A 109,563-nucleotide genomic window follows, 5' to 3' on the forward strand; every position below is an offset into this window, starting at 1 on the left:
GAACCTCAGGATGAGGGCATCTGGCGTCGCGAGGGGCTGAAGGTCCCGCAGAAGCATCGGCCGCGCGGCCGGCTTTGGCTGAACGACGGCTCGGGCAAACGGCTGCGCCCGCTCCGCCGCAACCACGTCTGGAGCTTCGACTTCGTGCAGGCCCAGACGCACGACGGCCGGACCTTGCCCATCCTGACGCTGATCGACGAGCACAGCCGGGCGTGCCTCGCGCTGAAGGTGGCGCGGCGGATCAACAGCCTCGGTGTGATCGAGGCACTGGCCGACGCCATGTGCCTGCACGGCATCCCGGAGCACATCCGCTGCGATAGCGGCCCCGAGATGATCTCGAAGGCGCTGCGCCAGTGGGTCGCCAAAGCTGGCTCGCAGATCCAGTACATCGCACCGGGATCGCCGTGGGAGAACGTCTACTGTGAGAGCTTCAACGGTAGGCTGCGCGACGAGTGCCTACGCCAAGAGATCTTCGACTCGCTGAAGGAGGCGCAGGTCGTGATTGGTCTGTGGCAATCCACCTACAACCGCGTCCGACCGCGCTCGTCGCTTGGCTATCGGCCACCTGCGCCTGTCAGCTTCCCAGATCTGGCCTTCCGGCTACCCATGGCCGCTACCATGCAGTAGCCTCCCACTCGGCCCGGGCCAAAATACCGGCCAAGTCAGGTGAGGGTCGTCGTCCCGGCAGCGTGGCAGTTCGCGTGCGCTCGGACAACGCGGAAGCGAGCGTTGATTCGGCTGACGGTGGTACGCTGGTGGTACGCTCGCCTGTCAGCGTACCACGGTCCCCTACGAAGTGCTTATGAGGATTGGAGCGGGCGATCGGGATCGAACCGACGACATTCAGCTTGGGAAGCTGACGTTCTACCACTGAACTACGCCCGCCGACATGGTCGGCACGGATAAGGTCTGTCGCGGAGCGCGAACTCCGAACGGCGCCGTGCGCTCATGTACGGCCATGGTCTAGCAGTTCCACGGCGATGGCGTCAAACGGGTCCGGCATCTCATGGTCGTGATCCCTGGGCGGCCCCGCGTGAGCCCGGCGCGGCGTCCCGGCCGGGTCGGCGGAACGCCGCGGCGCGCGAGCCGTTTCGCTCCAAGAAGCGCGCGTGGCGCCGGACCGAGACCCTGCTGACACCATGTGCGGAATCTGCGGCGAGATCTGCTTCGACCGGCCGGCGGACCCCGCCGCCGTCGACGCGATGATGGGATCTCTGCGGCCGCGCGGGCCCGACGCAGCGGGGCTCTTCGGTTCCGGCCGGGTCGTTTTCGGCCATCGCAGGCTCAAGATCATCGACCTGTCCGAGGCCGGGCAGCAGCCCATGATCGATCCTGCCCTCGGGCTCGCGATCGTGTTCAACGGCTGCATCTACAATTTCAGCGCGCTGCGCGCCGAACTCGAGGCGAAGGGCTACGCGTTCTTCTCGACGAGCGACACCGAAGTGGTGCTCAAGGCCTTCCACGCCTGGGGACCTGCCTGCGTCGAGCGCTTCGCCGGCATGTTCGCCTTCGCGATCCTGGAGCGGGATTCCGGGCGAGTCGTGCTGGCGCGCGACCGGCTCGGCGTGAAGCCGCTCTATTACAGCGAGTCGAAGGGCCGCTTCCGCTTCGCCTCGTCGCTCCCGGCCCTGCTCGCCGCCGGAGACGTCGATACCGCGGTCGATCCGGTCGCGCTCCACCACTACATGAGCTGGCACGCGGGCGTCCCGGCCCCGCTCACCATCCTCAAGGGCGTGCGCAAGCTGCCACCGGCGACGATCCTGACGATCGAGCGGGACGGGACGCGGCACGCGTCGACCTACTGGACCCTGGCGATCGGCCCCCGCGCGGCCGACCGTGGCCGGACCGAGGCGGACTGGCGCGAGGCCGTCCTCGAGGCCCTCGGCACCGCCGTCGAGCGCCGTCAGGTCGCCGACGTCCCGACGGGTGTCCTTCTCTCGGGCGGCCTGGACAGCTCGCTGCTCGTTGCCCTGCTGGCGCGCGGCGGGCAGCGCGGACTGAAGACCTTCTCGGTGGGCTTCGACGCGGTGAACGGCGTGGAGGGCGACGAGTTCAGGTACTCCGACATCATCGCCGAGACCTTCGCCACCGACCACACGAAGCTCGCGGTCGACGGCACCCGGACGCTGGAGGCACTGCCCGCGGCCATCGCGGCGATGTCGGAGCCGCAGATGAGCCACGACGCGGTGGCCTTCCTCCTGCTCTCGCAGGAGGTCGCCAAGCACGTGACGGTGATCCAGAGCGGGCAGGGCGCCGACGAAGTGTTCGGCGGCTATCACTGGTATCCGAAGCTGATGGGCTCGACGGACCCGGTCGCCGACTACGCGAAAGCGTATTTCGACCGCGACCATGCCGAGATGCGGGAGGCCCTGACGCCCGACATGGTCGGCGGCGACCACAGCACCGACTACATCGCGACCTTCTTCGCGAACTCGCGGAGCGACAGCGCCATCGACAAGACTCTGCAACTCGACCAAGAGGTCATGATGGTCGACGATCCGGTCAAGCGGGTCGACAACATGACGATGGCCTGCGGCCTCGAGGCGCGGGTGCCGTTCCTCGACCATGACCTCGTCGAGCTGGCGGCCCGCATCCCGGCGGAGCTCAAGGTCCGGGACGGCGGCAAGTACATCCTCAAGGAGGCCGCGCGGACGATCGTCCCGGCCGAGGTGATCGACCGCGAGAAGGGGTATTTCCCCGTTCCGGCGCTGAAGCACATCCGCGGCACGTTCCTCGACTACGTCCGCGACGTGCTGGACCGGCCCGAGGCGCGCGCGCGTGGCATCTTCAACCGCGCCTACGTCGATCATCTGCTCGCCGATCCCGACGGCACGCTGACGCCCAAGGGCAACTCGAAGCTCTGGCAGGTGGCCCTCCTGGAGAGCTGGCTCCAGACGCACGGCGTCTGAGACGGGCCGCGGCACGCCTTTCGCGACGGATCGTGATCGACCGCGCGCTCAAGGTGCCGCGCTTTGTCCACGATCGTCCCGGATCAGCCGGTCGACAGACACCCGGAGAAGCCCGTCGATGTGCCGCTGGATCGCCTATGCGGGACGCACCATCCCGCTGGAGCACTACGTCACCGAGCCGTCCCACAGCCTCGTCTCGCAGAGCATCGCGGCGCTCGAATCGACCGCGGCGACCAACGGCGACGGGTTCGGGCTCGGCTGGTACGGCGATCACCCGGAGCCCGGCCGGTACCGCGAGGTCCAGCCCGCCTGGTCGGACGACAACCTGCGCTACCTGTGCCGGCACTTGCACTCGCACCTGTTCTTCGCGCACGTGCGCGCCGCGACCGGCACGCCGATCACCCGGCCGAACTGCCATCCCTTCGCCTGCGGCCCGTGGCTGTTCATGCACAACGGCTATATCGGCGACTGGAGCCGCCTGCGGCGCCCGGTCGAGGCGCTGATCCCGGACGAGCTGTACCCGTCGCGCGCGGGGACCACCGATTCCGAAGCGATCTTCCTCGGGCTTCTGGGCTGCGGCCTGATGGGACCGGGGCCGCGCCGCGATCCTGTCGAGGCGACGGCGCGCGCGCTCGCGCGCCTCACGGATCTCGCCGGGCCGCATCCGTTCCGGTTCACCGCGGCGCTGGCCGACGGGCGCGATCTCTACGCGTTCCGCTACGCCGCGAACGACAAGGCGAACTCGCTCTACTACCGCGCTTCGGAGGGCGGCGTGGTCGTCGCCTCGGAGCCGCTCGACCGGGATCACGGCACTTGGACGACGGTCGCCGAGAACAGCGTGCTCGTCGCGCGGCGGGACGCGCCGGTGGAGATCCTGCCGCTGGCGCAGTTCGGCCTGGCCGCGCCGCCGGTCGATGACTCGGTCCGCCGGCTGCGCGCCTGAGCGACTCCGCTCAGGCGACGCGGGAGAGGCTGCCGCTCTGCGAACCCTGCGTGCTGCGGGCGGAATCGTAGGCGCGATTGCGCAGGGCGGTCTCGCTCGGGAGCTGGTCGATCACGTTGCCGGACGACGGATCGACCACCTGGAACACGATCGAGCTGGTGTCCGGATCCTGGATGTACCGCGCCTTGCCGCCGTTCGTGCCGATGTCGAGCTTCACCGCGGGCTCGAGCGGCTTGGCGGACGTCTCGGGCTCGGGCGCCTGCTGGGTCACGGCGGCGGCGGCCGTCGCTCCGAGCGCGTCGAGGCCCTGCGGCCCCGGCGTCGTGGATGTCAGCGTTCGGATCTCCATCGCCGGTCTCCTGCGATCCTGTGATCGAAGGATTGAGGCGCGGTCCTGCCTAATCGTTCCTTAATGGCGACCGCCGGTCCACCGGATGATGTGGCGGAATCGGAGATGCGATGAACATCGCGTTACCTGCGCGACACAAATCCGTGCTGAATTTTCTCCTGGGTCGACTCGGCGCCCAGCCGGTTCGTCTTCCCGCGACGGGACTGCGGCCCGCCCCGCGCAGCGTGGAGCACGCGATGTACAGGATCTCGGCGATGCTCGTCTTGGCGACCAGTCCCGCGCTCGCCGCGCCGGCCGCGGCTGGCGATCCGGGTACGCGCGCGCCGTTCATCCGCGAGCACCGCTGCGCCGTCGTGGAGCGTCTCGACGCCATCCACAGGCGCGGGCCGGTCGACGTCTCGCGCGACCGCTTCATCGTCGTCGCGCCGCACGGACAGGCGCAGCGCTACGTCCAGTGCATCTTCCAGGATCGGGATACGCGGATGTTCTGCGAGGCCGCGTCGGGCGCCTACGGGCCACCCGGCCGAAGGCGCCTGCGGCTGGATGCGACGGCACGGCAGGCTCTGGCGGCGCTCGGATACGTCCAGGCGGACCCGGCGGAGAACTTCGCGCGCCTCGTGGAGCTGGGATCGCCGCCCGACACGGGCATCGCCGCGGATCTGATGCTCGCGGCGCTGCACGATGCCTACGGCGCCCGCCCAGGCGACATTCTCGATATCGAGGCCCCGCACGGCGGAACGCCGGGGCGGGGCTGCGGCGCGCCCGAATCCTGAGCGGACCGGGCGCGCGCCCGTCTCACTCGGCGGCGTCGACGTAGAGCTTGCCGCCCTCGGCCAGGAACTCCTGCGACTTCGCCCGCATGCCGGCCTCGGCCTCGGCCTTCGACATCGCGGGCGCCGCGCCCACGACTTCGCCGGCCTCCTCCATCGCCAGCACCTCGGCGCGCAGGTCCTGCGTGATCTTCATCGAGCAGAATTTCGGCCCGCACATCGAGCAGAAATGCGCGACCTTGTGGGCGTCCTTCGGCAGGGTCTCGTCGTGGAAGCGCCGGGCGGTATCCGGATCGAGGCCCAGGTTGAACTGGTCCTCCCAGCGGAAGTCGAACCGGGCGCGGCTGAGCGCGTCGTCCCGGAGCTGCGCGGCGGGATGCCCCTTGGCGAGGTCGGCGGCGTGGGCGGCGATCTTGTAGGTGATGACGCCGGTCTTCACGTCGTCCCGGTCCGGCAGGCCGAGATGCTCCTTCGGGGTGACGTAGCAGAGCATCGCGGTGCCGAACCAGCCGATCATGGCGGCGCCGATGCCCGAGGTGATGTGGTCGTAGCCCGGGGCGATGTCGGTGGTCAGCGGGCCGAGGGTGTAGAACGGCGCCTCGCCGCACTCCTTCAGCTGCTTCTCCATGTTGACCTTGATCTTGTGCATCGGCACGTGGCCGGGGCCTTCGATCATCACCTGGCAGCCCTTGTCCCAGGCGACCTTGGTCAGCTCGCCGAGCGTCTCCAGCTCGCCGAACTGCGCGGCGTCGTTGGCGTCGGCGATCGAGCCCGGGCGCAGGCCGTCGCCCAGCGAGAACGAGACGTCGTAGGCCCGCATGATGTCGCAGATCTCGTCGAACCGCTCGTAGAGGAACGATTCCCGGTGCCCGGCCAGGCACCAGCGCGCCATGATCGAGCCTCCGCGGGAGACGATGCCGGTGACGCGCCGGGCGGTCAGCGGCACGTGGGCGAGCCGCACGCCGGCATGGATCGTGAAGTAGTCGATGCCCTGCTCGGCCTGCTCGATCAGCGTGTCCTTGAAGACCTCCCAGTCGAGCTTGAGCGGGTCGCCGCCGACCTTCTCCAGCGCCTGGTAGATCGGCACCGTGCCGATCGGGACCGGGCTGTTGCGGATGATCCACGAGCGGATGTTGTGGATGTTGCGGCCGGTGGACAGGTCCATGACCGTGTCGGCGCCCCAGCGGATCGACCAGACGAGCTTCTCGACCTCGTCGGCGGCCGAGGAGGTCACGGCGGAGTTGCCGATGTTGGCGTTGATCTTGACCAGGAAGTTCCGGCCGATCGCCATCGGCTCCAGCTCGGTGTGGTTGATGTTGGCCGGGATGATCGCCCGGCCGCGGGCGATCTCGTCGCGGACGAATTCCGGGGTGATGAAGGGCGGGACCGAGGCCCCGAAGCTCTGGCCGTCCGCGAGCGCGGCCTCGGCGCCCGCGAGCATGGCCTCCCGGCAGACGTTCTCGCGGTGGGCGACGTAGATCATCTCCTCGGTGATGATCCCCGCGCGGGCGAACTCGTACTGGGTCACCATCTGGCCCGGGGCCGCCTTGCGGATGGTCCGCTCGGCGGGGCAGGGGGCCACGAGCTTGTCGCCCGCGAATCCGTTATCCTCGGGCTTCACCGCGCGCGGCGCGACGGCCGCGTAGCCGCGGGCGGCGACCCAGGGCTCGCGCACGCCGGGGAGGCCGGCATTGAGGTCGATGCGGGCATCGGTCTCGGTGTAGGGGCCCGACGGGTCGTAGACCCGCACCGCTTCCTCCTTCGGATCGGAGAGGACGATCTCGCGATAGGGGACGCGGATGTCCGGCCGCCCGGCCGGGTTCGCGTACGCCTTGCGCGATCCGGTGACCGGACCCGTGGTCACGGTCTCGGGGCTGCCTTTCACGTCCTTCGGGAGAACGGGTGCGTTCATCGTGGGCCTCTCCTCGTGCTGGAGCGGTCCGGTCCACGCGATGGCCGAGATGAGATGAGGTCGCGCGAGATGCGACCGCAGGTTCCCGTCCCTCCGCCGGTATGAGCCGGATCAGGTTCAAGGGTCAGGGCAGCGTGCCCAATCTCAGCCCTCTTCAGGGCCCCCCTCGGAACGGTTCCAGACTCGGGCCCGCGGACGGCTTTGTCAATGCTGACCGGCCGCCCTAGAAAACACATCCCCGAAACCGTTCGTCCGAACGCACGCGTTCTCCCCCGCCGCAATCGCACCGCAATGCGCCTCATCGCCGGCCTCCTGCTCGCCGCGCTCCTCCTCTGCGGGCTGGCCTGCGCCGCGCTCGCGCTCGGGCAGCGCCGGTTCCTCTATCCGGGCGCCTTCGGGCCGCAGAACCCGTGGACGATCCCGCCGGGCCTCGCGACGATCACGGTCGCGACCCCCGACGGCGAGACCCTGCACGGCCTGTGGCGGCCTCCGCGGCCGGGCTGCGGCGTCGTCGTGAGCTTCCACGGCAACGGGTCCCGCCCCGAGCCGCACGCGGCCCGCTTCGCCGCGGAGCCCTGGCGGGCGCGCGGCTGGGGCGTGCTCACTGTGGCCTATCGCGGCTATCCCGGCTCCACCGGCAGCCCCAGCGAGGACGGGCTGATCCGCGACGGGCTGGCGGCCGTCGAGGCCGCGCGGGCGCGGGCGCCCGACGCGCCGATCCTCCTCCACGGACACTCCCTCGGGGCCGCCGTGGCCGTGGCCGTCGCCGAACGGGTGCCGACGATCGGCCTGTACCTGGAGGCGCCGTTCGACTCGATGACCCACACCGTGCGGCTGCATGTCCCGCTAGCCCCGATCTGGCTCCTGCGCGACACGTACCGCTCGGACCTGCGCATCCGCGACGGGTCGGCGCCCGTGCTGATCGTGCAGGGCCGCGACGACACGGTGGTGCCGGCCAAGCTGGCGCGGAACCTCGCCGAGGCGGCCGGCCCGCGGGCGCGGATCGACGTGATCCCGGGGGACCACGTCTCCATCCTGGGGAGCCGGGATCGCGAGGCCGAAGCGCTGTTCGGACAGGGCGTCGGTCCGGCTTGCCCGCAGCCGGTGGACCAGCAGGGGTAGGAGAGGGAGGCTCGCGTGGTCGGACGGCGCTCGCAGCGCTGGAGCGCCGAGGATCCGGACGCGCCGGGCGTCCCGGGCCCGCCGGACCCGGTCTGCCCCCTCTGCGAGCGCCCGATCCCGCGCCGCGCCCGCTCCAGCCTCCATCACCTCACGCCGAAGCTGAAGGGCGGGACCCATCGCGGCACGGTCCGGCTGCACCAGATCTGCCACTCGGCGATCCACGCCCGCTACAGCGAGGCGGAGATCGCCAAGCGCCTCGCCGACGTCGAGGCCCTGCGCGCCGATCCGGAGATCGCGCGCTTCCTCGTCTGGGTCCGCGGCAAGCCCGACGATTTCCACGCCGCCACGCGCATGACCCGCGAGCGGAAGTCGGCGCGCCGCAAGATCTGACACCTGCCCGGCCGGCGTTTACCGGGCGTTCGTCACATCCGCAGGTGGCCGCCGCCCCGTTCCTTGCCGTCAACCCGAACCGGTCCAGGATCGCCCCGATCGCGAGGGTTCGGACGATGGCCGGGGTCGGGGATACGGGGGATCGACTCGCCTGGGTCGATATCGCCAAGGGGATCTGCATCCTCCTGGTCGTCATGATGCATTCGGTCATCGGCACCGGCGAGGCCATGGGCGGCGAGGGCTTCCTCCACCCGATCGTCGCCTTCGCGAAGCCGTTCCGCATCCCGGACTTCTTCCTGCTCTCCGGACTGTTCGTCGGGCGGGTGATCGACCGCGACTGGCGCCTGTTCTCCGACCGCCGGGTCGTCCACTTCGCCTATTTCTACCTGCTCTGGCTGGTGATCCAGTCGGTCGCCAAGTACGGCAAGATCGTCGGCGATGCCGGTCCCGCGGCCTTCGCGGCGCATCTCGCCCACGCGCTGATCGAGCCCTATTCCAGCCTCTGGTTCATCTACCTGCTGGCGGTGTTCTCGGTGGTCACCAAGGCCCTGCGCCGCGTGCCCGGCGGCGTGCTCCTCGCCGGCGCCGCCCTGCTGCAGATCGCCGACATCCGCAGCGAGTCGACCCTGATCGAGGAGTTCTGCGCCCGCTACGTCTACTTCGTCGCGGGCTACCTGTTCGCCGGGCGGATCTTCGCGCTCGCCGACGCGGCGCGCCGCCGCGTCCCGCTCGCCCTCTGCGGCCTCGGCGCCTGGGCGGTCCTGGAAGGCTGGCTCGCGCTGACCCCGTCGGGCCTGCCGGATCATCCGACCCTCGCCAGCCTGCCGCTGGTGAGCCTCGCCCTCGGCGGGGCCGGTGCCCTCGCGATCTTGGTGGCGGCGGCTCTCATCGGCCGCGCCGGCGGTCCGGTCGCCGAGGCGGTCCGGACCTGCGGCCAGCGCTCGATCGTGATCTACCTCGCCTTCTCGCTGCCGATGGCGGCGACCCGGGAGATCCTCGTGCGCACCGGCGCGATCGCCGATATCGGCCTCGCCAGCCTGACCGTCATGGCGATGGCGGTTGTCCTGCCGCTCATGCTGGAGCGGCTGGTCCGCGGAACGGCGCTCGACCTGCTGTTCGTCCGGCCGCGCCGGTTCCGGCTGGCCGGGTCCGGGCCTAAGCCGAGCCCGGCCCTGCAGGCGACCTGAGGGACCTCAGCCGTCGAAGGCGATACCGATCCGCCGGCTGCGCCGCCACGCCACGGTGGCCGGGCGCGGTTCGGTGCCCGTGCTGACACGAAGCGCGAAGCGGTCCGGCACGGCCTGATCGTCCTCGACCTCGATCTGCGCGCCGACGTCGGTGGCGTCCCAGACCAGGCAGCTCACCTCGCCGCCGTCGAGCAGCACGGCGCCGAACGTGAAGGCGTTCTTCCGGAAGGTGCCGCGGCGATTCTCCGTCATCAGCTCCTCCGTCCCGTCTCGTGGCTCCGCGGAGCCGGACGATGCCGGATCGCGGTTAACAGGGCAAATACGTTCCCGTGCCTGCCCTGCTCGACCGAGATCAGTACTCGTCGGGATCACCCCGGTAGCGGCGTGGCCCCGGCCCGTAATCGTCGTCGTAGGAGCGGCGCGGCGGCGGGCGGTCGTAGTCGCGGCGGTCGCGGTAGGCGTCGCGCCGGTCGTCGTAGCCGTCATTCCGGTAGCCGCCCCCGCCGCCGTAGGCACCCCCGCCGCCACCGCCGTAGCCGCCGCCGTAGCCCCCACCGCCGCCCGCGTTGATCCGCGGAGCGTACCAGCAGCTCTTCGCCTGGCCCGGCGCCGGATCGCCGAAGGTCTGGGTGTTGCAGGGCACGACGCCGCCCTGCGGGAACGGCCGGCCGTTCGTCCGGCCGGGCACGCCGTAATAGACGTTGGTGGGATAGGGCATCCGGCAGACGCCGCCCTCCTGCGCGCAGCCGACCAGGTTCACCGTGTCGAGCTGGTAGGCCTGGGCCGGGGCGGGTGCCAGCGCGCCGCCTCCCAGCGTGATGGCCCCGAAGGCCAGAGCGATCCGAATCTGCACGTCCCCGATTCCCCCGTGGTTCGCGGTGCGGGTGCCGAATAATCCGGTCGGCGGCTTCCGGCCAGCGGCCGCGCTCGCTATGGCGTCGCACAAGGATGCGCGCGGGCCGGTCCGCGGCCGGCGCGACGGTGATCGGGCGGAACGCCCCGTCGTCGGACGGGAGACGGCGCCCCGGGAGGCCTTGATGAGGGATGCGTCCGCGCAGGAGCTTCTGCTGCTCAGCGCACTCCAGGAATGCCGGATCCAGCTCGACGCGGCGCGCAAGGACGAGGCGGCCCGCGCCGCCGTCCGGGAGGAGCTCGAAGCCGCGCTCCGGCGCGAGGCCGCTCTCGCGGCGGCGATCGTGGAGGAGCGCGAGCGGACCGAGGCGGTCCGCCTCGTGCTTCAGGCGCTGTTGATGAGCGTCCGCCGGTTCGGTCTGCGCCGGCGCCTGTTCGGGGCGCGCATCGCCCGGCTCGGCCGCGAGACGCCGGATTCCGGTCCGCAGGCGGCCCGCCATCCCGTGCTGCTCGCCGAGGCGCGACGGGTGCTGGGTAAGCCATCGCCCGAACCGCCGGCCGAGCGGTGACGGCGGTCGCCGCCCGAGCGCCGCGCGGCGCGGCTCCTCACGGCCCGGCGCCGGCGTCTCCTGGCGCCGCGGCCAGGACGATCAGGGCCGTCAGAACGCCGAGCGGCAGGACGATGCTGCCGAAGGCGAGATGGGCGATCCCGAAGGCGCCGAACAGCGCGCCCGCGGCGAAGGCCGCGATCGCCGGAAGCACGCGCAGGAACCTCTCCCGGGTCTGATCGCGCTGTGGGCCGCGTCCCAGGACGAGGTCGGTCGCGTCGATGACGGCCTGGCTGACGCTCACCGTCATGACCGTGGTGGGGGCGAGATGGCCGAGAGACAGGCGGCCGATGGCGTTCTGTAACCCCATGGCCGCGACCGCGAGCATGCCGACGGCGATGGAAGCGGCACTGTCCGCTCCGCCGAGGGGCGACCACACGGTGCCACACAGCCCGAATCCCGCGAGCAGGGTCACCTCCACGGCGAGGAGCCAGGGCAGGGGGTCGAAAGCCCGCCGCTCCAGCGCCAGGGCCAGGACCCGCGCCCCCGCCACCGCTCCGACGAAGACGGGCAGCGCCAGGAGCTTGGCCACCACGCCGCTGGAGCTCGCGACCAGCTCGGCGCCGATCAGGACGAAGTTGCCGGTGACATGAGCGGTGAAGAGGCCGGTCAGGGCGATGAAGGCCGCAGCGTCGACGAAGCCGGCGACGAACGCCAGGGCGGCGCCGGCGAAGGGATCGCTCCCCGGTCTCCGAGCTCGCGCGGGACGACTCATCGTCTCAGTCGGCGAAGGGCGTCGCCGTCAGGCCGACCGGCATCCGCGGATTGGCGAAGTAGTCGGGCCAGCGATCGCAGAGATACAGGATCGCGACCAGCACGGTGGCGATCGCCAGCAGGGAGGCGAGCACCTCTGTGACCTGCGTCGCCCATTTCCCGAGCGTCGGGATCGCCATGAGGCCGCCGACGAACAGCGTGGTCACGATAACGGGTGCGGACATCGGGCAAGGCTTCGCGGCGCGGCTCTGGGACGGGGTTGTCCCGAACCCTAACGCTGCGCGGCGCCCGCAGGTTACCGATATCGGTTATCGTGACTCATGATAGGCAACCCGAACATCGAGCTGCTGCGCTCGTTCCTGGCCGTCGTCGAGAGCCGCAGCTTCACCGCCGCGGCGCAGGCTCTCGGTCTGCGGCAATCCACGGTGAGCGGGCACATCGCCCGGCTAGAGCAGGCGCTCGGTCGCGCGCTCCTGACGCGGGACACCCACCGGGTCGCGCCCACGCCGGACGGTCAGGCCATGATCGGCTTCGCCCGCGACGTGGTGGACGCGCAGGACCGGCTGCGCGCCTTCTTCTCGCCGGAAGGCCTGCGCGGCCGCATCCGGCTCGGCGTCTCCGAGGACTACACCCTGTCGACCCTGGCACAGGTCCTGGCCCGCTTCGCCGATCGGCACGACGCGGTCGATCTGCAGATCACGGTCGGGCTGAGCCGCGCCCTCTACCAGGGCTACGATGCGGGCGAGCTCGACGTGATCTTCTGCAAGCGGCGGCGCGGCGACCCGCGCGGGACCTTGGCCTGGGCGGAGGATCTGATCTGGACGGGCCGGCCCGGCCTCGTGCCGGATCCGGCCAAGCCCTTGCCCCTCGTGCTCTACCCGCCACCGTCGATGACCCGCACCTTGGCGCTCGACGCCCTCGAGGCAGTGGGCCGGTCCTGGCGGGTGGCCTGCACCAGCGGAAGCCTGATGGGGCTGCGGGCCGCCGTCGAGGCGGGCCTGGGCATCGCGCCGCATTCGGCCAAGATCCTGCCGCCGGGCCTCGCCGCGATCTCCGAGGCGGCCGGCCTGCCGCCGCTCGGCGCGGTCGAGTTCGTCGTGCTCGGCCCGGGTCGCCACCACGCGGCGGCGACCGCGCTGCAGGAGACGATCCTGGCGAGCACGGGCGAGCTTCAGGGCGCCGCGCGCTAGGGCAGCGTCGTCCCAACACGCGGTGGCCGGGCTCGATCCCGACCGTCCGGCGCGGTCCTTAACGGATTGGCCAGCCTTTTTCCGCACCGTACCGCGAAGCGGTCACAAACGGTTTCGACAAGGATCGCCGGCGGTGCCGGCCCCGGTGTCGTTGCCGGACGGGGCGCGAAACCGCCGCATTTGGCGTGCGGAAACCGTCCTGCGGCGTGCCTGACGGTCGCGCATCGCGGCGGAACATTCGAGAACGGGATGCATGGCCAAGGGTCGGGGCAGGATTGAGCCGAACTTCGACGTGCCCGAAGGGCGCGCGCGGGATCGCGGCGAACTCGACCTGCGCCTGACCCGTGAGGACCGCCCCGGGGCAGGAGACGGCGTGGCGAAGCGATCGGGCGGCGGAGCGCGGCAGCCGAGCAAGGCGCCGGCGCGGACAACGGGGCGGGCGAAGGCCTCGGGTCGCGGCCGACGCCGGCGTTCCTGGCTCGGCCGCATCGTCTACGGCTGCGTCGTCCTCGGCCTCTGGGGGGTGATCGGGCTCGCGGGGCTCATCGCTTACCACGCCTCGCAGCTGCCACCGATCGACCAGCTCGCGGTGCCGAAGCGTCCGCCCAACATCGCGATCCTGGCGAGCGACGGCTCCCTGCTCGCCAACCGCGGCGAGACCGGCGGCCGCGTCGTGTCGATCAAGGAGCTGCCGCCCTACCTGCCGCGCGCCTTCGTGGCGATCGAGGATCGGCGCTTCTACCAGCATTTCGGCGTCGACCCGGTCGGTATCATGCGGGCCATCGGCCAGAACCTGACCCGGCGCGGCGTGGCGCAGGGCGGCTCGACCCTCACCCAGCAGCTCGCCAAGAACCTGTTCCTGACCCCGGAGCGCTCGGCCTCGCGCAAGATCCAGGAGGCGATCCTCGCGCTCTGGCTCGAGCACAAGTACACGAAGGACGAGATCCTCGAACTCTACCTGAACCGCGTCTATTTCGGCGCCGGCGCCTACGGCGTCGAGGCGGCGGCGCAGCGCTATTTCGGCAAGCCTGCCAAGGAGGTGAGCCTCGCGCAGGCCGCGATGCTCGGCGGCCTCGTGCAGGCGCCCTCGCGCCTTGCCCCGAACCGCAACCTCCCGGCCGCCCAGGCCCGCGCCGCGCAGGTGCTCGCCGCCATGCAGGAGCTGGGCTTCGCGTCGGCGCAGGACGTCAAGGTGGCGCTCGCCCAGCCGGCGAAGCCCGCCAACGCCCGCGGCGGCGGGTCGGCCAACTACGTCGCCGACCTCGTGATGGACGTGCTCGACGATTACGTCGGCAAGTTCGACACCGACATCACGGTCCAGACCACGGTCGATCCGAGCCTCCAGGCGGCGGCCGAGAAGGCGCTCACCGACGAGCTCAACGCCAAGGGCACGCGCTACAACGTCAGCCAGGGGGCGCTGGTCTCGATGCGGCCGGACGGCGCCATCCGCGCCCTGATCGGCGGCCGCGACTACGCGCAGAGCCAGTTCAACCGGGCCACGACCGCCAAGCGTCAGCCCGGCTCCTCGTTCAAGCCCTTCGTGTACCTCGCGGCCGTGGAGCACGGCGCCACGCCCGACACGGTCCGGGAGGACGCGCCGATCCGGATCGGCAACTGGGCGCCGGAGAACTACTCCCACCGCTACGAGGGTCCCGTCACCCTGCGGACGGCGCTCGCCCAGTCGCTCAACACCGTCGCGGTGCGCCTCGGCCAGGAGGTCGGGCCGAAGACCGTGGTCCAGACCGCCCAGCGGCTCGGCATCACCTCGCCGCTCCAGGCCAACGGCTCCATCGCCCTCGGCACGTCCGAGGTCACGCTCTTGGAGATGGTCGGCGCCTACGGGGCCTTCGCCAACGGTGGCATCGGCGTGATCCCCTACGTGGTCACCGCCGTGAAGAGCCAGGACGGGAAGGTCCTCTACAAGCGGTCCGACAACGGTCTGGGCCGGGTCATCGACGCCAACGCCGACGGCATGATGAACGCCATGATGCACGAGACCTTCGTCAGCGGCACCGGCAAGAAGGCCGACATTCCCGGCTGGGACCTCGCGGGCAAGAGCGGCACCACCCAGGATTACCGCGACGCGTGGTTCATGGGTTTCTCGGGCAGCCTCGTGACCGGCGTCTGGCTCGGCAACGACGACGGCGAGCTCACCAAGAAGGTCACCGGCGGCAACCTGCCGGCGGAGATCTGGAAGACCTATATGACCCAAGCCCTGAAGGGGCAGACGCCGGTCCCGCTCCCGGGCCTCAACCGCTGGCGCCGCCAGCCGGAGACGACCGCCTCGGTGGCGAGTGCCGCCCCGGCGGGCCCGGGCGGGCTCCTGGGCCAGATCCTCGGCGAGCCGGAGGCCCCGGCGCCGCGCCAGGCCGCACCGTCGCGGCGCGCACCGAAGGACGACCGCAACTTCATCGAGAAGCTGTTCGGCATCGGTGACTGACGCTCCGTGGTTTCCGCGTTCGTCGGGACCAGGCGGCGGCGCGCGTTGCGGGCGAGAGGCGGCCCGCGGCGCGCGCCTTCGTGCATCTGCGCGATCACACCCGGGCTCCGGCCCACGGTGAACGCGTCGAGGCGGGACTGACAGCCACGGCGGCCTGTATTTGTATTAGCGGTGATTCAGCGCTTCTTAGTGCCGCCAATAACCGCTTTTTCAATCTTCGTGGACGTAAGATCGGGTGAACAGTAAGCCCGTCAACCGCAATGGCGCGGTTCGTGGCAGCCCGATCGAGCCAATGCTCCTGCGCGCGACCGCTACAGCGATCAGAGCTCACCTGGACGATCGCGCCTCGCGCCTGATCGCGGCGGCCGGCACATGCCTACTGCTCTGCCTCGCGCTGCTCGGCGTCTATCTCTGCCTGGATCTGCGGGACGTCGCTTGGCACAACGCCCGCCGCAACGCCGGGAATCTCCTGGCGGTGATCGAGGAGGGCGTCGGCCATAGCCTGCGGGTCTACGACCTCTCGCTGCGGAACTCCGCACGGCTCGCGAGTCGCGCCGACATCGCGGCCTTGGACCCGGATATTCGGCGCCTGGCGCTGTTCGACACGGCTGTGGCGGGCTCCGGCCTCGGTCCGATCGCTGTCACGGACGCGGCCGGCGACGTCCGGCTGACGAGCGATCCCGGCGTGCGGACCCGGCCCAACATGCGCACGCTGCCGGAATTCGAGTTCCATCGGTCGAATCCCGAAGGCGGCCTGATCCTGTCCGGGCCGACCGTATCTCTCATGACCGGTGAGCCCATCATCCGCATGACCCGGCGGATCTGGACGCCCGACGGCTCATTCGCCGGGATCGTGTCGGGATCGATCAGGCTCGCGCATTTTCAGGCGCTGTTCGAGCGCCTGCATTTCGACGACGGCATCGCTCTGAACGTCTTCCACCGGGACGGGACGCTGCTGATCCGGGCGCCGGCACGGCCGGAGGCGCTCGGCCAGAACATCAGCGCGAGCCCCGGCTACAAGATGTACCGGGCCAAGGCGCGCGGCGAGTTCCAGGGGCGCTCGTTCCTCGACGGCGTCGAGCGGGTCTACAGCTTCGCCGACCTCGACGACCTGCCGCTGATCGTGACCGTGGCGACGGACGTCGACAGCATCCGCAGCGGCTGGATCTACAAGGCGGCGATCGTCGCCGTCCTGATCCTGTGCCTCTGCCTCCTCGCCTTCGGCCTGACGATCCTGCTGCACCGGGAGGTCGGGCGCCACGTGGCCGCGGAAGCCTCCAGCCGCGAGGCCAACGCCGCGCTCGCCGTGCTCGCGCGGACCGACGGCCTGACGGGCCTGCCGAACCGGCGCAGCTACGACGAGCACTTCGCCGTGGAGTGGAAGCGGGCCGCACAGCTGCGGACGCCCCTGGCGCTGTTGATCGTCGATGCTGACCACTTCAAGCAGTTCAACGACCGCTTCGGTCACCAGCGCGGCGACGAGGCGCTGAAAGCGGTGGCGGAGTGCCTGCAACGCACCCTCGATACCGCCGGCCTGAGCTTCCGGATCGGCGGCGAGGAGTTCGTCGCCCTGTTACCGAGCGTCGACGCGACGGCCGCCAGCGTCGCGGCGGAGCGCGTCCGCCGGGCCGTGGTGAACCTCCGCATCCCCCACGCCCCGGAGGTCGGTGGCATCGCGACGGTGAGCATCGGCGTCGCCTGTGCCGATCCGGCCGGCGGCGATCCGCCCGAAGGGCTGTTCACGGCGGCCGACGCCGCCCTCTACGCGGCCAAGAAGGCCGGGCGCAACCGCGTCCGCGCCGCCGCGCCGGCGGATCCCGTGGCCCTGGCGCTGCGGGCCTGAGCGGGCCCGCGGCTCACAGCATCGGCAGCATCCGGGGCCGCGGTCCGCGGGGGAAATGCGCGTCGATCAGGGCGATCTCGGCCGCGCCGAGGTGCAGGTCCGCCGCGCCGGCATTCTCGACGGCCCGGTCCGGGCGACCGGTCTTGGGGATCGTGAACGTGCCCGGCAGCCGGGTCAGGTAGGCGAGGGCCACCGCGTAGGGCGTCGTGCCGTGGTTCTGCGCGATGCCCGCCAGGACGCGGCCGCCCGCGCTGGCCGGATCGGGGAAGTCGCCGCTGCCGAAGGGCGAGTAGCCCACCATGGCGACGCCGTGCTTCTCGCACCAGGGCAGCACGGCGTGCTCGATGGCCCGCTCGTTCAGGTGGTAGAGGACCTGATTGCAGGCGATCCGGTCCGGCCCCGCGATGGCCCGGACGCGATCGAGATCCTCGACGTCGAAGTTGCTGACGCCCCAGGACAGGATCTTGCCGGCCCGGCGCAGATCCTCGAAGCCCGCGATCGTCTCCTCGAGCGGGTGCTGACCCGGCCAGTGCAGCAGGTAGCAGTCCAGCCGGTCCGTCCGCAGACGCTGGAGCGACGCCTCACAGGCCCGCGCGACGCCCCGGCGCGTAGCGTTGCCCGGCACCACCTTGGAGACGAGGAACACCTCCTCGCGGCAATCCGCGACGGCGGCGGCGACGATCGCCTCCGCGTCCCCGTACATCTCCGCGGTGTCGATATGGGTCATGCCGGCGTCGATCCCGGCCCGCAGCGCCCGGACCGCGTCCGTCCGGTCCGAACTGTCGATGTGCCACGTGCCCTGGCCGATCACCGGCACAGAGACGCGCGTCGCGCCGAAGCTCCTGGCGTACATGGCAGCGCTCCCTCTTCGCTGTCACAGGGGGTTGCTGGCGGCGGTCCGGTCGAGTCCCGGGCCGCCGGCGTATCACGGCTCGGCCGCGCAACAACCCGGCACGCCTTACTCGCGCCATCTTGGGGCGTTGAGCAATGGCATGCGGCCTCCCGCGGCGCTAAACTTTAGGCCCATGCCCGAAGTCCGGCGGCGCGGGCTCGCCGAGTCTGCGCCGCCGCGCGCAGCGCCGCCGCGCAGGGCCAAGCGACGCCCGGACCCGCGCACGGTCCGTCGGCTGGCCATGCTGGAGATGCCTCGATGCTGCCGGCCCACCGGATATTCTGGGGTCTGATCCTGCTGGCGGCGGCCGGCGCGGGGTTGCTCTACAACATCATCTTCGCGGCCGGCGCCTCGCCCCTCGCCGGCTTCACGTACGGCCTCTGCATGGGCGCCACGGTGCTGGCCTTCGACCGCGGGCTGATCCTGGCCGGCCTGCAGGCGAAGATCCGGCGGCTGCCGGCCTGGCTCTACGTGCTGGCCGCGGAACTCGCCTATGTCCTGATGATCATGGCGGGCAACGCCCTGGGCGGCCTGCTCGTCTGGGCGTTCGCCCTGACACCGGACGACCTCACGACCGCGACCCGCATGACCGCGCGGGTGCTCGCCTACGCCCTCGCCGTGTCGGGCCTGCTGGTCTTCGTCATACGGATGCGCGACCTGATCGGCGGCGAGGTGTTCGTGAACTTCATGATCGGCCGCTACCACAAGCCGGTGGCGGAGGAGCGGGTCTTCCTGTTCCTCGACGTGGTCGGCTCCACGGCCTTCGCGGAGACCCACGGCGACCTGCGCGCGCAGGAATATCTCAGCGCCGTGTTCGCCACGCTCGCCGAGCCGGTGCGGCGCAACGGCGGCTCGGTGGACGACTATATCGGTGATCTCGCCATGGTGACGTGGCCGATGGCCCGCGGCCTCAAGGACGCGCGCTGCGTGACCTGCGTGTTCGAGGTGCTCGACCGGATCGAGGCCGACGCCGCGGCCTGGACCGCCCGGTTCGGGACGGTCCCGCGGCTCCGGGCGGCGCTGCACGGCGGCTCGGTGGTCACGGCCGAAGTCGGGGTCGACCGCCACAAGATCGCGTATTTCGGCGACGCCGTGAACGTGACGTCGCGGATCGAGGCCCTGTGCCGCCCGCTGGGCGTCGGCATCCTGATCTCGCAGGATCTGCTCAACCGCCTCCCGCGCCTTCCGGCCGGCGTCCGGGCACGGTCCCTCGGCGCCCACGCGCTCCGCGGCCGCGGCGCGCCGCTGTCGGTGGCGACGCTCGAGCGCGGCCCCGCCGAGACCGCGCCCGTGGCGGATCTCGCGCCGCGCCGCGCCGCGGTCGCCCGCTGATGGCCGGGGCGAGCACCGCGCGGGCGAACACCCTGATCGCCGTGAAGATGGCGCTGCGCTTCGGGCTGCCGCTGATCGGGCTCGCGGTCTTCGGCCGCGCCGTCGTTCTGTCGGTGGGCGGCGATATCGAGCACGGCCAGTTCGCCCTGGGCGTGCTCCTGATCCTGGCGGGTTTCACCTCGAAGCTGGTGCCCCGGCCATGAGCGACGCGCCGGCGCGCCCGCCGATCTACCTCGACGCCGATGCCTGCCCGGTCAAAGACGAGACCTACCGGGTCGCCGAGCGCTACGGCCTGACCGTCCACGTCGTCGCCAACAGCGTGCTGAACCTACCGCGCGAGCCCTGGATCGAGCGCGTGGTCGTCGGCCCGGAACTCGACGCCGCCGACGACTGGATCGCCGCGCGGGCCGGACCCGGGAGCATCGTCCTCACCGCCGACGTTCCGCTGGCCGCGCGCTGCGTGAAGGCCGGCGCCACGGTCCTGGCGTTCACTGGGAAGCCGTTCAGCGAGGCCGGGATCGGTCTCGCCCTCGCGACGCGCGACTTGATGCAATCGTTGCGCGAGGCCGGGACCATCACGGGCGGGCCGAAACCGTTCTCGCGCGCCGACCGGTCGGCCTTTCTGTCCGCCCTCGACCGGGCGGTGAACCGGATCCTGCGCGAGCGGCCGAAGCCGGTCTGAGCACCGGTCCCAGGCGCGACGGCGTTCCCCGCGCGGGAGGTCTCAGGCCTCGGCCGCCGGTACGAGGGCCTTGAGCGCGTCGTTGATGCGGTCCTGCCAGCCCGGGCCGTCTTTCTGGAAATGCGCGAGCACGGCGCTGTCGAGGCGCAGGCTCACCACTTCCCGGGAGCCCGGGACCGTCGCCGGCCGCGGCGCGGCCTGCGGCGGCGGAGCGGCCGTCTTCGGGCTCGTGGCGGCCCGGAATGCCGCCTCGGCTGCCGCGCGCGGGTCGGTGAAGCGGCGGCGGTTGCGGTCTTCGGCCATCGACCCCTAGCCCTTCGCGGTCGTCTTCTTCGGCGCGGCCTTCTTCGCGCTGCCCTTGGCGGCCGCCTTGGCTCCCTTCTCGGCCGCCTTGGCCTGCGCGTCCGCGGCCTCCTTGGCGAGCCGGAGCGAGCGCAGCCGCACCGTCCGCTCGTCCATCGCCTTGATGGCCGCGTGGTGCTCCGCCATCGCCTGGGCGCCCTCGCGAGCCATGCGCTCCGCCCGTTCCGCGCGCTCGGCGCGGTTCTCCGCCCGGGTCTTGGCTTCCGCCTCCGCGTCGCGGGTGGCATTCACCTCGTCGAGGTCGTACTCAGTGTCGTCGTTCATCCTGTCCCTTTCACCCCGGCTCGACGGGTCCGACCCGGCGCAGCCTGCGCGGGACGGGGTCTGAGCGGGTCCGGCCTGTTCGAGGGGCGGGGGGCAAGGCCGGATCGGCGCCCTCCCGCATCGCCGTCAGGCGCGCGGGGAAGGCAGGTTCACGAAGGCTTTAGCATGCCCGCGCGGCCGATGGCGAATCCGGATCGCCGCGTGGGACTGACGGCGCACACCATTCGTACGCGTCCGCCGGACGATCCGGATCGGGCTCGCGGTCGGCCGGGCGGGATCCGGCCCGGATCGTCCTCCGATCAGCGCACGCGGAAGTTGAGCGGAATGGAGACCGACAGGCTGGACTGCGTCACGCCAGGGGGCGCCGCCGGCATCGAGCCGCGCACCGCCGCGAGGGCGGCGCTGTCGATCTGGCCGACGCCGCTGGACCGGGCCACGCCGGCGCCCGTCACCTGACCCGAGCGCATCACGGTGAAGCGCACCACCGCGGTCCCGCCGCCTGTGCCGACGGCCGCGTTCACGTTCATCCGGCTGTGGATCGCCGCGCTGATGGCGCCCTGCCACTGGCGCATGGCGCTCGGATCGTTGCCCGCGGCGGCCCGGCCGGCCGCGTTAGCCCGCGAGGCCGACGCCGAACTCCGCTCGGCGCCAGCCCGCGCCTTGGCCTCGCGCGCCTTCGCCTCGCGCGCAGCCTTGGCCTTCGCCTCGCGGATCTCCTCCAGGCGCTCCTGCCGCGCCTCCTCGCGCTTCTGCTCGCGGAGTTTCTCCTCCCGGATCTTGCGCAGCTTGGCCTCGCGCTCCGCCTTCAGCTTCGCCGGATCGGGCGTCGGCTTGGGCGGCTCCTCGGACTTGGCAACCTCGGTGGGCGGCGGCGCCAGCGGCTCGGCGGCCTCGGACGCGGAGGTGATCACCTGGCTCTGCGCCTCCACGGGTTGAGCCTCTTGCGGCATCTCGATTGCCTGGGTGTCCTCCGGCTTCACCTCGGTCATCTCGGTCGGCGGCGGCGGCTGGACGGCCTCGTCGGGCGGCGTGTCCACCGGCTTCGCCTCCGGCGGGGCTTCCTGGCTCATCTGCTGCTCCGCCGGGGCCTCGGTGGCCGCGTCGGTCATGAGCGGCGCGAGGTCGACGGTGATCTGCTGCTCGCCGGGCGGTGCGGGCGGGGAGAGCCGCAGGAACATCACGGCGGCGAGCACGCAGGCGTGCAGCCCGAGGGCGACCAGGAAAGCGGCGAGCAGCCCGGACGGGCGGCGCTCGCCGAGACCGGCCGGCATATCCGTCGACGTGTAGGTGCTCATCGGCTCAGCGCGCGGTCCCTGCGGGGGCGGCGGGGGCGGCCGGGGCGGCGCCAGGCGAGGCCGGAGCGGCGCCGCCGGGCGACTGCGCGATCAGCGACACCTTGGTGAAGCCGGCCTGCCCGACGAGGCCCATGACCTCCATGACCTTGCCGTAGGGCACGTCGCGGTCGCCGCGCACGAGGATCACCTGATCCTTGTCGGCCGCCGCCATCTCGCGCAGGCGCGGCACGATGCTCTCCATCGTGAACACCTCCTTGGCGATGGACGGGTTGCCGTCCTTGTCCACCGTCACCTCGGCGGGCTTCTTCGACTGCGCGACCTTGGGCGCCGCGGTCTTCGGCAGCTGGACCGGCACGCCGGTGGTCATCAGCGGCGCGGCGACCATGAAGATGATCAGCAGCACGAGCATCACGTCGACCATCGGGGTGACGTTGATGTCGGACATCGGCACGTCGTCGAGGTCGTCGTCGTCGTTCGCGCGAATGGATCCCATCGCCATGGGGCGTCTCCGGTACCTTTACGTTCGGCTCTCTGGGGGCTGGCGCCGGCCGCGCTACTCGGCGGCCGCGCGGTGGGCGCCGGCGCGGTCGCGCGCGAGGCGGTTGCCCAGGACCGAGATATAGGACGAGAAGGTGCTCTGGATGCCGCTCACGTCGCTCGAGAGCTTGTTGTAGGCCATCACCGCCGGGATCGCGACGACGAGACCGATCGCCGTGGCGAAAAGCGCCTCCGCGATGCCCGGCGCCACGACGGCGAGGGAGGTGTCCTGGCTCCGGGCGATGGACGAGAACGAGTTCATGATGCCCCAGACGGTGCCGAACAGGCCGACGAACGGGGCCGTGGAGCCGGAGGTCGCCAGCAGCGACAGGCCGGTGCGCAGGCGCTTCACCTCGATGGCGAGGGCGCCCTTCATCGCCCGCTCGATGCGGTCGCGGCGCTCGGCCCGGGTCTCGGAGGAATCCTGATCGCGCCACGCGTCGATCGCCGCCTTCACCACGTGGCCGGCGATGCCGCGATGCTCGCCGTCGAGGCTGCCCCCGGAGCGGACCAGATTCGCGAAGGCCTTGGCCTGGCGCCGCGCGGCGGCGAGCCGGATGACCTTCTCGAACACCACCGTCCAGCAGGCGATCGAGGCGATCACCAGCAGGATCATCACGCCCTTCACGATCGGGTCGGCCTGCAGGAACAGGCCGAGGAACGAGAAGTCGTGGGCCGCCTCGATCGGGGCTTGTGTCGGGTCCATCGCGGGCTCCTGGCGTCCTGGTCTCACGCGGCGTCGCGCCGCCATCGTCTCGGGGTGCGGCGAAAGCCGCAGGCCGCCCGGCGGCTCTCGCCGCCGGGCGGTTTGGTCTCGTCAGCCGTCACACCATCCGCATCAGCGGTCGAACGGCAGGCCGGCCTTGCTGTCGGTCTCGGTCCGCTCGAGGCAGGCCTCGCGGCCCGGATCGCCGCCGTCGCAGGTCAGGACGTCGTTCAGGAGGACGCGACCGACCTTGTTGCAGGCGATGCCGGGGAAATCGAAGATCTTCACGGTGGTCTTCTTCGGCGGCAGCGGCCCGAGTTCGACCGCCACGCGCTTCTGCGCGACGCCCTCGGGGTCGAAGGCGAAGAGATCCACCTTGTAGGACTTGAGGCCCGAACCCTTGTTGTCGATCACCATGGTGATCCGGCAGGCCTCGCCCGCGGTCTCGACCTTGTTGAGCTGCAACTTGATCGGCGCCTTCTCGGACGCGTCCTGCGCCAGGGCCGACACGACGAGCAGCGCCGAGAGCGCGAAGCAGGCCGCCGTGTCGAGGGCGACACGCCCGATCCGACGGCGGTACAGGGGAGCGCGCAGGGCAAGCACCGTGACAAAGTCCTCTTCGAGTTCGCGCCGGCCGGCGGCTCGGGCCGCGCGGTCCGGGGTGACGGGGAGCCGAATCAGTGCAGCACCGTTCCGGCGGGGCAGGAGGCCGGGGCGAGGCGCTCGGCCGCCGCGTCGAGCGGCCCGACCGCGGCGCGGACCGCCGCCACGAGGCGCGGCGCCGCGTCCTGGCCGGTGATCTCGGCCGCGGCGGCCTCGAGATCCGCCCAGAGGCGCTGCCGGCCCCGGTTGATCAGCTTCACCAGCGCGCATTCGTGACCGGTCACGCGGCAGCAGCTCGCCGGCATGAACGACCAGTCGCCGTCGCGTTCCGCGCGGAGCGCCCGGATGATCGCGACCACGCAGGCGACGAAGCGGCACCCTTCCGTCGGCCCGAGCAACTGCTCGGCCCCGTCGAAGGCCGCGTTCCAGCAGGCGACGTCGCTGGTCATGTAGCCGGCCGCCACGAAGCGGGCCACCGACAGGGCCAGGATGTCGGCCTCGTCGCCGCACACGTCTGCGACGCGCCGCATCGCCGCGTGGTCCGACGGGGTCATGGGCGTGCTCACGGCTCCGGCGCCTCGCGGAAATGGATCGCGGCGATCGAGCTCGGGAGCCGGATCGTCGCCTGCCGCGGCAGTATCCAGGCCCGCCGCCCGGATCAAGGCCCGGCGAGAAAATCAGAGCAGTTCCAAACTGTTAGAAGAAAGCGTGGCCGTTGCAGGCTTTGCCTATCGATCCCGCTTAAATTTGCCGAAACTTCCCGGAAATGCGCGACCACGGGTCGCCGTCGATTCCGGTCCCCTCCCTTGATGGCCCGGAAGGCCTTGGCCATATCTCCGAGTCGCCGGCGTCGTCGCGTCCGGCGGAGCGCTGCCCCGGGCGGGCTCCTGTCGACGAGGTGCTCGGGCATCCCGGGATTGCGGCAGATCCCGGGGTCGGAGGCTTCGCTTTCTGGATGATGGCCGCGATGACTCGATCCTCGCCCTTCGGGCACCCGTTCCTGCTCGGCTTCGACGAGATCGAGCAGGCCCTCGACCGGGTCTCCAAGGCCGCCAACGACGGCTACCCCCCCTACAACATCGAGCGCCTGCCCCGCACCGAGAGCGAGCCCGAGCGCCTGCGGATCACCCTGGCGGTGGCCGGCTTCACCCGCGATCAGCTGGACGTGATGCTGGAGGAGAGCCAGCTCGTCGTGCGCGGCCGGCAGGTCGACGAGCGCGAGCGCCACTTCCTGCACCGCGGCATCGCGGCGCGGCAGTTCCAGCGGGCCTTCCTGCTCGCGGACGGCATGGAGGTGCTCGGCGCCGACCTCGCCAACGGCCTCCTGTCGATCGATCTGGTCCGGCCGGAGCCGGACCGCATCGTGCGCAAGATCGATATCGGCGCCCGCGGCTGACGCCGACCGATTGATTGGCCGGCGCGGATCCCCACATCAGGGTGGAGCCGCCGATGCCTTCAGGATCGGCGGTGGACGCTCTGCCACCCCAGGAGGGCTTTATGACCGATCTGAATCCGTCTCCTCTGACCCCCGCCGATCTCGATCCGGCCGATTTCCAGCCGGCCGATCTCGCGGCGCTGGGCGAGGGGCACATCGCCTACGTCCGGCCGATCCGGTCCGACGAGGTCCGCCGCTTCTTCCCGCAGGCCCCCGAGCTGACGCCCGGCCTCGACCTGTTCGCCCTGCTCTCGGCGAGCGGCGCGCCGATCATGCTCGCCGATTCGCGGGACGTCGTGCTGGCCAACGCCGCCGCGCACGACCTGCAGCCCGTCAGCCTGCATTGACCCTGCACCCGACCCGCTGAGAGGCCTGGCCGGGAGACCGGTCAGGCGATCTCGGCCACCGCCGCCACGAGCCGCGCGATGTCCTGCGGCCGCGACAGGCGGTGGTCGCCGTCGGCGATCAGTGTCAGCACCGTCCCTTCGGCCGGCAGGCGGTCGAGGATTCGCAGGGCGTGCGTGTAGGGGACGTCGGTGTCCCGCATGCCCTGGAGGATGTGCACCGGGCAGCCCGGATCGACTTGGCCGCCCAGCATGCAGTGTCGGCGGCCGTCGTCGATCAGGGCCCGCGTGATCGGGTCCGGCTCCGGCGCGTAGTCGCTGGGCTTCCGGAGGACGCCGTCGCGGATTAGCATGGCGCGCGCCGCCTCGCTGAGGCGGTTCCAGATCAGCTCCTCGGTGAAGTCGAGGGCCGGCGCGATGAGCACCAGCCCCGCCGTGGCCTTCCCGCGCGCGGCCCGGTCGCGGGCCCCCAGGCAGGCGATCCAGCCGCCCATCGACGAGCCGACGAGCACCGGCGCCTCCGTCACGTAGGCCGCCAGGACCGCCTGCGCGTCCTCGAGCCACGACGAGATGGTGCAGTCCGTGAACGTGCCGCCCGAGGCACCGTGCGCGGCGTAGTCGAACCGCACGAGCGCCCGGCCCGTCCGTTCGGCCCAGGCATCGAGCGCCGTCGCCTTGGTCGCGGTCATGTCGGAGCGAAAGCCGCCGAGCCAGACCACCGGCGGCCCGCCGCCCGCGCGCACCCGCACGGCGATGCGGCGGGCCTCGTCGCCGATGCCGACGGTCAGGAACTCGGGGGCCGTATCCGTCATCGTTCTCTCCGGTATCCCTGTCTCGACATGGAAGAAGTCCGGTCCTGAACGGTTCGGCTTCAACTCTCGTTTACCGGACCGTAAAGCCCGGCGGCGATGCTGGATCAATGGCAGCGAGCATTTGGCAGATACCGGCCGGGGGCCTGCGCGTCCTCGCCGAGGGCCCGCGAACGGGCGACGGCCCCCACGCCCTGTCGGGGTTCCCGGCGGAGGTCGGGGCGCTGGCCGGCGCCCGCATCCTGCAGATCATCCCCGAACTCGATGCGGGCGGCGCCGAGCGTACCACCGTCGACGTCGCGGGCGGCCTCGCGGCCGTGGGCGCCCGCGCCCTGGTGGCGACCGAGGGCGGACGGCTCGTCGGCGAGTTGCAGGCCAAGGGCGGGCACTGGCTCCGATTCCCGGCCGCGTCGAAGAACCCGGCCTCGATGGCGGTGAACGTCCTGCGGCTGATGGCGCTCTGCCGCCGCGAGAAGGTGCAGATCATCCACGCCCGCTCCCGCGCGCCCGCCTGGGTCGCCCTCGGGGCGGCGCGCCGGCTCGGGCTCCCGTTCGTGACCACCTATCACGGCAGCTATTCCGGCCGGACCGGCGTGAAGGTCCTCTACAACTCGATCATGGCCCGCGGCGACGTGGTGATCGCCAACTCGCACTACACCGCGGACCTGATCCACCGGTTGCACGCCGAGCAGGCCGGCGACCGCGTGCGGGTCATCCACCGCGGCACCGACCTCGCGGTGTTCAACCCGGTGGCGGTCGGGGCCGCCCGGGTCGAGGCGCTGCGCCGGAGCTGGAACGTGGCGCCGCACGAGCGGGTGATCCTGCTGGCCGCCCGCCTCACGGCATGGAAGGGCCACCGCGTGCTGATCGAGGCCGCCGCGCGGATGCGCGATCGCGGCGTCCCGGACCTGGCCGTGGTCCTCGCGGGGGACCCGCAGGGCCGCGCCGCCTACGAGCGCGAGCTCGACGCGCTGATCGCCGCGCGCGGGCTCGAGGGCATCGTCCGCAGGGTCGGGCACTGCACCGACATGCCGGCGGCCTTCCGCGCCGCATCGGTGGTGGCGGTGCCGTCCGTGGAGCCCGAGGCCTTCGGCCGCTCGGCCGTCGAGGCGCAGGCGCTCGGCGCACCCGTGGTCGTCTCGGATCTCGGAGCGGTGCCGGAGACGGTGCTGGCACCGCCCGAGACCCCCGCCGGCCAGCGCACCGGATGGCGCGTGCCGCCCGGCGACCCGGCCGCGCTCGCCGCCGCTCTGACCGAGGCCCTCTCTCTCGGCGCGAGCGCCCGCGACGCCCTCGGTCGGCGCAGCCGCGCGCATGTCGAGGCGCACTTCTCCCTGGAGCGGATGGTCGGCGACACGCTGGCGGTCTACGCCGAGCTGCTCGGCCGTTCGACCTGAGGGCATCGGACTCGAATCGCGACGCGGCGGCCGATTATTTCCGGCGTCGCGATGGTAGCCGGTTGACTCTGGCCGCGGTTCCACCAACGTTGTATGTCCGGATGAGACCGGAGCGGCTGGCGGTCAGGAGATCTTCCTGAAGATCCGCCGTTTCGCCGTTGCAGCAGGAGACCTAAGCCATTCGTAGACCGATGAGAGCCATGCCGGCCCCGCAGAAGGACGGGCCGCGCGCCAACCGCGACATTCGCGGTGTGCGGGAAGTGCAGCTGATCGACGACACCGGGCAGAACCGCGGCGTCGTTCCCTTCTTCGACGCCCTCAATCTGGCCGAGGAGGCCGGTCTCGATCTCGTGGAGATCGCGCCGAACTCCGTGCCGCCCGTCTGCAAGCTGCTCGATTACGGGCGCTTCCGCTTCAACGAGCAGAAGAAGCAGAACGAGGCCCGCAAGCGGCAGAAGACCGTCGAGGTGAAGGAGATCAAGCTCCGCCCCGGCATCGACAAGCACGACTACGACACCAAGATGAAGTCGGTGCACCGCTTCTTCGAGGAGGGCGACAAGGTCAAGGTGACCCTGCGCTTCCGCGGTCGTGAGATGGCTCACCAGGACATCGGTCTGCGCCTCCTGGAGCGCGTGAAGAGCGAGACCGCCGAGATCGCCAAGGTCGAGAGCGAGCCGATGCTCGAAGGCCGGCAGATGATCATGATCCTCGCGCCGCGCTGAGCGGCCCGGATCCAGAGACGCGAGACCCGCGCCGCCTCCTCACCGGGGCGGCGTTTCGCGTACCGAGCCCTCGAACAGCGGATCTTGAGGGGGGCTAAATCGCTTCCTGCTGATCACCGCACCACCGTCTCTGCGAGCGGAGCGAAGCCACCCAGTGTTGCGCTGCGCTGAGAGACGTCCCGCTGACCTGGGTCGCTTCGCTACGCTCGCGATGACGAGGTCGAAGCGTCGGCCGAGATTCCGACGAGCCTTCGAGACGCGCCCGATCCTTCCATGCGCGGCCACGGCAGTCTATGGGCAGGCCATGGCTCTCGCTCCCGATGAGATCGAACGCTACGCCCGCCACCTCGTCCTCGCGGAGGTCGGCGGTCCCGGTCAGGCCCGGCTCAAGGCCGCCCGGATCCTCGTCGTCGGGGCGGGCGGCCTCGGCGCGCCGCTGATCCAGTACCTCGCCGCCGCGGGGATCGGCACGATCGGCCTCGTCGACGACGACACGGTCTCCCTGTCGAACCTGCAGCGGCAGGTGATCCACGGGACGTCGGATCTCGGTCGGCTGAAGGTCGAGAGCGCGGCCGACGCGGTGGCGCGCCTCAACCCGCACGTGTCGGTGGTCCCGCACCCGTTCCGGATCGACGCGGACAACGCCGTCGACCTGATCGCCGGCTATGACCTCGTGGCGGATGGGTCCGACAATTTCGCCACGCGCTACGCGGTGTCGGACGCCTGCTTCCGGGCGCGTCGGCCGCTGGTGACCGCGGCTCTGGGCCGCTTCGACGGCACGCTGACCACGATCCGGGCCCACGAGACGGGGCCCGACGGGACGCCGAACCCGACCTATCGCTGCCTCTTCCCGAACCCGCCGCCGCCCGGCAGTGTGCCCGCCTGCGCGGAGGCCGGCGTGCTCGGCGCGCTCGCCGGCGTCATGGGCTCGCTGATGGCCATGGAGGTGATCCGGGCCGTGGCGGGCTTCGGCGAGCCCCTCGTCGGGCGCCTCCTCATGGTCGACGCCCGCGCCATGCGGTTCGAGACCCTGAGCTACGGCTGGGATCCCGAGAACCCGCTCAGCGGCAGCGGCGCCTCAGCGGCCTAGGGGTTCCGGCGGCATCCAAGGCCCCTCCGCCTCCGCCTTGCCGAGGCAGCACTTCTTGAACTTCTTGCCCGAGCCGCAGGGGCAGGGATCGTTGCGGCCGACATCCTTGAACGGGTTGCGCTGCGGCTCGCCCGCGCCCTCCTCGGCCCAGTCGAGAGCCTCGACCGGATCGTCGAGGTAGCCGTACTGGTAGGGCCCGAGCCGGTCCCGGTCGTCCGGCTTGGTCTCGGCCTTGCGCAGGGCCTCCTTGAACCAGTCGGCGTCGCTGATCTCGTCGGTGAGCCGTCCGTCGGCGCGGGCCGCGGCCGCGCGGGGCGCGAGGTCCCGGAAGCCGAGATGCGCGATCGTCTCCTCCCAGCCGACCCAGGCCGGCCCGTCCTCCACGGCGGCCTGCGCGTCGTCGAAACGGACCAGCAGGTCGTGCATCGCGGCCCGGTCGATCCGTCCCTCCAGGGTCAGGAAGGTGCAGGCGCACATCAGCGCCATGCGCGCGTGATCGTCGACCGTGCTGTCCAGGATCAGGCGGAACAGCGGCTGCGGATCGCCGTCGAACAGGCTCGCCACGACCTTGGCCAGCGTCGCCGTGACGGCGTCCCCCAGCACCGCGTCGAGGGTCTCCTCATCGTGCCGGAGCAGCCTGAGGAGCGGCGCGAGGGCGCGCGTGTCCCGGGCATGGGCCATGACGTGCAGGCCCCAGAACAGGAGGTTCGTCTCCTCCGCTGCCAGCTCGCGCCCGTCGGCGGCCGCCTCCAGCAGCGGCAGCGTCGCCTCCGCGACGGCGGCGGGGTGGTTCAGGGCCTCCCGCAACGCCGCCTTCGGCCGGTACTCGGCCGCCGCGAGGTCGTCGATGAGCAGGGCGATCCGGTCCATGGCGGCGCCTCAGGCCCGGAGCGTCGCGCCCGTCTTGCGGGTGACCTCGGCGACGATCCTGGCGCTCACCGCCTCGATCTCCGCGTCGGTCAGGGTCCGCTCGACGGGCTGGAGACGCACCGCGATCGCCACCGACTTCGCGCCGTCCGGCACGCCCGGCCCCTCGTAGAGGTCGAACACATCGACACCCGTCACCAGCTTGCGCTCGGCGTTCTGGGCGGCCTTGACGATGTCACCCGCCGGCACGTCGCGGCCGACCACGAAGGCGAAGTCCCGCGACAGCGGCTGGAATTCCGACAGTGCCAGGGCGGCTTTGGCCTTGGTCGGCTTGAGCTTGGGCAGGGGCAGGGCGTCGAGGACGATCTCGAAGGCCACGAGCGTTCCCTTCAGGTCGAGGGCCTGTAGCGTTCGCGGATGCACCTCCCCGAACCAGCCGATCTCCGTCTTCGGACCGAAACGCAGCGTGCCGGAGCGGCCGGGATGCAGCCAGGACGGGCCGCCGGGCGTGATCTGGAGGCCGCCGGTCGGCACGACCAGGCTGCCGAGCAACGCGATGGCGTCCGCCTTGGCGTCGAACGCGTCGACGGTCGCCGCCGTGCCGTCCCAGTGCCGCCCGGCGCCGGCCAGGGTCGCGCCGCCGCGGCGGACCGCCGCCGCGCGGACGGTCTGGCCTTCCGGTACGTCCGAGGCGAAGCACTGGCCGACCTCGAACAGGGCGGCGTCCGGGTAGCCGCGGTCGGCATTGCGTTGCGCCGCGCGCAGGAGGCCCGGCACCAGGCTCGGCCGCATGTCGGACAGCTCCGAGGCGATCGGGTTGGCTAGCACCAGGTCGGCCCCGCCGCCGCCGAACAGGACGGCGTCGTCGTGCGGCACGAACGACCACGTGACCGCCTCCATGAGGCCGCGGCTCGCCAGGGCGCGCTTGGCGAGGCGGGTCCGCTTCTGCATCACGGTGAGCAGCGGGCGGCCGATCCCGGCGAGCGGCGGCAGGGGCTCGGCCGCGATCCGGTCGAGCCCGGCGATGCGGACGACCTCCTCGACGAGGTCGGCCTTGCCCTCGACGTCGGGCCGCCAGGACGGGGGCAGCACCGTCACCCGGTCCCCGGTGCCGGAGACGTGGAAGCCCAGCGTCTCGAGGATCTGCTGCATCTCGGTGCGTGGCACGTCCAGTCCGGCGAGGCGGCGGACCTCGGTCCAAGGGAAGTCGATGCTGCGCCGGGATTCGGGCGGCGCGCCGGCGACGTGCGCCTCGGTCGGCGTTCCGCCGCAGAGATCGACCACCAGCCGCGTCGCGAGGTCGAGGCCGGGAACCGTGAAGGCCGGGTCGACGCCCCGCTCGAAGCGGTAGCGCGCGTCGGTGATGATGCCGAGCCGTCGGCCCGACTGGGCGATGTTGGTCGGGTCCCACAGGGCCGACTCGATCAGCACGTCCACGGTGCCGGCGTCGCAGCCCGACGCCTCGCCGCCCATGATGCCGGCGATGGATTCGACGCCGTTCGCGTCGGCGATCACCACGGTGTCGTCGGTCAGCGTGTGGGTCCGGCCGTCGAGGGCGCGCAGGCTCTCGCCCGCCCGCGCCCGCCGCACGGTCAGCGTGCCGGCGACTTTGGCAGCGTCGAAGACGTGCAGTGGCCGCCCGCGGTCGAAGGTGACGTAGTTGGTGATGTCGACGAGACTGTTGATCGGCCGCAGGCCGATGGCGCGCAGCCGGGCCTGCATCCAGGCCGGCGACGGGCCGTTCCGGACGCCGCGCACGAGCCGCAGGGCGAACATCGGGGCGAGGTGCCGGTCGGCCGGATCGAGGGCGAGCTCGACCGCGACCGCGACCGGGCAGGGACCCTCGCCGCGCAGGCCCGGCAGCGTCTCGCCCTTGAGCGTGCCGAGGCCGGCCGCCGCGAGGTCGCGGGCGATGCCGTGGACGGAGGTGCAGTCCGGACGGTTCGGCGTCAGGTTGATCTCGATGACCGGATCGTCGAGCCCGGCGTAGAGCGCGTAGGCCTGGCCGACCGGCGCGTCGGTCGGGAGTTCCAGGATGCCGTCGTGGTCGTCGCCGAGGCCGAGCTCGGCGCCCGAGCACAGCATGCCGTGGCTCTCGACGCCGCGGATCGTGCCCACCGACAGGGTGATGTTCTTGCCCGGGACGTAGGTGCCGGGCGGCGCGAAGACCGAGACGAGGTCGGCCCGGGCGTTCGGGGCGCCGCACACCACCTGCACGGGGGTGCCCGTGCCGGTGTCGACCGTGCAGACCCGGAGCCGGTCGGCGTTCGGGTGCTGCTCGGCCGTCAGGATCCGGGCGATCACGTAGGGCCTGAGCGCGGCGGCCTTGTCCTCGACGCCCTCCACCTCAAGGCCGATCCGCGTGAGCGTCTCGGCGACGGTGTCGAGGGAGGCCTCGGTGTCGAGGTGGTCCTTGAGCCAGGAGAGGGTGAATTTCATGATGGACCTTCGAGAGCCCGGTATCGGCTCGACCGTCGGAGGAACAGGATCGCGGGGCCGGGGCGGCTCAGCTCGTGAGGCCGCCCACGAGGCTCGGCACGTCGAGCGGGCGGAAGCCGTAATGGTCGAGCCAGCGGACGTCGGCCTCGAAGAACGGGCGCAGGTCCGGCATGCCGTATTTCAGCATGGCGATGCGGTCGATGCCGACACCGAAGGCGAAGCCCTGCACGGCGTCCGGGTCGAGCCCGCAATTGCGCAGCACGTTCGGGTGGACCATCCCGCAGCCCAGGATCTCCAGCCAGTCGTCCCCCTCGCCGAAGCGGATCTCGCCGCCCTTGCGCGAGCACTGGATGTCGACCTCGGCGGAGGGCTCGGTGAAGGGGAAGAAGGACGGGCGGAAGCGCATCTTCACGCCGTCGACCTCGAAGAACGCCTTGCAGAACTCCTCCAGCACCCATTTCAGGTTGGCGATGTTGGCCGCCTTGTCGATCACCAGCCCCTCGACTTGGTGAAACATCGGCGTGTGGGTCTGGTCGGAATCGTGCCGGTAGGTCCGCCCCGGGATGATCACGCGGATCGGTGGCGTCTGCGCCCGCATGGTCCGGACCTGTACAGGCGAGGTGTGGGTGCGCAGCACCTTGCGCTGCCCGTCGCGGTCGGGCGCCAGGAAGAAGGTGTCGTGCATCTCGCGGGCCGGGTGGCCGGGCGGGAAGTTGAGCGCCGTGAAGTTCAGCTCGTCCGTCTCGATGTCCGGACCCTCGGCGACCGCGAAGCCCATGTCGGCGAAGATCGCGGTGATCTCGTCGATCACCTGGGAGATCGGGTGGATCCGGCCGCGCACCTCGGGGGCCTCGCGGACCGGCAGGGTCACGTCGACCCGCTCGGAGGCGAGGCGGGCCTCCAGGGCGGCCTCGGCGAGTTCGGTCTTGCGGGCGGTGACGGCGCCCTGGACCCGGTCGCGCAGCCCGTTGATCAGGGGCCCGCGCTCCTTGCGCTCGTCCGGCGTCATCGACCCGAGCGTCTTCAGCAGATCCGAGACGCTGCCCTTCTTGCCGAGCGCGGCGACGCGGACCGCGTCGAGGGTGGCCTCGTCGGAGGCCGCGCTCACCTGGGCCAGGAGGTCGCGTTCCAGGGTGTCGAGATCGGTCATCGCTGTCTTCGAGCAGGGTTGGCGGAGTCGGCCGTCGGGCCGTGCTCTCGCGCGTTGCGGGCGCCGGCGCAAGCGCGAGGCGCGGGACCTCGTAAACGACGAAGGCGCGGCTCCCTGGGGAACCGCGCCTTCCGTCCGTCTCGCCTCAGGCCTGGATCAGGCGGCCTTGGCGGTGTTCTGCGGCAGCGCGGCCTTCGCCTTCTCGACGACGGCGGCGAAGCTCGCCGGCTCGTGGATCGCCAGCTCCGACAGGGCCTTGCGGTCGACGACGATGCCCGACTTCGCCAGGCCGTCGATGAAGCGCGAGTATGTCAGGCCGTGCTCGCGGACCGCCGCGTTGAGGCGCTGGATCCAGAGGGCGCGGAACGTGCGCTTCTTGTTCTTGCGGTCGCGGTAGGCATACTGCATGCCCTTCTCGACCGCCTGCTTGGCGATGCGGATCGTATTTTTGCGCCGGCCGTAATAGCCCTTGGCGGCCTTCAGAACCTTCTTGTGCTTCGCGTGACTGGTCACGCCGCGCTTGACGCGGGCCATCGGTTATCTCCTGGATTCGACGAAAGACAGTGGCAACGGGTGTTGAAGGACTTACCGCGCGTTCGGCAGGAAGTACTTCTTCACGTTGGCGGCATCGCCCTCGAACAGGGTCGTGGTGCCGCGCAGGTTGCGGATCTGCTTGGTCGTCCGCTTGATCATCCCGTGGCGCTTGCCGGCCTGGGCGTACATCACCTTGCCGGTGCCGGTGATCTTGAAGCGCTTCTTCGCGCCCGATTTCGTCTTCAACTTGGGCATTTGGCTCTCCGTTGCGCGAAATGATCCCGGACCGACCCGGGAGGATCGGATGGGGTTCGCGCGCTGATGCTTCTGGTGGAGCAGCACGAGCCGCCACGGCAGCCCTATCGGCCGGGCGGTTCGACGCGGGGCGGCTTATGACAGAAAGCTGACGCGGCGGCAACGCCCGCGGATCGGAGCACGAGATCGAGATCCGGGGGAACGCGTCGCCGGGCTCCGGCGTATCGAGCCCTGGGACCGGGCCCCTCTGCACACACCCGCGCCGGCGAGCCGGCAACGGCGGGGCAGCGGCCGTTTCGCCCGTGCTGATTCGGAGGAATTCGGGGACGGCTTGCGCGCCGCACAAAACGGCGAGGGACAGCGGGTGCGCCAGGAACCATAACCTTAGCCGTCGGTTTCATTCATGTCCCGCTCAGGCCGGCAGGGTTAGACCCCCCGTCAAATTGGCCAACCAGGAGACACTTCGTGCGCATTGCCCAGATCGCTCCGTTGTCGGAGGCCGTCCCTCCGAAGTTCTACGGCGGCACCGAGCGCGTCGTCAGCTGGATTACAGAGGAACTGGTTCGCCAGGGCCACGAAGTCACGCTGTTCGCGAGCGGTGACTCCGAGACGACTGCCAAGCTCGCGGCCTGCACGCCCGAAGGCCTCCGCCTGCTCGGCTACCGGGATCACACGGCCAGCCACCTGGCGATGCTGCATCAGGTGCACCGCCGCGCGCACGAGTTCGACATCCTGCACTTCCACATCGACCTGCTTCAGTACCCGATGTTCGAGGATCTGAACCATAAGTGCATCACCACGATGCACGGTCGCCTGGACGTGCCGGACTTCATGCCGGTCTACCGCACCTTCACGGGCATGCCGCTGGTCTCGATCTCGGACAACCAGCGCCTGCCCATGCCGCCGACCTCGAACTGGCTGGCGACGATCCATCACGGCCTGCCGGCCGAGAACTGCCCGTACTACCCGGACGCCAAGGGCGGCTACCTAGCCTTCCTCGGCCGGATCTCGCCCGAGAAGCGGCCCGACCGCGCGATCGAGATGGCGATCCGTTCCGGCACGCCCCTTAAGATCGCCGCCAAGGTCGACAAGGCCGACCAGGATTACTGGGACGAAGTCATCGAGCCGATGATCCATCACCCGCTGATCGAGTACATCGGCGAGATCAACGAGGAGCAGAAGAAGGACTTTCTCGGCAATGCCCTGGCGCTCGCCTTCCCGATCGATTGGCCCGAGCCCTTCGGCCTCGTGATGATCGAGGCGATGTCGGCCGGCACCCCGGTGATCGCGTTCCGGAACGGCTCCGTGCCGGAGGTCATCAAGGACGGCGTGGGCGGCGTTCTCTGCGAGAACATGGACGACGCCGTGGCCGCGGTCGCCAAGGTCAAGACCATGAGCCGCGCCGGCGTGCGCCGCCACTTCGAGAGCGCCTTCACCGCCGAGTGCATGGTGAAGAAGTACGTCGCCGCCTACGAGGACCTGCTCGCCCGCGGCGCCGACGTGATCAAGCTGCCGAAGTCCGGCTTCATGCCGCAGTACGGCGAGGTCAACGGCTCCGCGCGTCCGGCGATCCCGGTCGCCGCCATGCCGGCCTGAAAGCAGGAACCGGGCTTGCGAGGCGGGGCCGGCTCGGCCTAGCGTCTTAAAGGCGACTCATCCGTAGGGTGAACAAGGGCTGCTGCATCGAAGGGATGCAGCAGCCCTCTCGATTCGCACCCCTCACTTGCACCCGGAGATGCCCTGCATGGCGGCGGACAACACGGCAGCGGCCCACGATGCGAAGGCCCGGACCGCGGCGAGCGCCGGAAGCGTGGCGCACGGATTCCAGGACGCGGACGACGTCCTCCCGACCTATCACATCGAGGCGCAGACCTCCCTGGTCGAGCGGCCGCTGCGCTCGCTGAAGTTCGGCGAGGCCTTCGGCGTCCTCGATTCCTACGGCGACATCGGCGTCCAGCCCGGGCCGGAAGGCCTCTATTTCCAGGACACGCGCTACCTCTCGCGCCTGGAGGTGACGGTCGAGGGCCAGCGCCCGCTGATGCTCTCCTCGGTGATGCAGGACGATAACGGCGCCCTCAGCGTCGACATGACGACGCCCGACATCCGCATCGACGCCCACGACGAGACCTCGATCCCCCGCGAGACGATCGCGATCGAGCGCACCAAGTTCCTGTTCCGCGGCGCCTGCTACGACCGGATCGGCCTCCGCTCCTACGATTCGAAGCACCGGCGCCTGCGCATCGCCGTCACCTTCGACGCGGATTTCCGCGACCTCTTCGAGGTTCGCGGGACAGATCGACAGGAGCGCGGCAAGCGCGGCGTGCTCGTGGCGAGCGACCGCGAGGTGCAGTTCCGCTACGTCGGCCTGGACGAGATCGTCCGGACGACCTCCCTGCATTTCGGCCCGAAGCCCGATTCGATCGAGCCCGGCAAGGTCGTGTTCGACGTGTCGCTCCCGCCGGAGGGCCGGACCTCCCTGTTCATCCGCGTCACCTTCGAGGCGCACCGGGCCTTCACCAAGCCCCCGACCGACACGATGGTCGGCGAGGACGCGGCCGCCAAGCTGACGCTCGCCGCCAATGCCGGCGGTGCCCGGCGCGAGCCGAAGGATCTCGGCGAGGGGACGATCTTCGCCCGCGCCTACCGCGATTCGCGGCGCGACCTGCGGGCGCTGACGGCGGGCATCACCACGATCATCTCGTCGAACGACCAGTTCAACGAGGGGCTGTGCCGGGCGACCGCCGACCTCTACATGCTCGCGAGCCGAACCCCGGAGGGCATCTACCCCTTCGCCGGCATCCCCTGGTACTCCACGGTGTTCGGGCGCGACGGCATCATCACCGCGATGATGGCGCTCTGGATCGACCCGAAATTCGCCCGGGGCGTGCTGCGCTACCTCGCCTCGACCCAGGCCAAGGCGGTCGATCCGGCCGCCGACGCGCAGCCCGGCAAGGTCCTCCACGAGACCCGGCGCGGCGAGATGGCGATGCTCGGCGAGGTGCCGTTCCGGCACTATTACGGCACCATCGACGGCACGCCGCTCTTCGTGATGCTGGCCTGGGAGTACTACGCCGTCACGGGCGACCTCGAGACCGTGCGGGCGATCTGGCCGGCCCTCGAACTCGCGCTCGAATGGATGGACCGCTACGGCGACCGCGACGGCGACGGCTTCGTCGAGTACGCCCGCGACACCGACAAGGGTCTCGAGAATCAGGGCTGGAAGGACAGCCACGACTCGATCTTCCACACCGACGGTCACCTGGCCAAGGGCCCGATCGCCCTCTGCGAGGTGCAGGGCTACGTCTACGCCGCCAAGAACGGCATGGCGAAGCTCGCGGCGCTCCTCGGCCACGACCCGATGGCGGAGCGCCTCACCCAGGAGGCGGCGAGCCTGCGCGAGCGGTTCGACGCGGCGTTCTGGAACGAGGAGATCGGCACCTACGCGCTGGCGCTCGACGGCGCCAAGAAGCAGTGCGCGGTGCGCTCCTCCAATGCCGGCCACGCCCTGTTCACCGGCATCGCCAAGCCGGAGCGGGCGGCGCGGGTCGCCGAGACGCTGCTGTGCAAGGACGGCTTCAACGGCTGGGGTGTGCGCACGATCGCCAAGGGCGAGGCGCGCTACAACCCGATGTCCTACCACAACGGCTCGATCTGGCCGCACGACAACGCGCTGATCGCGATGGGTCTGGCGCGCTACGACCGCAAGCACGAGGCCGCGCGCATCTTCCAGGGGATGTTCGACACCTCGCTCTACCAGGACCAGAAGCGGCTGCCAGAGCTGTTCTGCGGCTTCATGCGCCGCAAGCAGCGCGGCCCCGTCTCGTACCCGGTCGCCTGCAGCCCGCAGGCCTGGGCGGCGGCGGCGCCGTTCGCGTTCCTGGCGGCCTGCCTAGGCCTCGAACTGGACCACGAGCGCAACCGTGTCCGGCTCAAGAACCCGATCCTGCCGGGCTTCCTCGACGGGGTGACGCTCTACAACGTCAAGCTCGGCGGCTCGCGCCTGGACATCCGGTTCCAGCGCTATGACGACGACGTCACCGTGTCGGTGCAGCGCCGCCACGGCGACGTGCAGGTCGTGGTGACCAAGTAGGGCCCGGGACGGGAGTTCCGGGGCGGCCCGCTTCGGGTTAAGCGGGCCGCGCGGCACGTCGCGCCGCCGAGGACGGGTTCATGCCGGCAGATCATCACGCCCCCGACGCGGCCCTGCGCCTCGCGCAGGACCTGATCCGGTGCCGGTCCGTGACGCCGGAGGATCGGGGCGCCCTCGACGTCGTCGCCGACGCGCTCCGGCCGGCCGGCTTCGCGGTCGAGCGGCCGGTCTTCTCGGAGCCCGGCTACCCCGACACACCGAACCTCTACGCCCGCGTCGGGCGGGACGGTCCGTGCCTCGTCTTCGCCGGTCACACCGACGTCGTGCCGGAGGGCGAGGGCGCGTGGCGCCACGATCCCTTCGCGGGCGCCGTGGCCGACGGGATGCTGTACGGGCGGGGAGCGGCCGATATGAAGGGCGGCGTCGCCTGCATGCTCGCGGCGACCCTCGCCTTCCTCGACCGGCGCGGCGCCGATTTCGGCGGCTCCATCGCGTTCCTGATCACCGGCGACGAGGAGGGACCGGCGGTCAACGGCACCGTGAAGCTCCTCGACTGGGCGCGGCGCCGGGGCGAGCGGTTCGACCACTGTGTCCTCGGGGAGCCGACCAATCCGGGCCGGCTCGGCGAGATGATCAAGATCGGCCGGCGCGGGTCGCTGACCGGCAAGCTCACCGTTCTCGGCCGGCAGGGCCACGTCGCCTACCCGCACAAGGCCGAGAACCCGATCCCGGGCCTGCTGCGCCTCGCCTCGGCGCTGGTCGCCGAGCCGCTGGATCGCGGGACGGCGCATTTCGACGCCTCGAACCTCGAATTCACCACGATCGACGTCGGCAACCCGGCCACCAACGTGATCCCGGCGACCGCCCGGGCGACCTTCAACGTCCGCTTCAATGACGACTGGACGGCCGAGAGCCTGGGCGAAGAGATCCGTCGGCGCCTGGAGCAGGCGGCCGGGAACGCGGTGCGCTTCAGCCTGGATCTGCAGCCCTCGAACGCGCCGGCCTTCCTGACGCGGCCGGACGCCTTCGTGACGCTGGTCGCGGAGGCGATCCGGGCCGAGACCGGCCTGACCCCGACGCTCTCCACGACGGGCGGCACGTCGGATGCCCGCTTCATCAAGGATGCCTGCCCGGTGATCGAGTTCGGCCTCGTCGGCGAGACCATGCACCAGACCGACGAGTGCGTGGCGGTCGCCGACCTAGAGCGGCTGACGGCGATCTACGGGCGCGTGCTCGACGCCTACTTCCCCGGTTCGTAGTCGACGCCCACGAAGGTCAGCCCGGCGGCCGGGGCCAGCGGCCCGCACCGGCGCTTGTCGCCCGAGGCCAGGATAGCGGCGACCGCGTCCGCCGAGAGGCGGCGGCAGCCGGCGAGCATCAGCGTGCCGACCATCGCCCGCACCTGATGGTGCAGGAACGAGCGCGCCGACGTCGCGACAACGATCTCGTCGTGGAGCGCCATCGGCGTGCGGCCCACGTCGAGCTGCTCCAGCGTGCGGATCGGGCTGTTCGCCTGGCACTCGGCGGCCCGGAAGGCCGAGAAGTCGTGGCGGCCGACGAGGCGCTGGGCGGCTTCGTGCATGAGTGCCGCGTCGAGGGGCCACGGCACGTGCCAGACATGGGCGCGCGTCAGCGCCGCGGGGCTGCGCCGATTGAGGATGCGGTAGCGGTAGTGCCGGCGGATCGCCGAGTGGCGGGCGTCGAAGCTCTCCGGCACGGTCTCGGCGGACAGGATCGCCACCGGCTGCGGCCGCAGATGGGCGTTCAGGGCGTCCCGCACCGTGTCGGTCCGCCAGTCCTTGGCGAGGTCGAGATGGGCGACCTGATGGATCGCGTGCACGCCGGCATCGGTCCGGCCCGCGCAGGTGAGCCGGGCCTCCTCGCCGGAGAAGCGCGTGACCGCCGCCTCGATCGCGCCCTGGACCGTGGGATCGTCCGCCTGCCGCTGCCAGCCGCAGAACGGACCGCCGTCGTACTCGATGACGAGCTTGTAGCGGGGCATCAGCCGGCCCCCTCAAGGTCTCTCGATAGCGCTCCGATGTTCGATCTCGCGATACGGCACAGAGCTTCGGAAAGCTGCGCGCGCGATCGTTTCTGCGAGCGTGCCGAAGCGATCCGGCGTCGCGCCGAGCCTCGCCAGGGTGCGCTGCCCTGGGTCGCTTCGCTGCGCTCGCGATGACGGGTCGGGCCGCGCGCCGAATGCCGTGAACGGGCGACGCGCATCAGCCGAGGCGGGCGCCGGGCGTCAGGCGGGCGCCGCGGACGAACTCGGCCCCGCTGGCGCTGCCGCCCTTCCCGGCGCGGCGCAGCTCCAGGAGCCGGACGGCGCCGTCCCCGCAGGCGACGGTGCCTTCGGAATCGCGCAGCGTGCCCGGCGCGCCCGAACCCTCCGCCGGGGCGGCGCGGAGCACCTTCACGCGCTCGGAGCCCTTGCCGAGATCGACCTCGAAGAAGGCACCGGGGAACGGCGACAGCCCGTTGATCCGGTTGGCGACCTCGGCCGCCGGGCGGAACCAGTCGATCCGCGCCTCGTCGTTGGTGATCTTATGGGCGTAGACGATTCCGTCCTCCGGCTGCGGCGCGAAGGTCAGCGTGCCCGCGTCCAGCGCCGCGAGGGCCCGCGCCATCAGGTCGGCGCCGAGGGGCATGAGCGCGTCGTGCAGGGCGCCCGCCGTCATGCCCGGGGTGATCGGCAACCGCGCCTCGAGGGCGACCGGGCCTGTGTCGAGACCGGCCTCCATCCGCATGACGCCGACGCCGCTCTCGGCGTCGCCCGCCATCACGGCGCGCTGGATCGGCGCCGCGCCGCGCCAGCGCGGCAGCAGGGATCCGTGCAGGTTGAGACAGCCGTACCGCGGCGCGTCGAGGATCGCCTGCGGCAGCAGCATCCCGTAGGCCACGACGACCGCGACGTCCGCCCGGTGCGCCGCGAAGGTCTCGGCGGCTTCGGGCGTGCGGAGCGTCGCGGGCGTCAGGACCGGCGCGCCGAGCGTGTCGGCGAGCGCGTGGACCGGGGAGGGGCGCAGGCTCATGCCGCGGCCGGCCCTGGCGGGCGCGCGGGTGTAGACCGCCGCGATGTCGTGCCCGTCCTGCGCGAGCCGCGCGAGCGTCGGCACCGCGAAGTCCGGCGTGCCCATGAAGACGACGCGCATGGCCGGCTCAGGCCGCGTCGCGCTTGGCCGCCTTGGTGAACTTCTTGATCACCCGGTCGCGCTTCAGCTTCGACAGGTGATCGATGAACAGCACGCCGTTCAGGTGGTCGATCTCGTGCTGGATGCAGGTCGAGAGCAGGCCGTCGGCCTCGATCTCCTGCTCCTTGCCGTCGAGGTCTCGGAACTTCACGCGCACCCGGTCCGGGCGCTCGACCTCGGCGTAGTAGTCCGGGATCGACAGGCAGCCCTCGTCGTAGACCCGCTTCTCCTCGGACGACCAGACGATCTCGGGATTGATGAAGACTCGCGCGTCGCGGACGCCTTCCTCCTTCGACGTGTCGATCGTCACGACGCGCTTCGCCACGCCGATCTGGATCGCCGCCAGCCCGACGCCAGGAGCGTCGTACATCGTCTCGAACATGTCGGCGACGAGGGTCCGGATCTCGGCGGTAATCGGCCCGACCGGTTCGGAGCCCAGGCGCAGGACGGGATCGGGAAGGATGACGAGCGGGCGGATGGTCATGGCGGGAACCGGCAGGGAAGGCGCCGGCACGGGTCCGGGCTCACCGTCGAATAGGATGCGGCCGAGGACCGGTCAAATACCGGTTCGCGACCTGTCGCCGGCCCTCAGAACACCGTCCGGCTGCGGATCGCCGCCGAGAGCGTGCCCTCGTCGAGGTAGTCGAGCTCGCCGCCGACCGGCACGCCGTGGGCGAGGCGCGTGACCTTCACGTCGCAGTGCCGGATCGACTCCGTGACGTAGTGGGCGGTGGTCTGGCCGTCGACGGTGGCGTTGAGCGCCAGGATGACCTCGGTCACCTCGGGCCGGGCCACGCGCTCCACGAGGCTCGCGAGGTTCAGGTGCTCCGGACGGACGCCGTCGAGCGCCGAGAGGACGCCGCCGAGCACGTGGTAGCGCGCCTTCACGGCCCCGGACCGCTCCAGCGCCCAGAGGTCGGACACGTCCTCCACCACCACGAGCGTCGTCGGATCCCGCTCGGCGTCGCGGCAGATCGTGCACGGGTCGGAGGTGTCGACGTTCCCGCAGCTCGTGCACACGATGATGCGGTCGGCCGCCACCCGCATCGCGTCGGCGAGGGGCCCGAGCAGCGTGTCGCGCTTCTTGATGAGCTGCAGGGCAGCCCGCCGCGCCGAGCGCGGTCCGAGGCCCGGCATGCGGGCGAGGAGCTGGATCAGGCGCTCGATCTCGGGGCCGGCGACGGCTTGGGGCATCGTGCCTCTGGGGCGAGGAAGGGGCTGCGGATCGGGACGGGCATAGACGGCGCCGGGCGCCGCGCAAGGGTCCGCGCGCCGATGCGGTCCATCGTATGTGGTATATGGGTATTCCGACGCCGCTTCGCCGGTGGCATTATGCTGCACGACGAACGGAACTGCTTACAGACCTGGGTTCCTGAGTCCACGACTGTGGTCTAACCTGTTTGTACACGTTGCGGGCTCCCGGCGGAGCCCATTATGACAGCGAAGCTTCGCCGCCTACGCGTGAGTGGGATGGCGAGCGGCCGGGAACGGAGAACCTGCGTGCGGCGGTCCTGTACGACCGCACGGACGTCTCCCGGGCAAACCCGGACGGCGGTGCCGTCCGGCTCAGTCGCGTCGACGGTCGAACAGGGGCCCGGGAGATACGATCATGACCAACATCGGTGATCACAACGCGGCCCACGGCGCCGAGGCGGCGGGCTTCCGCGACCTCAAGGCCGTCCACTGGAATTTCGAGGCCCCGCGCCTCTACGAGGAGGCCCTGTCCCGCAAGGAGGCGCAGCTCGCCCGCGGCGGCGCCCTCGTCGCCACCACCGGCAGCCATACCGGCCGCTCGCCCAAGGACAAGTTCGTGGTGCGCGACGCCGGCACCGAGAACGAGGTCTGGTGGGACAACAACGGCGCCATCACGCCCGAGCAATTCGAGACCCTGCGCCAGGACTTCCTGAAGCACGCCGAGGGCAAGGAGCTGTTCGCCCAGGACCTCTACGGCGGCGCCGATCCGGCCTACCGGGTCAAGGCCCGGGTCTTCACCGAGTTCGCGTGGCACTCGCTGTTCATCCGCAACCTGCTGATCCGTCCGGACCGCTCCGAGATCGCGTCCTACGTGCCGGACATGACGATCATCGACCTGCCGAGCTTCCAGGCCGATCCCGCCCGGCACGGCTGCCGGTCGAAGACCGTGATCGCCATCGACTTCTCGAAGAAGCTCGTGCTGATCGGCGGCTCCGCCTACGCGGGCGAGATGAAGAAGTCGGTCTTCACCTACCTGAACTACATCCTGCCCGGCCAGGGCGTGATGCCGATGCACTGCTCCGCCAACGCGGCGCTCGATGCCGAGGGCGGCTCGGCGATCTTCTTCGGCCTCTCGGGCACCGGCAAGACGACGCTGTCGAACGACAGCTCCCGCCAGCTGCTGGGCGACGACGAGCATGGCTGGTCGAACGAGGGCATCTTCAACTTCGAGGGCGGCTGCTACGCCAAGACCATCCGCCTCTCGCGCAACGCCGAGCCGGAGATCTACGCCACCACCGAGCGCTTCGGCACGGTGATGGAGAACGTGATCATCGATCCGGTCACCCGCGCACCGGATTTCGACGACGCGTCGCTCACCGAGAACACCCGCTGTGCCTACCCGCTGGACTTCATCGCCAACGCCAGCGCCTCCGGCCGGGCCGGGCATCCGAAGAACATCGTCATGCTGACCTGCGACGCCTTCGGGGTGATGCCGCCGATCGCCAAGCTCACCGGCGCCGAGGCGATGTACCACTTCCTCTCGGGCTACACCGCCAAGGTGGCCGGCACCGAGCGCGGCCTGACCGGGCCCGAGGCGACCTTCTCGACCTGCTTCGGCGCGCCGTTCATGCCGCGGCATCCGAGCACCTACGGCAACCTGCTGCGCGACCTCATCGCCAAGCACAGCGTCGATTGCTGGCTGGTCAACACGGGCTGGACCGGCGGCGGCGTCGGCACCGGCCGGCGGATGCCGATCCGCGTGACGCGCCGCCTGCTGAGCGCCGCCCTCGACGGCTCGCTGGCGCAGGCCGAGTTCCGCCGCGACCCGTATTTCGGCTTCGCGGTGCCGGTCTCGGTTCCGGGCGTCGAGCCGCACATCCTGACGCCGGTGAAGACATGGGCCAACAAGGGCGCCTTCGTGGAGACGGCGGCGCGGCTCGTGAAGATGTTCGACGACAACTTCAAGCGATTCGAGGCCCATGTCGACGCCGACGTGCGCGCCGCCGGGCCGACCGCGCAGGCGATCGCGGCGTAAACAGAGAGCGGGCGGCCCGCGGGGCCGCCCGTCCCGTTCGTCTTAGCGAGCGCAGGGAAGCAGCCCGGTCGCGCTACGCTGGATTGCTTCGCTGCGCGCGCGAAGACGGTTCGGACGTCCTGTCCGGGATGCGTCCTAGAACGGCAGCTTCATGCCCGGCGGCAGGGGCAGGCCCTTGGTCAGCTCTGCCATGCGCTCCTGCATGGTCGCCTCGGCCTTCCCGCGGGCGTCGTTGCAGGCCGCGACGATCAGGTCCTCAAGGATCTCGCGCTCGTCCGCGACCATCAGCGAGGGGTCGATGCTGACCCCCTTCATCTGACCCTTGGCGCTCATGGTGACCCGGACGGAGCCGCCGCCGGAGGCGCCGGTCACCTCGATCTCGTCCATCTCGGACTGCAGGTTGGCCATCTTCTCCTGCATGGCCTGAGCCTGCTTCATGATGCCCATCAGGTCGCGCATGCGGCTCTCTTTCCGTTTCCTCGTCTGATCTGGGTATGGCGCGGCCCGGGCGCCACCATGCGTCAGGCGTCGTCGTCCTCGACCTCGCCGACCCGCGCGGCGTCACCTTCCCCGAGGATCTCCTGCTCGGCGGAGGGGAGGGCCTCGGAGATTGTCTCGCGCACGTCGACGATCTCGGCCCCGGGGAAGCGCGTCAGAACCTCGCGCACGAATGGGTCGGCGGCGGCGTTCTCCCGGCGTGTCTCGGTCGCGGCACGGGCGGCCGCGTCGAGGGTCGGGGCGCCCTCGTCCTTCGACAGGGCCACCACCCAGCGCCGCCCGGTCCAGCGCTCGATGGCGGCGGCGATGTCGTTGGCGAGGCTCGACCGGCCGCCGGAGGCGAGGCGGAACTCGATCCGGCCCTCCTCGAAGCGCACCAGGTGGACGTCGCGCTCCAGCGCGGTCCGCAGAAGGATGTCCCGGTTGGCGTCGGCCAGCGCGATCAGGTCCTCGAACCGACCGAGACGCGGCGTCGGCGGTGCCGCGGGCGCCGGCCTCGGCGCCGGCGCACCGACGGGCGCACTTGCGGGCGCGCTGATCGGGACGCTCGCCGGCGCGTTCAGCGCGACGGGCGCGGCCAGGGGCGCCGCGACCGGGACGGGCTCCGGCGCGACCGTGCGGGGTGCCGCGGCGAGCGCCGCGGAACCGCCGCCGCGCAGGTCGGGAATCGGCGGGAGGGGCGGCCGGGCTGACGCGGCCGGGGCCTCGTCCGCGGGCGCGGCGGCGGCCTCGGCCCGGAGCTGGCGCAGGGCCTCGTCGGGTGTGGGCAGGTCGGCCGCGTAGGCGAGGCGCACGATCGCCATCTCGGCGGCCGCGAGGGGCCGGGGCGCCGCCTGGACCTCGGGAATCGCCTTCAGCAGGATCTGCCACGCCCGCGACAGGGCGCGGATCGACAGCTTCTCGGCGAACGCGGCGCCGCGGACGCGCTCGGTCTCGCTGAGCGTCGGGTCGGCGGCGGCTTCCGGCACCACCTTGAGCCGGGTGACGAGGTGCGTGAAGGCCGCGAGATCCGAGAGTACGACCGACGGGTCCGCGCCGGAATCGTACTGCGCTCGCAGCTCCGCGAAGGCGGCCGGCACCGCGCCGCGCATCACCGCCTCGAACAGGGCGAGGATCCGGGCGCGGTCAGCGAGGCCCAGCATGTCGCGCACGCTCTGCGCCGTGATCGTGCCGGCGCCGTGGGCGATCGCCTGGTCGAGCAGCGAGAGCGCGTCGCGCACCGACCCTTCCGCGGCGCGCACGATGGCGCCCAGAGCCTCGTCCTCGACCGATACGCCCTCGGCCGCGCAGACCTTCGCGAGATGCGCGTGCAGGGTCGGCGCCTCGACCCGGCGCAGGTCGAATCGCTGGCAGCGGGACAGGATCGTCACCGGGACCTTGCGGATCTCCGTGGTGGCGAACACGAATTTCGCGTGCGGCGGCGGCTCCTCCAGCGTCTTCAGGAAGGCGTTGAACGCCTTCTCGGAGAGCATGTGGACCTCGTCCACGATGTAGACCTTGTAGCGCGCCGAGACCGGCCCGTAGCGGATGCCGTCGATGATCGCCCGGACGTCGTCGATGCCGGTATGCGAGGCGGCGTCCATCTCCAGCACGTCCATGTGCCGGGATTCCATGATCGCCGCGCAGTGGAGGCCGAGTTCCGGCATCGACACGGTCGGGCCGGTGTCGGGCTGTCCGGCGCGGGCGTAGTTGAGGCCGCGCGCCAGGATGCGGGCCGTCGTGGTCTTGCCGACTCCGCGGACGCCGGTGAGCATCCAGGCCTGCGGGATGCGGTTGGCCGCGAACCCGTTGGCGAGGGTCCGCACCATCGCGTCCTGGCCGATCAGGTCGCCGAAATTGGTGGGGCGGTACTTGCGCGCGAGCACCCGGTAGGGCGTCGCCGCGGCGGGGGGCGCTGGAAACCCGGGCAGGCCCGGCTCGTCGTCAGGCGTGCCGGTCGTAGCGTCCATGCCGTGTCTGGGTCCGGCTGCCGCGCGCCGTGGAATGAGGTGGGAGGCTGGACGAAGACCCGCTCGGTCTCGTTAGGGCTGCTTCCTTCCGGACCTGACCCGGTTGGCGAGTGAAACGTCCCTCGCCAACCCCCCGCCGGCTATATGGCCGGGCCTCGGCCCGAACGCAAGCGCTGCTGAAGCCGAGTCGAAGCGCAGCCGAAGCGCTGCCTCACTCGGCCTTGCGCTTCACGATGGCCAGGGTCTTCGGATCGAGCTTCAGGTCGAACTGCTTGCCGCTCGCGTCGATCGCGTCGTCGACCTCGATCATGCCGTCGTCGAGCTCGATCTCCTTCCACTTGGTGAAGCCCTCCTGCTTGAGCATGGCCTCGACCTTGGCCTGCTGATCGGGCGGAAGCTTCTCGTCGGCGCGGGCGGCGAGGCCGGTGCCCGCGATCAAGGTCAGGGCGAGAAGGGACGTGGTCACGCGCATGGCTGTCTCCGATCCGGCAATTGTTTCCGGCTGTGAACAGGCGTGCCGCGGCGGAGTTCCATGGCGACGATCCCCTTGAGCCGCCACCGAATCTGCCGCACATCTTGGCCGTACCGGAACGCGGCGGCGAGGACACTGCACGAATGGTCACCCGCGTCGCCACCGTGGCCTTCGAGGGCATCGAGGCGCGGGCGGTGGACGTGCAGGTCCAGATCGTGCCGGGCTCGGTGGTGTTCACCGTCGTCGGTCTGCCCGACAAGGCGGTGGCGGAATCGCGCGAGCGGGTCCGCGGAGCGCTGATCGCCTCGGGGCTGGCGCTGCCGGCCAAGCGCATCACGGTGAACCTCGCCCCGGCGGATCTTCCCAAGGAAGGCTCGCATTTCGACCTGCCGATCGCGCTGGGCGTCATGGCGGCCATCGGCGCGATCCCGGCGGACGCGCTCGCCGGCTACTGCGTCCTGGGCGAGCTCGCCCTCGACGGCAGCATCACGGCGGTGAGCGGCGTGCTGCCGGCCGCGATGGCGGCGGCCGATCGGGGGCTCGGGCTCATCTGCCCGGCGTCCACTGGGCCGGAGGCGGCCTGGGCGGGGGGCGACCTCGACGTGCTCGCGCCGCGCTCGCTGATCCAGCTCGCCAACCACTTCAAGGGCAGCCAGGTGATGGCGCGGCCGGAGCCCGCCGTCGCCGCGCCGGCCGGGCCGCTGCCGGACCTCGCCGACATCAAGGGGCAGGAGGGCGCCAAGCGCGCCCTGGAGATCGCGGCCGCCGGGGGCCACAACCTGTTGATGATGGGTGCGTACAGACCCGCCGAGATGATAACGGGAGTCCGTTTACCTAGATGCAGTACCGTTGTACGGTCACCTTCCAGAACACATCCCGATGCCAGAAATCGTCATGGACTTCGCCCCCCTCAACGACGATCATGCCATCGAAGAAATTCGATTCGCGTATCTTCTAGATCGTGAAATTACAACATCCGACCTTGATGCGCTCAAGTCTCGGCATCGTGAGATAAGATCTGATCTCCCGGCTGTCCTTCTGGTCGGAGAAGGGAAGGGCAGTTCTATTGAATTCGCGCATGTGAGGCCGGATGCAACTTCATCTTGGTCTGTCGAATTTAAAGAAGATCTGATTTCGGTAGTCTGCACTCGATACACTAGATGGGAGAAAGTATGGTCAAGTGCGGAGAGATTCCTTAATTTTGGGCTGTCGGTCGTGGCGGATGTCCAGAAATGTGCTGTGACTGGTCTCGCCATGAGGGTCACAGACAAGTTCCGGGTTGCCAAGATCGACTACGACTTACACACGCTCTTCCAACGCAACGAAATTCTTCCGGCCGACGTTTTTCAGCGCAGGCTTGTCTGGCATACCCATAACGGGTGGGTGGAGATCCTCGGAAAAGACATGATCGTGCACACCTTACGTGTGGATTGTCGACCGGATGAGCCCGACGTTGATCGAGCTGACGAGGACGGTCTGGAGTTGGCTATCGTGCTTCAGCACGCCCAGCGCTTCCAACCGAAAGACCCGATACCTGCTGAGGGACAGGTTGCCGCTACCCTTTCCCCAGCGATGGCGAGGATGCATATGAACAACAAGGCCACCATGAGCGCTCTTCTCACCGAGGCAATGAGTGGCAAGATCGGCCTGAGCATGGGCGCATGAGACAGACGTCGACGACCCGCACTCCTTTTGACGAGCCGGCCCAACCCAAGCGGCGCCCCCAGCGCGTCTTGCGCAGCCCACATCATGTGAATGTGTCTGCCGATTGGATTCTCCATGGGGTGCAGCTGCCCTTGTCCACCGGGGGTGGGCAGGTGGTGATGAATGGCCTTCACGTCCCTTGCAGCTCATATGAAGAGCTCTGGCCGCGCGACATCGTGGTGCTCGACAAGGTGGTGCTCGACAGGTGGCTCGTGCCATCGCCGGTCGCGCCAGCGGCGCAAGATGTGGTGCTTCTGCCAAGCGTCAGACTGGGCGCATTTGAAGTCGTTGCCGATCAGGGCTTGCTTGACCATCATCTCCTAGGGGATCTGGTTTCTGGCCCGTTTACGGTAGAAGCCCCAGTTGGGGGTGGCGAAGGGCCTTTGGACCGGGCTCAGCGTGAGTTAGCTCGCCTCCAAGACGGCTGGGCCGGCCCTGAATCCCTTGCTCCGCTGCCAAGGGTCCTGGCTGATCTCTCGTCGCTACTGCCTATCCTTCCGGTTCAAGCTGATCCTCCAGAGTTTGAGGTGGATGGCAGCGACGGGACGCTTGCTCTTGTCTGGAATTCTGGTCCTAAGAATTTTTCGTTGATCTTGGTGGGCAACGGGAAGGTTGTTGGGATCATGTCACCTTCCGAAGGCTACCGGGCGTGGACTTTGCCTATTGCCAAAGAAGTTGAGATCGCCGAGAAGCTTGAGGACTCAAGGTTGTCGAGCTTCCTCGGTCTTTAATGCCCCCGTGTGCAGCGATCTGCCCAATCGAAGCGGTTACTCGGGATCCGGGCGTCTCGCCCGGTCCTGTTCAGGACCATGAGGCTCTAAGCAGGGGCCTCTATGCGCCAAGCCATGGCAAGCCTGGCAACATCAAAAATTCCCACCTGCCGAAGAAGGATTTGGCAGCGAGAAAGCTCTCAGTTTGGAGGCTTTCCGATGTTTCCGGTCTAGATGTCGATCGGTTGCGGGAGATGTTGCTCACAAATCAGCAGTTCGGCACCCTCTTTGCCATAGCGTCGGTCAATACGAGGGCGGTCCGAGACTACAACAATGAGCATAAGGACGGTCGCATTCTATGCGTGCGTGATGAGTGTGATGTGGACCACGCTGGAAATAAGCATCCGGCGCACGCGCATATCGCTTTGTGTGATGTAAGCTTTCCGGATCCTGTATCTACTGAGGCAGAAGATTTTCTCCAGACCTGGCGAGATCTGTGTCGCGCGTTTAAAGAGGGGGTGGTATGGCCAGTGAGGCCGTAGCCCGTGTGGGCGGTCGTCGCTCCTAGGTAGCTCGCTGATGCGCCGTACCATCAATGTAGCGAGAACTCTTCGCTTAGCATTCTGTGTCCGGTAGGTGGTTAGGCCGCCCGTTTGGCGATTTTTGCCACGGTCGCGCGGCTGCACCCCGTAGCAGCCTGCACTTGGCTCCAAGACATCCCACGAGCGAGCATATCGGCGATGCTGGCATTGCGCTTGGTGTCCTCCGGACGTCCCTTGTAGCGGCCTTCGGCCTTAGCCTTCGATTGCCCCTCGGCCTGCCGGCGCCGTCGATCCTCAAAATCCTTCCGGGCGACCGCCGCAAGCATGTCGAGCATCATGCCGTTGATCGCTTCGAACATGCGGGCCGTGAAGGCGTCCGCGCCGGCCGTCGCCATCATCCACGATGTCGGCAAGTCAAGGGCGACCACCCGCATCTGACGGGTCGCTAGCTCGGCCTTGAGCTTGTCCCAGTCGGTCGCGGTGAGACGCGACAGCCGGTCCACCTGCTCAACGAGAAGCACGTCGCCAGCCCTTGAGTCCTTGAGCAGCCGGAACAGCTCCGGGCGGGCGAGTGTCGAACCGCTCTCGTTCTCTACGTACCACGCGGCTATGCGCAGGCCGCGTTCATCGGCAAACGTCTCTAGCGCTTCGCGGGCACGGCTCGCATCCTGCTCGCTAGTGGAAGCACGGAGGTAAGCCCGGATGAACATTGAAGCCGCCGTCGGTCTGTTTTGGATGGTTTGCCGATAGCCGGTCTGTTTTGAGCGGTCAAACGATATTTTCTGAACCAGACAGGACCCGGTGCCGGAAAGGCATACCCAAAGCGAACCAGGGCACGAGCCCCAACGACAAGAAACGAGATGACTCCTGATGATGCCCTCGTGGGCCTCGCGCCTTCGCGGCAGTTCGGCCCGTGGGCCCTCGACCTAGAACCGGGTGAACGCCTCGCGCGCCTCCGATCCTTTCGGGCCCTCGCCCGCGTCCTGGCTGGTCCCCGTGCCGCAGCGTTGTGCGAGCACCTGGCCCAGGCCGAGGCCGATCCGGCAGCCCTGGTGCCAGCCGCCGATGCTCTGGACCGTCTGCCGTCCGTAGACATGCGCCGCATCGTGGGAAGCTACGCCGGCCTGGCGCGACCGCTCCCGCCGGCCCGCGCCAGCAAGGCGAGCGGCCCGCAGCTCCGTGGTCGCGCGTGGGTGTCGCCGAGGAAACCCGCCGGCATGCCGTGGGCATGGGCCGCGGTGGCCTAGTCGCGCCGGGTGCTCGACCGCTCCACCCAGGCCAGCCGGTCGGCCAGGGCCATCACGGATTCGGCCACGTCCTGGGCCAGCATCTCGGTGCCCCGGTCGCCGGAGCGCCGGGCCCGTTCTGCCATCTCAAGCGCGGAGCCGTACCACAATACCAGATCATCGCCGGCCTGTAGTCGGCGCCCTGCAATCTCAGCTTCAGTCATCAGCTCGCCCTGTCTCGCAGGGCCTGTTGTGATGTGCGTAGCTCAGAGCTGCAAGAGCATACTCGAAAGTATAAATCGGGTACCCGATTTGGTGTTGCCGCTCGACAACTACGAGGTCAGTTTTTTGTAAGGGTATGTGGGCACCCATTGGGTAGCGCCGACACTAATCCACCCTGCAAAAGCATTTTAATCGGCACAAGAGGGCACGCCATCGAAACGGGGCGGGCACGTCCAGGGACCCGCTAAAATAATCCCTGACCCAAAAACAAGAATTCACGCAAAGTGAACACAACATGTCAGACCAGAACACACAAGCAAAACTTGAGCTAGAGGTGGAGGTGCGTGCGGCCGAGAAGGTCAAGGCGCTGAAATCCGACCTCGACAGCATCGTTTTGACCCTTAAAGACCTCGCCAAGTTGAAGGTGCCGGACAACCTAGCCGCCAAGCTCCAGCCGAACGCGGCCCGCGATGCCCTCAACACCATGAACGCCAAGGCCCAGGCCGCCAGCAAGATTGCCGGTATCGAAGCCCAGGCCTCCCGCCAGCGCCGCGCCGACGCCAGCGCCGAGGCCGCGAGCAGGCGCATGTTCGACGCCGCCGACGTAGCCGCCCTCAAAGCGAAGATGGGCTTTCAGGCCCGCATGGGCCGCCAGCGATACCAGGAGGACGCCGCGGCCGAGCGCCAGCGCCGCGCCTATGATGCCGCTGCCCTCCGGGATTTCCGGGAGCGGTTCGCCTTCGCCACCCGCATGGGCCGTCAACGGCAGGCCGAGGCCCGCGAGTCCGAACGCGCCGAGGCCGCGGCCACCCGCACTCGTATCGCCGGGGAGCGCCAGGTCCGGCAGGAACGTGAGCGGACCCACCGAGAGGCCATCCGCTACGGCCGGGACGCCTTCGGGAAGGGCCGGCAGGCTGTCCGCGAGATCGTCCGCCCGCCCGCCGCGGTAGCAGCCGCCGGAGCCGCTGGGGCCGTGGCAGGCACCCGCCGCGTGCTCCGGGCCGAGGGAGACGTAGACGCCGCCGAGATGAATGCCCGGATCTACGGGGGTCTCTCGTTCGACCTGGCCCGCAAGCTCCGGGACCAGTGGGCCGCCCCGCTGGCCGAGGCCCTTGGCGCCGGGACGGACTCGCTCCTAAACGCCTACACGGAGGCGACCAAGGTCGGCATTCCCGCGGCCGGCGCCCAGGCCTTCGCGGAGCTTGCCACCAAGACCTCGGAGGCGTGGTCCGTCTCCTTCGACGTGGTGACGGACACCCTGGGCACGGTGAACAGCATCCTCACATCCAAGGGCGCGGCCTATGACGGCAGGAAGCTCAAGAGCGTCGCGAACACGCTGCAGTACCTCGCAGCCAAGCAGTCCACGACCCCCGAGAAGCTCATCTCGTTCCTGAAGCGGGGCGCGGGCGGCGCCGACGTGCTCGGAATGAGCATGGAGTCGGCGTTGGCCTTCGGATCGGCCTCGACCTCCCTGGGCAACCAGGCGGGCCAGTCCGGCAGCTTGCTCGACTATATCGCCGGCCGCGTCGTGGAGATGCCGAAGATCACTAAGGGGCACGGGGACCAGGCGAAGCAGGCCCGGCAGCTCGTCGGCGCACTGGGTTTCGGCAGCGCCCAGGCTATGGATGCGAAGCGCCGGTCCAACCCGGATGCGTTCCTGCCGGACCTGATGGAGCGCTTTTCCAAGATTAAGGACCCGCGCAAGCAGGACCAGGCCATCCGGTTCTTCGCAGGCCGCGAATGGCTTGGCGAGTTCGGCCGGATGGTCAAAGGCGCCGACACCTACCGGGAGGCTGTGAAGCTCGCGAAGGAGTCGAAGGGTCTCGACGCCATCGGCCAGGTCTGGGAGCTCCACCGGCTGAAGCTAGCCTTCGTGTTCAAGCAGTTCCGGACCGGCTGGCTCAACATCCTCGGAGAGTTCGGCAAGGTGCTGTCCCCGATGGCGCGCCAGGCGGGGGACTACTTCCTCGAATGGACGGTCAAGCTTCGGGCTGGCGGTCTACAGGCGCGGTTCCGCGCCGCGCTCGACGGCCTGATAGAGGGCCTGGGCTTCCGCAACTTCCCGGCGCTCCTGCGGGGCATCTTCGGCACGCCCGGCGACGGCATGGCGGGGACCGTGGAGTCGTGGAAGGCCTTCGCCCGCGGGTTCGGAGAGGGCATCCGGAACGTTGCGGCCACGATCAAGCGCGTGTTCCAGGTGTTCACGGGCGGCGACATGCGGCCTGAGACGATTGGCCGGCTGGCCGCCGAGATCTTGGGCTTCTCGGTCGCGCTGGTGATCGCCGCGCCCGTGGTGTCGGTGCTCACCGGCCTCGCGACCGGCATCCTGGCGTTCGCCGCGGCGGCCCGCGGGGCCTGGGCCATCATCCAGGCGATGAAGCTCACGCCCGCTGCGCCTGGCCCTGGCGGTGCGCCTGGTGCCGCGGCCGGCGGCGGGTTCATGGGCTGGTTCCGCAACCTGCTCCGGCTCGCCCCGGCGGTCGCGATGCCGCTCACGATCGACCCCTCGAAAGAGGACTCGGACAAGCTGACGAAGCGCCTGGGCGACTGGGCGAAGGGCCAACGGCGTGACGAGCGCTCGACGTGGCAGGACCCGCCCGCACGGGTGCAGCGGCAGAGCGCAAACGAGGGATGGCGCGGACACATCGTGCCGGCGGCGTTCTCGCAAATGGGCGACTTGGCCCAGTCTGTCGGGCGCCTCGAGCGGGCGATGTCCGGCGACCGCGCCCGGTTGCAGCTCGCGAGCATCACCGGCTCGACGGTCTCGGCCCTGAGCCGGGCCACGGGCCTGGGTGGCGGCGCACTCGGCCAGGGCGCCCCCCGGACCGGCTCTGACGGCTGGGTCGGCCCACGCCTGCGGGTGCCAGGCGGCATGTTTGGCGCCGGCAACGCCGGGGGCGGATCGGCCACGAGCAATCCGGCCAACTCGGCGGCCTCGGCGGCCATGTTGGACGCCATTGCCGGCACGGAGTCGGGCAAGGCCGGATATGACGCTGTGCTGGGCAACGGGAAGTACGGCACCCCAAGCAAGCCGGTCTCGACCATGACGCTCGACGAGGCCTTCGCCTTTGGCCGGACCGTCCGGGCGCGGCACGGATCGTCGTCGGCGCTGGGCCGGTACCAGATCGTCGGCAACACCATGCGGGCCGCGCAACGGGCTCTCGGCCTGGACGGCTCGACGGTGTTCGACGCCGCCACTCAGGACCGCATGGCCCGGTGGATCGCCCGGAGCCAGGGTCTCGGCGCCTGGGAGGGTCTGAAGGGCAACCCCCGTGCGATGGCGGCGGCTCAGGCTGCTATGGCGCAGGGCGGGGCGAAGGATGTCCCGGCCGGTGCGGCTGGTGTGGCGAGTTCCGGGAGCGGAGGCCAGTTCGACGGCTTGCGGGTCAAGGGCGGCCAGGCCACGGCCGGCGGCGGCACGGCCGAAGGCGTCACAGACCTAGCGCGGGCAGCGCAAGCCGATCTCCCTGGCGGGGTGAAGCACTTCGGGGCGTTCAATGACCGGTACCATCAGGGGACCGGATCGAAGCACGCCCTTGGGTTGGCCTTCGACACCACCTTGCTCGACCCGTCGAAGTCCGCCGCGGCGGCTGAGGCGATGCGGGCAAAGCTCCGGGCGGCTGGCCTGTCGCCGGAGGCGTTCAAGGTCATTGACGAGTACCGGAACCCCTCGGCGCGCTCGACCGGCGGGCACCTGCACACGCAGTTCAACTCTCGGGAGGCCGCGGAGCGCTATCACCGCTTCGTGGAGGCCCAAGGCGGCGCGACGGTGGCGGGTACCGGGTTCCGGTCGACGGCATGGAAGAAGGCGGTCACGCCCTCGGAGGCCGCATCGGCGGTGGCGCCCAAGCCCACGGCTGACGAGCTCGCCAAGCAGGTGAAGCCGCTCACCGGGAAGTCGTTCGGGTCCGACAAGGGCGGCGCTGGCAGCAGCGGGGCCGGGACCACGATCCACGCCCCCGTGACGATCAATGCCGCCAACCAGTCGCCGGCCGAGCTGGCGGGGACCCTACAGCGGCACGTCGCCCAGGCGCGCAGCTGGCGGGCGCATGACATGGAACCGGAGCTGACCTGAGCGCCCTACCTGCCGGCCTCGACACAGCGCGGGGCCGGTAGCTGAAAGGGGATGAGACAGCCGCTGACGCTGGTGCGCCTGTAAAAAGAGACGCCGGAAAATGGGGTTGCGCCGGTTTCTATCGACTTACAGGGCAAAAACCCGAGCAAACTCAAGGTGTGGCGCTACAACTTATTGTAAAAAAATGCCCGCATTTCGCGATTTTCGGCATCCGTGCTAGACGTCACCCTGAAAAACGAAAAACCCCGCCGTTATGACCCTGGCAGGTCCGGCGGGGCAGCAGTGCAGTTACGTATCAAGCAGGCCTTTTCACTAGCATGGAACTCGCAATCGCGCAAGTCGCGCAGCCGGTAGAACTGCCGGCAATGCAGCATGACCACGACAACGACAATGAATGTCAGGCGATTGACAGGAATGCCTCGGCCGACCAGTTCTTGAACCGGTTCGCTTCCCTCGACCTCGACCTTCAGATCCTCAAGGGCGCCGAGGGTGAAGACCAAGAGGCTTACCAGAAGCGAGCCGACGCCATGCGCCGAAGGGGCAGCTTCGCCCGCGGACGCGCCCGAGATATCGGTCGCCTGCTATGGCACCGGCACGATGGGCCTTGCGAAACGGATGATGCCGAGCTGTGGCTCGCGACCGCGCTCCCGTTCGTCGCCGACGCCGCTGAGTTGATTGGCCTCAGCGCATATGCCGAAGGGCTGGCCTGGGCACGTACGCACTGCCCTGGCTATGTCCGGCGGGTCGGAATGCTCGCGGTCGCTGAGGCCATCGCCGAAATCCTCGAACGCCGCGACGCCGCGGAGAAGGACCGGCACGAGACCAACCGGACATGGGTGCGCTGGCTGCCGGACATGTCGGAGTTGGTAGCGGCCCTGCGCCCGACCTGGGTCGAGGTGACTGGGCTTGGCCTGCGAGGTTGGCGCTGTATCGACCGCCCGGACGAGCAAGAATTGAAAATCCGCGCCACGATGCAGAAGCAAGAGCGGCGGCGCGCTGAGGGCGTCCGGCCGCAGTCAGAGCGGACGAAAACCCGCGACCTCACCGCGCTCGCCACCGAGTTGGGCATGAGCCTCAGACAGGTCCGGCGTTGGGATAAGGCCGGCACCCTGGAAGCAAACGTCACCAAGCGCCGAAATGTCCAAAATCCGTCCGCCCCATATACCCCTCTATCGAGCGGACTGAAATTGGACATCGCCAGCAACGACAACATGGCATCCGTCAGAGAGCCTCTGGACGATGACGATTGGCGCGCCTGCTTCGCCTATCTCGGGACGATCCTGGGCGTGTTGCATGCCGAGGTGCCCCGCTATCAGGAGCGGTATCCGGGCCTCGACATCCTGGCCGTTCTGCCGGCCCTTGATGCTGAGATCGCGGCCATGTCAGATGTCGAGCCGCCCGAAGCGGACTCGATCCTTCAGGAGCTGCTAGAGCTCCGGTACGGGAGCACGGCGGTCGCGGCGTGACTTCCCCGAGGTGGCAACCTGGCAAACAGGTCGCCTCGCTTCGCTCGCATCAACAGCAGCTAGAATTTGATGATGGTGGTTGCCGCAGACGGCGCCGCAGGCGACGGCGAGGGAGCGCGAGCTCGCCGTCGAGCTGTCGAGGGTGGAAAAGCCCTACTGATTCCTAACCGGCTGCGGGCGGCGGCAAGCCTTCATTAACGCCGGGCATGCAGAGTCAATCCGGGCCCGCCACAAAGGAGGTGATCCGGTGTCCTATGAAGCAGTGACGGCCACCCTCGCGGTAGCGGGGGCGGTGGTTGCGGTGTTGCGCGCGGCCGGCAAGCTCTGAGCGCAACATCATACCAGGGGCGGCCTCAGCGGAAACGCTGGGGCCGTTTCCTTTTGTGGGGCCAGCAAGCCCTAGTGCCAACACACTTTACCGACTTCGGTTAAGGAGCGGTTAATATCGTTGCTCTCCTCGACGGATCGCCTTGGACTGCAAGAATTTCTCCTGAAAACTTGACAAAACCGGACGGTTAATATAAGGTAAACCGGTAAGCTGCAGAAGCTTTGACCGGCTCGCCCTCGCGCGGGCCGTTTACATGTCTGGCGCCCCCTGCGCCGTCCCCATCACCTTCTGCCGGCCATCCCGTGACGCTCCTAGTGCTCACGCGCTTCGCTGTGCCCAAGACCCTCAAGAGCCCAATGAAATCCCACGACGACCCCAACGGGGATCTGAACAGCAAGCCGCTGTCCGTGATCCTGCCGAGCCACATTGCCGAAGCGCTCGACGCCGCTGCCGGTGACGCCTTGTGCGGCCTCGCCACCCTGGCACGTCAGCTCATCGCCAGCGGGTTACGCGAGAGCGGACACCTTGCACCCCTCCAGGCGCCGCGCCGGTACCGCGGCAAGCGGAAGGCGGAAGCCGCATGAGCAGGAAGGGCAGAGTCATCAGCTTCACCGCCAGCGATGAGCTATTCGACGTGATCGAGACCATCGCCTTCGACAGCGACGAGACCATGGCCTCCACCGCGCGGACCATCGTCGTCGACTATCTGCGACAGGCCGGAGTGTTCAGCGTCAAGGATCCGGCGCTCAACAGCTCGACCCGCAACAGCTTCGTGCGCCGCTTCATCGCAGAGGGGGGCGCTGCGTGAACCTCGACCACGCCACCACCTTCCTAGAGTCGACTGCCAGGAGCTCCGGCCTCGCGTTCGAGCCGGATGCCTTAAAGGCCGCCGCCGCTGAGCTCGCCGCCACCGTCGACCGCGACGCTGCCGGAACCTTCTCCTACACGCCCGCCGGCTACTCGACCGCCTTCCGCCTCGACAAGGGCCAGCAAGTCGAGATCCCGGTAGGCGAGACCGTCGCCATTCTCATCCGGCGACATGCCCAGGCCGCGGCCCCAAAAGCCCAGGCCCAGACGCCTGCACCGCCCGCGCCATCTTCGGCCCCGGACTGGACCCGGTTCTCCCGCGGACCTGTGACGGACTTCGCCAAGGCCTTCGCCGCGGCTGAGGATGCCAAGATCCTCCGAGAAATCGCCACCTGGGCGAACCCCTGGGCCAAGGGCCAGGAGAACCGGACCCGGCAGGCCGTCATATCGAACCGCAACCCCGCCCTCGCGGCGCAATTCAAAGCCCAGGCCGGAGTCTGAAATGGCCATCACCACCCACCAACCCACGGAACTGGAGCTCCGGCTTGTCGCCGAACGCGAGGCTGCCGATGCCGCGGCGCGGGCTGCCATCGAGGGCCAACGCCAGAAGGCCTACGCCGCCCGCGAGGCCGCGATCCAAGCCGAACGCGAGCGCAAGGCCGAGCACGTTGTGGCTGTAGACCCGTCCCGGAACGCCGCCTCTCTGGTGCGTCGGGCCCTTGGCGCCGACTGGGCGCCCTTTGTCTCGTTCCTGCGGTCCGCTGATCCGGCCCGGCTCAAAGCGCTCCTCCTGAGTATCGAGGCGACCGAGGATGCCAACCGGCAGGCGGCCCAGGTCCGGGAAACGTACGCCGAGACCCGGACTGTGCAGATCGAGACCGCGGCCACCGCGCAAGCCGCTCTCGAACGGCGCGCCGAAGGCCTCGCGGTATGACGGACGCCATTCTGACCGTGGCCGAGATGCAGGCCGAGGCCGACACCCATCGGCAGATCATGGCCATCCGCAGGGCGGCCAGGATCGAGGCCAAGCGCCAAGCGCGCGAGACCGTCGCCGCCAGATTCACGCTAAAGCCGACCACACCCCCGGCCTCGGCCTCGGCCTCAAGCTGAGCCGTGACTTCATAAGGATGGCTCAGGACGCCTGTGAGGCTCTTTGAGCTACCGATGGCGCTCGTGAGCTGCTGCCGGTCTCTAGCAGACGCCTGGAACGCCAAAATCTCAGATCGGGCGCAAGATCTGCTCGCAGACCGGACGGCGGAAATCGCTTACGGAAGCTCGAGACCCACGATTGTGACCAAAAGCTATACGGTCGTGACGTGGGTCCTAATGCCGATCAGCATCCTTGTCATTCAACGAGATGCCGAGCACTGAAGCCGGCAGCGGACCTTCCTCGAAATTCACCCCCGTTAGGGCTGTGCGCCGCTCAGCGGTGCGGCGGATCACGGCCGGGTGAGCCTCAAGCTCAGCGCGAAGTTCCGGGGGAAGGGCTGCACCCCGGATAATCGGGGGATACGACCAGCCCAGCGCACGCTCAGCCCATTGCTCGGGCACCTTAGCCAAATCCTCGGGCTCCGCAAATTTGATTATGCTACGGCCGCCGCTCGACCAAGCAAATTCCAAGTACCCAGAGCCGTAGAGCACCCGCACGGAGGAGAAAAGGTGCCGCATCGCGGTGTTCATGCGCCCGATATCCAAGGGTTGAGCTTGCGCCGCCAGACGGAGTTCCGCCCGTCGATTCAACGATGACGCGTTCTTCGCGATGGCAATACGGCTTACAAGCGCTTTTTCCTTCTCGACTAGCTCCTCCAGCCACCGCTCAACTCGTGCTAAGCTGAGGCGAACGGCACGGGAATTTTGGCCCGCACCTATCGCCTCCACGAAGTTGTCGCGCCGTAGCTCCTCCTCGCGGATGATCTGCCGGACTTTCGACAACTCGGACTCAATTTTTTCTAGGTCGCTCCAAGGCGGCCCGGCCTCCGCAAGCCAGCCAGCGTTCTCGCGAATTCCGTTTTCGACTGCCTGGAGCGAGACTGCCCGATACCGGCACTCGCCTCCGCCCTTCGCAAGCGTGCAGACGAGGAACGGCTTGCCGGCCTTCGCCTTCGATCCCTTCGTAACCCTCGTCATTGTGTTGTTGCACATCGGGCAGCGAGCAAGGCCGCCGACGATGTTACGCACTGCCCTCGAAGCGTGTCGGCCCCGCTGCGGGTTGGCTGAGCCCGCCTTGAGCGCTTGGATCGAATCGCGCACTTCGGGCGAGATGATCGCCGGAAAATAGCCTTCGATGGGCTCTTGCCGGGTGCGGACCTTGCGCCCGTCAACATGCTCTTGTGTGTATGGGACCAGCGTCCCGCCGACCGCCGGGTTGGTTAGAATTTTGATGACCGAGGTCCGGTGCCAATGCGTCGCCTTCCGGGAACCGTTGCCGAAGGGCGGCACACCATCACGATTCAGCGTGGCCGCGATCGAGTGTTCTCCGATCCCCAGGTTCGCCAACCCATAGATGTGCCGGACTACTTCAGCCCGGTCTTCGCGGACGCGCCATTGGCGGTCAGCCGTCAGCTCCAGCCAGGCCGGGCCGCGGGCTGTGATGGGGCGGGTGTCCGCGGTGGCGCGCTTGTTTTCCCAGGCAGCCTTCAAGCGACGCGACTTGGTCGCGCTTTCCTCGTTGGAACGGATGAAGATCATCAGGGCGAGCATCAGCGACATGGGATCGTCGTCGATGCTCTCGGCGGTGTACGCCTTGCCATCACTCAGAGTGACGACGGTGATTCCGGCCTCCACAATGTTTTCGAGGGCTCGCAATGCCTTACGCGCCGCCTGACGCGAGATGCGGTCCAAGCTCTCCACCAGGAGGTAGGATCCCTGAGCGACGACGCCGTCTTTGACCGCGGTCAGGAACTCGCCCAGACGACCCGTTTCGGCGTTGCGCCCGCGGAAGGCCGAGACGCCCAGATCCGCGAAGGTCAACGCCTCATCAAGATCTAGGTCATGCCGAATCGCGTAGTCCCGTGCCAAAGCCGTCTGCCGCCGAGAGCTGTCGCCCTTAGCCTGCTCAGGCGTCGAAAACCGCAAATAGGAGTACGCCTTCGTCGTCATTGGGCCTCCCAACGCCGCGTTTCGCATGCGGGTCTTCACGTCGTCAACATGTTGATGAACGGGCCGCCCGGCTCGGGCAAGTCGATGCTGGCGGCGCGTCTTCCCTCGATCCTGCCGCCGCTCACGCCGCGCGAGCTGCTCGACATCTCCGTGATCCAGTCGGTGGCGGGCGCGCTGAAGGACGGGGCGCTCTCGAACCGCCGGCCGTTCCGGCAGCCGCACCATTCCGCCTCGATGGCGGCCCTGGTGGGGGGCGGCCTCGGGGCGCGGCCCGGTGAGGTCTCCCTGGCCCATGGCGGCGTGCTGTTCCTGGACGAGCTCCCCGAATTTTCCCCGCAGGTGCTCGACAGCCTGCGCCAGCCGATGGAATCCGGGGCGGTGATGATTGCCCGGGCCAACCACCGAATCACCTACCCGGCGCGGTTCCAGCTGGTCGCGGCGATGAACCCGTGCCGCTGCGGCCACGGTCTCGAACCGGGCTACGCCTGCCGGCGCGGGCCGAACGCGCGCTGCATGGCGCAGTATCAGGCGCGGATCTCCGGCCCGATGCTCGACCGAATCGACCTGCGCGTCGAGGTGGCGGCGGTGACGGCCGCTGACCTGATCCTGCCCGCGCCGGCCGAGGGCTCCCGCGAGGCGGCCGCGCGGGTGTCGGCGGCCCGCGCGCTCCAGGGCGCGCGCTACGCCGCGCGCGGCCTGCCGGAATCCACCACCAACGCGACCTGTCCCGCGACGCTGATCTCGGACGTCGCGAGCCCCGACGCCGACGGGACGGCGCTGATCCGCCAGGCGGCCCAGAGCATGCGCCTCTCCGCCCGCGGCTTCCACCGGACGCTGCGCGTCGCCAGGACCCTGGCCGACCTCGACGGCGAGGCGCAGGTCCGCCGGCTCCACCTCGCCGAGGCGCTGTCGTACCGCGGCCGGGGCGACAGCGCGGCGGCCGCCGCTTGAGCGCCGGACCGCGCGGCCCGGCCGACCTGACGGTCACGATCGGCCAGCACAGCAGCGCCGGCCGCAAGGCCGCCAACCAGGATTTCAACGGCGCGCTGGTTCCCGTCCAGCCGGCGCTGGGCCTGAAGGGGATCGCGGTCGCCCTCGCCGACGGGATCAGCAGCAGCGCGGCGGGCGCGGCGGCGAGCGAGACCGCGGTCAAGGGCTTCCTCAGCGACTACTACGCCACGCCGGACACGTGGTCGGTGAAGACCTCGGCGCAGCGCGTGATCGCGGCCACGAATTCCTGGCTCTACGCCGAGACGCGGCGCGGCGCCGATCCGAACGATGCCGACCGGGGCCACGTCACGACCTTCGACGCCCTCGTGCTGAAATCCCGCGTGGCCCACCTCTTCCACGTGGGCGATGCCCGGATCTGGCGGGTGTCCGGCCGGTCGCTCGAGCAGCTCACCGAGGACCACCGGGTCGTCGTCTCCGCGGCGGAATCGTATCTCGGCCGCGCCCTCGGAGCGCAGGGCCGCGTCGAGATCGACTACCACGCCGTGGGCGTCGAGGCCGGTGACACCTTCGTGCTGACGACGGACGGCATCCACGAGCATGTCCGGCCCCGCGACATGGTCGCGGAGATCGCGCGGGCCGGGACCCTGGATGCGGCCGCGCGGGCGATCGTCGAGATGGCCCTGGCGGCCGGCAGCCCGGACAACCTGACGATCCAGATCGTGCGGGTCGAGACCGTGCCGGAGGGCGAGCCGGCCGACCTCCTCGGCGAGGCCGACGGTCTGGACCCGGCGCCGCTCCTCGACCCGCCCGCGGAACTCGACGGCTTCCGGCTGCTGCGGATCCTCCACTCCGGTCCGCGAAGCCGCGTCTACCTGGCGCTCGAGGCGGAGACCGGTGCGCAGGTCGCGCTGAAGGTGCTGTCGCTGGACCTGCGGGACGATCCCGCCCAGCGGAAGCGCTTCGTCATGGAGGAGTGGATCGCGCGGCGGATCGACAATCCCCACGTGCTGAAGGCCCATCCCCAGGCCGGCCGCCGCAGCCACCTCTACACGGTGATGCGCTACGTCGAGGGCCAGACCCTGACCCAGTGGATGCGCGACCACGCGGCGCCCGAGCTGGAGGCGGTGCGGGGGCTCGTCGAGCAGCTCGCCCGGGGCGTGCAGGCCTTCCACCGGCGGGAGATGGTCCACCAGGACCTGCGGCCCGACAACGTCCTGATCGACGCGGCCGGCACCGTCCAGATCATCGATTTCGGCGCGACCCAGGTCGCCGGCGTCGTCGAGGGCGACCCGCGGATCGACCCGGCGGAGATCCTGGGCACGGTGCAGTACACGGCGCCGGAGTGCTTCCTCGGCGCCCCGGGGACCGCCCAGTCGGACGTCTTCGCGGTCGGCGTGATGACCTACCAGATGCTCACGGGGCGGCTGCCCTACGGCGACGCGGTGCCCCGGGCCCGGACGCGCGCGGCGCAGCGGCGGCTGCGCTACGCGTCGGCGCTGACCGTGCGCCCGCTGCTGCCGGTCTGGGTCGACGGCGCGCTGCGCAGGGCCGTCCATCCCGATCCGCAGCGGCGCTACGCGACCGTGTCGGCCTTCGTCCACGACCTGCGCCACCCCAACCCGGCCTTCACGGATGGCCGGCGGGCGTCGCTCCTGGAGCGCGACCCGCTGCTGTTCTGGCGCCTGCTGTCGCTGGTGCTCGGGCTCGTCGCGCTGGTGCTCGCGGCGATCCTGATCGCCGGCCCGCGTCGGTGAGCCCCGGCTCGCGTCTCAGGGATCCAGCTCCGGGTAGCGGCGGAAGATGCCGTCCTCGTTGAACGGGATCCGGCGCGCGCTGGCGAGGTAGGCGGCGAGCCGCGGGCGCCGCGCCACGGTCTCGTGGAGCCGCGCCACCTGCGGGGTTCTCCGGAGGGCCGCGGCGGTCGCCTTGGGGAAGGCGTAGAGCAGGCCGTCGACGAGCTGGAACAGCGACAGGTCGGCGTAGCAGAGATCCGCGCCGACGAGGCGGCGGCCGCCGTTGGCCGCAAGCACGCGCTCGAAATAGCCTAGATATTTCGGGATGCGCTCGCCCCGGAATTCGGCCGCCCGGCGCAGCGCCTCGGCCTTCTGATCCGCGTAGTACAGGCCGACGCCGACGGGATGGTGGGTGTCGTGCGCCTCGTCGACCGCGTCGGCGACGGTGAGCTGGAGCTGATGGGTCCAGATCCGGTCGCGCTCCGACGGGCCCACGAGCCCGAGGCGCGGTCCGAGATAGAGCAGGATCGCGGCGCTCTGCCCGACGACGACGTCGCCGTCGCGCAGGAAGGGCGGTGCCAGGGGCGGTCGCGGATCGGCGGGGTCGGACAGTCGGTCGAGCATCGGTCCGATGCCGCCGGAATCGTCGTCCTGGCGGGCCACGTCGACGTAGTCGGCGCCGGCCTCCTCGAGGGCGAGGCGGACGAACTCGCCGCGCCCCTGGATCATCGGCCAGTAATGGAGCTCGTAGGGCATCGCCGCCTCCGGGTCGGGGAAGGCGCGGCGACCCCGGACGGTTCCCGCTCAGTTGTTCTCGGCCGGCTCCTCCGCCGAGGCCTTCTCGAGCGGCGGCTCGGCGCTGGCGACGGCCTTGCGGGCGAACATCGGCTGAAGGCGCTCGGCGAGCTGCTGGTCCAGATGCTTGACGTACGCGCCCTTGAAGTAGCGCTCACCGGTCTTCGCGCCGTAGAGGTTGTCGTGGGTCCGGATCATCGCGGCGACCTCCGGGCGGCACAGGAAGCCCGTGATGCCGACGGCCTCGTACCAGCGGCCGGCGCGCGCCTCTGCCGTCGCCTTCGGGTTCGACAGCACCGTCTCGGCGAAGCACGCGGTGGCGGCCTGCCGCAGCGGCGCCAACAACTTCTCGGCCTCCGCCGCGTTCACCTTCGGGGCGGCCGGGTTCCGGTGAGGCCGCGCCTCGGCGGCCGAGACGAGCGCGAGGACGGCGAAGGTGGCGAGGATCGAAGTCTTCATACGGGCGGCCTCGTCGGGTGTCCGAACCGTGTTCAGCTCTCGCTCATGATTGCGTCGGGATCGGGGCTGGCGGTTCGGTCCGGGTGCCCGATTCCGGGCAAGATCCGGGCTGTTTCGCGACGGCCACAGCCGCGCTCAGCCGCGCCGCTCCGCGTTCCAGTGTCCCCGGCAGGCGAGGGCCCCGGTCGAGACCCAGGTTCCGGCACCGAAGCCGTCCGAGCCCAGGCGTCCCCGCACGTCGGCGGTGGCGGCGCCGTTGGAGATCGAGCCGCGGATCGCCCCGTTCCGCGCGACGCCACCCTCGACCACGAAGGCGGTCCCGATGAAGCGCGCTCGCCCGCGCTCGATCCGCACCGGGTAGCGGTAGGCGCGGTCGCAGTTCCCCGTCTCGGTGATGATCTCGACGCTCCAGGTGCCGTCGAACCAATCGGGCAGGGCGGCGCGGGGGGCGGACGCGGCGGGCAGCGTACCGGCGAGGAGCAGGGCGACGGCGATGCGGGGCGTCATGCGGATCCGGAGTGCCGTGGGCTTCGGGGAGACCGGCGCCCCGTCAGCGCGGCGCCTGCGGCGCGGGCGTCCGCATGGCCGCACGGAGTGCCGCGTTGAGGAGAGCGAGGAGGTCGCAACCGACATGCAGGAAGGCGGCCACGCCCGCCTGCTTCAGCGGCTCGGCCAGGTCCGTCGGCTTCCCGGCGAGGTAGACTGGTCCGGCGCCGGCCCCGGTGAGCGCCTCGGCGGTCGCGACCGCGCGCTCGGCGTAGATCCCGTCGGTCGAGCAGATGCAGGCGAGGCTGGCGCCGGATTCCCGGAACGCCTGCGCGGCCGCCTCGGCGTCGGGGAAGCCCTCGTTCGACAGCGCCTCGAGGCCGCCGGCCGCGAAGGCGTTGGCCGCGAAGGTCGCCCGGGCATTGAAGGCCGCCACCGGGCCGAGATTGGCCAGGAACACGACCGGCCTGCGCCCTGTCTTGGCGAGGAAGGCGTCCGAGGCGTCGCGCAGGGCCTCGTAGGGCTCGGCGAGGCGCTGGGACGGCAGCGCGTCGCAGGCGACCGCCGAGCCCGCGCCGAAATTGGATCCGAGCACCGCCGCCACGGGCTGCACGTCGAGCACCGTGACCGGCTTCTCGGGGAGGTTCGGGAACTCGCTCGCCCCGGTGAGCGGCTCGCGGCGGGTGGCCACCGCCTTGGCGCGGGCCTCGCGGGTCAGCTCGATCCGCCGCTGGAGCTTGCCGACGCTGAGCGAGGCGACGATCCCGCCCTCGGCCTCGATCGCCTGGAACGCCGCCCAGCCCGCCTCGGCGAGCTCGGCCGTCAGGGCCTCGAATCCGCCGGCCCCGGCCGCGGGGTCGCTGACCCGCGCGAGGTGCGATTCCTCGATGAGCACGATCTGGCTGTTGCGCGCCACGCGCCGGGCGAAGGCGTCGGGCAGGCCGAGGGCCTGCGTGTACGGCAGGACCGCGACGCTGTCGGCGCCGCCCATGCCGGCCGAGGCCGCCGCCATGCCGGTCCGGAGGATGTTCACGAACGGGTCGCGCTTGGTCATCATCCGCCACGCGGTCTCGGCGTGGAGGCGCAGCGGCTTCGGCTCGAGGCCGCAGGCCTGCTCGACGCGCGCCCAGAGGCGCCGCATCGCGCGGAACTTCGCGACAGTGACGAACTCGTCGGCATCGGCCGCGAGCAGCACGGCGACGCGGTCGCGCGCGCTCGCGAGATCGTGACCGGCCGCTTCCAGGGCGCGCAGGTAGGCGACGGCGGTGGCGAGCACCGCGCCGAGTTCCGCCGCCTCGCCGGCGCCGGCCTCGTGGTAGGGCCGGCCGTCGGCCAGGAAGGCCCGGCCGCGGAAACCCGCCGCCTCCAGCTCGGCCACGGCCTCGGCGAGGCGGGGCGCGATGTCGGTCCAGACGGCTCCGAGGCTGCCGGTGGCCGCCAGGACGCCGACGGGATCGAGCCCCAGATCGACGTCGTAGGTCGAGAGATCCTCGCCGCGGCGCTCCGCCAGCGCCTTGATTAGCCGGGCCACCTCCAGGCCGCGGCCGCCGGCATCGATCCGCAGGGCGATCAGCGGCAGCATCACGCCCTTCAGGGCGGCGTCGAGCTCCTCGACGCTCGCCGCGGTGAGACCGTAGCCGCGGGCGCCCGGCGCACCCGCGACGGCGAGCACGAGGGCATCGGCCCCGCCCTCGAGGTCGGTGAGCGCCTGCGTGTTCGCGGTTCCGATGTCGGGATGGTCGACCCGCTGGGCGATCCGCCAGGGTCCGGGCTCGCGCACCGGCTGCGCCGCCGGCTCGGCCGGTCCGTAGAGGGGCTCGATCCGCAGTCCGTCAGCCGTCCGCGACACCAGCCGCTTCTCGAAATCGGCGCCCTTCAGGACGCCTTCGACGAGGCCGAGCCAGCGCGCCCGGTCTGCGGGCTCGAAGAGGTCGGCGAGCGGTCTGTCTTCCATCGGTACGTCCCAGGGCGCGGCGTCTTCTGCACCGCTTTCATGCGTTTGCCTCGCACGCCGCTCCGCCGCTGGCAATCGCCCGATGGTTGAGGAAAGCTCAAGCCGCGGATCACCGATTTTTGAGTGATGCGGCGCAGGTGCGGTGAGGGGCACCTGCCGATCCGGATCGCGAGTCCGAGCCGCTGCCGGCGAGCCCGGGCCGACCGAACGGGGCGCGATCCCGCCCGCGTCAGCCGAGGATGATCAGGCCGGCGAAGCCGAGGGCGCCGACGATGATCCGCCACCACGCGAACAGCCAGAAACCGTGGCGGGAGACGTAGTCGAGGAGAAACCGCACCACGAACAGCGCCGAGACGAACGACACGATGAAGCCGATCGCGATCAGCCCGACATCGTTGCTCGAGAGGTATTTGTAGTTGTCGAGCAGGTCCTTGGCGAAAGCGCCCGCCATGGTCGGCATCGCGAGGTAGAACGAGAACTCGGTGGCCGAGCGCTTGTCGGCGCCCATCAGCATCGCGCCCACGATCGTGGCGCCCGAGCGCGAGACGCCGGGGATCATCGCCAGGCACTGGAAGATGCCGATCTTCAGGTCCATCGGCAGCGAGAAGTCGTAGACGTCGGTCTTCTTCACCTCGAGGTCGGTGTCGTCGATGACGAGGAGCACGAGCCCGCCGGCCACCAGGGTCGCGCAGACGATCCACGGGTTGAACAGGTAGGCCTTGATCAGCTTCGAGAAGAGGCCGCCGATGATCGCCGCCGGCAGGAACGCCACCAGGATGCCGAGGACGAAGCGGCGCGCCTTCGGATCGGACGGCAACGCGGTGGCGATCCCCAAGAGGCGGCGGAAATACACCAGCAGGATCGCCAGGATCGCGCCGAGCTGGATCAGCACCTCGAAGGTGTTGTTGGGCGAGTGGAAGCCGATGAAGTGCCCCACCAGCAGCTGGTGGCCGGTGGAGGAGACCGGGATGAATTCGGTCGCCCCCTCCACCAGGGCGAGCAGCACTGCCTTGCCGATGCTTGCCGGATCCATCGCGACGCCCTGTGCCGCGCGCGCGGAGGCCCCCGTCGGGCCACCGCCTGCCACGCGAAATGGTTGTACCCGAGGCTTCGCCGATCAGGGTTGACGGGCAGTTACCGGGCCGGGCCGCGCGTGTTAAGGGCTCGGCAACGGTCGGGCAATAACGCTCGGTCCGAAGTCCTCTGCGCCGAAGACCCGCGCTTCAGGACCCACGACGAGCGCGGGACCGGCCGCGCTGGCAGACCGAACGTCCCGCACGGCCTCGATGGCAACCCTCTACCATTTCCCCTTCTGCGCGAATTCCCGTTTCATCCGTCTCGTGCTCGCCGAGATGGGCATGGAGCCGACGCTGTTCGAAGAACGGCCCTGGGAACGGCGCGACGACTTCCTGCTGATCAACCCGGCGGGCGTCACGCCCGTGCTGCTGGAGCAGAACGGCCTCGTGGTTCCCGGCGCCGGCGTCATCGCCGAGTACCTCGACGAGACCCGCGGCCTGGGGCTCTCGGGGCGGCGCATGCTACCGGAGGACACCGTCGAGCGCGTGGAGGTACGGCGCCTGCTCGACTGGTTCCTGGTCAAGTTCGAGTCCGAGGTGACCGCCTACCTCGTCAACGAGAAGATCTCGAAGCGCTTCATGTCGGCCAACGAGGGCGGCGGCCCGCCCGACATGAACGCGATCCGCGCGGCGCGCTCCAACGTGCGCTACCACCTCAAATACATCGGCTACCTCATCGCGCGGCGGCGCTGGATCGCCGGCGACAACCTGACCTATGCCGATCTCGCGGCGGCCGCCCATCTCTCCTGCGTCGACTACCTGGGCGACGTGCCCTGGGACGAGGACGAGATGGCGCGGAACTGGTACGCCCGCGTCAAGTCGCGGCCCTCGTTCCGCGCCCTGCTCGCCGACCGGGTGGCCGGGATGGCACCGGCCGCCCACTATGCGGATCTGGATTTCTGAACGCCCGACGGACCTACCACGGCGCCCACCTGCGCCGCCTCGTCGAGACCCGGGCGCGGACGCTCGGGTTCTGCGGCCTGCGCGTGACCCGACCCGACCGGCTGCCCGACCTGCCCGGCCGCCTGTCCGCCTGGCTCGCCGAGGGCGCGCAGGGCACCATGGACTGGATGGCGGAGCGGGCCGACCAGCGCGCCAGCCCGATCGCGCTGTGGCCCGGTCTGCGCAGCATCCTGGTCCTGGCGATGAGCTACCGGCCGGAGCACGATCCCCTCGACCTCGTGGCGCGTCGCGACCGCGGTGCCGTCGCCGCCTACGCGCAGCGGCGGGACTATCACGAGGTTTTGAAGGGCCGCCTGAAAGAATTGGGTGGGTATCTGTCGGCCAAGGGCGACGTGCGGGTGAAGGTCTTCTGCGACACCGCCCCCGTCATGGAGAAGACCCTGGCGGAGGCGGCCGGCCTCGGCTGGCAGGGCAAGCACACGGTGCTGATCTCTCGCGGGCACGGCAACTGGCTGCTCCTCGGCGCGATCTACACGAGCGCGGAATTCGAGCCCGACCCGCCGGAGCCCGACCGTTGCGGCTCGTGCCGCGCCTGCCTGGACGTCTGCCCCACCGACGCGTTTCCGGCGCCTTACCGGCTCGATGCCCGCCGCTGCATCTCGTACCTGACGATCGAGCATGCCGGGCCGATCCCCCCGGCGTTCCGGGAAGCGATCGGCAACCGGGTGTTCGGCTGCGACGATTGCTTGGCCGTCTGCCCCTGGAACAAGTTCGCCCGCACCGCGGCGGAGAGCCGCCTCGCCGCGCGGGCGGACCTAGCGGCCCCGGCGCTCGCGGATCTCGCGGGCCTCGACGACGCGGCGTTCCGCACCTTCTTCGCCGGCACGCCGGTGAAGCGCACTGGGCGCGACCGCTTCCTCCGCAACGTCATGATCGCGATCGGGAATTCCGAAGACCCGTCGCTCGCGGAGGCGGCCCTCGCGCGCCTGCGCGACCCGTCTCCACTGGTGCGCGGCATGGCGGTCTGGGCCTGCGGCCGGCTGCTGGCGCCCGAGGCCGTGCGCGCGCTCGGGCGCCAGCACGGCGATTCCGAGACCGACGCCCACGTGCGGGACGAGTGGCGGGCCGCCACCGGCTTGACGGAACCGCGGACGGACGAGACATCCGCGGCATGAACCTCTTCGTCTTCGGGCTCGGCTTCACCGGCCGCCACTTCGCCGAGCGGGCACGGGCGCGCTTCGGGACCGTCCGCGCCACCGTCACCGACCCCGCGGCCGCCGACCGCATCGCGGCGGAGACCGGTTTCGCGATGCGCGCCTTCGGGCCGGAGGCCGACGATCCCCGGATCGCGGCGGATCTCGCCGACACGGACGTGCTCCTGGTCTCGGCGCCCCCCGGCGAGGCCGGCGACCCGGTGCTGGCCCGCTACGCCGACGCCGTCGCGGCGAGCCGGATCCGGTGGATCGGCTACCTGTCGACCATCGGCGTCTACGGCGACCAGGGCGGCGCCTGGATCGACGAGACTGCGCCGGCGACCCCGCGCAGCGCCCGGTCCAAGGTGCGCGTCGACGCCGAGGCGGCGTGGCTGGCGCTCGGCGCCGCGACCGGCAAGGCCGTGCAGGTGTTCCGGCTCTCGGGCATCTACGGACCCGGGCGCAACCCGATCGTGAAGCTGCGGGAGGGGCGCTCGCAGCGCATCGTGAAGGCCGGGCAGGTCTTCAACCGCATCCACGTCGACGACATTGCCACGACGCTGCTCGCCTCGATCGACCGGCCGCGGCCGGGGGCGATCTACAACGTCACCGACGACGAGCCGACCGCGCCCCAGACCGTGACCGAGCACGCGGCCGCCCTCACAGGCCTGCCGCTGCCGCCCGAGATCGATTTCGAGACCGCCGACCTGTCGCCGATGGCGCGCAGCTTCTACGGCGAGAACAAGCGCGTCCGGAACCGCCTGATCCGCGACGAACTCGGCGTCGCGCTCGCCTATCCGACCTACCGCGAGGGGCTCGCGGCGCTCAAGGATCAGCCCTGATCAGGCCTCGAGGTGGCGCGGCCGGACGAGGCGGCGGAGCAGGCCGTCGCGCGGGCCGACCATCATCGAGGCGACGTAGAGGGCACCGGCCGCCAGCACGATGGCCGGCCCGCTCGGCACGTCGTACCGGTACGACAGGCTGAGCCCCGACACGCTCGCCAGGGCCGCGATCAGCATCGAGACCGGGATCAGGCCGGCGAGGTCGCGGGCCCAGAACCGGGCCGCCACCGCCGGCAGCAGCATCAGCCCCACCGCCAGCAGCGTGCCGAGGGCCTGGAACCCGCCGACGAGGTTCACCACCACCAGCGCCAGGAAGGCGAGGTGAACCGGGCCGCCGCTGCGGCTGACGCTCCGCAGGAACAGGGGATCGACGCATTCCATCACGAGCGGCCGGTAGATCAGGGCCAGGGCCAGCAGGGTCAGCGTGCTGATGCCACCGAGCAGCCACAGCGCGGCGTCGTCGAGCGCCAGGACCGAGCCGAACAGGAAATGCATGAGGTCGATCTGCGAGCCGCGCAGGGAGACCAGCAGCACGCCGGCCGCGAGCGAGATGAGGTAGAAGGCCGCGAGATTCGCGTCCTCCCGGACGACCGTCGCGCGGGTGACGGCGCCGGCCAGGAGGGCGACCGCGAGCCCGGCGACGAGGCCGCCCAGCGTCATCGCCGGCAGCGACAGGCCGGCGACGAGGAAGCCGACCGCGGCGCCGGGCAGGATCGCGTGGCTCATCGCGTCGCTCATCAGGCTCATGCGGCGCAGCGTCAGGAACACGCCGATGGGTGGCGCCGAGACCGACAGGGCGAGGCAGCCCGCCAGGGCCCGGCGCATGAAGCCGAACTCCACGAACGGCGCGAACAGGGATCCGAGCGGATCGGTCACGCGGCGTCCTCGTGGTGGTGATGGTCCGCGCCGCCGTGGTCGTGCGCCGCCGCGACGGCTCGCGGCCCGGCGCAGATCGCCGCGCCCTCGTCCCAGGCCTCGGACAGGTTGCGGGCGCGCGCGAGGTTCTCGGCCGCCAGGACCCGCGCGGTCGGACCCCAGGCCACGGGCTCTCGGGCGAGCAGCAGCGTCGTCGGGAAATGCGCGCGGACCTGCTGGAGGTCGTGGAGGGCCGCGACCACGGTCCGCCCCTCGGCGTGCCACGTGCGGATGAGTGCCAGGAGATCGTCGACCGTCCGCGAGTCGATGCCGGTGAACGGCTCGTCGAGGAGCACGACCGGGCAGTCCTGCAGGATCAGACGGGCGAACAGGGCGCGCCGGAACTGTCCGCCCGACAGAGTGCCGATCGGGCGCGCCGCGAAGCCGTCGAGGCCGACCGTGGCCAGCGCCGCCTCGATCGCCGGACGCCGCCGGGTGAGGCTGCGCCACGCCCCCGCGCGCCGCCAGAGGCCCATGCCGGCGAGATCCATGACGGTGAGCGGGAAGCTCCGGTCGATCTCGTCGACCTGCGGCATGTAGGCGAGGGCGCCGGCGCGCTCGATGCGCCCGTCCAGGCAGCGGATCTCTCCGGCCATGCCCTTGAGGAGCGTCGACTTGCCGGCTCCGTTCGGGCCGACGAGGGCGAGCAGGTCGCCGGCCCGCACGGACCCGTCGAGGTGGTGGACCGCCGGATGCCGGTCGTAACCGAGGGTGAGACCGACGAGGCGGATCGGATCCGGGCGCGCGCCGCTCATGTCGCCAGCGCCCAGGCGATGGTCAGCCAGACCAGCGCCGAGAGCAGCGCGGCGAGCGCCAGCCGCAGGCCGATCCCGCTCTGGAACAGCGATCGCCGCGCCGCGTGTCTCGGGCTGGGAATGGTCGGCACGGGGTCCTCGTCGCGCGCTCACGCCGGCGCGGGTACCGCGCGGGGCTACTGGTGCGCTGCTGGGCGGCGGTGATACACTGTAACAAACCCGTGGGACAACCTGCGGATCACGTCTGGAGCGATCATGCACCGTCACGAGGGTCACGACGCGTGCCACGCCGGCACCGGTGACATGCTCGCGCGGGCCGAGGCCCTGTGTCGCGAGCGTGGTCTTCAGTTCACGCCCCTGCGCCGGGAGGTGCTCGAGGCCGTGGCCGAGTCCGCCAAGGCTCAGGGCGCCTACGATATCGCGGAGCGGCTGAGCGCGCCGGGCAAGCGCGTGGCCCCGGTCTCGGTCTACCGCGCCCTCGACTTCCTCATGGAGCAGGGGCTGGTCCACCGGATCGCGAGCCGCAACGCCTTCATCCCCTGCGCGCACGGCCACGCCCCCGGGGAGGGGGTCATCTTCCTGATCTGCCGCACCTGCGGCGGCGTCGACGAGGCCTCGTCGGAGGAAGTCGAGGGCAGCCTGGGGCGGACGCTGGAGCGGGCTGGCTTCACCCCGACCCACAGTATCCTGGAGGTCGAGGGCGATTGCGGCGCCTGCCGGGAGCGGAAGCAGGCCCCCTGAGGCGCCACTTCCAGGGCGGACGGCCGCCGGGTGCCGGTCAGAAGGCGTTCTGGTAGGCGCGGCGCGAGACGACCGTCTGGATCATGATCTGGATGTCGAACCAGATCGACCAGTTGTCGATGTAGTGCAGGTCGCAGGCGACGCGCCGCTCCATGGCGAGGTCGGTCTGCGTCTCGCCGCGGTAGCCGTTGACCTGGGCCCAGCCGGTGATCCCGGGCTTCACGTTGTGCCGGCGGGCGTAGAGGGCGATCCGGCGCTCGAAGCTCCGATCGTGCGCCAAAGCGTGCGGACGGGGGCCGACCAGCGACATCTCTCCGCGCAGGACGTTGATCAGCTGGGGCAGCTCGTCGAGGTTCGTCCGGCGCAGGATCGCGCCGATCCGGGTGATGCGGCTGTCGTTGCGGGTCGCCTGCCGGAAGGCGGCGTTCGGATCCGCCCGCATCGACCGGAACTTGAAGACGCCGAACGGCTGCTGGTTAAAGCCGTAGCGCTTCTGCCGGAAGAAGACCGGGCCGGGGCTGTCGAGCTTGATCGCCACCGCGATCGCGGCGAGCAGCGGCGACAGCGACACGAGGGCGATGGTCGCCACCGTCAGGTCGAGGGCGCGCTTCAGCATGACCTCGCCGACGTTGAGCGGACGGCGGCCGATGTTGATCCCCGAGACGCCGCCGACCCGGGCGACCTGCAGGTCCGGGAACCGGTCGAGGACCGCGCCGGGACGCAGGTGGAGGGCCGAGGGCACCCGCAGGAAGGCGTCGATGCAGCGCTCGACCTCCGCGGTGTCGGCCCAGGGCACCAGCACGAAGACGTCGTCCGGCCGCAGGAAGCGGACGACGGAGACGGCGAGGTCGAGATCCTCCTGCAACTGGTCGTGGCGCGTGGCCGCGTCGGCGCCGGGATCGACCCGCCGCAGGTAGCTCGTCCCGATGATCCGCGAGCCGAGCTGGTCGACCTCCTTGCCGGCGTAGAAGCGCGCGATGTCCTCCTCGTAGCCCACGAGGTGGATCCGGCTGGCGGTGGCCGATCCGGCGCTCAGCCGCTCGCGCACGAGCCGGCGCACCGCGGCCCGCGCCGCGATGAGCACCGGCAGGCCGGCGGCGAAGATCCCGAGCGAGACGAGCCGCGAGTAATCGTTGGTCGTCTTCGTCATGAAGCTGACGACGAGCACGGCGGCCCAGGCGATCAGCCAGAGCGAGGCCACCCGCTGGACGCCCGGCTTCTGCGCCATCACGTTCTCGAGGCTGTACTCCTCGCGCAGGACGTTCGTGGCGACGATCACCAGCGCCAGCAGCGCCGACAGCCGCGAGCCGCGGACGAGACCCGCCCACACCGTGCCGTCCTGCGCGAGGACTTGGTAGGCGCATTCGAGGCCCAGCGTGACCGCCACGATCGCCGCGATGTCGGTGGCGGCGAGAGTCATGGACAGGGCGATGCGTGCCAGCGCACGGCCGCGGCGCGGCAGCAGGGCCGACCACACATTGCGGCGGCGCTCCGCCGAGGTCGGCAGCGCCTGAAACGTCTCCGGAAGCCGATCGTGAAACATCTGACCCGCAACGTCCCGTCTTAGTCGGACTCTGTACCAGTCTGAGACACGAAAGGTTTCAGCGCCGCCTGGTGACGGTCACGGAGCAAGCCGCGGGCCCGGCGGGTTCACGATCGCAGTCGCGGATGAGCGCTGCGACTTAGGGCCTGCTTCCGGAGGAGGCAATACATAGTTAATGCTGAGTGACTGTTCGGCGCAGCCGGCCGTCGCGAGGTTTGACGGGGGACCGTTTTCGCCGGAGCTATTTCAATTCACGCGAGTTTCTTTCATCGCGGTTTCAACCGGATCGGCGCCTCGAATGACCCCGGCCGAAGGGCGGCCGGGGTCCGCCGCGTTCAGACGGCGTCCGCGTCCTGGCGCGCATCGGCCGTCCCGCCGACCGTCTGGATCGTCTCGAAACCCTCGAATTGGGGGTGGCCGAGATACAGGGGCTTGGTCGAGGGCACGCGGCCATGCGCCTTGCGGAACTGCTCGGACCGGGTCCAGGCCTCGAAATCGGCACGCGATCGCCAGATCGTGTGCGAGGCGTAGAGCACGTGGTCCTCGTGCTCGGGGCCGCGCAGCAGGTGAAACTCGACGAAGCCCGGCATCTCGCCGAGGTGGCTGTCGCGCCCGAGCCAGACGGCCTCGAAATCCGCCGTCGCGTCCTTAACGACCTTGAAGCGATTCATCGCGATGAACATGCGTGCCTCCTGCGCGGTACCGAACCTACATGCCCCTGTGGTCCTAAGGGGTACCGCCGCGCGGCGACAAGGCGCACCTCGAAAGCAGCCCTGACCTCCACGTCGACATTTGAGCAACAATGTTGCAAAGATGTGTGGGCTTAAACTAGAAGATGTAACCTTCGACTTGCGAAGCTTGACAACTTGGTGTCCTACTGCGCCCCGGTTCACCTGTGTCGGGATCAGGGCTATAGCCGGACATCGGCACGGAGTACCGGCAACCTGGCGTGCAGGACATGCGACTAAGGGGCGGACGGTGAAGCGGCGCGACAGCGAGGCGAAGACACCCCGTCCGCAGGAGGATGCAGCCCACGCCATGGACAAGGATTCCTCCGGCCAGACGATGCCGAAGCAGACGACGGACGTCGATCGCCTCGTCGGCATCCGGATCACAGCGCTGCGCAAGGCTCGCGGCATGAGCCAGACCGCGCTGGGCAACGCGGTCGGCGTGACCTTCCAGCAGGTTCAGAAATACGAGAAGGGCCAGAACCGGGTCGGGGCCGGCCGGCTGCGCGAGATCGCGCGCCTCCTCGAGGTTCCGGTCTCCGCGTTCTTCGAGGAGAACGAGCCGCGCGAGAACGCGCAGGAGGACGTGTTCGGCTTCCTCAGCGCCCACGGCGCCATCGAGCTGCTGCGCGCCTACGCCCAGATCGAGGACGAGCAGATGCGCCGCGACGTGCTCGCGCTGGTCCGCAGCGCCGCGCGACTCGCGCAGAACCGCGGCGCAACCGCGCCGACGACGGATCCGGCCTGACCGGCGCGCGAAACAGGCTTCACCTCGGGGACCTTCGAAGCGGCTGCGCCGAGCCCGGCGTCACGGCGGATCGGTCGCGATCAGGTGGAAGAAGCTGCCGGTGACGGGTCCGACCCGGTGGCCGGCCAGTCCCAGATCGACACCTTCGGCATCCGTCACGCGGGCGAGCGCCGTTTCCTCCGGCGCGATCGGCGAGAGCTCGCTGGCGTAGTGGAATTCGTGGCCGACAAGGCGCGTGCCCGCGGCGCCGAGCAGGCCGGATTCGCAGAGCCGCGCGACGCGATAGCCGAGATGCAGCTTGCGCCGGTGATACGAGGTCGCGACCGGCAGCAGTCCGGCCATGGCATGGGTCGCTCCGTCGGCATCCTGCAACGTCTCGCCCAGGACCATGTAGCCGCCGCACTCCCCGTGGACCGGCCGGGTCCGCGCGAAGCGGCGCAGCCTGTCCAGGAAGCGGGTCGCGCCGGCGATCGGGCCCGCGTGCAGTTCCGGATAGCCGCCCGGCAGCCAGCAGACGTCGCAATCCTCGGGCGGTCCCTCGTCGGCCAAGGGCGAGAACGGCACGAGCTCGGCGCCGGCCATCCGCCACCCGGTCTCAAGATGCGGGTAGAGGAAGCTGAACGCCGCGTCCCGGGCGACCGCCACGCGCTGTCCGGGCGGCCGGGGCAGGCGGCCACCGGAGGGCGGTACGGTGCCGCTCGCGCAGGCCGTCACGGCGTCGAGGTCGATGCCCGCCTCCGCGAGGTCGGCGAGCCTGTCGAGGCGCGCGGCGAGATCCGCGGTCTCGCCGGCCTGCACGAGCCCCAGGTGGCGCTCGGGCAGGACGAGCTGCGCGTCGCGCATCAGCGCGCCGAGCACCGGCAGCCCCGCGCGCTCCATGCCGGCTTCGACGAGGCGCCGGTGACGGGCGCTCGCCACCTTGTTGAGGATCACGCCGGCGATCCGGATGCGGGGATCGTAGAGCTTGCAGCCGAGCGCCACGGCGGCCGCCGATTGCGCCGCGCCCGACACGTCCACCACGAGCACCACCGGCCAGCCGTAGCGCGCGGCGATGTCGGCATTCGCCCCGGTGCGGTTCTCGGCCGCCCGGACGCCGTCGAACAGGCCCATGGACCCCTCGGCGATCAGCAGATCGGCCGCCGCCGCCGTCGCGCCCGCCAGCGCGTCGAGGAGCGGCGGCGCCATGGCGAAGCTGTCGAGGTTGAAGCTCGGATGGCCGGTCGCGGCCTGGTGGAAGGCCGGATCGATGTAGTCCGGGCCGCACTTCGCGCCGCGCACCCGCAGGCCGCGCCGGGTGAGGGCGCGCATGAGCGCGAGGGCGACGGTCGTCTTGCCGGAGCTGGAGCGCGGCGCCGCGACGAGGAGGCCGGGGGCACTCACGACCGCGACCCCACCGTGCCGCCCGGCCGGTAGCGCCGGTCGTAGTCGGGCGCGTAGAGGGCGCTCTCGCGGAACTCCGCGGCGCCCAGCGCCGGTCCGACCAGGATCAGGGCGGTGCGCTCCAGACCGGCCTCCGCGACGAGCCCGGGCAGCGCGGCGAGATCGCCCACGAGCGCCCGCTCGTCCGGCCAGGAGGCTCGGAACACCGCCGCCGCCGGGCAAGACGGGCCGTAGAAGGGGATCAGCTCGGCGGCGACGGCCTCGACGACGTGGATCGACAGGTGAATCGCCAGGGTCGCGCCGGTGGCCGCGTAGGCCGCCAGCGTCTCCCGCTCGGGCATGGCGCTCGCCCGCCCGGAGGTGCGGGTCAGGACCACGGTCTGGGCCACGCCCGGGACCGTCAGCTCCCGGCGCAGCAGCGCGGCCGCGGCCGCGAAGGCGGGGACACCCGGCGTCACCGTGTAGGGAATGGCCAGCGCGTCGAGCCGGCGCATCTGCTCGGCCAGGGCGCTCCAGATCGACAGGTCGCCGGAATGCAGGCGCGCCACGTCCTGGCCGGCCGCGTGCGCCGAACGGATCTCCGCCAGGATGGCGTCGAGGTCGAGGGGCGCCGTGTCGACGATCCGGGCACCGGGCGGGCACCAGCCCAGGATCTCGGGTGCGACGAGCGACCCGGCGTAGAGGCAGACGGGACAGGCGGCGATGCGGTCGCGCCCGCGCACCGTGATCAGGTCGGCCGCGCCGGGGCCGGCGCCGATGAAGTGGACGGTCATGGTTCCCGTGTCGTGTCGTATCGGACAGCCAGGGCGCAAGTGGCGCCGCCGCTCGCGATCCGGGGTAGGGCGAGGCGGCTCCGGGGCCCGGCGCCGGCGAGGGCCGCCGCCTCGGCCAGCGAGCCGACGCCGCGCAGGCGCTCGATCCGCGCCGAGCGGGTGACGACCTCGGCGTCGCGGGCCTCCAGCGCGGCGGCGGCGATGGAATGCGGTGCCAGGCCGAACCGGGCCGTCGCCGCGCGGATCGCCGGGTCCGACGCCCGGTCGTCAGCCGTGGCCACGGCCGCGAGGCTCGACCGCGCGGCGCCGACCAGGACGAGAGCGCGCTCGATCAACTCCGCGATCTCCTCGGCCTCGGTGCCCCGGCGGAACCCGATGCCGGCGACCAGCGCTCCGGTCACGGCTTGGTCCAGGCCCACTGGATCACCGTCATGGCCGGGCGCCAGCCGTGCATTCCCCCGACCGGGCTCGCCCGCTCCACGCCGTAGCGGCGCAGGCTCCCGCCATGCGCCGCGAAGGCCGCGAGCAGCGCGGCCTCGCCCTCGAGGGTCACGGCGTTGGCGACGCAGCGACCGCCGCCCGGCAGCGCTGCCAGCACGGTCGCGAGGACCCCCGGCTCCGAGACGCCGCCGCCGATGAAAACCGCGTTCGGCGCGGGCAGGCCGGCGAGCGCGCCCGGCGCCGTGCCGGCGACGACGGCGAGGTCCGGGGCGCCGAGCGCGACGGCGTTGCGGCGGATCCGCTCGACGCGGTCCGGCCTTCCCTCGATCGCGGTGGCGCGCAGGCTCGGGTGGCGCAGCATCCACTCGATCGCGATCGAGCCGGCGCCCGCACCGACATCCCAGAGATGCTGTCCCGGATGCGGGCGCAGCGCCGACAGGGTCAGGGCCCGGATCTCGGACTTGGTCAGCTGCCCGTCATTCTCGAACAGGTCGTCGTCGAGGCCTGGCGCGAGGGGCAGGGCGCGGCCGGCACCCGCCACCGCGAGCGCCACCGTGTTCAGCGGATCGAAGTCGGCGCCGTCGAACGCGTCGGCGCGGAGCGGGCGGACGCGCTCGCGCGGCCCGCCCATCGCCTCCAGCACCGTCAGCGTCGACGCGCCGAAGCCCCGGTCGCGCAGCAGGGCGGCAAGGGCGCCGGGCGTCGTGCCGTCCCACGACAGGACGAGGAGCCGCGCACCCGGCTGGAGATGCGGAACGATCCGGGTCAGTGCGCGACCGTGGAGCGTGACCAGGGCGCACTCGGCGAGCGGCCAGCCGAGCCGGGCGCAGGCGAGGCTGAAGGCCGAAGGCTGCGGGAAGGCGCGGATCTCGTCCGCCGGCACCAGCCGGGCGATCTCGGCGCCGATGCCGTAGTGGAACGGGTCGCCCGTGGCGAGGATGCAGGTCGGCCGGCCACGCCGCGCCAGGATCTCTGGATAGGCCTCGTGGATCGGGCTCGGCCAGGGCTGCGTCTCCGCGTCGAGCGGCCCGGCGAGGGCGAGGTGGCGCCGGCCTCCGTAGACCACGCGGGCGGCGTCGAGCGCGGCGGCGGCGGACGGCGTCAGTCCGGCCCGGCCGTCCTCGCCGATCCCGACGATCGACAGCCACGGGACGCTCGACAGCGGGTCAGCGCTCATGGACAAGGCGCTTATGAACACGCCGCTCCCGATCACCGGCACGATGCGGATCCTGATCCTCGGCGGGACCGGCGAGGCGAGCGCCCTGGTGCGGTCGCTCGCGGGGCAGGCGGATCGCGCCGTGACCCTCTCGCTGGCGGGACGGACGGCGGCGCCGAAGCCCGAGCCGGTCCCGACCCGGATCGGCGGGTTCGGCGGCGCCGAGGGCCTCGCCCGCTACCTGGAGGCCGAGGCGATCACCCGCCTGATCGACGCGACCCACCCGTTCGCCGCGCGGATCTCGGCCAACGCCGCGCGCGCGGCGGCCCTGACGGGCGTGCCGCTCCTCGCGATCCGCAGGCCGGCCTGGAGCCGGGAGCCCGGCGACGACTGGGTCGAGGTCGACGGGATGGAGGAGGCGGTCGCCGCCCTTGGCCCCGAGCCCCGGCGCGTGTTCCTGACGATCGGTCGACAGGAGGCCGGGGCCTTCGCGGCGGCGCCCCAGCACAGCTACTTGGCGCGGACGGTCGAGCCGCTGGGCGGCATCCTGCCGGTGCCGCATCTGACCGCCCTGGAGGCGCGCGGACCGTTCGACGCCGCGTCCGAGACGGCCCTGATGCGGGCGAGCCGGATCGAGATCGTGGTCAGCAAGAACGCGGGCGGCGCGGCGACCTACGGCAAGATCGCGGCGGCGCGCGGCCTCGGAATCCCGGTCGTGATGGTGCGTCGGCCGGGCAAGCCCGACGTGCCGAGCGTCGCGGACGCCGCCGGCGCGCGCGACTGGCTGGACGCGGGCGATCACGCCGATCCCTCGACCTTGCGGGCCGTGTAGACGAAGGGCGCCCGGCCCGCGCGCGGGATCAGCCGCGTCGTCGAGGCGCCCAGGATCACCATCGTGGCCATGTCGGCCGGCACCGCGGGCGCCTCGGCGAGGGTCGCGACGCGGATCGCCTCGTCCGGCCGGCTGACGGCGCGGGCGAACATCACCGGCGTCTCGGGCGCGCGGATCCCGGCCGCGATCTCCAGCGCCGCCCCGAGCTGCCAGGGCCGGGCGGTGGAGATCGGGTTGTAGAGCGCCACCACGAAATCCGCGCGCAGCACCGCCTCCAGCCGCGCGGTCACGACCGGCCAGGGTTTCAGGTTGTCCGAGAGCGAGAGCGCGCAGAAGTCGCCGCCGAGCGGTGCCCCGAGCCGGGCCGCGGCGGCGAGCATCGCGGTGATGCCCGGCTCCACCGTGATGGCGAGGTCGCGCCAGCCGGGCTCGCCGTACTCGACCGCCTCGAACACCGCCGCCGCCATGGCGAAGACGCCGGGATCGCCGCCGGAGACGACCGCGACCCGGCGGCCGGAGGCGGCGAGCTGCAGCGCGTGGCGCGCCCGGTCGACCTCCACCCGGTTGTCACTGGCGTGCCGGACGAGGCCGGGCCGCTCGGGCACGCGGGCCACGTAGGGGAAGTAGCCGACGACGTCCTCCGCCGCGTCCAGCGCCCGGCGGGCCGACTCGGTCAGCAGGGCCGCGTCGCCCGGCCCGAGGCCGACGACGGTGAGGCTTCCGCTCACGGTCGCCGGCCCTCTCCGGGCAGGAGCACCATCGAGAAGTAGGGCGCGTCGTCGTCGGCCTTGTCGGCCAGCATCACGACCCGCTCGCCCGCCATCGTGCCGCGCTCCACGTAGACCGCGCGCGCGAGCAGCCCGGCGGCCGACAGGGCGGCCCGGACCTTCGGCAGGTGCCGCCCGAGCTTCATCACCACGGCCGCGTCCGTGCCGCGCAGGCGCTCGGTCAGCGCGTCGAGCGACAGGGTCGCCGGCAGGACGGTGAGGACGTCGTCGCCCCACGTGATCGGCGTGCCGGCCCGGGTCCAGCAGCCCGACATGCCGGTGACGCCCGGAACCACCTCCACGGGGAACCGGTCCTTCAGGCGCCGCCAGAGGTGCATGAACGAGCCGTAGAAGAACGGATCGCCCTCCGACAGGATCGCGACGTCGCGCCCGGCGCCCAGGTGATCGGCGAGCTGCCCGGCCGCCTCGTCGTAGAATCCGGCCAGCGCCGCGACGTAGTCCGGGTGCTCGGGATGGATCTCGGTCGTGTAGGGATAGGCGAGGGCCATCTCGCGGGCCGGGTCGCGCAGGATCGCGTCCGCGATGGTGCGGGCGTTGCCCCGCCGGCCGCGCTTGCAGAAATGCACCAGCACGGGCGCGCGCATCAGGATGCGCTGCGCCTTCACGGTCAGCAGCTCCGGATCGCCCGGGCCCATCCCGACGCCGTAGAGCGTGCCCGTCACCGCGGCCGCGGGGATCTCCTCGGTCGGGCCGTCGAGGCGCTCGAAACCGTCCATCACTCGACCTCGCTGGCGAGCGCGTTGACCGCCGCGGCCGTCATGGCGCTGCCGCCGCGCCGTCCGTGCACGACTACGAACGGCACGCGGCCGTCCCGCGCCAGGGCCTCCTTCGACTCCGCCGCGCCGACGAAGCCGACCGGAATGCCGATCACCGCGGCGGGCGGTGCCACGCCGGCATCGAGCAGCTCCAAGAGGCGGAACAGGGCGGTCGGGGCGTTGCCCACCGCCACGACGCTGCCCGGGAGATGCTCCCGCCACAGCTCCATGGCGGCCGCGGAGCGGGTCGTGCCGAGGCTCTTGGCGAGGTCCGGCACGCGCGGGTCGCCCAGGGTGCAGATCACCTCGTTGCCGGCCGGCAGCCGCGCCCGGGTGACGCCGTCGGCGACCATGCGGACGTCGCACAGGATCGGTGCGCCGGCCTTCAAGGCCGCGACGCCGGCCTCGGCGAAACCGGGCGCCATCTCCACGTCGGCCGGCAGGTCGGTCATGCCGCAGGCATGGATCATGCGGACGACGACGCGCTCGGCGGCGCCCGACCAGCGCCCGAGAGCGGACTCGGCGCGGATCATTGCGAAGGAGCGCGCGTAGATCGCGCCGCCGTCGCGGATGTAGTCGTAGCGGGACGGGGACTCGTGGGCCGCGGCTGGCTCCGATCCTGTCTGGCGCAGGGCGTTCTGGCTCGCGCTCATGCCGGTCTCCTGGTCCTCCCGCATTCCGAAGGGGTGATCTCCGGCGCGAAGGCGGCGGAGAGCCCGTCGATCTCGGCCCTTCCTAGCCGCTCCAGCACGGCCTCGATAGGGAGATCCATCGCCGGCTCATCGCCGGGCGCACCCCCGATCACAACGCCGTAGAGGCCGTCGCGGCCGACGAGGGTCAGGTCCGCCGCACCCGGCCGCGCGCAGCCCTTGGCGCAGCCCGAGACGTGCGCGGCATGGCCCGCGGCCGCCAGGGTGCCGAACGCCGCCGCGAGGCGGGCCGCGTCCGCGAGCGTGGGGGTCGATCCGGAGGCGCAGCCCGGCGCCCCCGTGCAGGCCGCGATCGCGCGCCGCGGATCGTCGGGGACGACGATGAACTCGGCCGCGAGCGCCGCAATCGCGGCCGCCGCTTCGGCAGCGGCCGGCGCCAGCATCACGAAGCCGCGCGTGGGGGAGAGGCGGATCTCGTCGGAGCCGATCGCCGCTGCCGTAGCCGCGATCCGGTCGAGGGCGTCGGCAGTGCAGCGCCCGAAGGGCGCGTCGGCGGCGACGCTCCGAAGGTCGCGTCCGCCCGCCGGACGCGCCGGCTCCCGTTGCGGTGCGAAGCCCCGATGCGCCTGTGCCGGTCCGGCGGGGGACTCTCCTGACGGAAGCGCCTCGGTCAGCGCGGTCCGCTCGTCGTCCGACAGGTCGCGCATCCGGCGCCGGCCAGTCCGCGCGAAGGCTCCGAGCAGGGCCGCCACGTGGCCCGGCGCCGCGTCCTCCGCGCAGGTCAGGAGCGTCCGCTGGGTCTCACCGTGCGCGACCGTGATCGCGACGCGGCCCGGCCCCTCGGCGACGACGCAGAGATCCGCCTCCGGCAGCGCCCGGCCGGGGCGGCCCTCGACAGCGACCAGGGTCTTGGCCGGCAACCCCGGGATCGCGAGCCCCGCGGTCTCGATCGCCCGGGCGAGGGCCGGCACGTCGATCGTCTCGTCCGGGTCGTGGCCGGCCAGGGGGCTCGTGAGCGTCAGGCGCTGGGGGCCGCCGTCGGCGCGCACGTCGCCGAGGCCCCGGGCCGCGAGCCAAGTGGCCAGCGGCGCGCGCGTCGCCTCGGAGACGCCGCGTATCTGGAGATTGGCCCGGGCGGTGAGATCCAGGTGCCCGTTCCCGAAGCGCCGCGCACCCTCCGCCACGGCGCGGGCCTGATCGAGGGTCAGGATCCCGAGCGGCGGATGCACGCGCGCGAGCAACCCGTCGCCCGTCGGCATGGGCCGCGCCAGACCGGGACACCAGCCCCGGCGGGCCGGTGCCTCGGGCAGGACGCGCCGATGCGGGGCGGCACTCACTCGGCGGCCTCGCGCATCAGGGCGTCGGCCGGGAGGGCGTTGCGCCGGCTGTGCCAGAGGCCGCGGTCCCGCGCCTCGTCGAACCGCTCCAGGATCGCCCGGGCCGCGGCGGGATTGGCGGCGCGCAGGCGCTCGAACACCTCGGCGTCGGCGATCCAGGCCGCGTAGAGCGCCTCGAAGCCCGCATTTGTCACCGCGTCGCTCGCGGCGGCCAGGACGAAGACCGCGTCGAGCCCCTGGGCGAGCTCCTGCGCGCCCCGGTAGCCGTGGCGCAGCTGGGCCGCGATCCAGCGGGGGTCGGCGAGGCGCCCGCGGATCAGGCGGGCCGCGTCTTCGCGGGCCGTCCGCGCCTTCGGCCGTTCCGGGACCGACACGTCGAGGCTGTAGAGGGCGGGGCTCGCCCCCTCCAGGGCCGCGGCCGCCGCGAAACCGCCCATCGCGTCGACGGCGGCGTCGCCGTCGAACAGGTCGCGCTCGGCCACGTCGAAGGCGTGGAGATAGGCGTCGGCCGCCGCGACGCGGGCGGCGAAATCGGCGTCGGGCCCCTCGCGGTCGCCGTAGGCGTGGCCGCTCGCGGCCAAGTAGGCGCGGCCGAGGTCGGCGCGGCCGTCCCAGGCGCCGTCGAGGGCTGTGGCGGCGGTGCCGGCGCCGTAGCGGCCGGGCGCGGCCCCGTAGACGCGCACCGACGCGTCGCCCCGCCGGCGCGCCGCCGCGAGGGGATTCTCGTCGTCGGCCTCGTCCCGGTCCGCCACGGCGCGGGCGGCGCGGTCGAGCAGCGCCAGCGTGTCGGGGAAGGTGTCGCGGAACGCGCCGGAGACGCGGACGGTGACGTCGATCCGCGGCCGGTCCAGCATGGCGAGGGGCAGGATCTCGAAGCCGGTGACGCGGGTGCTGGCATGGTCCCAGACTGGCCGGACGCCCATCAGGGCCAGGGCGTGGGCCACGTCCTCGCCACCGGTGCGCAGGGTCGGCGAGGCCCAGAGATCCATGACGATCCGGGCCGGATAGGCGCCCTCGTCCTGGAGGTAGCGGGTCACCACGGCGGCGGCGGCCTTCTCGCCGAGGAGTGCGGCGGCGCGGCTCGGGATGGCCCGCGGGTCGAGGGTCGCGAGGTTGCGCCCGGTCGGGAGCACGTCGGCCCGCCCGCGCGACGGCGAGCCCGAGGGGCCCGGCCGGACGAACCGCCCGTCGAGGGCCGCGAGCAGGCCGGTCCGCTCGGAGTCCGCGCTCGCCGCGACGGCGTCCGCGGCCCCGTCCGGGGCGCGGGCGAAGACGTGCAGGCCGTCCCGGAAGACGGTCTCGCCGAGATCGCAGAGATGGGCGTCGAGCCGCGTCAGCGCCTCGTCCATCGGCGTGTCCGGGCCGATCCCGGCACCGTCCAGCAGTCCGGACGCCGCAGCCTCCTCCAGGATGGCGCGGGCGATGAGGTCGGCGCGGCGGGGGTCGAGCACGCTGGCGGCGGAATACTCCTCCACCAGCTCGCGGAGGCGGGCCGCCTCGGGCGTCAGCGCGTGAACGGCGGTGTCGGGCGTGAGGTGCCCGAGCGCGACCCCGCCCAGGCGGCGCTTGAGCGGCGCGGCCTCACCCGGGTCGTCGACGATGAACGGGTAGATCACCGGCAGCCCGCCGACGCAGAGCGCCGGGAAGCAGTCGGGTGACAGGGCGACGGCCTTGCCCGGCAGCCACTCCGCGGTGCCGTGCGTGCCGAGCTGCACCAGGGCGTCGAATTGCTGCCGCAGGCCGAGATGGAAGGCTAGGTAGGCGTGGGTCGGGGCGCGGTCGAGGTCGTGGTAGCCGGTCTTGCGATCGGGGTCGCGGCCGCGGTCGGGCTGGAGGAAGACCGCGAGGCCGCCGTCCCGGACCATTCGGAACCGGAAGGCGCCGTCGACGCAGGCCGGGTCCGCCTCGGCCTCGCCCCAGCTGTCGGTCACGGCGGCGCGGACGTCCTCGGAGAGCGTGCGCCACCACGCCGCGTAGGCCGCGAGCGGCACCCGGAACGCGGGCGGCCCCTCCGTGAGCGCCGCCATCAGCGCTCCGGGCTCCGGAAGCGCGCCGGCCGCGTAGCCCGCGGCCGCGAGGTCGGCGGCGATCGCGCGGGCGCTCGCGGGCGTGTCGAGGCCGACCGCGAAGCCGGCCCGGCCGCCGCGGGCAGGGTAGTCGGACAGGACCAGGGCGACGCGCCGGGCCGCCCGGGGCAGGGCGGCCAGCCGCAGCCATCCCGCGGCCCGGTCGGCGAGCGCGGCGATGCCGGCCTCGTAGGGCACGGCGCGCCGCTCGGCGAAGCCGGCGATCTCGGCGCTCTCCTCCTTGAACGAGATCGGGAAGCCCGAGAGCCGGCCGTCGAATTCCGGCAGCGCGACCTGCATGGCGAGATCGGCCGCGCCGAGACCGCGGGCGGAGGCCTCCCAGGCCGCGCGGGGCGACCCCACCGTGAAGGCCTGGAGAACCGGGCAATCGGCGCCGTCGAGCACGAAGCCGGTCTCGTCCTCGCGGGCCGAGAAGGCGGTGGCGGCGATCACGAGATCGGGCCTGCGCGCGCGCACGGCAGCGGCGACCGCGGCGGCGGCCTGCGGCTCCTTCAGGCTCGACACGGCCATCGGCAGCACGCCGATCCCGCGCGCCCGCAGGGCGGCGGCGAGGGCGACGAACGGGCCGGTGTCGCCGCCGAGCACGGCGGAGCGGTAGATCAGCAGGAGCGCGACGGGCTCCGCCGCGCTGCGCGCTCCGGCGAGCGGGATCGCGGTTGCGGCCGCGGAGAGGGCTGCCTCGAGGGGAAGAACTCCGCAGCCGGGGCACCAGGGAAAGCCGCGCGGGAGCGGCACGGGCGGCTCGACCGGTCCGTCGGCGCCCAGGCGAATCGCCAGGCGCCGCAGCATCCGCCGCAAATTGTCGGGGCCGCCAGCCCGGAAATAGGCGTCGAGCTGCCCGGCGAGGTCGGGATCGGTGGAGAAGGCGGCGAGGCGCGGGTCCGGCCGGTCGTCGCCCGGCAGGACCGCGAGGACGACGCCGTGCGCCCGCGCGGCCTCGGCGCAGCGCTCGATCCCGTAGCGCCAGTAATCGAGGCCGCCCAGGCAGCGAATCACCACGACCTTGGCGCGCGCCACGACGCGCTCGACGTAGAGGTCAACCGAGAGCGGGTGCCGCAGCCTGGCGAGCTTCGCGAGCCGCAGGCTCGGCAGGCCGGGCTCCGCGGCGTGGGCCTGCCCGACCGACGCGAGGTCGCTGTCGGTGAAGGACAGCACCACGAGGTCGCCGGGCTCCTGCCCGAGATCCACGGCCGCCTCGCCCTCGTCGAGGGAGACGGAATCGATGCGCACGAGGTGCACCGCGGCGACCCCTAGAGCGAGTCCGGGCGGGCGTGCGCGACCGGCCTCATCCCGCGAGGGCCGCCGCGACGGCGTCCTTGTCGAAGCCCTTGAGGCCGATCACCACCAGCGTCCCGTCGCGGGCTTCCCCGGCCCGCCAGGGGCGGTCGAAATGATGGGTCACGCGTCGGCCGACACCCTGCACCACGAGGCGCATCGGCTTGCCCGCGACCTCGGCGAAGCCCTTGATGCGCAGGACGCCGGCGGCCTCGGCCGCCGCCTCGACCCGGGCCGCGAGATCCCCCGCGGTCACCGCCGGGCGCACCGGAAGCGCGACGGTCTCGAAATCGTCGTGGTCGTGGTCCTCGCCCTCGCCGTGATGCGAGGGGCGGGCGTCGAGGTCGTCCTCGGCGGCCGCGCCGAGACCGAGCAGCACCCGCGGGTCGATGGCGCCGTTCTCGGTCTCGACCACCTTCACGGCGCGGGGCAGGTGCCCCTCGACCTCGGCGCGGACCCGCGCCCGCGTCGCGGCGTCGATCAGGTCGGCCTTGTTGACGACCACGAGGTCGGCGCAGAGGAGCTGGTCCTCGAACACCTCCTCCAGGGGGTTGTCGTGGTCGACCGACTGGTCGGCGGCGCGCTGGGCCGCGAGGGCCTCCGGATCCTCCGCGAAGGCGCCCGAGGCCACCGCCGGGCCGTCGACCACCGCGACCACTCCGTCGACGGTCACCCGCGAGCGGATCGCCGGCCACTGGAACGCCTGGACCAGCGGCTTCGGCAGGGCGAGGCCGGAGGTCTCGATCAGGATGTGCTCCGGCGGCTCGGCGCGGCCGAGAAGGGTCTCCAGCGCCGGCACGAAATCGTCCGCGACCGTGCAGCAGATGCAGCCGTTCGGCAGCTCGACGATGGCGTCCTCGGTGCAGCCCTCGACGCCGCAGGCGGCCAGGAAGGACTTGTCGAAGCCGATATCACCGAACTCGTTCACCAGGATCGCGAGGCGGCGCCCCTTGGCGTTCTCGACCACGTGGCGGACGAGGGTCGTCTTGCCGGCCCCGAGGAATCCGGTGACGATGGTGCAGGGGATCTTGTTCACGAGGGTCATTCCGCGGGCTCCAGGGTGCCGGCGGGGACCGGGCGGGGTTCTGGGAAAGGGGGAATGCGGGCGATCACGCCCTTGCGGAACGCCTCCGGACGCTCGCGCCAGGGCACGATGCCGTCCGGGGTCGCCGCGTAGGCCGCGAGCCCGCCGAGGATGATCTCGGCCGAGGCGGCCGGATCCATGTCGCCGTAGACGTAGGTCCAGCGGTCGGCCGCGGCGACCGCCACGGTGCAGGGCCGCTTGCAGACCGAAAGGCACTCCACCGCCTCGACCCGCAGGTCCGGCGTGGCGCCGCTCCGCGCTCGAAGCGCCTCCAGCAGGCGGGCCCCGGCGCGGGGCCCGTCGGGGTCGTCGTCCGGCCGGCGGCAGGTGGTGCAGACGTAGAGAACGGTCTCAGGCACGGGCCGCTCCCCGATCCGCGCCGCGGGCGAAGGCCTGCCACGCCCAGCCGAGCCCCAGCCCGATCAGGATCCAGAACACGAAGCTGATGGCGAGCGACCGCGCGGCGAATTGCGCGGCGAGCGCGGCCGGAAGTTCGGACGCGGCCTCGGGCGCCTGCGGGGCACCGACGACGTGCGGCGCGATGATCAGGACGAGCCCCCCGAGGATCGTGATCAGCGCGCGGCGTATCGTGATCAGGTAGAGCCCCATCCCGGTCGCCGCGGCGGTCATCACCCACCACGCCTGCCGCGTCGCGAGCGGGGCCGCCGCGCTGCCGGGCAGTTCCGGCGGCAGGCCGAGACCCGGCGCGAGCGCGACGCTGGCGAAGGCGGCCACCGCGAAGGCGAGGCCGACCTGCGGCGTGGGTTCGCGGCTGCAGGCGAGCATCACCGCGCCGAGCAGCAGCGCGTAGCCGACGCCGCCCACGAGGGTCGCGAGCCCGGTGAAGGCCATCCGCGGCAGGCCGGGCGCGGGCTGCCATTCCGGCGCGGCGTCGGGCGCGGCGTGGTCGTGCCCGGCATGGGCGAGCACGATCGGGAACGCCTTGATCGGGAGCGCCTTGGCAGCCCGGTTCGGCGCCTCCTGCTGCTCGTAGCGCTCGGCCGCGACGATCAGCGGCGAGGTCAGCGTGAGTTCGAGGCCCGTTACGATGGCAGCCGCGAAGAAGCCGGCGGCGAGGGCCGCCGACAGGAGCCGGATGATCATCCCTGGTCCGGGGACGTCAGTGGCAGGGGAAGTTCTGGGTGTGCCGGAAATCGTGCGCCGCGTTGTGGAGCGCGATCGCCGGCGAGAAGCCCGCCATGAACAGCAGGCCGAGGCCCAGCACGGCCGCGAGTGCGACGGCGATCGGGCGCTCCGACGCGCGGGTGCCGGCGGCGATGGGGGCGAGGGTTTGCGTCGTCATCAGAAGCGTCTCCAGCCGCCCCACCGGCGGCATTGCGGGATCCTGTCGCGACGGCAGGTCTCCTGGCTCGCGGCTCGGCGCGCCCACCGCCTTCCCGGATCGCTCCGGTGGCGCTTGGCGGGCGCTCGCCGCTCACAGTTGCGGGGGCAGCCGCGGAATCGGGGCTTCAAACCCCTCACCGCATTCCCTTTTCACCCCGTCTCCGGGGCACCGTCGCCCGGCCGTTGTAGACGCATGACCGCCGGGACACAACGGAGCGGCGCCGGATCGCGGCCGTTTCCCGCGCCCGCCCCGCGATCGGGGCGGGCTTGACGGCCGCGCCCCGGAGCGGGCACCGCCGCACCCGATACCCGCCCGGCCCCGGCGCGGGCGCTGAACTCCCGGAGACCCGATGGCCCCGACAGACGATCCGACCCCGGTTCTCGTCGATCTCGCGGCAGGCCGTGAGCCGCGGATCGTCTCCGATGTGGGCACGGGAACGACGTGGCTCGAGGTCGACCTCGGCGGCCGCTTCCCGATCCATTCCGTCGCCCTGCGGCCGGGGGAGGGGGCGGTTCCCGCGGAGCCCGGCGACGTCGCGGTGGCGGTCTCGCAGGACGGCGTGACGTGGGCCGAGCCGGACCTCGCCGTCTGGACCGCGACCCCGGACGCCCTCGTCGCCGCGATCGTCCCCGACGAGCGGGCCTGGGCGCGCGCGGTCCGGATCGCCGCGCCCGAACCGGCCCGGATCGCCGGCATCGGCATCCGCGCCGACGAGGCCGCGGTCGACCTGATCGCGCTGCGGGCGATGCTCGGCCTCGACGTGACGCTCCTGAACGAGAAGCCCGGCGCCAACGTCTACGTCACCTACGCGCTCCAGTCGGCGCCCGACCGCGCCAGCCATGCCCTGGTCGGCCTGTCGCTGTTCGAGAACGGCGCCTTCGGCAACTGCCTCGTCCAGTACATCATCGCGGTGACCATCGCGAAGTCGCTCAACCTGAAATACATCAAGGTGCCCAAGGTCGACCGCAGCAAGGTGATCTTCCTGACCGAGCGGCTGACCTGCGACGGCATCACCTTCATCCCGCCGGACGAGCCGCTGCCGGCGGACGGCTACTTTTTGTCGGGCCTGTATTTCGACCCGACGCAGTTCGAGCGCGTGACCGCGCTGCGGGGACCGGCGGATTCGCGCGCGATCGTGCAGAGCGTGATCCGGCCGCTGTTCAACGGTCTGCCGAAGAACTTCCCGGTGAAGCCCGACGACCAGCTCCTGATCCACATCCGGTCGGGCGACATCTTCAGCACCTGGGTCGATCCGCACTACCCGCAGCCGCCCTTCGCGTTCTACCGGATGGTCATCGACCGGCTCCTGGCCGAGGGCCGGATCCGCTCGGTCAAGCTCGTCTTCGAGAACAGGCTGAACCCGGTCATCGCCGAGGTGGAGGCGTACGCGGAGCGGCGCGGATTGCCGGTGGAGATCCAGAGCGAGTCGCTGATCTCCGACGTCGCGGCGCTGGTGAACGGCCGCTACCTCGTCTTCGGGCTGGGGACGTTCGGGCCGGGGATCTGCCACCTCTCGGACCACGTCGAGCAGGTCTTCTACTTCGCGTCGAACTGGCCGCAGGGCTTCCAGTCGATCCCCACAATCGGGAAGGTGGTCGAGGTCCGCGATCTCGAGGGCCGCTACATGAAGGTCGGCGAGTGGCAGAACACCGACGCGCAGCGCCGGACGATGGTGGATTACCCGGCCGAGGCCCTCGCCTTCGACGACGCGTGACCGGCTTGGCGGGCCGGAGGCGCTACGGCGCCGTCCGGAGATGCTCGGCGGGGGCTCCGGCCGGACGGGTCGAGCCGGCGTCGCGCACCTTCAGGGCGTCCGTGTACATCCGCTCCACGTCCGTCCGGAAGGCGGCGCGCGAGTCCGGTCGCGTGTAGAACATGTGCCCGCCCGGATAGACCGCGAGGCTCAGGCGGCCGGCGGCGTAGGCGGGGACCTGCGCCAGCAGGAGCTTCGAGGCGAAGTAGGGCGTCACCAGGTCGGTGAAGCCGTGCGCCACGAGGACGCGCAGGTGCCCGTCGAGCGCCAGATCGCCCTTCAGGTTCGACAGGACCTCGGGTGCCTGCCGGCCCGAGCCCCAGTTCCAGCCGCGATTGACGGCGTTGTTCAGGAGCTCGTAGCGCATGTTGGTCACCGGCCATTTCAGCGTCCGCGCGTAGAGGTCGAGCATCGCGCTCGTCAGCGGTGCCTGGAGGGCGGTGAGCTGGGGATCCTCGAAGCTCGACTGGGCGGCGTCCGGGTTCGGGTCCCAGCCGGTGATGCCGGTGTCGTAGGCGCTGGTCACGCGGCCCTCGGCGCGGTCGATCTCGCGCTGGACGCTCCGGGTCGAGAGGCGCGCCGCCTGGGCACGCACCAGGGCGGGGTCGAGACCGACGAGGGGCGCGACCTTCTCGGTCATCCGGGCGACGGCGGCCGTGTCGCTCGGCCCCTTGAGCAGGTCGCTCAGGTACGGGCCCGAGGCGTAGGCCTCCGCGTCGCCGAGCAGGGTTGGCGTCGGCACCGTGCCGGCCCGCTCGAGCGCGCCCGCCGCCAGCGAGGGCAGCTTCAGCACGTAGCCCCACGGGTTGGCCCGCGGCGTCTCCAGCCACGCGAAATCGAGCACCGGCGAGAGCAGCACCATGCCGGACAGGCCGACGCCGATCTCCTCCTGGAGCTTCTCGGCGATCAGCGGGCCGCGGAAGCCGCCGTAGCTCTCGCCGACGAAGAATTTCGGGCTCGCCATGCGGTCGTTGACGCGCAGGTAGCGCGCGATGGTCGCCGCCAGAGTCGAGGCGTCGGAATCGATCGACCAGTAGGCCTTGCCGTTCCCGTCCGCGGCCCGGCTGTACCCGGTCCCCACGGGATCGAGGAAGATGAGGTCGGTGAAGCCGAGCCACGTCCCGTCGTTGGGCGTCAGCGTCACCGGCTGCGACGGGCTGATGCTGTCGCCGCCGACCGGCAGCCGCCAGGGCCCGATCGCCCCGATATTGAGATAGGCCGAGGCGGCGCCCGGGCCGCCATTGACCGCGAAAGTGACGGGACGCTCCCGGCCGGCCTGCGGCGCCATCGTGTAGGCGACGTAGGCGATCTCGGCCTGCAGCTTGCCCGCCTCGTCGACGAGGGGCAGGCTGCCGGCGGTGGCGGTGAAGTCGAGGGTCCGGCCGTCCGGCAGCGTCACGCTCTGCTTGGTCGTCGAATCGGGCGGCAGGCGGCGCCCCTCCGGGCCGCGCTGCGCCGGTTTGCTCTCCGCGGGATGGCCGTGCGGCGCGTCCTGGGCGAGGGCCACTGTGGGCGCTGCGAGGGCCAGGGCGAGGGCGAGCGCGGCGCGCCCGAGACGTGCGTGGGGGGCCATTATCAAGCCTTCTTGTTCCAGCGTCCGGACTCGTCCTGCTGCCAGTAGGCCACCGCGTGGCCGGCGTCCTTGGCCTGCTTCCACTGCTCGCGGGCGCGCAGCAGCGCGTCCTGGTCAGTCCCGTCGAACAGGATGCAGATCCGCTCGTACTGCCCGGCGTCGGGCGGCAGGTCGGCGCCCTCCACCAGGAAGCGGATCGAGGCGGTGTTGGGATTCACGTCCCGGAGCGTGAGCACCACCGGCTGGCTCGCGGCGTCGGGCTCGCGGTCGGTGCCGTGCGGCAGGAAGCTCTCGTCGGAATAGGTCCAGAGGTGGTCGTCGAGCGCCTGCAGGCGCTCCTCGCTCGCCGCCTGGATCGCGGCCTGCCAGCCGCGGTCCAGCGAGCGCTCGACGAGGTTCGGCAGCACCTTCTCCAGGGGCTGCCGCTGCATGTGGTAGAAGAGGATCTCGGTCACGGCACCGAGGATATAGGGCCGCGGGCCGCCGCGCGAGCAGCGGCGCGCCGCCGCGGCCTCAGACCAGGCGGCTCTGCTCGATCGCGGCGCCGACGAAGCCCTTGAACAGCGGGTGCGGCTCGAACGGGCGCGACTTCAGCTCCGGATGGAACTGCACGCCGATGAACCACGGGTGCCCGACATGCTCCACCGTCTCGGGCAACAGGCCGTCGGGGGACACGCCCGAGAAGCGCAGGCCCTTGGCCTCCAGCCGCTCGCGATAGGCCATGTTGACCTCGTAGCGGTGGCGGTGGCGCTCCGAGATCTGATCGGACCCGTAAATCTGGGCGATCTTGGACTCGGGGTCGAGCTTCGCCTCGTAGGCGCCGAGCCGCATCGTGCCGCCGAGATCGCCGGCCGCCGCGCGCCGCTCCAGCTCGTTGCCGCGCAGCCACTCGGTGAGCAGGCCGACCACCGGCTCGGCGGTGTCGCCGAACTCCGTGGAGTTGGCCTCCGGCATCCCGGCCAGCGAGCGGGCCGCCTCGATCACCGCCATCTGCATGCCGAAGCAGATGCCGAGATAGGGGATGCGCTTCTCGCGGGCGTAGCGGGCCGCGCGGATCTTGCCCTCGGCCCCGCGCTGGCCGAAGCCGCCCGGCACGAGGATCCCGTTGAGGCCTTCGAGGAAAGGCGCCGGATCCTCGCGCTCGAACACCTCGGCCTCGATCCACTCGAGATTGACCTTCACCCGGTGGCTGATGCCCCCGTGGGTCAGCGCCTCGGTCAGCGACTTGTAGGCGTCCTTCAGCCCCGTGTACTTACCCACGATGGCGATCGAGACCTCGCCCTCGGGATTGCGCACGCGCTCGGCGATGGTCTGCCAGCGGCCGAGATCCGGCTCCTCGCCGTGCTCCAGGCCGAAATGGCCGAGCACCTCCCGGTCGAGGCCCGCGGTCCGATAGGAGAGCGGCACCTCGTAGATCGAGGCCACGTCGAGGGCCTCGATGACCGCGGTCTGGCGGACGTTGCAGAACAGCGCGAGCTTGCGCCGCTCGTCCATCGGGATCGGCCGGTCGCAGCGGCAGAGCAGGATGTCGGGCTGGATGCCGATCGAGCGCAGCTCCTTCACGGAGTGCTGGGTCGGCTTGGTCTTCAGCTCGCCGGCGGACGGGATGTAGGGCAGCAGCGTCAGGTGGACGTAGCAGCAGGTGCCCCGCGGCAGCTCCTGCCCGAGCTGCCGGATCGCCTCGAAGAACGGCAGGCCCTCGATGTCGCCGACCGTGCCGCCGATCTCCACCAGCACGAAGTCGAAGCTGTCGTTGCCGTCGAGGACGAAGTCCTTGATCGCGTTGGTGACGTGCGGGATCACCTGGATCGTGGCGCCGAGGTAGTCGCCGCGGCGCTCCTTGGCGATGATGTCCTGGTAGATCCGGCCCGTCGTGATGTTGTCGGCCCGGCTCGCCGGAACGCCGGTGAAGCGCTCGTAATGCCCGAGGTCGAGGTCGGTCTCGGCACCGTCGTCGGTGACGAACACCTCGCCGTGCTGCGTCGGGCTCATCGTGCCCGGATCGACGTTCAGGTAGGGGTCGAGCTTGCGCATCCGGACCCGGTAGCCGCGGGCCTGGAGGACCGCCGCCAGGGCCGCCGAGGCGAGGCCCTTGCCGAGGGAGGAGACCACGCCGCCGGTGATGAAAACGTACCGCGTCATGGGCCTCGGTCCATAAAGAAGCTGCTGGCATTTGCCAAACGAAGCGGGCCCCGGCCCGCGCATGGGCTGGGGATCGCGGAACGCATGGCGTGGACCGGCCAAGCGCCGGTCCGTCGGGACAAGGGTCGGACGCTGCGCCGCCGGCGGCGCGCGCCGTCAGCGCGACTGCGGCGCTTCCGGAACCGCCGGCTGCGCGGGAGACGACGGAGCCGGTGCCGGCTGAGCCGGGGCGTTCGCGGGCGCCCGGTCCTGCTGCTGACGCAGCGTGTCGAGCAGGTTGTCGGCACCGGTCGGCTGCTTGGCCGGCTGGCCGGAGGTCTGCGGCGCGCCGGTGTCGAGGATCGACTTCGGCGCCGCCGAGCGGTGCGACAGGATCGCGAGGGTCAGGCTGGTGGCGAAGAACAGGGCCGCCAGGATCGCGGTGGCCCGCGTCAGGGCGTTGGCCTGGCCGCGGCCGGTCATGAACCCGCCGACGCCGCCACCGCCGCCACCGCCGCCGAGCCCGAGTCCGCCCTCGGAGCGCTGGAGCAGCACGACGCCGATCAGCGCGAGCACGATGATGAGGTGGACGACGATCAGGACGGTCTGCATCGGTGTTCCGGGATCTTCTTCAGCGCCGCGCGCCGGCAGCGGGCACCGGAAGACGAACGCACGAGGGCCGGGGCCCGCGATCGTCCACGAACCACCCCGACGCACGGGCGTGCGGCGGGGGCTTCGGGGGACGCTTCGGGCGGACCGGCCGGAATTCGGCGACGGCATACACCACCGGTCGCCCGCCGCCAACCTGACGCGCGCGGCCGACTGTCCGCTCCGACCCTCGCCTTCGTCGGCGCACCGTGCTCTCTGCCGGGGCAGGGCGGCCGACCGAACGCGCCGCCCGGTCCGGGAGGCAAGCCATGTCCGTGTCACGCCGTGCGGCGCTCGCCGCCGCCATCGCCGCACCCGTCCTGATCCGCCCGGGCTTCGGCTCCGCGGCCGGAACCGATCCCTCCGCCCGGGGCGCCACGGTCGAGCTGGCGGTCGACGCCCTCACCAAGGCTCTCCTTGCCGCCGACGGTCCGGCCCTCGACGCCCTGACCCTCGACGGGCTGAGCTACGGCCATTCCAGCGGTCAGGTGCAGGACAAGGCGGCCTTCATCGAGACGCTGACCAGCAAGCGCTCGACATTCCCGAGCATCACCCTGTCGGACCGCTCCGTCTCGGTGGTCGGCGACGACGCCATCGCGCGCCACGTCTTCACCGGCGAGGTGGTCTCGGGCGGCAAGACGTCGCCGGTCCATATCGGCGTGATGCAGGTCTGGCACAGCGACGGCGGCCGCTGGCGGCTGCTCGCCCGGCAGGCCTTCAAGATCTGACGGTCGCGCGGCGCCTCTGTCGCGCCGCGCGCAGCCAGGCTTCGCGGGCCCGCGCTCAGGCGTAGGCGGCGCAGATCCCCAGGAAGTCTCCCGCCACGAGGCTCGCGCCGCCCACGAGCGCGCCGTCGACGTTGTCCACCGACAGGAGTTCCTTGGCGTTCCCGGGCTTCACCGAGCCGCCGTAGAGGATGCGGATCTTCTGCGCCTCGTCGCCGACGAGCTTGTCGAGCATCTCCCGCAGGGAAGCGTGGACCTCGGCGATGTCGCGCGGCGTCGGCGTCCGCCCGGAGCCGATCGCCCAGACCGGCTCGTAGGCGATCACCGTGTCGGCCGCCGTCGCGCCCTTCGGCAGGCCGATGGCGAGCTGGGCGCGGACGATGTCGAGGGCGCGGCCCTGCTCGCGCTCCTCGATGGTCTCGCCGACGCAGACGATGCCGCACAGGCCGGCGCGGCGGGCGCCCAGCGCCTTGGCGTGGACCCCGTCGTCGGTCTCGTGGTGGTAGGCCCGGCGCTCGGAATGGCCGACGATCACGTACTTGGCGCCGAGATCGGCGAGCATCTCGGCCGAGATCGAGCCCGTGAAGGCGCCGCTCGGCCGGGCGTGCAGGTTCTGGCCGCCGATCGCGATCGGCGATCCGGCCGCCGCCGCCACGCAGGATCCGATCAGCGTCGCAGGCGGGCAGATCAGCACGTCGATGCGCGACGCGAGGTCCGGCGAGAGCCCGTCGCGAATCGCCTCGACAACCTGGATGGATGCCCGGGTCCCGTTCATCTTCCAGTTGCCAGCGACAAGCGGCTTGCGCCCAGACTGCGTCATTCCTGCCCTCGCTCCGCCGCGGCTTTCTCGAAGTCGCCGGGGCCTACCAGAGCGAGCTTGAGCGTGCAAACGGCCGGGACCGCCCGAGCCTTTGCCTGTGGACGCGAATGGTCTATCGCGGTCGGCTCTCAGGGACAGCGCCGGCCCGGTGACGGGGCGGCTGCCGAAGGTACTCGATCACAGACCATGCTTCAGGGCATCCGCAACGCCAGCCAGCACTGGCTCGGCAAGATCGTCTTGACGATCATCTTCACGCTGCTGATCGCCGGTGTCGGCATCTTCGGGGTGGAGGAGTTCTTCCGCGGCGGCGCGAGCAACAAGGTGGCCACGGTCGGCAGCACGCCGATCACGGCCGAGCAGGTGCGCCAAGCCTACCAGAACCAGCTGCAGCGCTATCAGACCCAGCTGAAGCGTCCGCTGACGCCCGACCAGGCGCGGATGCTCGGCCTGGACCGGCAGGTGATGTCCCAGCTGATCACCGAGGCCGCCCTCGATCAGAAGACCCACGATCTCGGCCTCACGGTGCCGGATTCCTCGGTGATCAAGGCGATCCACGAGGAGAAGAGCTTCCAGAACCAGCAGGGTCAGTTCGAGCCGCAACTCTTCTACCAGACCCTGCAGCGCGCCGGCCTCAACGAGGCCCTGTTCGTGCGCGAGCAGCGCTCTGTGATCGCCCGCCTCCAGCTGGCCGAGGCAGTGTCGTCGGACCTGCACGTGCCGCTCGCCATGCGGGAGGCCGTCCATCGCTACACCACCGAGCGCCGCGCGGCCGCCTACCTGATGCTGACGCCCTCGGTGGCCGGCCAGATCCCCGAGCCGACGGACGACGAGCTGAAGACCTGGTACGAGGCCAACAAGTCCGGCTTCCGGGCGCCGGAGTTCCGGGCGGCCAACCTCCTCGTTGTCGAGCCCGAGGCGATGGCGAAGCCCGACGCGATCACCGAGGCCGACGCCCGCGCCGCCTACGCGCTGAACAAGGACCGCTACGGCACGCCCGAGAAGCGCACGATCCAGCAGATCGTGTTCCCCGACGCGGCCGCCGCCGAGGCGGCCCGCAAGGCGATCACGGACGGCTCCAAGACCTTCGACGCGGCAGCGGCCGAGCGCGGCACCGACGAGAAGGACCTGACCCTCGGCACGCTGACCAAGAGCGAGCTGTTCGACAAGGCCGTCGCCGACGCCGCCTTCGCGCTGCCCGAGGGCGGCGTGAGCCAGCCGGTCCAGGGCCGGTTCGGCACCGTGCTGCTGCGCGTGACCAAGATCGAGGCCGGGACGGTGAAGCCGTTCGAGGCGGTGGACGGCGAGATCCGCAAGGCCCTCGCCCTGGCCCGCGCCCGCGACGCCATGGAGACCACCCGCGACGCGATCGAGGACCAGCGGGCCGGCGCCAAGCCGCTGGCCGACATCGCGGCCGAGCGCGGCCTCAAGGTCGTCGCCGTGAAGGCGGTGGACGTGAACGGCAAGGGGCCTGACGGGCAGCGCATCGCCGACATCCCGGACCCCGAGACCACCCTGCCGGCCCTGTTCCGCGCCGAGATCGGCGGCGACAACGAGCCCCTGCGGACCAAGACCGGCGGTTACGTCTGGTACGACGTCACGGGTATCGACGCCGCCCACGACAAGCCCCTCGACGAGGTCAAGGACGGCGTGAAGGCCGGCTGGACCGCGACCGAGATCGCCAAGCGCCTCCAGGCCAAGGGCCGCGAGCTCGTCGAGAAGATCAACAAGGGCGAGACCATGGAGGCCGCCGCCCAGGAGGTCGGCGTCAACCTGCAGGAGGCGCAGGATCTCGCCCGCAACCAGGCCAAGGACATGCTCACGGCCGACGTCGTGAACCTGATCTTCGCGACCCCGGTGGGTAAGGCCGGCACGGCGGCCGCGGGCGATTCGCGGGCGGTCTTCAAGGTCACGGCGGCGACGGTGCCGGCCTTCGTGGCCGACAGCCCGAGCGACAAGCAGATCACGCAGAGCTTCCAGGCGGCGCTCGCCGACGACGTGCTGTCCGAGTACATCAGCGAGGTCCAGAAGAACGCCGGCGTGAAGGTCGATCCGGCGGCCCTGCGGCGCGCCATCGGCGGCGAGTACTGAGGCATGGCCGACGCGCCCGATTACGCGGCCTTCGCGGCGCGCTACGAGGCCGGGCAGCCGAGCCTCGTGGCGGTGAGCCTCGTCGCCGATCTCGAGACGCCGGTGGCGGCGTTCCTCAAGCTGCGCGCCGGCCATGCCGGGCCGGCCTTCCTGCTCGAATCGGTCGAGGGCGGCGCCGTCCGCGGCCGGTACTCGATGATCGGCCTCGATCCGGACCTGATCTGGCGCTGCCGGGCGGGCGCGCCCGCGATCGCGCGCGGGGCCGATCTCACGCGGTTCGAGCCGGATTCGCGGGCGCCGCTGACGAGCCTGCGGGCCCTGATCGCCGAGAGCGCCATCGGCGAGTCGGACGGCCAGGACCTGCCGCCGATGGCCGCCGGCCTGTTCGGTTACCTCGGCTACGACATGGTCCGCGCCATGGAGCGGCTGCCGGAGCCGAACCCGGATCCGCTGGGCGTGCCGGACGCGATCCTGGTGCGCCCCCGGGTGATGGTGGTGTTCGATTCGATCCGCGACATCATCACGGTCGTCTCGCCGATCCGGCCCGCCCCCGGCACCGCGGCCCGGGCCGCCTACGAGGACGCGCTGCAGCGCGTCGACCGGGTCGCCGCCGCCCTCGAGGGCCCGCTGCCGATCGAGGCGCGGGTGGACCTGTCGGCGGTCGCCCCGCCCGAGCCGGTCTCGAACACGCCGCCGGACGATTTCTTCGCCATGGTGGCGCGCGCCAAAGAGTACATCGTCGCGGGCGACGTCTTCCAGGTGGTGCTCTCCCAGCGGTTCTCGGCGCCGTTCACGCTGCCGGCCTTCAGCCTGTACCGCTCGCTCCGGCGGACCAACCCGGCGCCGTTCCTCTGCTACCTCGATTTCGAGGGCTTCCAGATCGTCTGCTCCTCGCCGGAGATCCTGGTGCGAGTGCGCGACGGCGTGGTCACGGTCCGCCCGATCGCGGGCACGCGTCGCCGCGGCGCGACCCCGGCCGAGGATTCCGCCCTCGCCGAGGAGCTGCTCGCCGACCCGAAGGAGCGGGCCGAGCACCTGATGCTGCTCGACCTCGGCCGCAACGACGCCGGCCGGGTCTCGCGGATCGGCAGCGTCCGCGTGACCGACTCGTTCTTCATCGAGCGCTACAGCCAGGTCATGCACATCGTGTCGAACGTCGAGGGCGACCTCGACCCGCGCCACGATCCCCTGGACGCCCTGGCGGCGGGATTCCCGGCCGGCACGGTCTCGGGCGCCCCGAAGGTGCGGGCCATGGAGATCATCGACGAGCTGGAGCGCGAGAAGCGCGGGCCGTACGCGGGCTGCATCGGCTATTTCGGCGCGCGGGGCGAGATGGACACCTGCATCGTCCTGCGCACCGCGGTGGTGAAGGACGGGACCATGCACGTCCAGGCCGGGGCCGGTATCGTCTACGATTCCGATCCCGCCTCCGAGCAGCAGGAATGCGTCAACAAGGCCAAGGCGCTGTTCCGGGCCGCCGAGGAGGCGGTGCGCTTCGCCGCCCAGGCGAAGCGCGGCCAGTAGCGCGGACGCGCGGCTGCGCCGCCGTCCGACGCCGACGGTTGACCGCGCGGGTGCGAGCGGTCACATCGCCTGCATGCCCGAGCGTGCCGCCGCGATGCCCAACGTCCTCGTCATCGACAACTACGATTCCTTCACGTGGAATCTCGTGCACCTGATCGGGTCGCTCTGCGGCGCGGTCGAGGTCGCGCGCAACGACGCGCTCACGATCGCCGACATCCGCGCCAAGGCGCCCGACGCGATCGTGCTGTCGCCGGGGCCGTGCACGCCCACGGAGGCGGGGATCTGCCTCGACGTGGTCCGCGACCTGTCCGAGGAGATCCCGATCTTCGGCGTGTGCCTCGGCCTCCAGGCGATCGGCCAGGCCTTCGGCGGCGACGTCGTGCGCGCGCCGCTGCCGCTCCACGGCAAGGTTTCGACCATCCGGCACGGCGCGCGCGGCCTGTTCCGCGGCCTGAACGACAGTTTCGAGGCGACGCGCTACCACTCCCTGGTGGTCGACCGCGCGACCTGTCCGACGGCCCTGCGGGTCACCGCCGAGGCCGACGGCCTGATCATGGGCCTGGAGCACGCCGACCGGCCGCTCCACGGCGTCCAGTTCCATCCCGAGAGCATCCGGTCGCAGCACGGCACGGAGATCGTGAAGAACTTTCTCGATCTCGCCGCCGCCTGGAACACGGCGCGTGACAGGACGCGTGCCGACGTGCATTGACGCCGGGGGCCGGGGCGGCCCTCCGTAAGAACCCATGGACAGCTTCAGACCCCATCTCGCGAAGGTCGCCGGGGGCCTCGCCCTCGACCGCGCCGAGGCCCGCGCCGCCTTCGACGACCTGCTGTCGGGCGAGGTCACGCCGGTCCAGGCCGGCGCCTTCCTGACCGCCCTCAAGGTGCGCGGCGAGACCGTCGAGGAGATCGTCGGCGCCGCCGAGGCCATGCGGGCGCGCATGACCCGCGTCGCGGCGCCCGCGAACGCCGTCGACGTCGTCGGCACCGGCGGCGACCATTCCGGCAGCGTCAACGTCTCCACTCTGGCGGCGATCGTCGTGGCCGCCTGCGGCGTGCCGGTGGCCAAGCACGGGAACCGGGCGGCGACCTCGCGCTCCGGCGCCGCCGACGTGCTCGCGGCCCTGGGCGTGCGGCTCGGGCTCGACCCCGCCGCGCAGGCCCGCTGCCTCGCCGAGGCGGGCCTCTGCTTCCTGTTCGCGCAGGCCCACCACCCGGCCATGCGCCACGTCGCGGCGGTCCGGTCCGAACTGCCCGTGCGGACGATCTTCAACCTGCTGGGGCCGCTGAGCAACCCGGCCGGCGTCGGCTATCAGCTCTTCGGCGTCGCCCAGGAGGCCCTCGCGGAGCCGCTGACGCGGGTCCTGGCCGAGCTCGGCAGCCGCCGGGTCTGGACCGTCCACGGGTCCGACGGGCTCGACGAGATCACCGTCACGGGCCCGACGCGGGTGGTCGCCCTCGACGAGGGGCGGCTGTCCCACTTCACCATCGACCCGCGCGACCTCGGTCTGGCGCTGCGCGCGCCCGAGGAGCTGCGCGGCGGCGACCCGGCCGACAACGCGCGGTCCCTGGAGGCCGTGCTGGCGGGTGCGCGGAACGCCTACCGGGACATCGCGGTCCTCAACGCGGGGGCGGCGCTCGTGGTCGCGGGGGCCGCGCAGGCCCTGGCGGACGGCGTCGCGCAGGCGCAGGATGCCGTCGATTCCGGGGCCGCCCGGGCGACGCTCGCCCGCCTCGTCCGGGCCTCGAACGACCACTCCAACGGGCAGGAGGGCCGATGAGCTCGCTGACGCACGAGGCGACCCCGGAGACCGGCGCCGGGACGCCGACCGAGCGGCCGAACGTCCTCGCCCGCATCGAGGCCTACAAGCGCCGCGAGATCGCCGAGGCGAAGCTGCGGGTGCCGCTCGCCAAGCTGGAGCGGAAGGTCGCGCAGGCGGAGCCGGTGCGCGGCTTCGCGGCGGCGATCCGGAGCCATCTCGGCGCGGACCGCCCGGCGCTCATCGCCGAGGTGAAGAAGGCCTCGCCCTCGAAGGGCCTGATCCGCGCCGATTTCGACCCGGCAAGCCTCGCCGCCGCCTACGAGGCCGGCGGCGCCACCTGCCTGTCGGTGCTGACCGACGAGCCCTCGTTCCAGGGGCGGCCGGAGTACCTGACGGCGGCGCGCGCCGCCTGCGCGTTGCCCGTCCTGCGCAAGGATTTCCTGTTCGAGCCCTATCAGGTCTACGAGGCCCGGGCCTGGGGTGCCGACTGCATCCTGGTCATCATGGCCTGCCTCGACGACGACGAGGCCGTCGCCCTGGTCGAGACGGCGCACCTCCTCGGGATGGACGTCCTGGTCGAGGTGCACGACGAGGCCGAGCTGGCGCGGGCCATCCCCCTCGGCACGGCGCTGATCGGCATCAACAACCGCAATCTCAAGACCTTCGAGGTCTCGTTCGAGACCGCGATCCGACTGGCGCCGGGGATCCCGGCGGACCGGATCGCCGTGGCCGAGAGCGGGATCGGCGACCACGCCGACGTGGTCCGGCTGCGGGACAACGGCCTCGGCGTGGTGCTGGTCGGCGAGAGCCTGATGCGGCAGCCGGACGTCGCGGAGGCGGCCCACGCCCTGCTGTTCGGCGCCGCGGAGGCCAAGGGCGGCAAGCCGCGGAAGAAGGCGTAAGGCATGCGGCCGGGCTCGACGCTGACCCATCTCGACACCAGCGGCGCGGCCAACATGGTCGACGTCACCGACAAGCCCGCCACCGACCGGACGGCCCGGGCGGAAGGCCAGATCGTGATGAAGCCGGAGACCCTGGCCCTGATCCGCGAGGGCGACGCCAAGAAGGGCGACGTGATCGGCACGGCCCGGCTCGCCGGCATCATGGCGGCCAAGCGCACCCACGAGCTGATCCCGCTCTGCCACCCGCTGCTGCTGTCGAAGGTGCGGGTCGAGTGCGAGCCCGACGACGCGCTCCCGGGCCTGCGCATCGCCGCCGAGGTCCGGGTCCAGGGCCCGACCGGCGTCGAGATGGAGGCGCTGACCGCCGTCTCGGTGGCCTGCCTGACGGTCTACGACATGGTGAAGGCGGTCGATCGCGGCATGCGGATCGAGGGGATCCGGCTGACCGCCAAGGACGGGGGCCGCTCGGGCACCTACCGGGCCCCGGCGGAATGAGCGGCCTGATCCCGGTCGCCGAGGCGCTGGCGCGGGTGCTCGCGAGCGTCACCGCGCCGGTCGAGCCGGAGACCGTCCCGCTGGCGCAGGCCTGCGGCCGGACGCTCGCCGCGGACGTCGTCGCCTCACGGACCCAGCCGCCGTTCCCGGCCTCCGCCATGGACGGCTACGCCGTGCGCGGCGCCGACGCCGGGGAGGTCGGGGCGATCCTGCGGCTGATCGGCGCCAGCGCGGCCGGTCACGGCTTCTCCGGCCGCATCGGCCCGGGCGAGGCGGTCCGGATCTTCACCGGGGCGCCGGTGCCGGAGGGCGCGGACGCGATCCTGATCCAGGAGAACGCCGCCGCCGAGGCGGGCGCGGTGCGCGTCCTGGAGCCCGTGGAGCCGGCGCGGTTCATCCGCCGGGCCGGCCTCGACTTCACCGCCGGCGAGACCCTGATCCCGGCCGGCATGAGCCTCGATGCGCGGCGGCTGGCGCTTGCCGCGGCGGCCGGTCACCCGCGCCTCCCGGTCCGCCGCCGGCCGCGCGTCGCGATCCTCGCCACCGGTGACGAGCTGGTGGAGGCGGGCGCGACGCCCGGCTGGGACCAGATCGTCGCCTCCAACAGCCTCGCGCTCGGTGCCCTCGCCGCCGAGGCGGGCGCCGACATCGTCGATCTCGGCATCGCGGGGGACGACCACGACGCCCTGGCGGACGCGTTCCGTCGCGCCCGCGCGGCGCGCGCCGACCTGCTGATCACCCTCGGAGGCGCCTCCGTCGGCGACCACGATCTGGTTCAGGCCGCGCTCGCCAAGGAGGGGTTGGAGCTCGGCTTCTGGCGGGTCGCCCTCCGGCCGGGCAAGCCGCTGATGCACGGCCGCCTCGGCGACATGCTGGTCATCGGGCTGCCGGGCAACCCGGTCTCGTCCATCGTGTGCGGGCTCCTGTTCGTGGTGCCCGCCATCCGCGCGCTCCAGGGTGATCCGCGGGCCGGTGCCGACCGGAGCGAGCCGGCGACGCTCGGCCGCGACATGCCGGAGAATGACGGCCGGGCCGACTACATGCGGGCGAGCCTCGCCCTCGAGCCCGACCGTCTACCGGTCGCGACCGCCGAGCGGCGTCAGGACTCGTCGATGCTCGCCGTCCTCGGACGGTCCGAAGCCCTGCTGATCCGCGCCCCGCACGCGCCGGCCGCGCGCGCCGGCGATCCCTGCCGGATCATCCGCCTCGATCGGCGCCTGCTCTGATCGTCAGGGCGCGACGCGCCAGACCTTGAGGGGACCGGGCACGTCCAGCGGCACGAGGCGCGCGCTCCCGGCCGTGCCCGCGGCGAGCCGCGTGGCGAACGCCGTCTCCGCCTGAAGGTCCTCGGCCGGCCGGGCCGGGCAGGCGACGAGGTAGCGGACGTCGAACGCCGTCAGCACCCGGTCGAGGTCGGCCTCGGTGCCGCCCAGCCCCTCGATCGCCGCCGTGAGGCCGGGAATGGCCCGGTGATAGGGCGCGGCGACGATGCTGTGCGGGGTGCGGAGGAGGATCGACGGCCCCATGAAGATCGGGGCGAGCACGGTGCCTTCCGGCAGGTGCGCCAGGGGGCGGACCGCGGTGTCGCCGAGGCAGGCATTGGTCTCGGCCGCGTCGGGCGCGGTGCGCAGGCCGGGCGCGAGGGTCTCCGCCAGGAGCGCCGGGATCATCCAGAGGCTGCTGACCATCGCGGCGCCGAGGAGCGCGACGGGCCAGCGCCGCGCCCCGGCCGGCAGGGCTGCCCGTGCCAGCGCGCGGTCGAGGACCACGCCCGCCACCAGCGGCACGAAGCCGGAGACGATGTAGAGTCCGCGGAACTGCGCGACGCCGAGGATCAGCCCCGGCCACAGGAACAGCGCGACCACCGACCAGGCCCGGCGTTCGGGGCCGCGCCACGCCATCCCGGCGGCCGTGAGGCTCGCGAGGATCACGACCGGGTAGAAGACCAGCGCCTCCCACTGGCCGCGGGCCACGAACTTCGCCAGCGGCGCCATCTCGTTGACCGTGAGCAGCCAGTGGATCCGCACCAGCGGCGGCATGTCGGGGAACGGGCCGCCGAGGCAGGACGGGAAGGCGGCGGCGAACCCGGCCAGCAGGACGCTGCCCGCGAGGCCCGCCAGGGCGAGGCGCGCCGGGACCGTCGCGAGGCGCTCGCCCGCGGCGGCGGCGATCGCGGCGAGGGCGAGGCCGCCCAGGGTGAGCCAGAGCCAGGGTGGCGAGAGCGCGTCGCAGTGGGAGACACCCCAGAGCGAGGGGGCCGTCTGGACGGCGAACAGCGCGGGGGCGGCGAGGCCGAGACCCAGGCCGAAGCCCGCGAGCGACGCCAGCGCGGGCCGTCCGCGCAGGCACCAGTCGCCCGTGAGGAAGAGGGCCGCCAGCGCGACGAAGGGCAGGCCCTCGAGCCCGATCGCCAGCGACACGGCCGCCAGGATCCCGCCGATCAGGCCGGGTCGCAGGCCGCCGCGGATCATGCAGAAGGCGAGACCGAGGATCGAGAGAATCTGCAGATTGTGGTGGTCCACCCGCCCCGCCTGGAACTGGATCGTCACACCGAAGGTCTGCGTGGCCGCGATCAGGGCCAGGAGCGCGGCACGGCTGCCGAAGCTGTGCCGGACGCCGCGATACAGGAGCCAGCCGTAGAGCCCGAAGAGCAGCACGGGCCAGAGTGCCGCCGTCAGGCCCTCGGCGAGCGCGGAGCCCGTCAGGGGCGTGAGCGCCAGGATCAGGCCGGCGATCGGCGCGTCGACGAGGCGCGACCAGTGGCTCGGCACGCCGCCCGGGGGCAGGAATCGGTACTGGACGTTGTCGTACCAGCCCTGGCCGGCCAGCAGGTCGCGGACTTCCACGAGGCGCATCGCGTCGTCGGTATCCGG

The 109,563-nt window shown here is 71.2% G+C and carries 106 protein-coding genes, 1 tRNA gene, 1 other RNA gene, 3 pseudogenes and 2 riboswitches (2 of these 113 cut by a window edge); of the genes and pseudogenes, 50 read left to right on the top strand and 61 right to left on the bottom strand.

Features of this window, described 5'->3' with window-relative positions; all coding sequences use genetic code 11:
- Positions 1–627, top strand: a pseudogene (locus LXM90_RS07505) (IS3 family transposase); it begins 538 nt to the left of the window's first position.
- Positions 628–810: 183 nt separating this feature from the next.
- Here the strand turns inward: LXM90_RS07505 and LXM90_RS07510 are convergent.
- Positions 811–885, bottom strand: a tRNA-Gly gene (locus LXM90_RS07510).
- Positions 886–1,139: 254 nt separating this feature from the next.
- On the opposite strand from LXM90_RS07510, the gene LXM90_RS07515 reads away from it, so the two are divergent.
- The gene (locus tag LXM90_RS07515) at positions 1,140–2,909 is read left to right on the top strand and encodes an N-acetylglutaminylglutamine amidotransferase (protein ID WP_234082258.1); all 1,770 of its coding nucleotides are present in this window, start codon (positions 1,140–1,142) and stop codon (positions 2,907–2,909) included.
- 118 nt (positions 2,910–3,027) lie between these two features.
- On the top strand, positions 3,028–3,852 hold the full coding sequence (locus tag LXM90_RS07520) for a class II glutamine amidotransferase (protein WP_020092830.1): 825 nt from the start codon (positions 3,028–3,030) through the stop codon (positions 3,850–3,852).
- A 10-nt stretch (positions 3,853–3,862) separates the two neighbouring features.
- On the opposite strand, the gene LXM90_RS07525 is transcribed toward LXM90_RS07520, so the two are convergent.
- Positions 3,863–4,201: a flagellar protein FlaG gene (locus LXM90_RS07525; RefSeq protein ID WP_020092829.1), complete on the bottom strand. Its 339-nt coding sequence runs from the start codon at positions 4,199–4,201 to the stop codon at positions 3,863–3,865.
- A gap of 254 nt (positions 4,202–4,455) precedes the next feature.
- Between LXM90_RS07525 and LXM90_RS07530 the strand changes: the two genes are divergently transcribed.
- Entirely contained in the window at positions 4,456–4,974 is a 519-nt protein-coding gene (locus LXM90_RS07530) for a TY-Chap domain-containing protein (protein WP_128083392.1), read from the top strand.
- Between the two features lie 22 nt (positions 4,975–4,996).
- Here the strand turns inward: LXM90_RS07530 and thiC are convergent, their stop codons facing one another.
- A complete protein-coding gene (thiC, locus tag LXM90_RS07535; RefSeq protein ID WP_020092827.1) occupies positions 4,997–6,883 on the bottom strand; it encodes a phosphomethylpyrimidine synthase ThiC in 1,887 nt (628 codons plus the stop codon).
- 71 nt (positions 6,884–6,954) lie between these two features.
- Positions 6,955–7,060: riboswitch (TPP riboswitch) on the bottom strand.
- Positions 7,061–7,174: 114 nt separating this feature from the next.
- On the opposite strand from thiC, the gene LXM90_RS07540 reads away from it, so the two are divergent.
- The 3 genes from LXM90_RS07540 (at position 7,175) to LXM90_RS07550 (ending at position 9,582) form a co-directional block, all read left to right on the top strand.
- A complete protein-coding gene (locus LXM90_RS07540; RefSeq protein WP_020092826.1) occupies positions 7,175–8,005 on the top strand; it encodes an alpha/beta hydrolase in 831 nt (276 codons plus the stop codon).
- A gap of 15 nt (positions 8,006–8,020) precedes the next feature.
- Entirely contained in the window at positions 8,021–8,395 is a 375-nt protein-coding gene (locus LXM90_RS07545) for a restriction endonuclease (protein WP_020092825.1), read from the top strand.
- A gap of 116 nt (positions 8,396–8,511) precedes the next feature.
- The gene (locus tag LXM90_RS07550) at positions 8,512–9,582 is read left to right on the top strand and encodes an acyltransferase family protein (RefSeq protein WP_020092824.1); all 1,071 of its coding nucleotides are present in this window, start codon (positions 8,512–8,514) and stop codon (positions 9,580–9,582) included.
- Between the two features lie 6 nt (positions 9,583–9,588).
- Here the strand turns inward: LXM90_RS07550 and LXM90_RS07555 are convergent, their stop codons facing one another.
- A complete protein-coding gene (locus tag LXM90_RS07555) occupies positions 9,589–9,834 on the bottom strand; it encodes a hypothetical protein (RefSeq protein WP_020092823.1) in 246 nt (81 codons plus the stop codon).
- 100 nt (positions 9,835–9,934) lie between these two features.
- Positions 9,935–10,435: a hypothetical protein gene (locus LXM90_RS07560; protein WP_020092822.1), complete on the bottom strand. Its 501-nt coding sequence runs from the start codon at positions 10,433–10,435 to the stop codon at positions 9,935–9,937.
- A 184-nt stretch (positions 10,436–10,619) separates the two neighbouring features.
- Between LXM90_RS07560 and LXM90_RS07565 the strand changes: the two genes are divergently transcribed.
- Positions 10,620–11,003, top strand: a complete 384-nt coding sequence (locus LXM90_RS07565; RefSeq protein WP_026604872.1) for a hypothetical protein — start codon at positions 10,620–10,622, stop codon at positions 11,001–11,003.
- A gap of 37 nt (positions 11,004–11,040) precedes the next feature.
- Here LXM90_RS07565 and LXM90_RS07570 read toward each other — a convergent pair whose 3' ends face one another.
- Together LXM90_RS07570 and LXM90_RS07575 are read right to left on the bottom strand one after the other, a co-directional pair.
- Positions 11,041–11,757 carry a YoaK family protein gene (locus LXM90_RS07570; RefSeq protein ID WP_020092820.1) on the bottom strand — a complete coding sequence of 239 codons (717 nt, stop codon included), beginning with the start codon at positions 11,755–11,757 and terminating at the stop codon, positions 11,041–11,043.
- Positions 11,758–11,761: 4 nt separating this feature from the next.
- On the bottom strand, positions 11,762–11,980 hold the full coding sequence (locus tag LXM90_RS07575; protein ID WP_020092819.1) for a hypothetical protein: 219 nt from the start codon (positions 11,978–11,980) through the stop codon (positions 11,762–11,764).
- A 96-nt stretch (positions 11,981–12,076) separates the two neighbouring features.
- On the opposite strand from LXM90_RS07575, the gene LXM90_RS07580 reads away from it, so the two are divergent.
- The 3 genes from LXM90_RS07580 to LXM90_RS07590 all read left to right on the top strand — a co-directional run bounded on the left by LXM90_RS07580 (position 12,077) and on the right by LXM90_RS07590 (position 17,229).
- A complete protein-coding gene (locus tag LXM90_RS07580) occupies positions 12,077–12,946 on the top strand; it encodes a LysR family transcriptional regulator (RefSeq protein ID WP_020092818.1) in 870 nt (289 codons plus the stop codon).
- Between the two features lie 253 nt (positions 12,947–13,199).
- Entirely contained in the window at positions 13,200–15,386 is a 2,187-nt protein-coding gene (locus tag LXM90_RS07585; RefSeq protein WP_020092817.1) for a transglycosylase domain-containing protein, read from the top strand.
- Between the two features lie 292 nt (positions 15,387–15,678).
- Positions 15,679–17,229 carry a sensor domain-containing diguanylate cyclase gene (locus tag LXM90_RS07590; RefSeq protein ID WP_020092816.1) on the top strand — a complete coding sequence of 517 codons (1,551 nt, stop codon included), beginning with the start codon at positions 15,679–15,681 and terminating at the stop codon, positions 17,227–17,229.
- Positions 17,230–17,242: 13 nt separating this feature from the next.
- Here the strand turns inward: LXM90_RS07590 and LXM90_RS07595 are convergent, their stop codons facing one another.
- A complete protein-coding gene (locus tag LXM90_RS07595; protein ID WP_056527978.1) occupies positions 17,243–18,082 on the bottom strand; it encodes an aldo/keto reductase in 840 nt (279 codons plus the stop codon).
- A 297-nt stretch (positions 18,083–18,379) separates the two neighbouring features.
- On the opposite strand from LXM90_RS07595, the gene LXM90_RS07600 reads away from it, so the two are divergent.
- The 3 genes from LXM90_RS07600 to LXM90_RS07610 are packed head-to-tail and all read left to right on the top strand — an operon-like array spanning position 18,380 to position 20,135.
- On the top strand, positions 18,380–19,453 hold the full coding sequence (locus LXM90_RS07600) for an adenylate/guanylate cyclase domain-containing protein (protein WP_056527981.1): 1,074 nt from the start codon (positions 18,380–18,382) through the stop codon (positions 19,451–19,453).
- Positions 19,453–19,656: a hypothetical protein gene (locus tag LXM90_RS07605; RefSeq protein WP_056527984.1), complete on the top strand. Its 204-nt coding sequence runs from the start codon at positions 19,453–19,455 to the stop codon at positions 19,654–19,656. Before LXM90_RS07600 ends, LXM90_RS07605 begins: the two co-directional genes overlap by 1 nt.
- A complete protein-coding gene (locus LXM90_RS07610; RefSeq protein WP_091978859.1) occupies positions 19,653–20,135 on the top strand; it encodes a YaiI/YqxD family protein in 483 nt (160 codons plus the stop codon). Before LXM90_RS07605 ends, LXM90_RS07610 begins: the two co-directional genes overlap by 4 nt.
- Positions 20,136–20,177: 42 nt before the next feature.
- Here the strand turns inward: LXM90_RS07610 and LXM90_RS07615 are convergent, their stop codons facing one another.
- The 7 genes from LXM90_RS07615 to LXM90_RS07645 form a co-directional block, all read right to left on the bottom strand.
- Positions 20,178–20,438 carry a BrnA antitoxin family protein gene (locus tag LXM90_RS07615; protein ID WP_103985896.1) on the bottom strand — a complete coding sequence of 87 codons (261 nt, stop codon included), beginning with the start codon at positions 20,436–20,438 and terminating at the stop codon, positions 20,178–20,180.
- A 6-nt stretch (positions 20,439–20,444) separates the two neighbouring features.
- A complete protein-coding gene (locus tag LXM90_RS07620) occupies positions 20,445–20,762 on the bottom strand; it encodes a hypothetical protein (RefSeq protein ID WP_103985895.1) in 318 nt (105 codons plus the stop codon).
- Between the two features lie 299 nt (positions 20,763–21,061).
- On the bottom strand, positions 21,062–22,057 hold the full coding sequence (gene tolA / locus LXM90_RS07625) for a cell envelope integrity protein TolA (protein ID WP_091680844.1): 996 nt from the start codon (positions 22,055–22,057) through the stop codon (positions 21,062–21,064).
- 4 nt (positions 22,058–22,061) lie between these two features.
- Positions 22,062–22,556, bottom strand: a complete 495-nt coding sequence (locus LXM90_RS07630) for an ExbD/TolR family protein (RefSeq protein ID WP_056527994.1) — start codon at positions 22,554–22,556, stop codon at positions 22,062–22,064.
- A 54-nt stretch (positions 22,557–22,610) separates the two neighbouring features.
- A complete protein-coding gene (locus LXM90_RS07635) occupies positions 22,611–23,300 on the bottom strand; it encodes a MotA/TolQ/ExbB proton channel family protein (RefSeq protein WP_020092809.1) in 690 nt (229 codons plus the stop codon).
- Positions 23,301–23,432: 132 nt separating this feature from the next.
- A complete protein-coding gene (locus tag LXM90_RS07640) occupies positions 23,433–23,903 on the bottom strand; it encodes a hypothetical protein (protein ID WP_056527997.1) in 471 nt (156 codons plus the stop codon).
- 74 nt (positions 23,904–23,977) lie between these two features.
- Complete coding sequence (locus LXM90_RS07645) at positions 23,978–24,457, bottom strand: hypothetical protein (RefSeq protein ID WP_020092807.1); 480 nt, start codon at positions 24,455–24,457, stop codon at positions 23,978–23,980.
- Positions 24,458–24,870: 413 nt separating this feature from the next.
- Here LXM90_RS07645 and LXM90_RS07650 point away from each other — a divergent pair, with 413 nt between their 5' ends.
- Both LXM90_RS07650 and LXM90_RS07655 read left to right on the top strand, forming a co-directional pair.
- A complete protein-coding gene (locus LXM90_RS07650) occupies positions 24,871–25,299 on the top strand; it encodes an Hsp20 family protein (RefSeq protein WP_012320108.1) in 429 nt (142 codons plus the stop codon).
- Positions 25,300–25,400: 101 nt separating this feature from the next.
- Complete coding sequence (locus tag LXM90_RS07655; protein WP_020092805.1) at positions 25,401–25,685, top strand: DUF1150 family protein; 285 nt, start codon at positions 25,401–25,403, stop codon at positions 25,683–25,685.
- Positions 25,686–25,726: 41 nt separating this feature from the next.
- Here the strand turns inward: LXM90_RS07655 and LXM90_RS07660 are convergent, their stop codons facing one another.
- Positions 25,727–26,494: an alpha/beta hydrolase gene (locus LXM90_RS07660; protein ID WP_020092804.1), complete on the bottom strand. Its 768-nt coding sequence runs from the start codon at positions 26,492–26,494 to the stop codon at positions 25,727–25,729.
- Positions 26,495–26,601: 107 nt separating this feature from the next.
- On the opposite strand from LXM90_RS07660, the gene LXM90_RS07665 reads away from it, so the two are divergent.
- The 3 genes from LXM90_RS07665 to LXM90_RS07675 all read left to right on the top strand — a co-directional run bounded on the left by LXM90_RS07665 (position 26,602) and on the right by LXM90_RS07675 (position 29,700).
- On the top strand, positions 26,602–27,888 hold the full coding sequence (locus LXM90_RS07665; protein ID WP_020092803.1) for a glycosyltransferase family 4 protein: 1,287 nt from the start codon (positions 26,602–26,604) through the stop codon (positions 27,886–27,888).
- A gap of 200 nt (positions 27,889–28,088) precedes the next feature.
- On the top strand, positions 28,089–28,610 hold the full coding sequence (gene infC / locus LXM90_RS07670) for a translation initiation factor IF-3 (protein WP_020092802.1): 522 nt from the start codon (positions 28,089–28,091) through the stop codon (positions 28,608–28,610).
- A gap of 304 nt (positions 28,611–28,914) precedes the next feature.
- Complete coding sequence (locus LXM90_RS07675) at positions 28,915–29,700, top strand: HesA/MoeB/ThiF family protein (protein ID WP_020092801.1); 786 nt, start codon at positions 28,915–28,917, stop codon at positions 29,698–29,700.
- Here LXM90_RS07675 and LXM90_RS07680 read toward each other — a convergent pair.
- The 5 genes from LXM90_RS07680 to rpmI all read right to left on the bottom strand — a co-directional run bounded on the left by LXM90_RS07680 (position 29,689) and on the right by rpmI (position 34,945).
- Positions 29,689–30,570 carry a DUF1186 domain-containing protein gene (locus LXM90_RS07680; protein ID WP_020092800.1) on the bottom strand — a complete coding sequence of 294 codons (882 nt, stop codon included), beginning with the start codon at positions 30,568–30,570 and terminating at the stop codon, positions 29,689–29,691. The genes LXM90_RS07675 and LXM90_RS07680 overlap by 12 nt on opposite strands.
- Before the next feature lie 9 nt (positions 30,571–30,579).
- Positions 30,580–33,006 (bottom strand): phenylalanine--tRNA ligase subunit beta, encoded by a 2,427-nt coding sequence (pheT, locus tag LXM90_RS07685; protein ID WP_103985894.1) that lies wholly within the window; start codon positions 33,004–33,006, stop codon positions 30,580–30,582.
- A gap of 67 nt (positions 33,007–33,073) precedes the next feature.
- Positions 33,074–34,156, bottom strand: a complete 1,083-nt coding sequence (pheS, locus tag LXM90_RS07690) for a phenylalanine--tRNA ligase subunit alpha (protein WP_020092798.1) — start codon at positions 34,154–34,156, stop codon at positions 33,074–33,076.
- 156 nt (positions 34,157–34,312) lie between these two features.
- A complete protein-coding gene (gene rplT, locus LXM90_RS07695; protein WP_012320099.1) occupies positions 34,313–34,690 on the bottom strand; it encodes a 50S ribosomal protein L20 in 378 nt (125 codons plus the stop codon).
- A 51-nt stretch (positions 34,691–34,741) separates the two neighbouring features.
- Positions 34,742–34,945 (bottom strand): 50S ribosomal protein L35, encoded by a 204-nt coding sequence (rpmI, locus tag LXM90_RS07700; RefSeq protein ID WP_007561407.1) that lies wholly within the window; start codon positions 34,943–34,945, stop codon positions 34,742–34,744.
- Positions 34,946–35,410: 465 nt separating this feature from the next.
- Here rpmI and LXM90_RS07705 point away from each other — a divergent pair, with 465 nt between their 5' ends.
- The 3 genes from LXM90_RS07705 to dapE all read left to right on the top strand — a co-directional run bounded on the left by LXM90_RS07705 (position 35,411) and on the right by dapE (position 40,294).
- Positions 35,411–36,541 carry a glycosyltransferase family 4 protein gene (locus LXM90_RS07705; RefSeq protein WP_026604868.1) on the top strand — a complete coding sequence of 377 codons (1,131 nt, stop codon included), beginning with the start codon at positions 35,411–35,413 and terminating at the stop codon, positions 36,539–36,541.
- Between the two features lie 148 nt (positions 36,542–36,689).
- On the top strand, positions 36,690–39,035 hold the full coding sequence (locus tag LXM90_RS07710) for an amylo-alpha-1,6-glucosidase (protein WP_020092796.1): 2,346 nt from the start codon (positions 36,690–36,692) through the stop codon (positions 39,033–39,035).
- Positions 39,036–39,115: 80 nt separating this feature from the next.
- The gene (gene dapE / locus LXM90_RS07715; protein ID WP_020092795.1) at positions 39,116–40,294 is read left to right on the top strand and encodes a succinyl-diaminopimelate desuccinylase; all 1,179 of its coding nucleotides are present in this window, start codon (positions 39,116–39,118) and stop codon (positions 40,292–40,294) included.
- Here the strand turns inward: dapE and truA are convergent.
- From truA to recR, 4 genes are all read right to left on the bottom strand, one after another.
- On the bottom strand, positions 40,276–41,037 hold the full coding sequence (gene truA, locus LXM90_RS07720) for a tRNA pseudouridine(38-40) synthase TruA (protein WP_020092794.1): 762 nt from the start codon (positions 41,035–41,037) through the stop codon (positions 40,276–40,278). The genes dapE and truA overlap by 19 nt on opposite strands.
- Before the next feature lie 220 nt (positions 41,038–41,257).
- A complete protein-coding gene (gene fmt, locus LXM90_RS07725; RefSeq protein ID WP_020092793.1) occupies positions 41,258–42,187 on the bottom strand; it encodes a methionyl-tRNA formyltransferase in 930 nt (309 codons plus the stop codon).
- A gap of 7 nt (positions 42,188–42,194) precedes the next feature.
- On the bottom strand, positions 42,195–42,710 hold the full coding sequence (def, locus tag LXM90_RS07730) for a peptide deformylase (RefSeq protein ID WP_020092792.1): 516 nt from the start codon (positions 42,708–42,710) through the stop codon (positions 42,195–42,197).
- Between the two features lie 104 nt (positions 42,711–42,814).
- Complete coding sequence (gene recR / locus LXM90_RS07735) at positions 42,815–43,420, bottom strand: recombination mediator RecR (RefSeq protein WP_020092791.1); 606 nt, start codon at positions 43,418–43,420, stop codon at positions 42,815–42,817.
- A gap of 415 nt (positions 43,421–43,835) precedes the next feature.
- Between recR and LXM90_RS07740 the strand changes: the two genes are divergently transcribed.
- Positions 43,836–45,455: a phosphoenolpyruvate carboxykinase gene (locus LXM90_RS07740; protein WP_020092790.1), complete on the top strand. Its 1,620-nt coding sequence runs from the start codon at positions 43,836–43,838 to the stop codon at positions 45,453–45,455.
- A 135-nt stretch (positions 45,456–45,590) separates the two neighbouring features.
- On the opposite strand, the gene LXM90_RS07745 is transcribed toward LXM90_RS07740, so the two are convergent.
- From LXM90_RS07745 to LXM90_RS07760, 4 genes are all read right to left on the bottom strand, one after another.
- The gene (locus LXM90_RS07745) at positions 45,591–45,914 is read right to left on the bottom strand and encodes a YbaB/EbfC family nucleoid-associated protein (protein WP_020092789.1); all 324 of its coding nucleotides are present in this window, start codon (positions 45,912–45,914) and stop codon (positions 45,591–45,593) included.
- Positions 45,915–45,976: 62 nt separating this feature from the next.
- The gene (locus LXM90_RS07750) at positions 45,977–47,902 is read right to left on the bottom strand and encodes a DNA polymerase III subunit gamma/tau (RefSeq protein WP_020092788.1); all 1,926 of its coding nucleotides are present in this window, start codon (positions 47,900–47,902) and stop codon (positions 45,977–45,979) included.
- Between the two features lie 37 nt (positions 47,903–47,939).
- Positions 47,940–48,038, bottom strand: an RNA gene (ffs, locus tag LXM90_RS07755) — signal recognition particle sRNA small type.
- Between the two features lie 75 nt (positions 48,039–48,113).
- Entirely contained in the window at positions 48,114–48,374 is a 261-nt protein-coding gene (locus LXM90_RS07760) for a PepSY domain-containing protein (protein ID WP_234082261.1), read from the bottom strand.
- A 143-nt stretch (positions 48,375–48,517) separates the two neighbouring features.
- On the opposite strand from LXM90_RS07760, the pseudogene LXM90_RS07765 reads away from it, so the two are divergent.
- The 3 genes and pseudogenes from LXM90_RS07765 to LXM90_RS07775 all read left to right on the top strand — a co-directional run.
- Positions 48,518–49,210: pseudogene (locus LXM90_RS07765) on the top strand (magnesium chelatase domain-containing protein); the annotation flags it as partial.
- A gap of 58 nt (positions 49,211–49,268) precedes the next feature.
- On the top strand, positions 49,269–50,039 hold the full coding sequence (locus tag LXM90_RS07770; protein WP_234082263.1) for a hypothetical protein: 771 nt from the start codon (positions 49,269–49,271) through the stop codon (positions 50,037–50,039).
- Positions 50,036–50,809 carry a hypothetical protein gene (locus LXM90_RS07775; protein ID WP_234082265.1) on the top strand — a complete coding sequence of 258 codons (774 nt, stop codon included), beginning with the start codon at positions 50,036–50,038 and terminating at the stop codon, positions 50,807–50,809. Before LXM90_RS07770 ends, LXM90_RS07775 begins: the two co-directional genes overlap by 4 nt.
- Positions 50,810–51,428: 619 nt before the next feature.
- Here the strand turns inward: LXM90_RS07775 and LXM90_RS07780 are convergent.
- Together LXM90_RS07780 and LXM90_RS31885 are read right to left on the bottom strand one after the other, a co-directional pair.
- Positions 51,429–52,040 (bottom strand): recombinase family protein, encoded by a 612-nt coding sequence (locus LXM90_RS07780; protein ID WP_234082268.1) that lies wholly within the window; start codon positions 52,038–52,040, stop codon positions 51,429–51,431.
- Between the two features lie 533 nt (positions 52,041–52,573).
- A complete protein-coding gene (locus LXM90_RS31885; RefSeq protein WP_267965792.1) occupies positions 52,574–52,702 on the bottom strand; it encodes a hypothetical protein in 129 nt (42 codons plus the stop codon).
- Between the two features lie 371 nt (positions 52,703–53,073).
- On the opposite strand from LXM90_RS31885, the gene LXM90_RS07785 reads away from it, so the two are divergent.
- From LXM90_RS07785 to LXM90_RS07815, 7 genes are all read left to right on the top strand, one after another.
- Complete coding sequence (locus LXM90_RS07785) at positions 53,074–56,853, top strand: phage tail tape measure protein (RefSeq protein WP_234082271.1); 3,780 nt, start codon at positions 53,074–53,076, stop codon at positions 56,851–56,853.
- A 317-nt stretch (positions 56,854–57,170) separates the two neighbouring features.
- A complete protein-coding gene (locus LXM90_RS07790; protein ID WP_234082272.1) occupies positions 57,171–58,319 on the top strand; it encodes a hypothetical protein in 1,149 nt (382 codons plus the stop codon).
- A gap of 684 nt (positions 58,320–59,003) precedes the next feature.
- Entirely contained in the window at positions 59,004–59,231 is a 228-nt protein-coding gene (locus LXM90_RS07795; protein WP_234082275.1) for a hypothetical protein, read from the top strand.
- Positions 59,228–59,455, top strand: coding sequence for a hypothetical protein (locus tag LXM90_RS07800; protein ID WP_234082277.1), 228 nt, complete (start codon positions 59,228–59,230; stop codon positions 59,453–59,455). The genes LXM90_RS07795 and LXM90_RS07800 overlap by 4 nt, the downstream gene beginning before the upstream one ends.
- Positions 59,452–59,955, top strand: a complete 504-nt coding sequence (locus LXM90_RS07805; protein ID WP_234082278.1) for a hypothetical protein — start codon at positions 59,452–59,454, stop codon at positions 59,953–59,955. Before LXM90_RS07800 ends, LXM90_RS07805 begins: the two co-directional genes overlap by 4 nt.
- A gap of 1 nt (position 59,956) precedes the next feature.
- Complete coding sequence (locus LXM90_RS07810; protein WP_234082280.1) at positions 59,957–60,388, top strand: hypothetical protein; 432 nt, start codon at positions 59,957–59,959, stop codon at positions 60,386–60,388.
- A complete protein-coding gene (locus LXM90_RS07815) occupies positions 60,385–60,564 on the top strand; it encodes a hypothetical protein (protein ID WP_234082282.1) in 180 nt (59 codons plus the stop codon). Before LXM90_RS07810 ends, LXM90_RS07815 begins: the two co-directional genes overlap by 4 nt.
- A 213-nt stretch (positions 60,565–60,777) precedes the next feature.
- Here LXM90_RS07815 and LXM90_RS07820 read toward each other — a convergent pair whose 3' ends face one another.
- Entirely contained in the window at positions 60,778–62,553 is a 1,776-nt protein-coding gene (locus LXM90_RS07820) for a recombinase family protein (protein ID WP_234082284.1), read from the bottom strand.
- A gap of 18 nt (positions 62,554–62,571) precedes the next feature.
- On the opposite strand from LXM90_RS07820, the pseudogene LXM90_RS07825 reads away from it, so the two are divergent.
- Both LXM90_RS07825 and LXM90_RS07830 read left to right on the top strand, forming a co-directional pair.
- Positions 62,572–63,504: pseudogene (locus tag LXM90_RS07825) on the top strand (YifB family Mg chelatase-like AAA ATPase); the annotation flags it as partial.
- On the top strand, positions 63,501–65,258 hold the full coding sequence (locus LXM90_RS07830; protein WP_020094657.1) for a bifunctional protein-serine/threonine kinase/phosphatase: 1,758 nt from the start codon (positions 63,501–63,503) through the stop codon (positions 65,256–65,258). The pseudogene LXM90_RS07825 and the gene LXM90_RS07830, both read left to right, overlap by 4 nt.
- 15 nt (positions 65,259–65,273) lie before the next feature.
- On the opposite strand, the gene LXM90_RS07835 is transcribed toward LXM90_RS07830, so the two are convergent.
- The 5 genes from LXM90_RS07835 to LXM90_RS07855 all read right to left on the bottom strand — a co-directional run bounded on the left by LXM90_RS07835 (position 65,274) and on the right by LXM90_RS07855 (position 69,964).
- Positions 65,274–65,993, bottom strand: a complete 720-nt coding sequence (locus LXM90_RS07835) for a glutathione S-transferase family protein (protein ID WP_020094656.1) — start codon at positions 65,991–65,993, stop codon at positions 65,274–65,276.
- Positions 65,994–66,041: 48 nt separating this feature from the next.
- Complete coding sequence (locus LXM90_RS07840; RefSeq protein WP_020094655.1) at positions 66,042–66,491, bottom strand: hypothetical protein; 450 nt, start codon at positions 66,489–66,491, stop codon at positions 66,042–66,044.
- 135 nt (positions 66,492–66,626) lie between these two features.
- On the bottom strand, positions 66,627–66,998 hold the full coding sequence (locus tag LXM90_RS07845; RefSeq protein ID WP_234082288.1) for a hypothetical protein: 372 nt from the start codon (positions 66,996–66,998) through the stop codon (positions 66,627–66,629).
- A gap of 43 nt (positions 66,999–67,041) precedes the next feature.
- Positions 67,042–68,931 (bottom strand): methylmalonyl-CoA mutase subunit beta, encoded by a 1,890-nt coding sequence (locus LXM90_RS07850; protein WP_020094653.1) that lies wholly within the window; start codon positions 68,929–68,931, stop codon positions 67,042–67,044.
- 229 nt (positions 68,932–69,160) lie between these two features.
- Positions 69,161–69,964, bottom strand: coding sequence for an undecaprenyl-diphosphate phosphatase (locus LXM90_RS07855; RefSeq protein WP_020094652.1), 804 nt, complete (start codon positions 69,962–69,964; stop codon positions 69,161–69,163).
- A gap of 253 nt (positions 69,965–70,217) precedes the next feature.
- Here LXM90_RS07855 and LXM90_RS07860 point away from each other — a divergent pair, with 253 nt between their 5' ends.
- The 3 genes from LXM90_RS07860 to LXM90_RS07870 are packed head-to-tail and all read left to right on the top strand — an operon-like array spanning position 70,218 to position 72,945.
- Entirely contained in the window at positions 70,218–70,910 is a 693-nt protein-coding gene (locus tag LXM90_RS07860; RefSeq protein ID WP_020094651.1) for a glutathione S-transferase family protein, read from the top strand.
- A 29-nt stretch (positions 70,911–70,939) separates the two neighbouring features.
- Positions 70,940–72,085, top strand: a complete 1,146-nt coding sequence (gene queG, locus LXM90_RS07865; protein WP_081636509.1) for a tRNA epoxyqueuosine(34) reductase QueG — start codon at positions 70,940–70,942, stop codon at positions 72,083–72,085.
- Complete coding sequence (locus LXM90_RS07870) at positions 72,082–72,945, top strand: SDR family oxidoreductase (RefSeq protein ID WP_020094649.1); 864 nt, start codon at positions 72,082–72,084, stop codon at positions 72,943–72,945. The genes queG and LXM90_RS07870 overlap by 4 nt, the downstream gene beginning before the upstream one ends.
- Here LXM90_RS07870 and LXM90_RS07875 read toward each other — a convergent pair whose 3' ends face one another.
- Genes LXM90_RS07875 through LXM90_RS31890 form a run of 3 tightly spaced genes read right to left on the bottom strand, consistent with a single transcriptional unit; the run spans position 72,946 to position 74,746 of the window.
- Positions 72,946–73,770, bottom strand: a complete 825-nt coding sequence (locus tag LXM90_RS07875; protein WP_051123769.1) for a metal ABC transporter permease — start codon at positions 73,768–73,770, stop codon at positions 72,946–72,948.
- A 47-nt stretch (positions 73,771–73,817) separates the two neighbouring features.
- On the bottom strand, positions 73,818–74,615 hold the full coding sequence (locus LXM90_RS07880; protein ID WP_020094647.1) for a metal ABC transporter ATP-binding protein: 798 nt from the start codon (positions 74,613–74,615) through the stop codon (positions 73,818–73,820).
- The gene (locus tag LXM90_RS31890) at positions 74,612–74,746 is read right to left on the bottom strand and encodes a hypothetical protein (protein ID WP_020094646.1); all 135 of its coding nucleotides are present in this window, start codon (positions 74,744–74,746) and stop codon (positions 74,612–74,614) included. Before LXM90_RS31890 ends, LXM90_RS07880 begins: the two co-directional genes overlap by 4 nt.
- A gap of 124 nt (positions 74,747–74,870) precedes the next feature.
- Between LXM90_RS31890 and LXM90_RS07885 the strand changes: the two genes are divergently transcribed.
- Positions 74,871–75,356, top strand: a complete 486-nt coding sequence (locus LXM90_RS07885; protein WP_020094645.1) for a transcriptional repressor — start codon at positions 74,871–74,873, stop codon at positions 75,354–75,356.
- 37 nt (positions 75,357–75,393) lie between these two features.
- On the opposite strand, the gene LXM90_RS07890 is transcribed toward LXM90_RS07885, so the two are convergent.
- Positions 75,394–76,899, bottom strand: a complete 1,506-nt coding sequence (locus LXM90_RS07890) for an undecaprenyl-phosphate glucose phosphotransferase (RefSeq protein ID WP_020094644.1) — start codon at positions 76,897–76,899, stop codon at positions 75,394–75,396.
- Positions 76,900–77,234: 335 nt separating this feature from the next.
- The gene (locus LXM90_RS07895) at positions 77,235–77,582 is read right to left on the bottom strand and encodes an antibiotic biosynthesis monooxygenase family protein (RefSeq protein WP_042672224.1); all 348 of its coding nucleotides are present in this window, start codon (positions 77,580–77,582) and stop codon (positions 77,235–77,237) included.
- Positions 77,583–77,937: 355 nt separating this feature from the next.
- Here LXM90_RS07895 and LXM90_RS07900 point away from each other — a divergent pair, with 355 nt between their 5' ends.
- Positions 77,938–78,375, top strand: a complete 438-nt coding sequence (locus tag LXM90_RS07900; RefSeq protein WP_020094642.1) for a helix-turn-helix domain-containing protein — start codon at positions 77,938–77,940, stop codon at positions 78,373–78,375.
- 60 nt (positions 78,376–78,435) lie between these two features.
- On the opposite strand, the gene LXM90_RS07905 is transcribed toward LXM90_RS07900, so the two are convergent.
- Genes LXM90_RS07905 through LXM90_RS07920 form a run of 4 tightly spaced genes read right to left on the bottom strand, consistent with a single transcriptional unit; the run spans position 78,436 to position 82,146 of the window.
- Positions 78,436–79,755 (bottom strand): cobyrinate a,c-diamide synthase, encoded by a 1,320-nt coding sequence (locus LXM90_RS07905; RefSeq protein ID WP_020094641.1) that lies wholly within the window; start codon positions 79,753–79,755, stop codon positions 78,436–78,438.
- Positions 79,752–80,528 carry a precorrin-4 C(11)-methyltransferase gene (cobM, locus tag LXM90_RS07910; protein WP_020094640.1) on the bottom strand — a complete coding sequence of 259 codons (777 nt, stop codon included), beginning with the start codon at positions 80,526–80,528 and terminating at the stop codon, positions 79,752–79,754. The genes LXM90_RS07905 and cobM overlap by 4 nt, the downstream gene beginning before the upstream one ends.
- Entirely contained in the window at positions 80,525–80,947 is a 423-nt protein-coding gene (locus LXM90_RS07915; protein WP_020094639.1) for a cobalamin biosynthesis protein, read from the bottom strand. The genes cobM and LXM90_RS07915 overlap by 4 nt, the downstream gene beginning before the upstream one ends.
- Complete coding sequence (locus LXM90_RS07920) at positions 80,926–82,146, bottom strand: bifunctional cobalt-precorrin-7 (C(5))-methyltransferase/cobalt-precorrin-6B (C(15))-methyltransferase (RefSeq protein WP_020094638.1); 1,221 nt, start codon at positions 82,144–82,146, stop codon at positions 80,926–80,928. Before LXM90_RS07920 ends, LXM90_RS07915 begins: the two co-directional genes overlap by 22 nt.
- On the opposite strand from LXM90_RS07920, the gene LXM90_RS07925 reads away from it, so the two are divergent.
- Positions 82,145–82,957 carry a cobalt-precorrin-6A reductase gene (locus LXM90_RS07925; RefSeq protein WP_020094637.1) on the top strand — a complete coding sequence of 271 codons (813 nt, stop codon included), beginning with the start codon at positions 82,145–82,147 and terminating at the stop codon, positions 82,955–82,957. The two genes, LXM90_RS07920 and LXM90_RS07925, sit on opposite strands and share 2 nt — an antisense overlap.
- Here the strand turns inward: LXM90_RS07925 and cobJ are convergent.
- The 9 genes from cobJ to LXM90_RS07970 form a co-directional block, all read right to left on the bottom strand.
- Complete coding sequence (gene cobJ, locus LXM90_RS07930; protein ID WP_020094636.1) at positions 82,924–83,685, bottom strand: precorrin-3B C(17)-methyltransferase; 762 nt, start codon at positions 83,683–83,685, stop codon at positions 82,924–82,926. The two genes, LXM90_RS07925 and cobJ, sit on opposite strands and share 34 nt — an antisense overlap.
- Positions 83,682–84,461, bottom strand: a complete 780-nt coding sequence (locus tag LXM90_RS07935) for a precorrin-2 C(20)-methyltransferase (RefSeq protein WP_020094635.1) — start codon at positions 84,459–84,461, stop codon at positions 83,682–83,684. Before LXM90_RS07935 ends, cobJ begins: the two co-directional genes overlap by 4 nt.
- Entirely contained in the window at positions 84,461–85,153 is a 693-nt protein-coding gene (locus tag LXM90_RS07940) for a precorrin-8X methylmutase (RefSeq protein ID WP_267965793.1), read from the bottom strand. Before LXM90_RS07940 ends, LXM90_RS07935 begins: the two co-directional genes overlap by 1 nt.
- Complete coding sequence (locus LXM90_RS07945) at positions 85,150–86,409, bottom strand: precorrin-3B synthase (RefSeq protein ID WP_081636505.1); 1,260 nt, start codon at positions 86,407–86,409, stop codon at positions 85,150–85,152. Before LXM90_RS07945 ends, LXM90_RS07940 begins: the two co-directional genes overlap by 4 nt.
- Positions 86,410–86,483: 74 nt before the next feature.
- Entirely contained in the window at positions 86,484–89,813 is a 3,330-nt protein-coding gene (cobN, locus tag LXM90_RS07950) for a cobaltochelatase subunit CobN (RefSeq protein WP_020094632.1), read from the bottom strand.
- A gap of 46 nt (positions 89,814–89,859) precedes the next feature.
- Complete coding sequence (gene cobW, locus LXM90_RS07955; RefSeq protein ID WP_020094631.1) at positions 89,860–90,894, bottom strand: cobalamin biosynthesis protein CobW; 1,035 nt, start codon at positions 90,892–90,894, stop codon at positions 89,860–89,862.
- Entirely contained in the window at positions 90,891–91,292 is a 402-nt protein-coding gene (locus tag LXM90_RS07960; protein WP_020094630.1) for a DUF1636 domain-containing protein, read from the bottom strand. The genes cobW and LXM90_RS07960 overlap by 4 nt, the downstream gene beginning before the upstream one ends.
- Complete coding sequence (locus tag LXM90_RS07965; protein WP_020094629.1) at positions 91,285–92,037, bottom strand: CbtA family protein; 753 nt, start codon at positions 92,035–92,037, stop codon at positions 91,285–91,287. The genes LXM90_RS07960 and LXM90_RS07965 overlap by 8 nt, the downstream gene beginning before the upstream one ends.
- Before the next feature lie 16 nt (positions 92,038–92,053).
- A complete protein-coding gene (locus tag LXM90_RS07970; RefSeq protein ID WP_026605173.1) occupies positions 92,054–92,236 on the bottom strand; it encodes a CbtB domain-containing protein in 183 nt (60 codons plus the stop codon).
- 34 nt (positions 92,237–92,270) lie between these two features.
- Positions 92,271–92,466, bottom strand: a riboswitch (cobalamin riboswitch).
- A 161-nt stretch (positions 92,467–92,627) separates the two neighbouring features.
- On the opposite strand from LXM90_RS07970, the gene LXM90_RS07975 reads away from it, so the two are divergent.
- Positions 92,628–93,992: a discoidin domain-containing protein gene (locus LXM90_RS07975; protein WP_020094627.1), complete on the top strand. Its 1,365-nt coding sequence runs from the start codon at positions 92,628–92,630 to the stop codon at positions 93,990–93,992.
- A 22-nt stretch (positions 93,993–94,014) separates the two neighbouring features.
- Here LXM90_RS07975 and LXM90_RS07980 read toward each other — a convergent pair whose 3' ends face one another.
- The 4 genes from LXM90_RS07980 to secG all read right to left on the bottom strand — a co-directional run bounded on the left by LXM90_RS07980 (position 94,015) and on the right by secG (position 98,337).
- A complete protein-coding gene (locus LXM90_RS07980; RefSeq protein ID WP_103985735.1) occupies positions 94,015–95,604 on the bottom strand; it encodes a S10 family peptidase in 1,590 nt (529 codons plus the stop codon).
- A gap of 2 nt (positions 95,605–95,606) precedes the next feature.
- Positions 95,607–96,059 carry a DNA polymerase III subunit chi gene (locus tag LXM90_RS07985; RefSeq protein WP_020094625.1) on the bottom strand — a complete coding sequence of 151 codons (453 nt, stop codon included), beginning with the start codon at positions 96,057–96,059 and terminating at the stop codon, positions 95,607–95,609.
- Between the two features lie 58 nt (positions 96,060–96,117).
- Positions 96,118–97,746 (bottom strand): CTP synthase, encoded by a 1,629-nt coding sequence (locus LXM90_RS07990; RefSeq protein ID WP_020094624.1) that lies wholly within the window; start codon positions 97,744–97,746, stop codon positions 96,118–96,120.
- A gap of 156 nt (positions 97,747–97,902) precedes the next feature.
- A complete protein-coding gene (gene secG / locus LXM90_RS07995) occupies positions 97,903–98,337 on the bottom strand; it encodes a preprotein translocase subunit SecG (protein ID WP_020094623.1) in 435 nt (144 codons plus the stop codon).
- 305 nt (positions 98,338–98,642) lie between these two features.
- On the opposite strand from secG, the gene LXM90_RS08000 reads away from it, so the two are divergent.
- The gene (locus LXM90_RS08000) at positions 98,643–99,101 is read left to right on the top strand and encodes a nuclear transport factor 2 family protein (protein WP_234082296.1); all 459 of its coding nucleotides are present in this window, start codon (positions 98,643–98,645) and stop codon (positions 99,099–99,101) included.
- Between the two features lie 55 nt (positions 99,102–99,156).
- Here the strand turns inward: LXM90_RS08000 and tpiA are convergent, their stop codons facing one another.
- Positions 99,157–99,918, bottom strand: coding sequence for a triose-phosphate isomerase (tpiA, locus tag LXM90_RS08005; RefSeq protein ID WP_234082299.1), 762 nt, complete (start codon positions 99,916–99,918; stop codon positions 99,157–99,159).
- A 186-nt stretch (positions 99,919–100,104) separates the two neighbouring features.
- On the opposite strand from tpiA, the gene LXM90_RS08010 reads away from it, so the two are divergent.
- The 7 genes from LXM90_RS08010 to glp all read left to right on the top strand — a co-directional run bounded on the left by LXM90_RS08010 (position 100,105) and on the right by glp (position 107,916).
- A complete protein-coding gene (locus LXM90_RS08010) occupies positions 100,105–102,006 on the top strand; it encodes a peptidylprolyl isomerase (protein ID WP_234082303.1) in 1,902 nt (633 codons plus the stop codon).
- 3 nt (positions 102,007–102,009) lie between these two features.
- Positions 102,010–103,530: an anthranilate synthase component I gene (gene trpE, locus LXM90_RS08015; RefSeq protein ID WP_234082306.1), complete on the top strand. Its 1,521-nt coding sequence runs from the start codon at positions 102,010–102,012 to the stop codon at positions 103,528–103,530.
- A 94-nt stretch (positions 103,531–103,624) separates the two neighbouring features.
- Positions 103,625–104,239, top strand: coding sequence for an anthranilate synthase component II (locus LXM90_RS08020; protein ID WP_234082965.1), 615 nt, complete (start codon positions 103,625–103,627; stop codon positions 104,237–104,239).
- A gap of 34 nt (positions 104,240–104,273) precedes the next feature.
- A complete protein-coding gene (gene trpD, locus LXM90_RS08025) occupies positions 104,274–105,311 on the top strand; it encodes an anthranilate phosphoribosyltransferase (protein WP_234082309.1) in 1,038 nt (345 codons plus the stop codon).
- Entirely contained in the window at positions 105,308–106,195 is an 888-nt protein-coding gene (trpC, locus tag LXM90_RS08030) for an indole-3-glycerol phosphate synthase TrpC (protein WP_020094616.1), read from the top strand. The genes trpD and trpC overlap by 4 nt, the downstream gene beginning before the upstream one ends.
- A 3-nt stretch (positions 106,196–106,198) precedes the next feature.
- Entirely contained in the window at positions 106,199–106,690 is a 492-nt protein-coding gene (moaC, locus tag LXM90_RS08035; RefSeq protein ID WP_020094615.1) for a cyclic pyranopterin monophosphate synthase MoaC, read from the top strand.
- Positions 106,687–107,916: a gephyrin-like molybdotransferase Glp gene (gene glp, locus LXM90_RS08040; protein ID WP_020094614.1), complete on the top strand. Its 1,230-nt coding sequence runs from the start codon at positions 106,687–106,689 to the stop codon at positions 107,914–107,916. The genes moaC and glp overlap by 4 nt, the downstream gene beginning before the upstream one ends.
- A gap of 3 nt (positions 107,917–107,919) precedes the next feature.
- On the opposite strand, the gene LXM90_RS08045 is transcribed toward glp, so the two are convergent.
- On the bottom strand, positions 107,920–109,563 hold the 3' portion of the coding sequence (locus LXM90_RS08045; protein ID WP_020094613.1) for a hypothetical protein. It continues 141 nt past the right edge of the window; 1,644 of the gene's 1,785 nt are visible here — the last part of the coding sequence; its start codon lies off the right edge, out of view — the gene reads right to left on this strand; its stop codon occupies positions 107,920–107,922.

Origin of the sequence: Methylobacterium oryzae, from assembly GCF_021398735.1 — a bacterium.
Lineage (GTDB): Bacteria > Pseudomonadota > Alphaproteobacteria > Rhizobiales > Beijerinckiaceae > Methylobacterium.

Bases quoted from the DNA above. Each gene is read 5' to 3' on its own strand.
- truA (WP_020092794.1), bottom strand. From the start codon at position 41,037: ATGCCCCGCTACAAGCTCGTCATCGAGTACGACGGCGGTCCGTTCTGC.
- trpE (WP_234082306.1), top strand. From the start codon at position 102,010: ATGGCCGACGCGCCCGATTACGCGGCCTTCGCGGCGCGCTACGAGGCC.
- pheT (WP_103985894.1), bottom strand. From the start codon at position 33,006: ATGAAATTCACCCTCTCCTGGCTCAAGGACCACCTCGACACCGAGGCC.
- LXM90_RS07575 (WP_020092819.1), bottom strand. From the start codon at position 11,980: ATGTCCGCACCCGTTATCGTGACCACGCTGTTCGTCGGCGGCCTCATG.
- cobM (WP_020094640.1), bottom strand. From the start codon at position 80,528: ATGACCGTCCACTTCATCGGCGCCGGCCCCGGCGCGGCCGACCTGATC.
- moaC (WP_020094615.1), top strand. From the start codon at position 106,199: ATGCGGCCGGGCTCGACGCTGACCCATCTCGACACCAGCGGCGCGGCC.
- fmt (WP_020092793.1), bottom strand. From the start codon at position 42,187: ATGCGCGTCGTCTTCATGGGCACGCCGGACTTCGCGGTGCCGACGCTC.
- infC (WP_020092802.1), top strand. From the start codon at position 28,089: ATGCCGGCCCCGCAGAAGGACGGGCCGCGCGCCAACCGCGACATTCGC.
- LXM90_RS07650 (WP_012320108.1), top strand. From the start codon at position 24,871: ATGACTCGATCCTCGCCCTTCGGGCACCCGTTCCTGCTCGGCTTCGAC.
- LXM90_RS07795 (WP_234082275.1), top strand. From the start codon at position 59,004: ATGAAATCCCACGACGACCCCAACGGGGATCTGAACAGCAAGCCGCTG.
- LXM90_RS07775 (WP_234082265.1), top strand. From the start codon at position 50,036: ATGAGACAGACGTCGACGACCCGCACTCCTTTTGACGAGCCGGCCCAA.
- LXM90_RS07945 (WP_081636505.1), bottom strand. From the start codon at position 86,409: ATGCCGACGGGCGACGGGTTGCTCGCGCGCGTGCATCCGCCGCTCGGG.
- LXM90_RS07635 (WP_020092809.1), bottom strand. From the start codon at position 23,300: ATGGACCCGACACAAGCCCCGATCGAGGCGGCCCACGACTTCTCGTTC.
- LXM90_RS07555 (WP_020092823.1), bottom strand. From the start codon at position 9,834: ATGACGGAGAATCGCCGCGGCACCTTCCGGAAGAACGCCTTCACGTTC.
- rplT (WP_012320099.1), bottom strand. From the start codon at position 34,690: ATGGCCCGCGTCAAGCGCGGCGTGACCAGTCACGCGAAGCACAAGAAG.
- LXM90_RS07515 (WP_234082258.1), top strand. From the start codon at position 1,140: ATGTGCGGAATCTGCGGCGAGATCTGCTTCGACCGGCCGGCGGACCCC.
- LXM90_RS07675 (WP_020092801.1), top strand. From the start codon at position 28,915: ATGGCTCTCGCTCCCGATGAGATCGAACGCTACGCCCGCCACCTCGTC.
- LXM90_RS07840 (WP_020094655.1), bottom strand. From the start codon at position 66,491: ATGAAGACTTCGATCCTCGCCACCTTCGCCGTCCTCGCGCTCGTCTCG.
- LXM90_RS07760 (WP_234082261.1), bottom strand. From the start codon at position 48,374: ATGCGCGTGACCACGTCCCTTCTCGCCCTGACCTTGATCGCGGGCACC.
- secG (WP_020094623.1), bottom strand. From the start codon at position 98,337: ATGCAGACCGTCCTGATCGTCGTCCACCTCATCATCGTGCTCGCGCTG.
- LXM90_RS07835 (WP_020094656.1), bottom strand. From the start codon at position 65,993: ATGCCCTACGAGCTCCATTACTGGCCGATGATCCAGGGGCGCGGCGAG.
- thiC (WP_020092827.1), bottom strand. From the start codon at position 6,883: ATGAACGCACCCGTTCTCCCGAAGGACGTGAAAGGCAGCCCCGAGACC.
- rpmI (WP_007561407.1), bottom strand. From the start codon at position 34,945: ATGCCCAAGTTGAAGACGAAATCGGGCGCGAAGAAGCGCTTCAAGATC.
- trpC (WP_020094616.1), top strand. From the start codon at position 105,308: ATGAGCTCGCTGACGCACGAGGCGACCCCGGAGACCGGCGCCGGGACG.
- recR (WP_020092791.1), bottom strand. From the start codon at position 43,420: ATGCCCCAAGCCGTCGCCGGCCCCGAGATCGAGCGCCTGATCCAGCTC.
- LXM90_RS07940 (WP_267965793.1), bottom strand. From the start codon at position 85,153: ATGAGCGCGAGCCAGAACGCCCTGCGCCAGACAGGATCGGAGCCAGCC.
- LXM90_RS07845 (WP_234082288.1), bottom strand. From the start codon at position 66,998: ATGACGCCCCGCATCGCCGTCGCCCTGCTCCTCGCCGGTACGCTGCCC.
- LXM90_RS07645 (WP_020092807.1), bottom strand. From the start codon at position 24,457: ATGACCCCGTCGGACCACGCGGCGATGCGGCGCGTCGCAGACGTGTGC.
- LXM90_RS07925 (WP_020094637.1), top strand. From the start codon at position 82,145: ATGGACAAGGCGCTTATGAACACGCCGCTCCCGATCACCGGCACGATG.
- LXM90_RS07870 (WP_020094649.1), top strand. From the start codon at position 72,082: ATGAACCTCTTCGTCTTCGGGCTCGGCTTCACCGGCCGCCACTTCGCC.
- LXM90_RS07655 (WP_020092805.1), top strand. From the start codon at position 25,401: ATGACCGATCTGAATCCGTCTCCTCTGACCCCCGCCGATCTCGATCCG.
- LXM90_RS07820 (WP_234082284.1), bottom strand. From the start codon at position 62,553: ATGACGACGAAGGCGTACTCCTATTTGCGGTTTTCGACGCCTGAGCAG.
- tpiA (WP_234082299.1), bottom strand. From the start codon at position 99,918: ATGACGCAGTCTGGGCGCAAGCCGCTTGTCGCTGGCAACTGGAAGATG.
- LXM90_RS07890 (WP_020094644.1), bottom strand. From the start codon at position 76,899: ATGTTTCACGATCGGCTTCCGGAGACGTTTCAGGCGCTGCCGACCTCG.
- LXM90_RS07630 (WP_056527994.1), bottom strand. From the start codon at position 22,556: ATGGCGATGGGATCCATTCGCGCGAACGACGACGACGACCTCGACGAC.
- LXM90_RS07895 (WP_042672224.1), bottom strand. From the start codon at position 77,582: ATGTTCATCGCGATGAATCGCTTCAAGGTCGTTAAGGACGCGACGGCG.
- LXM90_RS07800 (WP_234082277.1), top strand. From the start codon at position 59,228: ATGAGCAGGAAGGGCAGAGTCATCAGCTTCACCGCCAGCGATGAGCTA.
- LXM90_RS08000 (WP_234082296.1), top strand. From the start codon at position 98,643: ATGTCCGTGTCACGCCGTGCGGCGCTCGCCGCCGCCATCGCCGCACCC.
- LXM90_RS07780 (WP_234082268.1), bottom strand. From the start codon at position 52,040: ATGTTCATCCGGGCTTACCTCCGTGCTTCCACTAGCGAGCAGGATGCG.
- glp (WP_020094614.1), top strand. From the start codon at position 106,687: ATGAGCGGCCTGATCCCGGTCGCCGAGGCGCTGGCGCGGGTGCTCGCG.
- LXM90_RS07980 (WP_103985735.1), bottom strand. From the start codon at position 95,604: ATGGCCCCCCACGCACGTCTCGGGCGCGCCGCGCTCGCCCTCGCCCTG.
- LXM90_RS07875 (WP_051123769.1), bottom strand. From the start codon at position 73,770: ATGCGCCGGGCCCTGGCGGGCTGCCTCGCCCTGTCGGTCTCGGCGCCA.
- LXM90_RS07520 (WP_020092830.1), top strand. From the start codon at position 3,028: ATGTGCCGCTGGATCGCCTATGCGGGACGCACCATCCCGCTGGAGCAC.
- LXM90_RS07540 (WP_020092826.1), top strand. From the start codon at position 7,175: ATGCGCCTCATCGCCGGCCTCCTGCTCGCCGCGCTCCTCCTCTGCGGG.
- LXM90_RS07570 (WP_020092820.1), bottom strand. From the start codon at position 11,757: ATGAGTCGTCCCGCGCGAGCTCGGAGACCGGGGAGCGATCCCTTCGCC.
- LXM90_RS07550 (WP_020092824.1), top strand. From the start codon at position 8,512: ATGGCCGGGGTCGGGGATACGGGGGATCGACTCGCCTGGGTCGATATC.
- LXM90_RS07710 (WP_020092796.1), top strand. From the start codon at position 36,690: ATGGCGGCGGACAACACGGCAGCGGCCCACGATGCGAAGGCCCGGACC.
- LXM90_RS07665 (WP_020092803.1), top strand. From the start codon at position 26,602: ATGGCAGCGAGCATTTGGCAGATACCGGCCGGGGGCCTGCGCGTCCTC.
- LXM90_RS07810 (WP_234082280.1), top strand. From the start codon at position 59,957: ATGGCCATCACCACCCACCAACCCACGGAACTGGAGCTCCGGCTTGTC.
- LXM90_RS07615 (WP_103985896.1), bottom strand. From the start codon at position 20,438: ATGGCCGAAGACCGCAACCGCCGCCGCTTCACCGACCCGCGCGCGGCA.
- LXM90_RS07880 (WP_020094647.1), bottom strand. From the start codon at position 74,615: ATGAGCGGCGCGCGCCCGGATCCGATCCGCCTCGTCGGTCTCACCCTC.
- cobW (WP_020094631.1), bottom strand. From the start codon at position 90,894: ATGACCCTCGTGAACAAGATCCCCTGCACCATCGTCACCGGATTCCTC.
- LXM90_RS07590 (WP_020092816.1), top strand. From the start codon at position 15,679: ATGCTCCTGCGCGCGACCGCTACAGCGATCAGAGCTCACCTGGACGAT.
- trpD (WP_234082309.1), top strand. From the start codon at position 104,274: ATGGACAGCTTCAGACCCCATCTCGCGAAGGTCGCCGGGGGCCTCGCC.
- LXM90_RS07970 (WP_026605173.1), bottom strand. From the start codon at position 92,236: ATGACGACGCAAACCCTCGCCCCCATCGCCGCCGGCACCCGCGCGTCG.
- LXM90_RS07935 (WP_020094635.1), bottom strand. From the start codon at position 84,461: ATGGACGGTTTCGAGCGCCTCGACGGCCCGACCGAGGAGATCCCCGCG.
- LXM90_RS07585 (WP_020092817.1), top strand. From the start codon at position 13,200: ATGGCCAAGGGTCGGGGCAGGATTGAGCCGAACTTCGACGTGCCCGAA.
- LXM90_RS07745 (WP_020092789.1), bottom strand. From the start codon at position 45,914: ATGCGCGACCTGATGGGCATCATGAAGCAGGCTCAGGCCATGCAGGAG.
- LXM90_RS07850 (WP_020094653.1), bottom strand. From the start codon at position 68,931: ATGGAAGACAGACCGCTCGCCGACCTCTTCGAGCCCGCAGACCGGGCG.
- LXM90_RS07610 (WP_091978859.1), top strand. From the start codon at position 19,653: ATGAGCGACGCGCCGGCGCGCCCGCCGATCTACCTCGACGCCGATGCC.
- LXM90_RS07920 (WP_020094638.1), bottom strand. From the start codon at position 82,146: ATGAGCGCTGACCCGCTGTCGAGCGTCCCGTGGCTGTCGATCGTCGGG.
- LXM90_RS07965 (WP_020094629.1), bottom strand. From the start codon at position 92,037: ATGATCATCCGGCTCCTGTCGGCGGCCCTCGCCGCCGGCTTCTTCGCG.
- LXM90_RS31885 (WP_267965792.1), bottom strand. From the start codon at position 52,702: ATGGCAGAACGGGCCCGGCGCTCCGGCGACCGGGGCACCGAGATGCTG.
- LXM90_RS07990 (WP_020094624.1), bottom strand. From the start codon at position 97,746: ATGACGCGGTACGTTTTCATCACCGGCGGCGTGGTCTCCTCCCTCGGC.
- LXM90_RS07600 (WP_056527981.1), top strand. From the start codon at position 18,380: ATGCTGCCGGCCCACCGGATATTCTGGGGTCTGATCCTGCTGGCGGCG.
- LXM90_RS07790 (WP_234082272.1), top strand. From the start codon at position 57,171: ATGGAACTCGCAATCGCGCAAGTCGCGCAGCCGGTAGAACTGCCGGCA.
- LXM90_RS07750 (WP_020092788.1), bottom strand. From the start codon at position 47,902: ATGGACGCTACGACCGGCACGCCTGACGACGAGCCGGGCCTGCCCGGG.
- LXM90_RS07620 (WP_103985895.1), bottom strand. From the start codon at position 20,762: ATGAACGACGACACTGAGTACGACCTCGACGAGGTGAATGCCACCCGC.
- def (WP_020092792.1), bottom strand. From the start codon at position 42,710: ATGACCATCCGCCCGCTCGTCATCCTTCCCGATCCCGTCCTGCGCCTG.
- LXM90_RS07770 (WP_234082263.1), top strand. From the start codon at position 49,269: ATGGACTTCGCCCCCCTCAACGACGATCATGCCATCGAAGAAATTCGA.
- LXM90_RS07860 (WP_020094651.1), top strand. From the start codon at position 70,218: ATGGCAACCCTCTACCATTTCCCCTTCTGCGCGAATTCCCGTTTCATC.
- LXM90_RS07785 (WP_234082271.1), top strand. From the start codon at position 53,074: ATGTCAGACCAGAACACACAAGCAAAACTTGAGCTAGAGGTGGAGGTG.
- LXM90_RS07605 (WP_056527984.1), top strand. From the start codon at position 19,453: ATGGCCGGGGCGAGCACCGCGCGGGCGAACACCCTGATCGCCGTGAAG.
- LXM90_RS08020 (WP_234082965.1), top strand. From the start codon at position 103,625: ATGCCCAACGTCCTCGTCATCGACAACTACGATTCCTTCACGTGGAAT.
- LXM90_RS07580 (WP_020092818.1), top strand. From the start codon at position 12,077: ATGATAGGCAACCCGAACATCGAGCTGCTGCGCTCGTTCCTGGCCGTC.
- pheS (WP_020092798.1), bottom strand. From the start codon at position 34,156: ATGACCGATCTCGACACCCTGGAACGCGACCTCCTGGCCCAGGTGAGC.
- LXM90_RS07885 (WP_020094645.1), top strand. From the start codon at position 74,871: ATGCACCGTCACGAGGGTCACGACGCGTGCCACGCCGGCACCGGTGAC.
- LXM90_RS08010 (WP_234082303.1), top strand. From the start codon at position 100,105: ATGCTTCAGGGCATCCGCAACGCCAGCCAGCACTGGCTCGGCAAGATC.
- LXM90_RS07680 (WP_020092800.1), bottom strand. From the start codon at position 30,570: ATGGACCGGATCGCCCTGCTCATCGACGACCTCGCGGCGGCCGAGTAC.
- LXM90_RS07900 (WP_020094642.1), top strand. From the start codon at position 77,938: ATGGACAAGGATTCCTCCGGCCAGACGATGCCGAAGCAGACGACGGAC.
- LXM90_RS07565 (WP_026604872.1), top strand. From the start codon at position 10,620: ATGAGGGATGCGTCCGCGCAGGAGCTTCTGCTGCTCAGCGCACTCCAG.
- LXM90_RS07855 (WP_020094652.1), bottom strand. From the start codon at position 69,964: ATGGATCCGGCAAGCATCGGCAAGGCAGTGCTGCTCGCCCTGGTGGAG.
- LXM90_RS07525 (WP_020092829.1), bottom strand. From the start codon at position 4,201: ATGGAGATCCGAACGCTGACATCCACGACGCCGGGGCCGCAGGGCCTC.
- LXM90_RS07595 (WP_056527978.1), bottom strand. From the start codon at position 18,082: ATGTACGCCAGGAGCTTCGGCGCGACGCGCGTCTCTGTGCCGGTGATC.
- LXM90_RS07815 (WP_234082282.1), top strand. From the start codon at position 60,385: ATGACGGACGCCATTCTGACCGTGGCCGAGATGCAGGCCGAGGCCGAC.
- dapE (WP_020092795.1), top strand. From the start codon at position 39,116: ATGCCGGCAGATCATCACGCCCCCGACGCGGCCCTGCGCCTCGCGCAG.
- LXM90_RS07740 (WP_020092790.1), top strand. From the start codon at position 43,836: ATGACCAACATCGGTGATCACAACGCGGCCCACGGCGCCGAGGCGGCG.
- LXM90_RS07530 (WP_128083392.1), top strand. From the start codon at position 4,456: ATGCTCGTCTTGGCGACCAGTCCCGCGCTCGCCGCGCCGGCCGCGGCT.
- LXM90_RS07975 (WP_020094627.1), top strand. From the start codon at position 92,628: ATGGCCCCGACAGACGATCCGACCCCGGTTCTCGTCGATCTCGCGGCA.
- LXM90_RS07660 (WP_020092804.1), bottom strand. From the start codon at position 26,494: ATGACGGATACGGCCCCCGAGTTCCTGACCGTCGGCATCGGCGACGAG.
- tolA (WP_091680844.1), bottom strand. From the start codon at position 22,057: ATGAGCACCTACACGTCGACGGATATGCCGGCCGGTCTCGGCGAGCGC.